General features: G+C 68.4%; 99 protein-coding genes and 1 pseudogene (2 of these 100 running past the window's edge). 61 read left to right on the top strand and 39 right to left on the bottom strand.

The window, feature by feature from the left end; all coding sequences use genetic code 11:
- On the bottom strand, positions 1-1,124 hold the 5' portion of the coding sequence (locus ACTWPB_RS23725; RefSeq protein ID WP_446222752.1) for an XRE family transcriptional regulator. 16 nt of this gene lie to the left of the window's left edge; the window shows 1,124 of its 1,140 coding nt (coding positions 1-1,124); its start codon is at positions 1,122-1,124; its stop codon lies off the left edge, out of view.
- A gap of 350 nt (positions 1,125-1,474) precedes the next feature.
- Between ACTWPB_RS23725 and ACTWPB_RS23720 the strand changes: the two genes are divergently transcribed.
- Entirely contained in the window at positions 1,475-1,780 is a 306-nt protein-coding gene (locus ACTWPB_RS23720) for a hypothetical protein (protein ID WP_056809962.1), read from the top strand.
- Here ACTWPB_RS23720 and ACTWPB_RS23715 read toward each other — a convergent pair.
- Together ACTWPB_RS23715 and ACTWPB_RS23710 are read right to left on the bottom strand one after the other, a co-directional pair.
- Positions 1,682-4,255, bottom strand: coding sequence for an AMP-binding protein (locus ACTWPB_RS23715; RefSeq protein ID WP_446222751.1), 2,574 nt, complete (start codon positions 4,253-4,255; stop codon positions 1,682-1,684). The two genes, ACTWPB_RS23720 and ACTWPB_RS23715, sit on opposite strands and share 99 nt — an antisense overlap.
- Positions 4,256-4,327: 72 nt before the next feature.
- On the bottom strand, positions 4,328-5,158 hold the full coding sequence (locus ACTWPB_RS23710) for a PAC2 family protein (protein ID WP_446226458.1): 831 nt from the start codon (positions 5,156-5,158) through the stop codon (positions 4,328-4,330).
- 192 nt (positions 5,159-5,350) lie between these two features.
- Here ACTWPB_RS23710 and metH point away from each other — a divergent pair, with 192 nt between their 5' ends.
- The 9 genes from metH to ACTWPB_RS23665 all read left to right on the top strand — a co-directional run bounded on the left by metH (position 5,351) and on the right by ACTWPB_RS23665 (position 17,221).
- Entirely contained in the window at positions 5,351-8,947 is a 3,597-nt protein-coding gene (gene metH, locus ACTWPB_RS23705) for a methionine synthase (protein WP_446222750.1), read from the top strand.
- A 231-nt stretch (positions 8,948-9,178) separates the two neighbouring features.
- Entirely contained in the window at positions 9,179-11,197 is a 2,019-nt protein-coding gene (locus ACTWPB_RS23700) for a serine/threonine-protein kinase (protein ID WP_446222749.1), read from the top strand.
- A gap of 80 nt (positions 11,198-11,277) precedes the next feature.
- The gene (locus tag ACTWPB_RS23695) at positions 11,278-11,982 is read left to right on the top strand and encodes an HAD family hydrolase (protein WP_446222748.1); all 705 of its coding nucleotides are present in this window, start codon (positions 11,278-11,280) and stop codon (positions 11,980-11,982) included.
- 148 nt (positions 11,983-12,130) lie between these two features.
- Positions 12,131-12,994 (top strand): HalD/BesD family halogenase, encoded by an 864-nt coding sequence (locus ACTWPB_RS23690; protein WP_446222747.1) that lies wholly within the window; start codon positions 12,131-12,133, stop codon positions 12,992-12,994.
- 12 nt (positions 12,995-13,006) lie between these two features.
- Positions 13,007-13,822, top strand: a complete 816-nt coding sequence (locus ACTWPB_RS23685; RefSeq protein ID WP_446222746.1) for a class I SAM-dependent methyltransferase — start codon at positions 13,007-13,009, stop codon at positions 13,820-13,822.
- Positions 13,823-13,831: 9 nt separating this feature from the next.
- Positions 13,832-15,652 carry a choline/carnitine O-acyltransferase gene (locus ACTWPB_RS23680; RefSeq protein WP_446222745.1) on the top strand — a complete coding sequence of 607 codons (1,821 nt, stop codon included), beginning with the start codon at positions 13,832-13,834 and terminating at the stop codon, positions 15,650-15,652.
- Positions 15,653-15,707: 55 nt separating this feature from the next.
- Positions 15,708-15,989, top strand: a complete 282-nt coding sequence (locus tag ACTWPB_RS23675) for a phosphoribosyl-ATP diphosphatase (protein WP_174562637.1) — start codon at positions 15,708-15,710, stop codon at positions 15,987-15,989.
- Positions 15,990-16,046: 57 nt separating this feature from the next.
- On the top strand, positions 16,047-16,898 hold the full coding sequence (gene hisG / locus ACTWPB_RS23670; RefSeq protein WP_446222744.1) for an ATP phosphoribosyltransferase: 852 nt from the start codon (positions 16,047-16,049) through the stop codon (positions 16,896-16,898).
- Between the two features lie 26 nt (positions 16,899-16,924).
- Positions 16,925-17,221, top strand: coding sequence for a hypothetical protein (locus ACTWPB_RS23665; protein WP_446222743.1), 297 nt, complete (start codon positions 16,925-16,927; stop codon positions 17,219-17,221).
- A gap of 2 nt (positions 17,222-17,223) precedes the next feature.
- On the opposite strand, the gene ACTWPB_RS23660 is transcribed toward ACTWPB_RS23665, so the two are convergent.
- Positions 17,224-17,574, bottom strand: a complete 351-nt coding sequence (locus tag ACTWPB_RS23660; RefSeq protein WP_446222742.1) for an alpha/beta fold hydrolase — start codon at positions 17,572-17,574, stop codon at positions 17,224-17,226.
- A gap of 130 nt (positions 17,575-17,704) precedes the next feature.
- Here ACTWPB_RS23660 and ACTWPB_RS23655 point away from each other — a divergent pair, with 130 nt between their 5' ends.
- A complete protein-coding gene (locus tag ACTWPB_RS23655; RefSeq protein ID WP_446222741.1) occupies positions 17,705-17,830 on the top strand; it encodes a hypothetical protein in 126 nt (41 codons plus the stop codon).
- A gap of 21 nt (positions 17,831-17,851) precedes the next feature.
- On the opposite strand, the gene ACTWPB_RS23650 is transcribed toward ACTWPB_RS23655, so the two are convergent.
- Positions 17,852-18,751 carry a RecB family exonuclease gene (locus ACTWPB_RS23650; RefSeq protein WP_446222740.1) on the bottom strand — a complete coding sequence of 300 codons (900 nt, stop codon included), beginning with the start codon at positions 18,749-18,751 and terminating at the stop codon, positions 17,852-17,854.
- Positions 18,752-19,072: 321 nt separating this feature from the next.
- Here ACTWPB_RS23650 and ACTWPB_RS23645 point away from each other — a divergent pair, with 321 nt between their 5' ends.
- On the top strand, positions 19,073-19,906 hold the full coding sequence (locus ACTWPB_RS23645) for a tRNA (adenine-N1)-methyltransferase (RefSeq protein ID WP_446222739.1): 834 nt from the start codon (positions 19,073-19,075) through the stop codon (positions 19,904-19,906).
- A gap of 1 nt (position 19,907) precedes the next feature.
- On the opposite strand, the gene ACTWPB_RS23640 is transcribed toward ACTWPB_RS23645, so the two are convergent.
- Both ACTWPB_RS23640 and ACTWPB_RS23635 read right to left on the bottom strand, forming a co-directional pair.
- On the bottom strand, positions 19,908-21,188 hold the full coding sequence (locus ACTWPB_RS23640) for an acyltransferase family protein (protein ID WP_446222738.1): 1,281 nt from the start codon (positions 21,186-21,188) through the stop codon (positions 19,908-19,910).
- Between the two features lie 307 nt (positions 21,189-21,495).
- Complete coding sequence (locus tag ACTWPB_RS23635; RefSeq protein ID WP_446222737.1) at positions 21,496-22,026, bottom strand: hypothetical protein; 531 nt, start codon at positions 22,024-22,026, stop codon at positions 21,496-21,498.
- A 187-nt stretch (positions 22,027-22,213) separates the two neighbouring features.
- On the opposite strand from ACTWPB_RS23635, the gene arc reads away from it, so the two are divergent.
- Positions 22,214-23,974 carry a proteasome ATPase gene (gene arc, locus ACTWPB_RS23630; protein ID WP_266290003.1) on the top strand — a complete coding sequence of 587 codons (1,761 nt, stop codon included), beginning with the start codon at positions 22,214-22,216 and terminating at the stop codon, positions 23,972-23,974.
- 299 nt (positions 23,975-24,273) lie between these two features.
- Here the strand turns inward: arc and ACTWPB_RS23625 are convergent, their stop codons facing one another.
- The 3 genes from ACTWPB_RS23625 to ACTWPB_RS23615 all read right to left on the bottom strand — a co-directional run bounded on the left by ACTWPB_RS23625 (position 24,274) and on the right by ACTWPB_RS23615 (position 27,801).
- Complete coding sequence (locus ACTWPB_RS23625; protein WP_446222736.1) at positions 24,274-24,954, bottom strand: peptidylprolyl isomerase; 681 nt, start codon at positions 24,952-24,954, stop codon at positions 24,274-24,276.
- A 267-nt stretch (positions 24,955-25,221) separates the two neighbouring features.
- On the bottom strand, positions 25,222-26,124 hold the full coding sequence (locus tag ACTWPB_RS23620; RefSeq protein WP_446222735.1) for a methyltransferase: 903 nt from the start codon (positions 26,122-26,124) through the stop codon (positions 25,222-25,224).
- A 279-nt stretch (positions 26,125-26,403) separates the two neighbouring features.
- Complete coding sequence (locus tag ACTWPB_RS23615; RefSeq protein ID WP_446222734.1) at positions 26,404-27,801, bottom strand: aminotransferase class I/II-fold pyridoxal phosphate-dependent enzyme; 1,398 nt, start codon at positions 27,799-27,801, stop codon at positions 26,404-26,406.
- A 122-nt stretch (positions 27,802-27,923) separates the two neighbouring features.
- Between ACTWPB_RS23615 and ACTWPB_RS23610 the strand changes: the two genes are divergently transcribed.
- From ACTWPB_RS23610 to ACTWPB_RS23580, 7 genes are all read left to right on the top strand, one after another.
- Positions 27,924-28,763, top strand: a complete 840-nt coding sequence (locus tag ACTWPB_RS23610; protein WP_446222733.1) for a nitrilase-related carbon-nitrogen hydrolase — start codon at positions 27,924-27,926, stop codon at positions 28,761-28,763.
- A complete protein-coding gene (hydA, locus tag ACTWPB_RS23605; RefSeq protein WP_446222732.1) occupies positions 28,763-30,181 on the top strand; it encodes a dihydropyrimidinase in 1,419 nt (472 codons plus the stop codon). The genes ACTWPB_RS23610 and hydA overlap by 1 nt, the downstream gene beginning before the upstream one ends.
- Positions 30,182-30,208: 27 nt before the next feature.
- Positions 30,209-31,252: a TIGR03842 family LLM class F420-dependent oxidoreductase gene (locus tag ACTWPB_RS23600; RefSeq protein WP_446222731.1), complete on the top strand. Its 1,044-nt coding sequence runs from the start codon at positions 30,209-30,211 to the stop codon at positions 31,250-31,252.
- Positions 31,253-31,355: 103 nt separating this feature from the next.
- Positions 31,356-32,300 (top strand): ABC transporter permease, encoded by a 945-nt coding sequence (locus ACTWPB_RS23595; protein ID WP_446222730.1) that lies wholly within the window; start codon positions 31,356-31,358, stop codon positions 32,298-32,300.
- 47 nt (positions 32,301-32,347) lie between these two features.
- Entirely contained in the window at positions 32,348-33,178 is an 831-nt protein-coding gene (locus ACTWPB_RS23590; RefSeq protein ID WP_446222729.1) for an ABC transporter ATP-binding protein, read from the top strand.
- A complete protein-coding gene (locus ACTWPB_RS23585) occupies positions 33,175-33,939 on the top strand; it encodes an ABC transporter permease (protein ID WP_446222728.1) in 765 nt (254 codons plus the stop codon). The genes ACTWPB_RS23590 and ACTWPB_RS23585 overlap by 4 nt, the downstream gene beginning before the upstream one ends.
- A gap of 13 nt (positions 33,940-33,952) precedes the next feature.
- On the top strand, positions 33,953-35,095 hold the full coding sequence (locus ACTWPB_RS23580; protein ID WP_446222727.1) for an ABC transporter substrate-binding protein: 1,143 nt from the start codon (positions 33,953-33,955) through the stop codon (positions 35,093-35,095).
- A gap of 52 nt (positions 35,096-35,147) precedes the next feature.
- Here the strand turns inward: ACTWPB_RS23580 and ACTWPB_RS23575 are convergent, their stop codons facing one another.
- Positions 35,148-35,651, bottom strand: coding sequence for a nitroreductase/quinone reductase family protein (locus ACTWPB_RS23575; protein ID WP_446222726.1), 504 nt, complete (start codon positions 35,649-35,651; stop codon positions 35,148-35,150).
- Between the two features lie 57 nt (positions 35,652-35,708).
- On the opposite strand from ACTWPB_RS23575, the gene ACTWPB_RS23570 reads away from it, so the two are divergent.
- Positions 35,709-36,077, top strand: coding sequence for an arsenate reductase family protein (locus ACTWPB_RS23570; protein ID WP_446222725.1), 369 nt, complete (start codon positions 35,709-35,711; stop codon positions 36,075-36,077).
- Between the two features lie 4 nt (positions 36,078-36,081).
- Here the strand turns inward: ACTWPB_RS23570 and ACTWPB_RS23565 are convergent, their stop codons facing one another.
- The 5 genes and pseudogenes from ACTWPB_RS23565 to ACTWPB_RS23545 all read right to left on the bottom strand — a co-directional run bounded on the left by ACTWPB_RS23565 (position 36,082) and on the right by ACTWPB_RS23545 (position 40,009).
- Positions 36,082-36,633, bottom strand: coding sequence for an NUDIX hydrolase (locus ACTWPB_RS23565; protein ID WP_446222724.1), 552 nt, complete (start codon positions 36,631-36,633; stop codon positions 36,082-36,084).
- 119 nt (positions 36,634-36,752) lie between these two features.
- Positions 36,753-37,637 (bottom strand): membrane protein insertase YidC, encoded by an 885-nt coding sequence (gene yidC / locus ACTWPB_RS23560; RefSeq protein ID WP_446222723.1) that lies wholly within the window; start codon positions 37,635-37,637, stop codon positions 36,753-36,755.
- Positions 37,638-37,731: 94 nt separating this feature from the next.
- Positions 37,732-38,031 carry a DUF6412 domain-containing protein gene (locus tag ACTWPB_RS23555; RefSeq protein WP_446222722.1) on the bottom strand — a complete coding sequence of 100 codons (300 nt, stop codon included), beginning with the start codon at positions 38,029-38,031 and terminating at the stop codon, positions 37,732-37,734.
- Between the two features lie 75 nt (positions 38,032-38,106).
- Positions 38,107-39,120: a DUF4873 domain-containing protein gene (locus tag ACTWPB_RS23550; protein WP_446222721.1), complete on the bottom strand. Its 1,014-nt coding sequence runs from the start codon at positions 39,118-39,120 to the stop codon at positions 38,107-38,109.
- Positions 39,117-40,009, bottom strand: a pseudogene (locus ACTWPB_RS23545) (AurF N-oxygenase family protein). Before ACTWPB_RS23545 ends, ACTWPB_RS23550 begins: the two are co-directional and overlap by 4 nt.
- A gap of 111 nt (positions 40,010-40,120) precedes the next feature.
- Here ACTWPB_RS23545 and ACTWPB_RS23540 point away from each other — a divergent pair.
- Positions 40,121-40,846 (top strand): TetR/AcrR family transcriptional regulator, encoded by a 726-nt coding sequence (locus ACTWPB_RS23540; RefSeq protein ID WP_446222720.1) that lies wholly within the window; start codon positions 40,121-40,123, stop codon positions 40,844-40,846.
- Between the two features lies 1 nt (position 40,847).
- On the opposite strand, the gene ACTWPB_RS23535 is transcribed toward ACTWPB_RS23540, so the two are convergent.
- Positions 40,848-42,029: a DUF418 domain-containing protein gene (locus ACTWPB_RS23535; protein WP_446222719.1), complete on the bottom strand. Its 1,182-nt coding sequence runs from the start codon at positions 42,027-42,029 to the stop codon at positions 40,848-40,850.
- A gap of 148 nt (positions 42,030-42,177) precedes the next feature.
- On the opposite strand from ACTWPB_RS23535, the gene dop reads away from it, so the two are divergent.
- From dop to pafA, 5 genes are all read left to right on the top strand, one after another.
- Positions 42,178-43,677, top strand: coding sequence for a depupylase/deamidase Dop (gene dop / locus ACTWPB_RS23530; protein WP_446222718.1), 1,500 nt, complete (start codon positions 42,178-42,180; stop codon positions 43,675-43,677).
- A 119-nt stretch (positions 43,678-43,796) separates the two neighbouring features.
- Positions 43,797-43,991, top strand: coding sequence for a ubiquitin-like protein Pup (locus tag ACTWPB_RS23525; RefSeq protein WP_019047503.1), 195 nt, complete (start codon positions 43,797-43,799; stop codon positions 43,989-43,991).
- Entirely contained in the window at positions 43,988-44,833 is an 846-nt protein-coding gene (prcB, locus tag ACTWPB_RS23520) for a proteasome subunit beta (protein ID WP_446222717.1), read from the top strand. The genes ACTWPB_RS23525 and prcB overlap by 4 nt, the downstream gene beginning before the upstream one ends.
- A complete protein-coding gene (gene prcA / locus ACTWPB_RS23515) occupies positions 44,830-45,597 on the top strand; it encodes a proteasome subunit alpha (protein ID WP_446222716.1) in 768 nt (255 codons plus the stop codon). The genes prcB and prcA overlap by 4 nt, the downstream gene beginning before the upstream one ends.
- A gap of 165 nt (positions 45,598-45,762) precedes the next feature.
- On the top strand, positions 45,763-47,121 hold the full coding sequence (gene pafA, locus ACTWPB_RS23510) for a Pup--protein ligase (RefSeq protein ID WP_194824832.1): 1,359 nt from the start codon (positions 45,763-45,765) through the stop codon (positions 47,119-47,121).
- Positions 47,122-47,213: 92 nt separating this feature from the next.
- Here the strand turns inward: pafA and ACTWPB_RS23505 are convergent, their stop codons facing one another.
- Positions 47,214-47,462 (bottom strand): hypothetical protein, encoded by a 249-nt coding sequence (locus ACTWPB_RS23505; protein ID WP_446222715.1) that lies wholly within the window; start codon positions 47,460-47,462, stop codon positions 47,214-47,216.
- 67 nt (positions 47,463-47,529) lie between these two features.
- On the opposite strand from ACTWPB_RS23505, the gene ACTWPB_RS23500 reads away from it, so the two are divergent.
- Positions 47,530-47,985 (top strand): MaoC family dehydratase, encoded by a 456-nt coding sequence (locus tag ACTWPB_RS23500; protein WP_446222714.1) that lies wholly within the window; start codon positions 47,530-47,532, stop codon positions 47,983-47,985.
- Between the two features lie 91 nt (positions 47,986-48,076).
- Here the strand turns inward: ACTWPB_RS23500 and ACTWPB_RS23495 are convergent, their stop codons facing one another.
- A complete protein-coding gene (locus ACTWPB_RS23495) occupies positions 48,077-49,597 on the bottom strand; it encodes a recombinase family protein (protein WP_446222713.1) in 1,521 nt (506 codons plus the stop codon).
- Positions 49,598-49,679: 82 nt separating this feature from the next.
- Between ACTWPB_RS23495 and ACTWPB_RS23490 the strand changes: the two genes are divergently transcribed.
- From ACTWPB_RS23490 to ACTWPB_RS23460, 7 genes are all read left to right on the top strand, one after another.
- Entirely contained in the window at positions 49,680-50,675 is a 996-nt protein-coding gene (locus ACTWPB_RS23490) for a helix-turn-helix transcriptional regulator (RefSeq protein WP_446222712.1), read from the top strand.
- Positions 50,672-51,649, top strand: a complete 978-nt coding sequence (locus ACTWPB_RS23485) for a helix-turn-helix transcriptional regulator (protein ID WP_446222711.1) — start codon at positions 50,672-50,674, stop codon at positions 51,647-51,649. Before ACTWPB_RS23490 ends, ACTWPB_RS23485 begins: the two co-directional genes overlap by 4 nt.
- Positions 51,646-52,674, top strand: a complete 1,029-nt coding sequence (locus tag ACTWPB_RS23480) for a 2-dehydropantoate 2-reductase (RefSeq protein ID WP_446222710.1) — start codon at positions 51,646-51,648, stop codon at positions 52,672-52,674. Before ACTWPB_RS23485 ends, ACTWPB_RS23480 begins: the two co-directional genes overlap by 4 nt.
- A 92-nt stretch (positions 52,675-52,766) precedes the next feature.
- On the top strand, positions 52,767-53,039 hold the full coding sequence (gene tatA, locus ACTWPB_RS23475) for a Sec-independent protein translocase subunit TatA (RefSeq protein ID WP_446222709.1): 273 nt from the start codon (positions 52,767-52,769) through the stop codon (positions 53,037-53,039).
- Between the two features lie 97 nt (positions 53,040-53,136).
- Positions 53,137-54,090 carry a twin-arginine translocase subunit TatC gene (gene tatC / locus ACTWPB_RS23470; protein WP_446222708.1) on the top strand — a complete coding sequence of 318 codons (954 nt, stop codon included), beginning with the start codon at positions 53,137-53,139 and terminating at the stop codon, positions 54,088-54,090.
- Between the two features lie 3 nt (positions 54,091-54,093).
- Positions 54,094-56,793 (top strand): DEAD/DEAH box helicase, encoded by a 2,700-nt coding sequence (locus ACTWPB_RS23465; RefSeq protein ID WP_446222707.1) that lies wholly within the window; start codon positions 54,094-54,096, stop codon positions 56,791-56,793.
- Between the two features lie 120 nt (positions 56,794-56,913).
- Positions 56,914-57,669, top strand: coding sequence for a DUF4333 domain-containing protein (locus ACTWPB_RS23460; RefSeq protein WP_446222706.1), 756 nt, complete (start codon positions 56,914-56,916; stop codon positions 57,667-57,669).
- 115 nt (positions 57,670-57,784) lie between these two features.
- On the opposite strand, the gene ACTWPB_RS23455 is transcribed toward ACTWPB_RS23460, so the two are convergent.
- On the bottom strand, positions 57,785-58,759 hold the full coding sequence (locus tag ACTWPB_RS23455; RefSeq protein WP_446222705.1) for a 5'-3' exonuclease: 975 nt from the start codon (positions 58,757-58,759) through the stop codon (positions 57,785-57,787).
- Positions 58,760-58,947: 188 nt separating this feature from the next.
- On the opposite strand from ACTWPB_RS23455, the gene ACTWPB_RS23450 reads away from it, so the two are divergent.
- Positions 58,948-60,075 (top strand): M24 family metallopeptidase, encoded by a 1,128-nt coding sequence (locus ACTWPB_RS23450; protein WP_446222704.1) that lies wholly within the window; start codon positions 58,948-58,950, stop codon positions 60,073-60,075.
- Positions 60,076-60,078: 3 nt separating this feature from the next.
- Here the strand turns inward: ACTWPB_RS23450 and ACTWPB_RS23445 are convergent, their stop codons facing one another.
- Positions 60,079-60,477, bottom strand: coding sequence for a PPOX class F420-dependent oxidoreductase (locus tag ACTWPB_RS23445; RefSeq protein WP_446222703.1), 399 nt, complete (start codon positions 60,475-60,477; stop codon positions 60,079-60,081).
- A 360-nt stretch (positions 60,478-60,837) separates the two neighbouring features.
- Between ACTWPB_RS23445 and ACTWPB_RS23440 the strand changes: the two genes are divergently transcribed.
- From ACTWPB_RS23440 to ACTWPB_RS23430, 3 genes are all read left to right on the top strand, one after another.
- On the top strand, positions 60,838-61,590 hold the full coding sequence (locus ACTWPB_RS23440; protein WP_446222702.1) for an SDR family NAD(P)-dependent oxidoreductase: 753 nt from the start codon (positions 60,838-60,840) through the stop codon (positions 61,588-61,590).
- A gap of 143 nt (positions 61,591-61,733) precedes the next feature.
- Positions 61,734-62,957 carry a precorrin-6y C5,15-methyltransferase (decarboxylating) subunit CbiE gene (gene cbiE, locus ACTWPB_RS23435; protein WP_446226457.1) on the top strand — a complete coding sequence of 408 codons (1,224 nt, stop codon included), beginning with the start codon at positions 61,734-61,736 and terminating at the stop codon, positions 62,955-62,957.
- A 221-nt stretch (positions 62,958-63,178) separates the two neighbouring features.
- Complete coding sequence (locus tag ACTWPB_RS23430; protein WP_446226456.1) at positions 63,179-63,931, top strand: cobalt-precorrin-6A reductase; 753 nt, start codon at positions 63,179-63,181, stop codon at positions 63,929-63,931.
- A 33-nt stretch (positions 63,932-63,964) separates the two neighbouring features.
- Here ACTWPB_RS23430 and ACTWPB_RS23425 read toward each other — a convergent pair whose 3' ends face one another.
- The 5 genes from ACTWPB_RS23425 to ACTWPB_RS23405 all read right to left on the bottom strand — a co-directional run bounded on the left by ACTWPB_RS23425 (position 63,965) and on the right by ACTWPB_RS23405 (position 68,328).
- Positions 63,965-64,507: a PadR family transcriptional regulator gene (locus ACTWPB_RS23425; protein ID WP_378928883.1), complete on the bottom strand. Its 543-nt coding sequence runs from the start codon at positions 64,505-64,507 to the stop codon at positions 63,965-63,967.
- A 157-nt stretch (positions 64,508-64,664) separates the two neighbouring features.
- The gene (locus tag ACTWPB_RS23420) at positions 64,665-65,204 is read right to left on the bottom strand and encodes a ubiquitin-like domain-containing protein (RefSeq protein ID WP_446222701.1); all 540 of its coding nucleotides are present in this window, start codon (positions 65,202-65,204) and stop codon (positions 64,665-64,667) included.
- 277 nt (positions 65,205-65,481) lie between these two features.
- The gene (gene cobJ, locus ACTWPB_RS23415; protein ID WP_446226455.1) at positions 65,482-67,170 is read right to left on the bottom strand and encodes a precorrin-3B C(17)-methyltransferase; all 1,689 of its coding nucleotides are present in this window, start codon (positions 67,168-67,170) and stop codon (positions 65,482-65,484) included.
- 5 nt (positions 67,171-67,175) lie between these two features.
- Entirely contained in the window at positions 67,176-67,811 is a 636-nt protein-coding gene (locus ACTWPB_RS23410; RefSeq protein ID WP_446222700.1) for a precorrin-8X methylmutase, read from the bottom strand.
- A gap of 43 nt (positions 67,812-67,854) precedes the next feature.
- Entirely contained in the window at positions 67,855-68,328 is a 474-nt protein-coding gene (locus ACTWPB_RS23405) for an Lrp/AsnC family transcriptional regulator (RefSeq protein ID WP_446222699.1), read from the bottom strand.
- Between the two features lie 95 nt (positions 68,329-68,423).
- Between ACTWPB_RS23405 and ddaH the strand changes: the two genes are divergently transcribed.
- Positions 68,424-69,287 carry a dimethylargininase gene (ddaH, locus tag ACTWPB_RS23400; protein ID WP_446222698.1) on the top strand — a complete coding sequence of 288 codons (864 nt, stop codon included), beginning with the start codon at positions 68,424-68,426 and terminating at the stop codon, positions 69,285-69,287.
- A 119-nt stretch (positions 69,288-69,406) separates the two neighbouring features.
- On the opposite strand, the gene ACTWPB_RS23395 is transcribed toward ddaH, so the two are convergent.
- Both ACTWPB_RS23395 and cobG read right to left on the bottom strand, forming a co-directional pair.
- The gene (locus ACTWPB_RS23395; RefSeq protein ID WP_446222697.1) at positions 69,407-70,498 is read right to left on the bottom strand and encodes an RNA ligase (ATP); all 1,092 of its coding nucleotides are present in this window, start codon (positions 70,496-70,498) and stop codon (positions 69,407-69,409) included.
- An 83-nt stretch (positions 70,499-70,581) separates the two neighbouring features.
- A complete protein-coding gene (gene cobG / locus ACTWPB_RS23390) occupies positions 70,582-71,793 on the bottom strand; it encodes a precorrin-3B synthase (RefSeq protein WP_446222696.1) in 1,212 nt (403 codons plus the stop codon).
- 209 nt (positions 71,794-72,002) lie between these two features.
- On the opposite strand from cobG, the gene ACTWPB_RS23385 reads away from it, so the two are divergent.
- The 4 genes from ACTWPB_RS23385 (at position 72,003) to ACTWPB_RS23370 (ending at position 77,778) form a co-directional block, all read left to right on the top strand.
- On the top strand, positions 72,003-72,677 hold the full coding sequence (locus ACTWPB_RS23385; RefSeq protein WP_446222695.1) for a hypothetical protein: 675 nt from the start codon (positions 72,003-72,005) through the stop codon (positions 72,675-72,677).
- A gap of 33 nt (positions 72,678-72,710) precedes the next feature.
- Positions 72,711-73,139, top strand: a complete 429-nt coding sequence (locus ACTWPB_RS23380) for a MerR family DNA-binding transcriptional regulator (RefSeq protein ID WP_446222694.1) — start codon at positions 72,711-72,713, stop codon at positions 73,137-73,139.
- 69 nt (positions 73,140-73,208) lie between these two features.
- Entirely contained in the window at positions 73,209-76,847 is a 3,639-nt protein-coding gene (gene cobN / locus ACTWPB_RS23375; protein ID WP_446222693.1) for a cobaltochelatase subunit CobN, read from the top strand.
- Positions 76,848-76,938: 91 nt separating this feature from the next.
- Positions 76,939-77,778, top strand: coding sequence for an acyl-CoA thioesterase domain-containing protein (locus ACTWPB_RS23370; RefSeq protein WP_446222692.1), 840 nt, complete (start codon positions 76,939-76,941; stop codon positions 77,776-77,778).
- A 42-nt stretch (positions 77,779-77,820) separates the two neighbouring features.
- On the opposite strand, the gene ACTWPB_RS23365 is transcribed toward ACTWPB_RS23370, so the two are convergent.
- Positions 77,821-78,276, bottom strand: a complete 456-nt coding sequence (locus tag ACTWPB_RS23365; RefSeq protein ID WP_446222691.1) for a hypothetical protein — start codon at positions 78,274-78,276, stop codon at positions 77,821-77,823.
- A gap of 132 nt (positions 78,277-78,408) precedes the next feature.
- Here ACTWPB_RS23365 and ACTWPB_RS23360 point away from each other — a divergent pair, with 132 nt between their 5' ends.
- The 3 genes from ACTWPB_RS23360 (at position 78,409) to ACTWPB_RS23350 (ending at position 82,120) form a co-directional block, all read left to right on the top strand.
- Positions 78,409-79,251 carry an NAD-dependent protein deacetylase gene (locus ACTWPB_RS23360; RefSeq protein ID WP_446222690.1) on the top strand — a complete coding sequence of 281 codons (843 nt, stop codon included), beginning with the start codon at positions 78,409-78,411 and terminating at the stop codon, positions 79,249-79,251.
- A 237-nt stretch (positions 79,252-79,488) separates the two neighbouring features.
- Positions 79,489-81,897: an MFS transporter gene (locus ACTWPB_RS23355; protein ID WP_446222689.1), complete on the top strand. Its 2,409-nt coding sequence runs from the start codon at positions 79,489-79,491 to the stop codon at positions 81,895-81,897.
- Between the two features lie 73 nt (positions 81,898-81,970).
- On the top strand, positions 81,971-82,120 hold the full coding sequence (locus ACTWPB_RS23350) for a hypothetical protein (RefSeq protein ID WP_446222688.1): 150 nt from the start codon (positions 81,971-81,973) through the stop codon (positions 82,118-82,120).
- On the opposite strand, the gene ACTWPB_RS23345 is transcribed toward ACTWPB_RS23350, so the two are convergent.
- Positions 82,087-82,350, bottom strand: a complete 264-nt coding sequence (locus ACTWPB_RS23345) for a helix-turn-helix domain-containing protein (protein ID WP_378919740.1) — start codon at positions 82,348-82,350, stop codon at positions 82,087-82,089. The two genes, ACTWPB_RS23350 and ACTWPB_RS23345, sit on opposite strands and share 34 nt — an antisense overlap.
- Before the next feature lie 125 nt (positions 82,351-82,475).
- On the opposite strand from ACTWPB_RS23345, the gene ACTWPB_RS23340 reads away from it, so the two are divergent.
- The 3 genes from ACTWPB_RS23340 to ACTWPB_RS23330 all read left to right on the top strand — a co-directional run bounded on the left by ACTWPB_RS23340 (position 82,476) and on the right by ACTWPB_RS23330 (position 84,787).
- On the top strand, positions 82,476-83,285 hold the full coding sequence (locus ACTWPB_RS23340; protein ID WP_446222687.1) for a mycofactocin-coupled SDR family oxidoreductase: 810 nt from the start codon (positions 82,476-82,478) through the stop codon (positions 83,283-83,285).
- A gap of 60 nt (positions 83,286-83,345) precedes the next feature.
- Positions 83,346-84,113, top strand: a complete 768-nt coding sequence (map, locus tag ACTWPB_RS23335; RefSeq protein ID WP_446222686.1) for a type I methionyl aminopeptidase — start codon at positions 83,346-83,348, stop codon at positions 84,111-84,113.
- 149 nt (positions 84,114-84,262) lie between these two features.
- Complete coding sequence (locus tag ACTWPB_RS23330; RefSeq protein WP_446222685.1) at positions 84,263-84,787, top strand: hypothetical protein; 525 nt, start codon at positions 84,263-84,265, stop codon at positions 84,785-84,787.
- Positions 84,788-84,895: 108 nt separating this feature from the next.
- Here the strand turns inward: ACTWPB_RS23330 and ACTWPB_RS23325 are convergent, their stop codons facing one another.
- The 4 genes from ACTWPB_RS23325 to ACTWPB_RS23310 all read right to left on the bottom strand — a co-directional run bounded on the left by ACTWPB_RS23325 (position 84,896) and on the right by ACTWPB_RS23310 (position 87,165).
- On the bottom strand, positions 84,896-85,660 hold the full coding sequence (locus ACTWPB_RS23325; RefSeq protein WP_446222684.1) for a 2-phosphosulfolactate phosphatase: 765 nt from the start codon (positions 85,658-85,660) through the stop codon (positions 84,896-84,898).
- A 58-nt stretch (positions 85,661-85,718) separates the two neighbouring features.
- Positions 85,719-85,874: a hypothetical protein gene (locus tag ACTWPB_RS23320; RefSeq protein WP_446222683.1), complete on the bottom strand. Its 156-nt coding sequence runs from the start codon at positions 85,872-85,874 to the stop codon at positions 85,719-85,721.
- A 22-nt stretch (positions 85,875-85,896) separates the two neighbouring features.
- A complete protein-coding gene (locus ACTWPB_RS23315; protein ID WP_446222682.1) occupies positions 85,897-86,895 on the bottom strand; it encodes an SMP-30/gluconolactonase/LRE family protein in 999 nt (332 codons plus the stop codon).
- 81 nt (positions 86,896-86,976) lie between these two features.
- The gene (locus tag ACTWPB_RS23310; protein WP_446222681.1) at positions 86,977-87,165 is read right to left on the bottom strand and encodes a hypothetical protein; all 189 of its coding nucleotides are present in this window, start codon (positions 87,163-87,165) and stop codon (positions 86,977-86,979) included.
- A 72-nt stretch (positions 87,166-87,237) separates the two neighbouring features.
- Between ACTWPB_RS23310 and ACTWPB_RS23305 the strand changes: the two genes are divergently transcribed.
- Entirely contained in the window at positions 87,238-87,618 is a 381-nt protein-coding gene (locus ACTWPB_RS23305; protein ID WP_446222680.1) for a PPOX class F420-dependent oxidoreductase, read from the top strand.
- 76 nt (positions 87,619-87,694) lie between these two features.
- Positions 87,695-88,984, top strand: a complete 1,290-nt coding sequence (locus ACTWPB_RS23300) for an acetyl-CoA C-acyltransferase (protein WP_446222679.1) — start codon at positions 87,695-87,697, stop codon at positions 88,982-88,984.
- 125 nt (positions 88,985-89,109) lie between these two features.
- On the opposite strand, the gene ACTWPB_RS23295 is transcribed toward ACTWPB_RS23300, so the two are convergent.
- A complete protein-coding gene (locus ACTWPB_RS23295) occupies positions 89,110-89,817 on the bottom strand; it encodes a TioE family transcriptional regulator (protein WP_446222678.1) in 708 nt (235 codons plus the stop codon).
- Positions 89,818-89,898: 81 nt separating this feature from the next.
- Here ACTWPB_RS23295 and ACTWPB_RS23290 point away from each other — a divergent pair, with 81 nt between their 5' ends.
- Positions 89,899-91,050 (top strand): erythromycin esterase family protein, encoded by a 1,152-nt coding sequence (locus ACTWPB_RS23290; RefSeq protein WP_446222677.1) that lies wholly within the window; start codon positions 89,899-89,901, stop codon positions 91,048-91,050.
- On the opposite strand, the gene ACTWPB_RS23285 is transcribed toward ACTWPB_RS23290, so the two are convergent.
- The 3 genes from ACTWPB_RS23285 to ACTWPB_RS23275 all read right to left on the bottom strand — a co-directional run bounded on the left by ACTWPB_RS23285 (position 91,043) and on the right by ACTWPB_RS23275 (position 94,905).
- The gene (locus tag ACTWPB_RS23285) at positions 91,043-91,879 is read right to left on the bottom strand and encodes an HAD family hydrolase (RefSeq protein WP_446222676.1); all 837 of its coding nucleotides are present in this window, start codon (positions 91,877-91,879) and stop codon (positions 91,043-91,045) included. The genes ACTWPB_RS23290 and ACTWPB_RS23285 overlap by 8 nt on opposite strands.
- 132 nt (positions 91,880-92,011) lie before the next feature.
- Positions 92,012-93,391: a metallopeptidase TldD-related protein gene (locus ACTWPB_RS23280; protein ID WP_446226454.1), complete on the bottom strand. Its 1,380-nt coding sequence runs from the start codon at positions 93,389-93,391 to the stop codon at positions 92,012-92,014.
- Positions 93,392-93,399: 8 nt separating this feature from the next.
- Positions 93,400-94,905, bottom strand: coding sequence for a TldD/PmbA family protein (locus ACTWPB_RS23275; protein ID WP_446226453.1), 1,506 nt, complete (start codon positions 94,903-94,905; stop codon positions 93,400-93,402).
- A 242-nt stretch (positions 94,906-95,147) separates the two neighbouring features.
- On the opposite strand from ACTWPB_RS23275, the gene ACTWPB_RS23270 reads away from it, so the two are divergent.
- Entirely contained in the window at positions 95,148-95,798 is a 651-nt protein-coding gene (locus ACTWPB_RS23270; protein WP_446222675.1) for a helix-turn-helix domain-containing protein, read from the top strand.
- Here the strand turns inward: ACTWPB_RS23270 and ACTWPB_RS23265 are convergent.
- Positions 95,795-96,562 (bottom strand): sulfite exporter TauE/SafE family protein, encoded by a 768-nt coding sequence (locus ACTWPB_RS23265; RefSeq protein ID WP_446222674.1) that lies wholly within the window; start codon positions 96,560-96,562, stop codon positions 95,795-95,797. The two genes, ACTWPB_RS23270 and ACTWPB_RS23265, sit on opposite strands and share 4 nt — an antisense overlap.
- A 56-nt stretch (positions 96,563-96,618) precedes the next feature.
- On the opposite strand from ACTWPB_RS23265, the gene ACTWPB_RS23260 reads away from it, so the two are divergent.
- From ACTWPB_RS23260 to ACTWPB_RS23230, 7 genes are all read left to right on the top strand, one after another.
- Positions 96,619-97,794, top strand: a complete 1,176-nt coding sequence (locus tag ACTWPB_RS23260) for a sensor histidine kinase (RefSeq protein ID WP_446222673.1) — start codon at positions 96,619-96,621, stop codon at positions 97,792-97,794.
- A 55-nt stretch (positions 97,795-97,849) separates the two neighbouring features.
- Positions 97,850-98,509, top strand: a complete 660-nt coding sequence (locus ACTWPB_RS23255) for a response regulator (RefSeq protein ID WP_446222672.1) — start codon at positions 97,850-97,852, stop codon at positions 98,507-98,509.
- A 71-nt stretch (positions 98,510-98,580) separates the two neighbouring features.
- Entirely contained in the window at positions 98,581-99,072 is a 492-nt protein-coding gene (locus ACTWPB_RS23250; protein WP_446222671.1) for an FxsA family protein, read from the top strand.
- Positions 99,073-99,131: 59 nt separating this feature from the next.
- Entirely contained in the window at positions 99,132-99,335 is a 204-nt protein-coding gene (locus tag ACTWPB_RS23245; protein ID WP_446222670.1) for a hypothetical protein, read from the top strand.
- A 71-nt stretch (positions 99,336-99,406) separates the two neighbouring features.
- On the top strand, positions 99,407-100,999 hold the full coding sequence (locus ACTWPB_RS23240) for an amidohydrolase (protein WP_446222669.1): 1,593 nt from the start codon (positions 99,407-99,409) through the stop codon (positions 100,997-100,999).
- A gap of 158 nt (positions 101,000-101,157) precedes the next feature.
- On the top strand, positions 101,158-102,726 hold the full coding sequence (gene lnt / locus ACTWPB_RS23235) for an apolipoprotein N-acyltransferase (protein WP_446226452.1): 1,569 nt from the start codon (positions 101,158-101,160) through the stop codon (positions 102,724-102,726).
- A gap of 204 nt (positions 102,727-102,930) precedes the next feature.
- Positions 102,931-115,343, top strand: the 5' portion of a protein-coding gene (locus ACTWPB_RS23230; protein WP_446222668.1) for an amino acid adenylation domain-containing protein. It continues 1,255 nt past the right edge of the window; the window shows 12,413 of its 13,668 coding nt (coding positions 1-12,413); its start codon is at positions 102,931-102,933; the stop codon falls past the right edge of the window.

The following is a 115,343-nucleotide window of genomic DNA, read 5'->3' as shown; positions in this document are numbered from 1 at the left end:
GATCGCAGCTGGTCGAGGAACGATTGGGTGCGCTGATCTCCTGGGTACCGTTCGATGATCTCCCTGGCTGCCTCGCCGGCGATCCAGGCCAGCGACGGCAGCGACTTGCGACCCGCGGAGAAAGCCGCGACGCCCTCCTCGACCGCGCGCTCGAGATCGCGGTCGCGCGCGGCTACGACAGCCAGGGTCAGCCGCGCCTCCGAGACCCGCATGGGATTGCGGACCGAACCGTCGGGTCGGGTCGAATCGCTGATCACCTGCCGGGCGTAGCGTTCGGCCAGCCTGTCCTGGCCCGCCACCCGGCAGCAGTCCATCGCGTAGAAGTCGAACTTGGTGGCGTCGACGACGAAGTGGTTGTCCAGATCGGCCGGGTGACCCATCCGCGACAGAATCGCCTTGCCCTCGTCGAGTGCGGTCTGCATCGCGCGGCGGTCACCGAGCCGGGCCCAGCCCTTGGCACGCTGCGCGGCCAGCTGCACCCCGACACTCGACGACGTGGTGCCTGCCATCGCCTTCTCCGAGACATCGATCGCGCCACGGAAGTTGCCCTGTGTCAACGCGAACCACGCCGACATCTCCGCGGCCCACCCGACGATCTCGGGATTGCCCGCTTCACGACCGAGGGAATCGGCGGCCCGGCGGGTGGCTTCGGCACCGCCTCGGTGACCGAGGTCGTAATCGACGCAACCGACCAGCAACGCGACCCAGCCTGCCAGTACGAGGATCTCCCGATGCTGGCTCAGGGTCAGTCTGCCGTCGAGCAGCGAGGTGATCCGGCGCAGCCACGCGGTCCCCTCGGTGTGCAGTGCGTGTGGGTCGGCATCGGCGTATTCGCAGCACAACCGTTCGGCGGTGATCCGCACCGCGTCCAGTGTGGCGCTGTTGACGTCGGACATCCTGAGTCGTCCGATGAACTCCAAAGTGTCCATACCGGTTGCCGATAACAGCTCGTCATCCCGGTTGGGACGGGACTTCGGGAAGAACGCGGCGGGGACGGTGTCGAACGCGGCCGCGATGATCGGCGCGTAGAACTCGTCAGGTCGCGATTCCCCGGATTCCCAGCGGCGCCAGTTGCGCAGCAGGGTACTGTCCGTCGGCAGGTTGTGGGAGGACTTGGCACGCATCGCGCGAACGGCATCGGCTTGCGACCACCTCCTCGCGTCACGTTCCGAGCGCATCCGAACAGCCCAGACGGGTCGATCATCAGTTGCGGTCACGGCGGTAGTATTCCACCAGTTAACGTTCGGCGTCCCGGATAGGGCATGTAGATGTCATCGGATTGACAGCTGCTGCCGGGGGCCGCGAATGTTCATGATGTAAGCAGGTGCTCGGCTGGACAACCGGATACCCGCTTTGCAGGAGAGCTTGCAGGGCAACGCAGTACCCCCGCGTGGCGCACCCGCGCGGCGCGGGGGGATCGAGTACACGACAGGTCCGACAACAGAACAGCGATCCCAATCCAACGGAGGTTCGGGTGGAAGCGTTGATCTATGGATACTTGCGCGACGATTTGGCCGATGGCCAGAGCGACCAATTGGAGGATGCGCTACGCAGCCTCGCACGGACCGCGGGCATGTGTTTCGCCGCGACGTTCCATGAAGCACCCGCGGGTGACGGTGCGGCGTTCGCCGAGCTCACCCAGGAATTGAAGCGGGCCGACGCCCACCACGTGGTGGTGCCCTCACTCGATCACCTTGCCGGCCAGACGATTCCGCGTGACCTGCTGATCGCGAAGCTGGCGCACGAGGCGGCCGCTCAGGTGCTGACCCTGGAGCGTTAGCCATGGGATCGCACGCCTGCACCGATCCGCCATCTCGGTAGCGGCCGCGCCGGCGGCCAGGCAGGCCGCCAGCGCGAGCAATCGCTGGTCGCCGAACACCGGGTACACCTGCCAGTGCAGCAGATACGCGAACAGGGAGCTGTCGGCCACCGCCACCGCCACCACGGCGACGACGGCGGGCACGCGCAGCGCGGGCAGCCAGATCAAGATCGCAATGCCTGCCATGACAAGGCGTTCCCGCTCGGTGACGCCGAAATATCCGGGCACACCAGCCAGCAGCACGGCGCTGACGATCAGCCGCTGCCAGACTGCCGTCGCCTTCGCTCCGGCCCAGCCGAGAACGAAGTACCAAAAGGCCAGCGGTGACAACGCGATGTCGCGTTCGGGATAGAGCCCGAACGAATGCCAGCGCAGGATCAGGGTGAGGCCGAGCAGGCCGAGCGCGAACCAGAACGGCGCTCGCCGCTCCCACCGGTCGATCCGGGGGATCCGGATCAGCAGTGCGCAGGCCACCGTGCAGTACACGAGTACTTCCAGGAACCACAGATGTCCCGCCGTGTCATTGCGCGGTCCGAGAATCTTGTTGAGCAGCAACACATTCTGCCAGCCGTAATAGCCGGGCTGCCAGGCCATCGTGATCAGTACCCAGAGTGCGGCAGGCACCGCGATCATCGCCACGGCCCGCCCGGTGAGCTGGAGCCGCCGGGCGCGTGGGGCCGAACTCACCGCGAAACGCGCGAAGTTGTAGCCGGCCACGGCCAGCAGCACGTGCGCCGCGCCCCACAGTTCGAACAGCTGGATGTGGGAGCCGAGGATGAGCACGATGCCGATCGCGCGCAACGCCGTCGAGGAATCGAGGGCCCGGCCGAAGCGAGCGCGGGTGCGCGGTGATCGTCGCAGGTCGGCGATCGAGCGCTGGGGCCAGTCGGTGGGCAGCGTGCCGAGCACGCGTTCCAGACGTGCCGCGACGGCGACGTAACTCAGCGAATTGCCACCGAGGTCGGCGAAACTGTGCGCGGGCGAGATCGACTCGATCGGCAGGCCGAGGGCGTCGGCGTAGATCACGCCGACATCGTCGCCCGGGCTCGGCGACGTGGTCGCGAGCGCGCGCACCGCGGGATAGTCGATCTTGCCGGTGGCCAGCCGCGGTAGTGCGTCGAGGACGATCACGCTGATCGCGGTGACGGGCAGTCCCGATATCTCGGCGATCCGCCGCGCTGCCTCCTCGACGTGCATTCGATGCGATGTCGCAGATGAAGAAGATCGGGGGAGTATCGCCGCGATCAGCCGGGTGCCGTCGTCGGTGCAGGCGGCGACGAAACCGGCTGTGGCCAGCTCTGATTCGACGCGGCCCAGGTCGATACGCAGGCCGAACAGTTTGGCGAAGCGGCTGCGCCTGCCGACGACCTGGAACAGCCCGTCGGCGGTGCGCCGGGCCAAGTCCCCGGTGCGCAGCGCGTCGACGGTGCGGCCGAGTGTCAGGTCGGCGGGGCTGTGCGCGTAGCCGAGCATCACGTTCGGGCCGTGGTAGACGAGTTCCTCGGCGGCGCCCTCGTCGACCGGTGTCAGGGTGAAATGCCCGCCCGGAATGGGGATTCCGATGCAATCGGGGTGCTCGGTCGCCGATTCCGGTGGTAGATAGGCCATTCGGGCGGTGGCCTCGGTCTGGCCGTACATCACGAAGAACCGCCAGCCCGCGGCCGCGCCGAGCTCCGCGTACGCCCGCACCCTGGCTGGTTCGAGTCTGCCGCCCGCCTGGGTCACGTAGCGCAGATCCGGTAGCGACATCTGCGCGAAGCCGATCCGGTCCAGGAGGTCGACGGTGTAGGGCACCGCGGCGAACGAGGTGGCCCGGTGTGCGCGGAACTCGTCCCAGAATTCGGGCTCGAGCACGGAACGCTCGGTGAGCAGCAGGCTCGCGCCGCGCAGCAGATGGCTGTGGACGACCGAGAGCCCGTAACAGTAGAACAGCGGCAGGGTGGTCGCCGCGCGGTCGTGCGGGCCGATGCCGAGGTACTCGGCGATGGACTCGGCGTTGGCGGTCAGGTTGTGCGCCGACAGCCGCACCAGCTTCGGCGACCCGGTCGAGCCGGAGGTGCTGAGCAGCAGCGCCAGCTCCGGATGCAGCCGGTGCGCCGACTGTGCGCGGTCGGTGACGACGCGGCCGCGATCGATGATCACGTCCGGGTCGTAGGTCGCGGCCAGTTCGCCGGTGAGCTCGCCGGTCAGCAACACCACGCACCCCGCGTCCAGCGCGCCGAGGTAGGCCACCAGGGAGTCGAGATCGTTGCCCGCGGTGAGCGCGACGAGCCGCCGGACAGGACCCAGCCCGGCCGAGAACTCCGCGACGCGGTCGCCGAGCTGGGCATAGGTCACCGGTGCGATGGCCTCGGCGGACCCGGGCCCGGGATGGTGCAGCACCGCGACGCGGTCGTCGAAACCACGCAGATGGGCGACGATCGACTGGGCCTGCATCCGAAAAAGTCTAGGCGGCGTGCCGACGGCATCCGGGAGCTTTCTGCCCGGCGAACTCCCGGTGCCTGCGGACTAGAGGCCGAAGCTGCCCGGACCGCGCCTGCGCAGGTACTTCTCGAACTCCGCCGCGATGGCGTCGCCGTCGATCTTGGCCATGGTCTCGTTGAGGTCGATCGCGGCGTCGCCGCGCTCCTCGAGCGAGCGCACGTACTCGCTGATCTCCTCGTCGCCGAGGGTCATCTCGTTGACCGCGACTTCCCACTCCTCGGCCTGTTTCGGCAGCTCACCGAGCGGAACCTCGATATCGAGGACGTCTTCGACCCGGTGCAGCAGCGCGATCGTCGCCTTCGGGTTCGGCGGTTGCGACACGTAGTGCGGGACCGCGGCCCAGAACGACACCGCGGGGACGCCGGCCTTCACACACTGGTCCTGCAACACACCGGTGATCCCGGTCGGACCCTCGTACCTGGTCTGTTCCAGACTGAACCGCTCGGCGGCCTCGGGACTGTAGGCCGAACCGGTCACCGGCACCGGGCGGGTATGCGGGGTATCGGCCAGCAGTGCGCCGAGGATGACGACGGTCTCCACCCCGAGCTGCTCGATGAACTCGAGCAGGTCGTCGCAGAAACTGCGCCATTTCATGTTCGGTTCGATGCCACGCAGCAGCACCACGTCACGGTCGCTGCCGGGCGGGGAACACACCGACAGCATCGTCGATGGCCACTGGATCTCCCTGGTCACGCCGTCGACCTGACGGACCGTCGGCCGGTTCACCTGGTAGTCGTAGTAGTCCTCGGAATCGAGTTCGGCCATCGGCTCGGCATCCCAGATCAACTCCAGATGTTCGATGGCTCCGCTGGCGGCATCGCCGGCGTCGTTCCAGCCCTCGAAGGCGGCAACCATGACGGGATTGCGCAACGTCGGCAGTTCCGTCTCGGGGGTCTCACTGGCATCCACCCGGTCAGCCTAGTGTCTTGTGCGAATTGTTTTGCGGTGACCGACGGTGTTGCGTGTTTCCGCCGCCGGCAGTGGCCCAGGCCACTCGATTCACCCACAGTGGTCTTCTGCGTCGGAGGCGCCCTCTAGTCTTGATCCATGTCTGCGTCCTTGCCCACCGGGTTCGATACCACGCTCCTCGACACGCTGCGGCGGCGAGTCGTCATCGGCGACGGCGCGATGGGCACGATGTTGCAGGCCGCGGATCTGTCGCTCGACGACTTCCGTGGCCTCGAGGGATGCAACGAGATCCTCAACGACACCCGCCCCGATGTGCTCGCCGACATCCACCGCGCCTACTTCGCCGCGGGCGCGGACGCGGTGGAGACCAACACCTTCGGCTGCAACCTGCCCAACCTCGCCGACTACGACATCCAGGACCGGATCCGCGATCTGTCCGAGCGTGGCACCCGCATCGCCCGCGATGTCGCCGACGAGATGGGCCCGTCCGCCGACGGCACCCCCCGCTATGTCCTCGGCTCGATGGGCCCCGGAACCAAGCTGCCGACCCTGGGTCACGCGCCGTTCGTGTCGCTGCGTGATGCCTACACCGAAGCGGCGCTCGGCATGCTCGAGGGCGGCGCCGACGCCATCCTCATCGAGACCTGCCAGGACCTGCTCCAGGTCAAGGCCGCGATCACCGGTAGCCGCCGGGCCATGATCGCGGCGGGCCGCCGGATCCCGATCATCACCCACGTCACCGTGGAGACCACCGGCACCATGCTGGTCGGTAGTGAGATCGGCGCGGCGCTGACCGCGCTGGAACCGCTCGGCATCGACATGATCGGCCTGAACTGCGCCACCGGGCCCGCGGAGATGAGCGAGCACCTGCGGCACCTGTCGCGGCACGCGAAGATCCCGGTGTCGGTGATGCCGAACGCGGGTCTGCCGGTGCTCGGCGCCAACGGCGCGGAATACCCGCTCACCCCCGAAGAGCTCGCCGTCGCGATGAGCGGGTTCGTGTCCGAGTTCGGTCTCTCGCTGGTCGGTGGTTGCTGTGGCACCACCCCCGAGCACATCCGTCAGGTCGCCGAGGCGGTCCGCGAGGTCGAGAAGACGCTGCCGCCCATCACCGATCGTCGCGACCCCGAGCACGAGCCTGCCGTGTCGAGCATGTACACCGCTGTCCCGTTCGAGCAGGACGCCTCGATCATGATGATCGGTGAGCGCACCAATGCCAACGGCTCCAAGGCTTTCCGTGACGCGATGCTGGCCGCCGACTGGCAGCGGTGCCTCGAGATCGCCAAGGACCAGACCCGCGACGGCGCGCACATGCTCGACCTGTGTGTGGACTACGTGGGCCGCGACGGTGCCGACGACATGAACGAGCTGGCCTCGCGGCTGGCGACCGCCTCGACGTTGCCGATCATGCTCGACTCCACCGAAGTGCCGGTATTGCAGGCGGGTCTGCAGCACCTGGGTGGTCGGTGCGCGGTGAACTCGGTGAACTACGAGGACGGCGCAGGCCCGGATTCGCGGTTCCAGCAGATCATGCGCCTGGTCTCCGAGCACGGTGCCGCTGTCGTCGCGTTGACCATCGACGAAGAGGGGCAGGCGCGCACCGCCGATCACAAGGTCGCGATCGCCGAGCGTCTCATCGACGACATCACCGGCAACTGGGGCCTGGAAGAGTCCGACATCATCATCGACACGCTGACCTTCACCCTCGGCACAGGGCAGGAGGAGTCGCGCAAGGATGGTGAGGAGACGATCAAGGCCATCCGCGAGCTCAAGCGCCGCCGCCCGCGGGTGCAGACCACCCTGGGTCTGTCGAACATCTCCTTCGGTCTGAATCCGGCCGCCCGGCAGGTGCTGAACTCGGTGTTCATGCACGAATGTGTGCAAGCGGGTCTGGATTCGGCGATCGTGCACGCGTCGAAGATCCTGCCGATGAGCCGGATCCCCGAAGAGCACCAGCAGGTCGCCCTCGATCTGATCTATGACCGTCGCACCGAGGACTACGACCCGCTGCAGAAGCTGATGGCGCTGTTCGAGGGTGTCTCGACGGCATCGTCGCGGGCCTCGCGCGCGGAGGAGATGGCCCTGCTGCCGTTGTTCGAGCGCCTCGAGCGGCGCATCGTCGACGGTGAACGCAACGGCCTCGGCGAGGATCTGGACGAGGCGATGCAGACGGTGCCGCCGCTGCAGATCATCAACGAGACACTGCTGTCGGGCATGAAGACCGTGGGTGAGCTGTTCGGTTCGGGGCAGATGCAGCTGCCGTTCGTGCTGCAGTCGGCCGAGGTGATGAAAACCGCTGTCGCGCATCTGGAACCGCACATGGAAGCCACCGACGACGCGGGCAAGGGCCGCATCGTGCTGGCCACGGTGAAGGGCGATGTCCACGACATCGGCAAGAACCTGGTCGACATCATCTTGTCCAACAACGGCTACGAGGTGGTCAACCTCGGCATCAAGCAGCCCATCGCGACCATTCTCGACGCCGCCCAGGACAAGAAGGCCGACGTGATCGGCATGTCCGGTCTGCTGGTGAAGTCGACGGTGGTGATGAAGGAGAACCTCGCCGAGCTCAATGCCAAGGGTGTCGCCGAACAGTTCCCGGTGCTGCTCGGTGGCGCCGCGCTGACCCGCTCCTACGTGGAGAACGACCTGACCGAGGTCTACGAGGGCGACGTGCACTATGCCCGCGACGCGTTCGAGGGCCTGCGGTTGATGGACGAGATCATGACCGTAAAGCGTGGCGGTGGCCTCGATCCCGACAGCCCCCAGGCCATCGCGGCCAAGGAGAAGGCCGCCGAGCGCAAGGCCCGCCACGAGCGGTCCAAGCGGATCGCGGCCGAGCGCAAGGCCGCTGAAGTCCCGATCGTGGTGCCGGAGCGCTCCGATGTCGCCGCGGATCTGCCCGTGCCGACGCCGCCGTTCTGGGGTACCCGGGTGGTGAAGGGTCTGCCGCTGGCGGAGTATTCGGGTCTGCTCGACGAGCGGGCGCTGTTCCTGGGCCAGTGGGGGCTGCGCGGTCAGCGTGCCGGTGAAGGGCCCACGTACGAGGATCTGGTGGAGACCGAGGGGCGCCCGCGGTTGCGCGTGTGGCTCGACCGGCTCGCCACCGAGGGTGTGCTGCAACACGCGGCCCTGGTCTACGGGTACTTCCCCGCCGTGTCGGAGGGCGACGAGGTCATCGTCTTGACCGAGCCGAATCCTGATGCGCCGCAGCGGTATCGGTTCACCTTCCCGCGTCAGCAGCGTGATCGGTTCCTGTGCATCTCCGACTTCATCCGTTCGCGTGAGCGGGCCCGGGAGACCGGGCAGGTCGATGTGTTGCCGTTCCAGCTGGTCACGATGGGTCAGCCGATCGCCGACTTCGCCAACGCGCTGTTCGCCGCCGACAACTACCGCGACTACCTCGAGGTGCACGGTGTCGGTGTGCAGCTCACCGAGGCGCTGGCCGAGTACTGGCATCGCCGGGTGCGTGAGGAGCTGACCGTCGACGGCAAGTCCGTGGCTGCCGAGGACCCGGCTGATGTGGCCGACTACTTCAAGCTCGGTTACCGGGGTGCGCGGTACTCCTTCGGTTACGGCGCCTGCCCGGACCTGGAAGATCGCGCCAAACTGGTCGACTTGCTCGACGCGGGCCGGGTCGGGGTGACGCTGTCGGAAGAGCTGCAGCTGCACCCTGAGCAGTCGACGGACGCGTTCGTGCTGCTGCATCCGGAGGCGAAATACTTCAACGCCTGAGACACTTCATGAACGGGTGAACAGGCGTCGGCAGATCGGATCGGTCCCGCGGGCCGGTCCGATTGTCGTTGTGGCGCTTGTGAGTCTGGTCACGATGTGGCGCTGGGGCCATGGACCGGGCTGTCCCGCAACAGGATCGAAGCAGTTCAGCACGTAGGATTTTCGAAAGTTTCATCCCGCTGTGGCGCGGAGGGCGAGACGACTCAGCGGTAAGCAGGAGGGGCACAGAATATGACATCGGATCGGTTGATCGCGGGACGCTATCGACTCACCGACCCGATCGGCACGGGCGCGATGGGAGTCGTGTGGCGCGCTACCGACGTCCGGCTGCGGCGCACCGTCGCGGTGAAGCAAGTGCTGCTCGCGCCTGGCCTCACCGGATCGCAAGCGCTGGAAGGGAAACTGCGCGCGATGCGGGAGGGCCGGATCGCGGCCCGCCTGCACCACCCCAACGCCATCACCGTTTTCGATGTCGCCGAAGAGGATGGCCAGCCGTGGCTGGTCATGGAGTACATGAATGCGCCGAGCCTCGCGGTGAAGCTGGCGGGCGGTGTGACCCTGCCGCCGATCGCGGTGGCGGGGATCGGTGCCCAGGCCGCCGCGGCGCTGTCGGCCGCGCACGATGCCGGGATCATGCACCGCGATGTGAAACCGGCCAACCTGCTCGTCGGCGACGACGGCACGGTCAAACTCACCGACTTCGGCATCTCGCACGCGACCGGGGACGTCACCGTCACCGCCACCGGGTTCCTGGCGGGCACCCCCGCGTACCTGGCGCCCGAGATCGCGCGCGGCGACAACCCGAAGCCCGCCGCCGACGTGTTCGCCCTCGGCTCGACGCTGTACGCCGCCTCCGAAGGCGCGCCGCCGTTCGGTGAGGGCGACAACCCCCTGGCTGTGCTGCACGCCGTCGCGCGCGGTGTGGTGCCGGAGCCGAAGAACGCGGGCCCGCTCGCCCCGGTCCTGATGTGGCTGCTGACCGCGTCCGCCGATGACCGGCCGACGATGGCGCAAGCCCGCACAGCGCTGGAAGACGTTGCGGCGGGACGTGTTCCGGCACTGCCTGCCTCGGCGACGAAGACCCTGCCGGTCAGCGAAGCAGCCACGACGCTGATCCCGTCGGCCGGCGTACCCGCGAACGGGACAGCGACGGCGAAGTCGGGCGCGGCGGCATTGTTCGGTAACGGTCTGGCGATGGCCAAGGCCGCCCGCTCGGCCATCGCGGGCCGGAACTCGACCGGAGCGGGCGCGGACGCTCCGCGGGCTTCGGGCGCGAGCGCGGCGTCCGGCGCCGCCGGCCACGTGGCAAGCCGACCGGGCGGGGCAATCGGCCCAGCGGCCGCAGCCCCGGCCGGTGAGGGCAGGCAGGCAGGCGCGGTGCGGCAGGCAGGCGCGGTGCGGCAGGCAGCGGCAGGCGATCCCGGCCTCGTTCGGCCGCGCGACACCGCCTCCCCGAACCCGGACAGTGTCGAACGCGCCGGTGCCCAGGCGCAACTGCGCGCCCGGGCCGCAGCCGGGCCGACGGACGGTTCCGGCCTGCATCCCGCGTTCCCCACCCCGCCGTCGCGCACCGATCGCGCGAACAACAGCCGCGCTGTGCTGCTCCTGGCCGCCGCTGTCGCCGCCTTCACGGTCATGCTGGTGGTGCTGGTGGTGACCCGCGACCGTGGCGGCGACTCCGATCAGCAGGCGCAGATCCCGGCATCGCCGGTCACCGTCACAACCGTGGTCGACGGCAAGGTGAGCACCGTCGTCATCGTGCCCGAGCAGGAAACGATCACCGTGTCGGCCCCGCCCGTGTCGATGCCAAGCGGTGCGACGACCACCGGTGCGACGACCACCGGTGCGACCCCGACCAGCACCTCGGCCAAGCCCACCCCCACCCCCACCCCCACCACCGCGAAACCGACCAGCACGACCATCACCACCACACCGTTCGGCCCGCCCACCCCGGACCGGATCAACCAGTTCATCGCCGGGTACTACGGCATGCTGCCCGGCAATATCGGCGGGGCGTGGGCGCAGCTCGCGCCCGCCTACCAGACGCAAACCGGCGGGTTCGGGCAATATTCGTCGTTCTGGTCGTCGGTGCGGTCGGTGACTGTCGGCTCGATCACCCCCAGCGGGCAGAACCGCGCGGTCGTCACCCTCACCTACCAGCTCGCCAATGGCACCGTGACCTCGGAGAACCGCTGGATCCAGGTCTCCGCCGACGCGGGCACCCTGCAGATCGTCGGATCTGGCGTGTGAGGCTGACCCATTACCCTGAACGGGGTCCGGCGACTGCCGGTCATTTCGGCGATGTGTGACGAGAACGAGGCGAGTAACAGGTGAGCGCGCGACCGGCCGCGGTGCTGTGGGACATGGACGGCACGCTGCTCGATTCGGAGAAGCTGTGGGACATAGCGGTTCGTGAACTGGCCCGTGAACACGGCCGCGAGCTGACCGACGAGGTCCGCCACGCCCTGATCGGCGCCTCCGGCCCGAACGCGCTGCGCATGCTCTTCGACGGCATCGGGGTGGACCCGACGCCGGAGACGGTTGTCGAGGCGGGGGAGTTCCTCGAGCGCCGGGTCACCGAGTTGATGCTCGGCCCGATCCCGTGGCGTCCCGGTGCGAAGGACGCTCTGGCCATGGTGCGCGAGGCCGGCTTGCAGTGCGCGCTGGTGACCAACACCAAGCGTTCGCTCACCGAATACGGCCTCGACACCCTCGGGCGCGACTTCTTCGACACGTCCGTCTGCGGGGACGAGGTGGCACACGGCAAGCCCGATCCGGCCATCTACCGGCGCGCCGCGGAACTGCTCGGGGTCGACCCGGGTGAGTGTGTCGCCATCGAGGACTCGCCGACCGGATCCCTCGCCGCGCAGGGCGCGGGCTGCGGTGTGATTGTGATCCCGTGCGAGATCGCGGTTCCCGAGGCGCCGGGGCGGGTATTCCGGGAGTCGCTGGTCGGATTGTCGGTCGAGGATCTGGCAGCCGCACTCGACGCACGCGTGGTGAATCTTTCGACGGCGGTGCGTGATAGGGCGTAATAGCCTACCGTAATAGTACCGAAACCCAGGTTGTCTTTGCGAAAATTGTTGCCGCACAGTTGATTTCGCACGATTGTGATCTTCCTGGGATATCCCCGATTTGCCGAAACCACGGGCGCTCGCCCGAATATTCCCGCAAACTGGGTACATGACGGGCACGCGGGGGCTTGACGAAATCGTCGACATCGCACGGTATCCACTCACCGATCTCGGTGGTTCAGGCAGGCAGGCGGCCATCGACGCGGCCCGCGCCGAGCTCGCCGAGGACGGCTGTACGGTGCTGCGCGAGTTCATCCGGCCGCAGCTGCTCGACACGCTCCGCGCCGAGGGGGAGGCGATCGCGCCGCACGCGCACTACAAGGTGGAGCGGGTCAACGCCTACAACATTCCCCTCGACGCCGACCTGCCCGCCGACCATCCGGCGCGGATCGTGCTCGACCGCGGCAATGCCTTCGTGGCCCGCGATCGCATCCCCGCCGAAGCGCTGATCCAGCGTCTCTACACCGATCCGGTGTTCCAGCGGTTCGTCGCCGAGTGCTTCGAACTCGACGATCTGCACGAATTCGCCGACCCCCTGGCGGGTTTGTGCCTGAACGTGGTCGAGCCGGGGATGTCGCATCCGTGGCATTTCGACACCAACGAATTCACCGTGAGCATGCTCACCCGCAAGCCCGACGCCGGCGGTGTGTTCGAGTACTGCCCCAATATCCGCGACCCGCACGCCGAGCACCTCGACGACGTGCGCGACGTGCTCACCGGCGACGGCACCCGGCTCATCCGCGCGCTGGAACTGCGCCCCGGCGATCTCCAGCTGTTCAAGGGCCGCTTCTCCCTGCATCGCGTCACCGAAGTAGCCGGTGTGGGCCAACGACATTCGGCGATTTTCGCCTACACGGACCGACCAGGGGTGATCGGCACGGTCGAACGCACCAGGCAGTTGTTCGGCCGTGTCCTGCCCGACCATGTGGCCGCCGCGGCCGACGCCGTCCGAGGTGACCGACTGCTCGACTGAGAGGAACCGCCCATGTCCGTTCCGTTGCACACCACCGGCAAAGCATCCTTCGACGACATCTACGAAAGTCCCGATCCACGTGCGTATTTCGCGCGTATGAACGAGCTGGACTACCGGATCCCGGAACTGGCAAAGCCGCACTTCGCCGAACAGCTGCGCCAGCTGCGGGCCGCTGCGCCGGACCGGATCCCGACGGTCCTCGACCTCGGGTGCTCCTACGGGGTGAACGCGGCACTGCTGCGCAGCGACACCACCGTCGACGAATTGGCCGGGCACTACCGCGATCACGCCGACACCGACAAGATCGGGCTGATCGCGGCGGACCGGGAGCGGTTGCGCGCCGATCTGATGCCCGACGTACGCTTCATCGGGATGGACGCCGCACGCCCGGCGCTGACGTACGCCCACGCCGCCGGACTCCTGCACGACTACGTGCACGCCGACCTCGAGGCCACCGAGCCCACCGAGGCGCAGCGCCGTGTGCTCGCCTCCGCCGATCTGGTGATCTCCACCGGATGCGTCGGCTACATCACCGAGAAAACCCTGTCCAGGGTCGCCCAAGCCGATCCGCGCAAGCGACCGTGGATGGCACATTTCGTGTTGCGGATGTTCGATTTCGGTCCCATCGCCGAGGAACTGGCCGCGCTCGGCTATCGCAGCGAGCAGCGTCCCGGTATGTTCCAGCAGCGGAGGTTCGCCTCGGCGCAGGAACGCGAACAGGTGCTGGATGCGTTGGCGGCCAAGGGAATCGACACCACCGACCATGAGGCCGAAGGCTGGCTCTACGCCAACCTGTTCCTGTCCCGCCCGCATCCCATCGAGACCTGAGGACTTGGATTGAACCAACCCACGTTCGCCGCCGAAGACACGCTGCCCCGGGTACCGCTGCCGACACTGGACGACAGTTGCGCGCGGTTCCTGCAGTGGTGTCAGCCCCTGCTCGGCGCCGAGGAATACGCCACCACCGAGGGCGCGGTAGCCGAGCTGCTGCGCCCCGGTGGGGCGGGGCGCGCCCTGCATGCCGCGCTGGCCGAATACGACGCCACCCCTGGCGTCGGCAGCTGGCTCGACGAATTCTGGCCGTCACGGTATCTGGGCCGTCGGGACCGGATCGCGTTGAACGCCAACTTCGTTTTCCTGTTCCGTGACGACACGCCTCTGGCGGTGTCGACCGTCGCCGGGCAGACCGAGCGGGCAGCCGCGATCATCGGGGCGGCAGTCGACTACAAGCTGGCGCTGGACGCGGAGAAGATCGCGCCGGTCACCCAGCGCGGGCAGGCGCTGTCGATGTGGCAGAACAAGTACCTGTTCTCCGAGACCCGGATTCCGGGCGAGATCCAGGACAGTGTTCGCAAGCCCTACAGCCCGGAATGGCCCGGGCCCTCCGATGCGCGTCATATCGCGGTCTTCTACCGCGGCAACATCTTCCGGATGGACGTCATCGGCGGCGACGGCGCGCCGTACGCGTTCGAGGACGTGGTCGACGGACTGCGCGCGGTGATCAAGGGTGGCACCAAACCCGCCGCGACCGACACCTCGGTCGGGCATCTCACCACGAAAGCCCGTGCGGCATGGGCGCGCAGCCGGGAGGTGCTGCGCACCGAGCCCGCCAACGTCGAGGCGTTCGACGCGGTGGAGACGGCGTTGTTCTCGGTGTGCCTGGAGGACTTCGCGCCCCGCGACGAACTGCACGCCTGCGACCAGCTGCTCCACGGTGACAGCGGCAACCGCTACTTCGACAAGTCGGTGTCGTTCATCGTCTTCGCCGACGGTCAGGCCGGCATCAATATCGAGCACTGCGGCCTCGACGGCACCACCGTGCTGTCGTTCGTCGACGCGCTGCTCGAACGGAGTTCCCAGGAACACACGGCCACCAGCGGGGCGCAATCGCAGGGACTGCCCTCGGTGGAGCCGATCGAGTTCGTGCTCGACTCGGCCGCGCGCGCCGACATCGCCGCGGCGGGTGCCGACTTCGCCCGCTTCGCCGCCGATACGGCCACCTCGCTGGTGTCCTTCGACGACTTCGGGACCGGCGAGGCCAAGAAGCTCGCCATCTCACCCGATGCCTTCGCTCAGCTCAGCTACCAGCTCGCCCACCGGCGCAGCAAGGGGCTCACGGGCGCGACCTACGAATCCATCGCCACCCGGCAGTTCCGCAACGGCCGCACCGAGGCCATGCGTGTGGTGACCCCGGAGATGGTGGCGTTCGTCGACGCGATGGTGTCACCGGACGCAGACGCCGAGACCAAGCTGGCCGCGGCGCGTACCGCCGCGTCCGCCCATGTCGCGCGGGCCAAGGAATGCCAAGCCGGGCAGGCGCCCGAGCAGCACCTGTGGGAACTGGAATGGATCCAGCGCCGTCGCGGCGCACAGCTCGGCGTCGCCGATGAGCGGATCGCGCTGTTCGACAGCCCCGGCTGGACGATCATGCGCGACGACTACCTGTCGACCAGTTCGGCCCCGTCGAAGTACATCCGCTACTTCGGTTTCGGCTCGACCAGCCCGCGCTGCATCGGCATCGCCTACGTGCTGCTGCCGGACCGGTGGAACATCTACCTGGCCACCCCGAAGTCGGTGTCGGACCAGATGTATGCCTTCGCCGATCACCTGCGCACGGCCGTAGCCGACCTGCGCGAACTGCTGTCCGGACCGGCGTGATCGTTTCCCGGCGTGCCGCACCGCGCGGTGCGCCGGGAAAACCGCTGGGTCGGGTATGAAACAATCTCTACTCGTGAAGAACTTCGAATCCCTGTTCGCCGAGCTGACCGAGCGTGCCCAGACCCGTCCCGAGGGCTCTGGCACCGTGGCCGCGCTGGACGCAGGCGTTCATTTTCAGGGTAAGAAGGTTCTGGAGGAGGCCGGCGAGATCTGGCTGGCCGCCGAGCACGAGAGCGACGAAGCGCTCGCCGAGGAGATCTCCCAGCTGCTGTACTGGGTCCAGGTGATGATGCTGGGTCGTGGGCTGAAGCTCGAGGACGTGTACCGGCATCTGTGACGGCTGATCCGTCCCGATCGACACGTTTCTCACTTCCCCCGAAAGGACCCCATTCCCATGTTGCGCGTCGCAGTTCCCAACAAGGGTTCGCTGTCGGAAGCCGCCGTCTCGTTCCTGAGCGAGGCCGGTTACCGCAAACGCACCGACTCCCGCGAGCTGACCGTCCTCGACCTCGCGAATCAGGTCGAGTTCTTCTTCCTGCGTCCCAAGGACATCGCCATCTACGTCGGCTCCGGCGAGCTCGACCTCGGCATCACCGGCCGGGACCTGGCCCTGGATTCCGGATCCCCGGTCAGTGAGCGGCTGTCGCTCGGCTTCGGCCGCTCCAGCTTCCGCTACGCGGCCCCCGCCGGCGAGGACTGGAAGGTCGAGGATCTGGCGGGCAAGCGCATCGCCACCTCCTACCCGAACCTGGTCCGCGCCGACCTCGCCCGCTTCGGCATCGAGGCCGAGGTGATCCGCCTCGACGGTGCGGTCGAGATCTCGATCCAGCTCGGTGTCGCCGATGCCATCGCCGACGTCGTCGGCTCCGGCCGCACCCTGCGTCAGCACAACCTGGTCGCGTTCGGCGAGTCCCTGTGCGACTCCGAAGGCGTCCTCATCGAACGCACCGGTTCCGACCGCGACGACCGCGCCCGCAACCAGCTCATCAACCGCATCCAGGGCGTCGTGTTCGCCCAGCAGTACCTGATGCTCGACTACGACTGCCCCAAGTCGCTCTTCGATCAGGCCGTCGCCATCACCCCCGGCCTGGAATCGCCGACCGTCTCCCCGCTGACCGACCCCGACTGGGTCGCCGTCCGCGCTCTCGTCCCCCGCAAGCAGGGCAACGAACTGATGGACCGCCTCGCCGACCTCGGCGCCAAGGCCATCCTCGCCACCGACATCCGCTCCTGCCGAGCCTTCTGAGCCGTTCCGCCCGAGGCCCTTCACCTGTGTTCGCCCAGGCGGAGGGCTTTCGTGCTCTCGGCGGCCGCGCCTACTTCGCGGAGAGACCTTCGAGCGCCTCCCGCACGAAACACAGGATCGGAGAGGTAGTCGCCTTCGGTTCGATGCCGCCGATGGGCATCCCGCCGCGGGTAGGCTGGATCGCAGATCAGTCCGGACAATCGATGATCGAGGCGATCATGTCGAACAAGAACGAGCAGGAAGAGAAGATCGAGAAGGAGCAGGTCGAGCGCGAAGAAGAACGCCGCCGCCTGCAAGAAGAAGAGGACCGTCGCCTGCAGTAGACCTAGTCTTGGTCGCCCGCGCGCGTGACGAAGTGCGCGACGAGAGCGATGAGTTCGTCAGGCTTCTCCACCAGCGGGCTGTGGCCGGAACCCGCGATCACCCGGGCTGTCAGCCCGGCTTCGGCGAATCGAGCCACATTGTTCGCGGTCGGGGCCAGCACATCGTGCTCACCCCAGATCACCAGGACCGGCTCGCCCAGCGTCGCGAGACGGTCGGCTACAGCGCGCTCGTCGTTGAGCTCGACGGCCGCCGTCGAACGACAGACTCCGCGATGGGTGAGCCGTTCGAGCGACCGATGTGCCAGTGTCGGTACGGAATAGTCCTCGGCGAACGCGGTCCCGGTAACGCGCACTGAACCCACCCCTGAACTCGACCGAACCTCGAACATCACGCAGCCTATCGTGCGGTCGGCACCGAGATCCGCTCAGGCTGAACGCAATCGGTGTGCCCCCGCGATTCCGTTGCTACCTTGCGTTTTCTCGATGAGGAACAGCAAGGAACCAGGTACGCAGGTCGTTGATGACGCGGTCTCCGGATCGGCGGTGGTGGTGAATCTTGCTGTCGGCATTGGTCTTTCGGTGCTGCTGTTCCGCGACTTCGCCGTGTGATGTGCCCGGCGTCGATCGTGGTCACACGTCTTCGGGGAGGCGCTCTGTCACCAAGTCGGCAGGAATCGCGACCTGGACGGGCCAACCCGGGTAGGGCGGCGGTGTGCCGCCGAACTCGGGACACAAGGGTTTGAAGTCGCAGAACTTGCACATCGAGTTGCGCGTCGGCGGGAAGTCCCCGGTCTTGCCCGCGTCGATGATGGCTTGCCAGAGCGCGGTGAGAATGCGCTGGAAGCGATCCAGTTCCTCCCGTTCGGGTGTGTAGGTGAGGATGTTCTTGTCGGCCAGATAGATCAGGCGCAGTTGGGCCGGGACGATGTCGCGGGTGCGCAGGATCATCAGCGCGTAGAACTTGAGCTGGAACAGCGCGCGCGCTTCGTGCATCGGACCGGGCGAGCGACCGGTTTTGTAGTCGACAACGCGCAGCAGGCCATTGGGCGCCACGTCGATCCGGTCGACGAAACCGCGCAGTGGAATATCGCCGTCGAGCTCGACCTCGACGCGTTCCTCCAGCGCGTGTGGCTCGAATCGCCGCGGGTCCTCGAGCTCGTAATAGCTCGCGACCAGCTTTCGCACCTCGTCGAACAGTGCCTCCGGCCCGCCCTCGGCGACGAGCTCGTCCACCCCGTCACGCTCGGTGCGTACCCGCTCCCAAGCCCCCGGTACCAACTCGGCCGCCCGCTCCGGCTGACGCTCGCCCGCGGGCAACCCGAACAGGTCTTCCAGAACCGCGTGCACCACGGTCCCGCGCACCGCGGCCCGCGACGGCGGCTCCGGCACCCGATCGATGGCCCGCAGCCGGTACTTCAACGGACACTGCTTGAAATCGCTTGCCCGCGAAGGCGACAACGCCGGACGCGACCGATGCACCGGCGCGTCGGTGGTGTCATCGGTCAGGGGCACGGACAACGGCACGGACATATTTCGCAGGTTAACCGCAGCCACCGACACGATCGCGGTGGCCGTGGGATCGGCGCCGGCGCGGATACCAGCGACCGGCGCGGAATTCGGGATTGTGGGCTGGCTCTGCCAGTATCGCGGCAGGCAACTGGTGTTCCGGGTGGGACGGTCTTGGCCCGGTGATCAGGGCTGCTCGGGCAAATCTCAGGATGAGACCCATGCGGCGGCGCGCGAGCAGCAACGGGTTCTGGCTGCCGCGATGTAGCTCGGACCGGTCACCCTGTTCGGGCCGGGGCCGTCGGACCTGGCAGGCTGGTCACTCCAACGGAGAACGGAGATACATTGACGGCCAGACGAACGGGCCCATTCGCTATCGGGGACCGCGTGCAGCTGACCGACGGCAAAGGACGCCTCTTCACCGTGGTGCTCGAGGAGGGTAAGGAATTCCATACCCATCGCGGCGGCATCAAGCACGACGACCTCATCGGCAACGACGAGGGCACCGTCGTGAAGTCGGTCAACGGCACCCCGTATCTGGCTCTTCGCCCGCTACTGACCGACTATGTGCTGTCGATGCCGCGCGGCGCGGCGGTGATCTACCCCAAGGACGCCGCCCAGATCGTGCACGAGGGTGATGTGTTCCCGGGTGCGCGGGTGCTGGAAGCCGGCGCCGGTTCCGGCGCGCTGACCTGCTCGCTGTTGCGCGCGGTCGGGCCGGCGGGCGAGGTGATCTCCTACGAGATCCGCGACGACCACGCCGAACACGCCGTCCGCAATGTGGAGACCTTCTTCGGCGAGCGCCCGCCGAACTGGTCGATCACCATCGCCGACGTGGCACAGTACGAGGGCCCGCAGGTCGACCGTGTCGTGCTCGACATGCTCGCGCCCTGGGACGCGTTGCCCGCGGTGTCGAAGGCACTGGTTCCCGGTGGTGTGCTGGTGGTCTACGTCGCCACCGTCACGCAGCTGTCCAAGGTGGTCGAGGCGCTGCGTGAGCAGGAATGCTGGACCGAACCGCGTTCGTGGGAGTCGATGGTGCGTGGCTGGCACGTCGTCGGGCTGGCCGTGCGCCCGGAGCATCGCATGCAGGGTCATACCGCGTTCCTGGTGAGCGCGCGGCGCCTGGCCGAGGGCACCGTCACGCCCAAGCCCCAGCGGCGTCCGTCCAAGGGCTGATCTACCCACGGGTGAGCAGGCGGGCGGCGAGCAGTGCCGCCGCCGCGCCTGCGAACCAGGTCCAACCGTCCACGGTGAGGCCCCAGCGGGTGGCCTGCAGGATCGCGAGCCCGGCCGCGATCACGGCGAGCACGGTGGCCGCCGAGCGGACACCGCGCACCGCGGCAACCGGACCGTCCCACCAGGGCAACGCAGTGTTCTCCAGGCCGCGCAGGGCGAGGAACAAGGCGCCGGTGAGTGCGGCGGTCGCGGTGAGCTGCACCGCCGTGAGCAGCCAGAACCCGGGCTCGGTGGGTGCGGTGCGGTCGACGCCCGCCACGTGGCTGAGCACGAGCACGGTGAGCAGGGCGGGCATGTGCCACAGGTAGAGCGTCATGGCGCCGGTGTTGCCGATGACCGTCAGCCACCAGACCCGCGGGCGCGCGGCGAGACGGCGCAGCCAGGGCGCCACGGCTACGGCGGCGCAGCACAGCACCACCGCGTGCCCGGCAAGGAGCAGCGAGGGTGGCGCCAGGTTCGACAGTCGCTGGCCCGGCACGGTCACCATGCTCGTTTCGTACGGTCCGACCAGAACCAGCAGCACATCGGCCGTCAAGGCGACGCAGGCGAGCTCCGCCGCGGTCCGCCGCGACAGCAGACCGCGCAGATATCCGATCCCGAGCACCGCGGGCACCAGCCAGACGATCACATTCAGATAGCCGAGCTCCATCGGCCCACCGGTGAGCCGCACCGCGTCGATCACCGCCGTGGCGACCACGATCACCGCGACCACGGCGAACATCCGGCGACCACTGGTGACCTGCGCCGCCAGCAACGGCACGCACGCCAGCACCGCAAGATACATCCCGAGAAACCACAGCAGCTGCACGCTCGTCACGGCGAGCGGACGCTGCCATCCCGGTGCGAGCACGCGAGCGGCCACCACCAGCAGCACCGCCGAGGCGCCGACGAAATACCCGAGCGGTCGCACCAGGCGCTGGGTGCGCCGGAATAGCCAAGCGCCCCACGATGTCCCAGGTCCAAGGCCGCGCGCACCCGCCGCCACGCCCGCGAAGAAGAACAACGGGAGTACCTGCAGAACCCAGGTGAGCGGCTGCAGCATCGGTAGGTCGGCGAGCACGTTGCCGAACTGCACCCCGGTGTCCGACACCGTCACGGTCAGCATCAGGCAGTGGCCCGCGACGACCACCACCAGCGACGAGATGCGCAGCAGGTCCAGGAACCGATCACGATCGGCCGGGGTGTTCGCGGCGACCACCGCGACACTGGGCACAACACTCATGACACCGACGATCGCAGAATTCGCGCCGCGAACACAGTGCGGAACTACCCCGGCCACCTGCGTGGAACTACTCGAGAGCGAGGGTGCGGGCTTGGGTATCCAACCGGTGAACCGTCGGCAGGCAAGGGAATTCGCCGGTGACCGCGTATTCCTCGGTTGCCGGAGTGCCCTCGGTCGTTTCCCGTGATGGGCAGCAGCGGCGAGTGAGGTCTCACGTCCGCATGAGTGATCTTGGTGCCTGCGCGCCTCGCAGAGCGACCGCACGGCCCCGGTGGTACTCGCGGACCATCCGGGCGGTGCCGAACGATCAGGCGGGCGTGCAGGGGGCCTGCGCGAAGCCGAGCAGCAGGCAGCCGCTGGCGTCGGAGAGCTTCCACGTACCTGCCTCGCGCTGCCAGGTGATCGGGAACGAGGGCGCGGTGCCGTGCGGCGAGGTGATGATCACATCGGCGGTGGCGGTGTCACCGCTGGTCACGACGTTGTCGACGGCGAAAGTCAGGGTGTAGCCGGCCAGCATGCCGTTCATCTGATCGATGTTGGCCTTGCGCGAATCGCCGTTGACGATCAGTTTCGCCTTGTCGTCGGTGGACAGTCCGGGATCGGCGAACTTGATCAGCGTCGCCTTCAGGGAATCGGCGGTGGGGGCCGCGGCGTTGTCACCCGAAGGTGCCGGGGTTGCCGAAAGGCTGGACGGAGCGGCCGCGATACTGGTACTGCTCGTGGTGGCATTCGTCGAGGAATCGTCGGAGTCGCCGCAACCGGTCAGTCCGACGGTGACGGCGAGCGCCGTCGCAGCGGTGGCGACGATGACGCGGATCGTGCGGGGAGGAAGGAGCATGTTCAGCAACCTTTCGACTCGTTCGGCGAGTGCCCCGTACGGGGTGTTAGGGGAGCCTAACAGGTGCGAATGTGTAGTTGATGTCGTACCGACCGTACAAGATGTGATCACGACGAAACCATGTCGGAAAGCGAGAACGGACCGCGCCCGGTAGCGTTGAAAGACCGGGACTGGGAGGAGCAGCATCATGAGCCCCAACGAGAATTCGGATTCGGCGGCCTGGCGAGAGCTCGAGGCGGTACGCGCCGAGTCGGCTGCTCTTCGCAGGCAACTCGCCGATTCGCCGGATCGCGCACGCGAATTGGAAGCCAGGATCGATTCGCTGACCATCCGCAACGGCAAGTTGATGGACACGCTCAAAGAAGCGCGCCAACAGCTGATCGCGTTGCGTGAGGAAGTCGATCGCCTCGGCCAGCCGCCGAGCGGCTACGGCATCGTCATCCATGCGTACGAGGATCAGACGGTCGACGTCTTCACCTCCGGTCGCAAGATGCGCCTCACCTGCTCGCCCAATATCGACGCTGACGCACTGGAATACGGCCAGACCGTGCGCCTCAACGAGGCACTCACCGTCGTAGAGGCGGGCAATTTCGACGCCATCGGCGAAATCGGCACGCTGCGTGAGATTCTCGACGACGGCAGGCGCGCCCTCGTGGTCGGCCACGCCGACGAAGAGCGGGTGGTGTGGCTGTCGGGTCCGTTGTCCAAGATCGCCGAATACGACGACATGGCAGACCCCGATCAGCCGATTCGCAAACTGCGGCCAGGTGATTCGCTGCTGGTCGACACCAAGGCGGGCTTCGCGTTCGAGCGGGTTCCCAAGGCCGAGGTCGAAGACCTTGTGCTGGAAGAGGTTCCCGACGTCGACTACACCGACATCGGTGGTCTCGGCCGCCAGATCGAGCAGATCCGCGATGCGGTGGAACTGCCGTTCCTGCACAAGGATCTGTTCCGTGAGTACGCGCTTCGCCCGCCCAAGGGTGTGCTGCTCTACGGTCCGCCCGGGTGCGGTAAGACGCTGATCGCCAAGGCGGTGGCCAACTCCCTCGCCAAGAAGATCGCCGAATCGCGTGGTCAGGATGCCAAGGAAGCCAAGTCGTTCTTCCTCAACATCAAGGGCCCCGAGCTGCTCAACAAGTTCGTCGGCGAGACCGAGCGCCACATTCGCATCATCTTCCAGCGGGCGCGGGAGAAGGCCTCCGAGGGCACCCCGGTGATCGTGTTCTTCGACGAGATGGACTCGATCTTCCGCACCCGCGGCTCCGGTGTGTCCTCCGATGTGGAGACCACCGTTGTGCCGCAGCTGCTTTCGGAGATCGACGGAGTGGAGGGGCTCGAGAACGTCATCGTGATCGGTGCGTCCAACCGCGAGGACATGATCGACCCCGCGATCCTGCGGCCCGGTCGTCTCGATGTGAAGATCAAGATCGAGCGCCCCGACGCGGAATCGGCGCAGGACATCTTCTCGAAGTACCTCACCGAGACGCTGCCGCTGCACGAGAGCGATCTGCGCGAGTTCGACGGCGACAAGCAGGCGTGTGTCGAGGCGATGATCGAGAAGGTCGTCGAGCGGATGTACGCCGAGAGCGACGACAACCGGTTCCTGGAGGTCACCTACGCCAACGGTGACAAGGAAGTCCTGTACTTCAAGGACTTCAACTCCGGCGCGATGATCCAGAACATCGTCGACCGGGCGAAGAAGTACGCGATCAAATCGGTACTCGACACGGGTAACCCGGGTCTGCGGATCCAGCACCTGTTCGATTCGATCGTCGACGAGTTCGCCGAGAACGAGGACCTGCCCAACACCACCAATCCCGATGACTGGGCGCGGATCTCGGGCAAGAAGGGCGAGCGGATCGTCTACATCCGCACGCTCGTCACCGGCAAGAACGCCTCGGCCAGCCGCGCGATCGACACCGAGTCGAACACGGGTCAGTACCTCTAGTCACGATCCACGAAGGCCGCGTCCCGGCGGGGGCGCGGCCTCCGTGGTTTCCGTTCATATTTTTTCACCGAAACGCTGCGCGACGGGAAGTGAATAGGGCACGCTTCACTTGTTCGTTTCACCTGATGAGGACTTACGAGGAGCGTTGTCATGGCCGGTTCCGCCGCTGAATTGCTGACCGAAATCATCCTGCAGACCATCCAGAACCTGTTCAGTTCGATCAGCGCCGGCTGATCCAGCAGCTCTGCGACGAGGGCCGCGTCTTTCCGAACTCCGGAGACGCGGCCCTCGGCCGTTGATCAGCCCTGTGCGGTGGTCACCGCGTTGAAGACCACGTCGGCCACGGGCGTGCCGTCGGCGCCGCCGCCCGCCACGCCTGCGCCTGCGACATTGGTGAGCGCGTCCAGGCCCTCGGTGATCGTGCCGAAGGGTGTGTAGTTCGGCGGCAGCTGGGTGTCGCGGTAGACCAGGAAGAACTGGCTACCGTTGGTGCCGGGGCCGGCGTTGGCCATCGCGACGGTACCCGCCGGGTAGACCGCGCCCGCGAGATTCTCGTCGCTGAACTTGTAGCCGGGGCCGCCCATGCCGGTGGCGGTGGGGTCGCCGCACTGGAGCACGAAGATGCCCTGGGTGGTGAGCCGGTGGCAGCGGGTGTGGTCGAAGTAGCCCTCGCCGGCGAGGAAGGCGAACGAGTTCACCGTGCGCGGGGCCGCGGCGGCATCGAGCGCGATCGTGACTGTGCCGCAGGTGGTTTCGAGGGTGGCGGAGTGGCTCGCGGCGGTGTCGATGGTGAGCGCGGGTTCGATGGGCCACTGCTTGCCGTTGGGCTGACCCGCCGCGGCCGGTGTGCAGCCGGGGATCACGGCCTGATGCCGAGGGACGGTCTGCGCGGCGGGGGCCAGCGCCACGAGGGCGGCCGCGGCGATACCGACGCCGACGAGTGCGCGAATGAACGGTCGGTCCTGCGAAATGCTGGTCACCTTGGCGGGATCTCCTCGAAAACGGGTGCTGCCGGACGATGTACCGCGCATCCTGCCAGCCGCACCGGCCCGCGTGGGGACAGACCACCAGATCCGGACCGCTGGTCCTGTGATCGACACGCAACGATCATCTTTCGGGCGGGCCGACGGCCTGACGACCGGCGTCGGCGGAAGATTCTTCGAAGAAATCCGGGAGGTGTTGCCGGATCGGTGCGGTGGTGTTCGTAGCGGACGTGAGGCCCCCTACCCGGGGCGGCGCTGGAAGAGCTAGCGCGCCCGCAGGCGCCACAGCGTGGTCGTCTCGGCGGTGCGGGCCGCGGCGAGGGGGTCGTCGCGATCGGTGGCTCGCGGATGGCGCGCACGGGTGGTGAGCTTGCCGAGCACGTGCAGGCCCGCCTCGTCGAGCAGGCGCGGGATGTAGTCGGCCGGGCGCAGGCCGAGCAGTTCGGCGAGGTCGGACAGCACCAGCCAGCCCTCGCCGTGAGGGGTGAGGTGCGCGCGCAGATCGCGGGCGAACTCGGTGAGCATCGACTGATCCTGGTCGTAGACACCGCGTTCCAGGTCCGAGGTGGGGACACCCGGTAGCCAGGGTGGGTTGCACACCACGAGATCGGCCCGGCCGGGCGGGTAGAGGGCGGGGCCGGTCACGGCGATCACCTTCGCGAGGCCGAGGCGTTCGGCGTTGTCCTTCGCGCAGCGCAGGGCCCGTGGATTGATATCGGTGGCGACGATCTCGGGGACCCCGCGCTTGGCGAGCAGAGCGGCCAGCACACCGGTACCGGTGCCGAGATCGAAAGCGGTGCGGACCTCGGGATCGAGCGGTGCGTCGGCGACAAGATCCACGTATTCGCTTCGGGTGGGCGAGAATACGCCGTACCCGGGGAAGACGCGGGCGCCGAGCGCCGGTACCTCGACACCCTGTTGCTGCCAGCGGTAGGCGCTCAGGACGCCGAGCAGTTCGGTGAAGGTGACGACGCGTGATCCGGCCGCCGGACCATAGGCCGCCTCGCAGGCGGCCGCGACGTCGGGCGCACGGCGCAGGCCGAGGTCGAAGTCGGCGTCGAGCTGGATCAGCAGACTGCCGAGAATGCTTGCGCGCGTGCGTCTTCTGACTCGCTCGTGCTCGTAGAGCGCGCCGAGACCGCCGATGGGCGGCTTCTTGGCGGGCATCCGGTCGGCGCGCCGGCCAAGGGCCTGCAACAGCTGGCGGCCGTTGTTGTAGTCGCCCTGCCACAGCAGCGCCTCACCCGCCCTGATGCGGCGGTACGCGTGATCGGCCGAGAGCCGGTCGTCGGCGGTGGTGACGGTGCGCGGCGCGGGCGCGCCGTTCTCCGAATGCCAGACGGCGGTCTGCTGACTGTGGTCTTCGGTCCATTCGATGGTGGACAGTGGGCTCTCCCGGTGATCGGCAGTGGTCCATTCTGCCGCATCGGCGGATGACGGCGCAGGTCAGGTCCGGCGGATGCGCCGGTAGGTGGGCTCCGCGGTGGTGGCGGCGGCCAGCTCGGCGGCGAGCCAGGGTAGGTCCGTGGTGGCATCGAGGGCGCCGAGGGTCAGGCGCAGGTGGTCGCGGGCCGGGTTCGGACCCACCTCGAACGGGCCGCCGGGCGCGGCCTTGATGCCTGCCGCGGCGAGGCTGATCATGGCGGCGTTCTCGTCGGAGACCGGGAGCCAGACATTGATGCCGTCGCCCGCGGCCACGATCACCTCGTGGCGGGCCAGCGCACGGCGCACAACGGTAGCGCGCCTGCGGTATTCCAGGCGCGCACCCGCGACGGTGGCGCGGGCGTCGGGATCGTGCAGCATCGTCAGCAGCACGCGCTGTAGTAGTCGGCTGGACCACCCAGGCCCGAGCATCCGGCGTTCGACCACCGGATCGAGCAGCGCCGCGGGCCCACCCGCGACGGCCAGGCGCAGATCGGCACCGTGGGACTTGGAGTAGGAGCGGATGTAGACACCGCGATCGGGGAAGTGCGCGGCGAGCGAGCGCAGCGGGGTGGTGGCGATGCCGGCGGAGTGGTCGTCCTCGATGATCAGCGCCGGGTGCGGGCCGAGTAACGCGGCCAGTTCGCGGACTCTGGCGGCGCCGAGGGAGGCGCCGGTCGGGTTGTTGGCGCGCGGCTGCAGGATCACCGCGCGCGGCGCCGGTCCGTCGAAGGCGCGCGCGAATTCCTCAGGCCGGAAACCGGATTCGTCGAGGCGGACGGGGACCGGGCGCGCGCCGAGGCGGGCGAGCAGATCGAGAAACGGTGGGAAGCACGGGTCCTCGACGATCACCGGATCACCGAAGCGCACGTGTGCGGCGAGCAGCCGGTCCACCGCGTCGAGGGCGCCGTCGAGGACGGTCAGCCGTTCGCACGGCCACGGCCAGTCGGCGCGCAGCGTCTCGGCGAGCGCGGGCAGCACCGCCTCGCCGAGATAGTGGGCCGACAGATCGCCTGGCGCGGTATCGCGCGAGAGCGCGTGCAATGCGGCAGCGAGGTCGGGCAGGAGCGCCGGATCGGGGGTGCCGCGGGACAGGTCGACGCGAAAAGCGTTGTCGGAGTGCGAGTGCAGGCGCTGATACCGGCCGATCGGCGCCTCCTGCTTCGCCCCGACGAAGGTGCCAGCCCGTCCGCGCGCGGTGATCGCGCCGGTCGCGGCCAGCGCCCGCCACGCCTGGCTGACGGTGGCGGGGGAGACCCGTAGTTCACGGGCCACCTCGCGCACGGTGGGCAGCCGGGTGCCCGGCGCGAGTGTTCCCGAGCGGATGCGGCGCCCGATGGCGGCGGCGATCCCGGCGGCGGTTCGTTCGTCGAGGTCCCCGGCGAAGTCCGCGAGCAGTGCGGTCGGCGAGGCTTCGGTCATGTGCCCATTCTGCGCCGGTCGTGCGCGGCCGATCGGGGGCGCCGCCAAGGTTTACGGCACCGAAACTGTTTCCGCACTCTTGTAACACAACGGAATCAGTTGTAGGTGCAGTATAACAAAGCATGGGAATCGTCAGAGCGGCGCTCGTCCAGACCACCTGGACCGGTGACAAAGAATCAATGATCAAGGTCCACGAGGACTACGCACGGGAGGCGGCGGCGCAGGGCGCGCAGGTGATCTGCTTCCAGGAGTTGTTCTACGGCCCGTATTTCTGCCAGCTACAGGACGCCAAGTTCTACGAGTACGCCGAATCGGTGCCGGGCCCGACGACCGAGCGATTCGCCGCACTGGCCGCCGAACTGAACCTGGTGATCGTGCTACCGGTATACGAGCGCGAGATGGACGGGCTGCTCTACAACACGGCGGCGGTGATCGACGCCGACGGTTCCTACCTGGGCAAATACCGTAAACACCACATCCCGCAAGTGACCGGTTTCTGGGAGAAGTTCTACTTCCGCCCGGGCAACCTCGGGTGGCCGGTATTCGACACCGCGGTCGGCAAGGTAGGCGTCTATATCTGTTACGACCGCCATTTCCCGGAGGGCTGGCGGGCGCTCGGCCTCGCGGGCGCGGAAATCGTGTTCAATCCGTCGGCGACGTCGAGGGGGCTTTCCAGTTATCTGTGGAAACTCGAGCAGCCCGCCTCGGCGGTGGCCAACGAGTATTACGTCGGCGCGATCAACCGAGTCGGTATCGAGAGCGAATACGGCGACGACGACTTCTACGGTACGAGCTATTTCGTCGACCCCGAGGGGAAGTTCGTCGGCGAGGTCGCCTCCGATACCTCGCCGGAATTGGTTGTTCGTGATCTTGATATGGATCTGATCAAAATAGTGCGCGAGCGATGGGCTTTCTATCGCGACCGTCGCCCGGATGCCTACGGACCGTTGGTGAACCCCTGATGCGTACCTTCATCCACGGCGGGACGGTGGTGAGCGCCACCGGGTCCCAGCTGCTCGACGTACTGATCGAGAACGACACGATTGTCGCTGTCCTGCAACCGGGTTCGACCGCGCTCGGTGCCGATCTCGCCGCCGCCGCCGACACGGTGATCGACGCGACCGGCAAGTACGTGATCCCCGGCGGCGTCGATGGGCACACGCACATGCAGCTGCCGTTCGGCGGCACCGAGGCCAGTGACACCTTCGAAACCGGAACACGGGCCGCGGCCTGGGGCGGCACCACCACGATCGTCGACTTCGCCGTGCAGAAACCGGGCCAGCGGGTGCAGGACACCCTCGCCGAATGGCACGCCAAGGCCGCTGGGCAGTGCGCGATCGACTACGGGTTCCACCAGATCATCGGCGATGTCAACGACGAATCCCTGAAGGGGATGAGCGAACTCGTCAGCGAAGGCGTCACCAGCTTCAAGCTGTTCATGGCCTACCCGGGTGTCTTCTACTCCGACGACGGCCAGATTCTGCGCGCCATGCAGTCCGCGGGCGACCTCGGCGCGCTGATGATGATGCACGCGGAGAACGGCATCGCCATCGACGTCCTCGTCGAACAGTCGCTCGCGCGCGGTGACACCTCGCCCTACTTCCACGGCACCAGCCGCCCGTGGCAGATGGAAGAAGAAGCCACCCATCGCGCGATCATGTTGGCGCAGTTGACCGGTGCCCCGCTGTACGTGGTGCACGTATCGGCCAAGCAGGCAATGGAACAAATCGTGACAGCGCGCGACAACGGGCACAACGTCTTCGCTGAGACCTGCCCGCAGTACCTGTATCTCTCGCTCGAAGAACAGTTGGGCACACCAGGTTTCGAGGGCGCCAAGTGGGTCTGCTCGACGCCGCTGCGCTCGCGCGCCGAGGGTCATCAAGACGAGCTGTGGCGCTTCATCCGCACCGGTGATGTCACCGCGGTGAGCACCGACCACTGCCCGTTCTGCATGAAAGACCAGAAAGAGCTCGGCGTGGGCGATTTCAGCAAGATCCCGAACGGGATCGGCGGTGTCGAGCACCGGATGGACCTGCTGTTCCAGGGCGTCAAGGACGGGCGGATCTCCCTCGAACGGTGGGTGGAGGTCTGCTGCACCAACCCGGCCCGGATGTTCGGGATGTATCCGCGCAAGGGCGTGATCAGTCCGGGCGCCGATGCCGATGTGGTGATCTACGACCCCGACGGGCACACCAGCATCGGCCTCGGCAAGACCCACCACATGAACATGGACCACTCCGCGTGGGAGGGCTTCGAGATCGACGGACACGTCGATACGGTCCTGTCCCGCGGCCGGGTGATCGTCGACGACGGCGCCTACCACGGTCGCGCCGGGCACGGCCGGTTCGTCCGGCGCGGCCTGTCACAGAACCTGCTGTAGAACCAACTGCCGAAACGGAGAGTGCCGATGGACATCGGAGTCGTCCTGCAGTGCACACCACCCTCGTCGCGGGTGATCGAACTGGCCAGACTGGCCGAGACCCACGGGTTCTCGCATGTGTGGACCTTCGACTCGCACCTGCTCTGGCAGGAGCCCTATGTGATCTACAGCCAGATCCTGGCGGCGACCCGGAAGATGATCGTGGGCCCGATGGTCACCAACCCGGCCACCCGGGACCAGACAGTGACCGCGTCCACCTTCGCCACGCTCAACGAGATGTTCGGCAACCGCACGATCTGCGGCATCGGGCGCGGCGACTCGGCGGTCCGCACGCTCGGCGGCAAGCCGACGACGTTGGCCACCCTGCGCGAAGCGGTCGAGGTGATCAGAGAACTCGGCAACGGCCGCAGCGCCCGCGTCGGCGACGCGGAGTTGCGGTTTCCGTGGGCCGCCGATTCGCGGCTCGAGGTGTGGGTCGCCGGATACGGGCCGAAGGCCCTCGAGCTCACCGGGCAGGTCGCCGACGGGTTCATCCTGCAACTCGCCGACCCCGACATCACCGCCTGGACCATTTCCCAGGTGCGTGCCGCGGCCGAGGCGGCAGGCCGTGACCCGCTGTCGGTGAAGATCTGTGTCGCCGCGCCCGCCTATGTCACCGATGGATCGCAGAGCGGACTGGAACACGCCCGTGACCAGTGTCGCTGGTTCGGCGGCATGGTCGGTAACCACGTGGCCGACATCGTCGCGAAATACGGTGCGGGCGGCGATGTTCCGGCGGCGCTGACCGACTACATCGCCGGCAGGCAGGGCTACGACTACAACCAGCACGGGCGCGCGGGCAATACGCATGCCGATTTCGTGCCCGACGAGATCGTGGACCGGTTCTGCCTGATCGGGACCCCCGACGAACAGCTCGCCCGGTTGTGGGAGCTCGAGAAGCTCGGCGTCGGCCAATTCGCGGTGTATCTGCAGCACGACGCCAAAACGGCCACGCTCGAGGCCTATGGCGAGCAGATTCTGCCGCGACTGCATCAGCAGGTCACCGCGATTCAAGCGGCCGGTCTGTCATGAGCGCCGATCTCGCGCTGGGGTGGGCGTGGAACACCGGCGCGCGCGGGACAGCCGCGACGCTCGCCGGGCAACGGCGGGTGGACCGCGGGGTGGGAGTGCGTCGGTGACCACGGTAACCATCGATCCGGCGACAGCTGTTGTCCCGCAAAAGATCCGAGCTTCCACTCCTGGCCGGACCCGGTTGCTGCGCGCGGTCTACGCGGTGAGCGCGTTCGTGCTCGTGGCGGTGATCTGGGAGCTGGTGAAGGTGCTGGTTCCCGCCGACGGCGTGAGCATCGCGGGCACCCGAGTACTTCCGCGCACCAGCGACGGCGCCCTGCCACACGTGTGGGCCGTGGTCACCGTGCTCGGTGAGGTGGACGGCAAAGGCACCGTCGGTGAAACACTGTTGCGCACAGGGATGTTCACGCTGGGGCTGTCGTTGCTGGCGCTGGTGCTCGGGGCGGTGGTCGGCGTGGCACTGGCGGTCGCGATGCAGCGATTCGGCTGGCTCGAACGCGGACTGCTGCCGTATGTTGTTCTCTCGCAGACAGTTCCGCTGATCGCGCTCGCACCGCTGGTGGCGGCATGGGGCGGCAAACTGTCCATCGGCGGTGAGCCGTGGCGGCCGTGGATGAGCATCGTCGTGATCGCGGCCTACCTCGCCTTCTTCCCCATCGCGATCGGGATGCTGCGCGGATTGCAGACACCGTCGGCGGCCTCGGTCGAGCTGATGCGTAGTTGCTCGGCCGGATGGTGGGCGACGCTGACGCGCTTGCGGTTTCCCGCTGCCGTTCCCGCACTCGTTCCCGCACTACGGCTGGCCGCCGCGGCCGCGGTGATCGGTGCGGTCGTCGCCGAGATTTCCACCGGCACCGCGGGTGGGATCGGACGGCAGATCATCGTGTTCTCCCAGCAGGCCACCGGCGATTCGGCCCGGCTCTACGCCGCCGTCTTCGCCGCCGCGCTACTCGGGGTCGTCCTCACCGCGCTGGTCGGTCTGGTGGAGCTGGCGCTGCGCCGCTACAGCCACCCGCCGGGCACCGGCGCGTCGAGCGAGGGCCGATGAGCGTCGCCGAAACACTCTCCACGACAACGTTTCAGGAAGAAGTACCCATGACCACCTCAGTCACCGAACCCGACAGTCCGGTATCGCCGGTCTCGGCCGCGGTCGAGCTGAGCCACCTCGGCAAGACCTTCGCCGCCGGTTCGGTGACGGCGCTGTCCGATGTCTCGCTCACCGTCGCGCCGGGCGAATTCGTCTCGCTCATTGGACCTTCCGGCTGCGGCAAGTCCACCCTGCTGCGGATCGTGGCCGACCTGGAGACCCCGAGCGAGGGCACTGTCACCGTGCACGGCAAGCCCGCGCGGCAGGCCCGGCTCGACCAGGACTACGGCATCGCGTTCCAGCAGGCCGGTCTGCTCGAATGGCGCACAGTCGCAGCCAATGTCGAGCTGCCCCTGGAATTGCACAAGGTGCCGAAGGCACAGCGCAAGGCACGCAGCGCCGAACTGCTCGCGATGGCCGGGCTCAGCGAGTTCGCCGACCGGTATCCGGCTGAACTGTCCGGTGGCATGCAGCAACGCGTCGCGATCGCCCGCGCGCTGGCCCGCAAACCGTCGCTGCTGCTGATGGACGAACCGTTCGGTGCGCTCGACGAGATGACCAGAGAACGCATGCAGGGCGAGTTGCTGCGCATCGCGGGGGAGACCGGCGCCGCGGTGGTGTTCGTCACCCACTCGATTCCCGAGGCGGTGTACCTGTCGGACCGGGTGGTGGTGCTGTCGGCGCGACCAGGCCGGATCAGCGACATCGTGCCGACCGGTGGCTGGGATCGTGAGGCGGGCACCGACGTTCGCGCTTCCACCGAGTTCTTCGCCGCGGTCGCCGCCGTGCGCGCGGCGCTGCGCGGCGACACGGCCGTGGCCGGACGGGATCTGCGATGAAGACCTGGCTGCCACCGCTACTGGTCGGTGTCGTCGTCCTCGCGCTGTGGCAGGTGCTCACCGTGGTGGGGGGCGTGCCCGCGTTCCTGCTGCCCGCGCCCAGCGCGATCGCCACCCAGTTCGGCGAGAACGCGGGCCGGATCCTCGACGCCTCCCTCGCCACCGGCACGAACGCGCTGATCGGGTTCGTCGCCGGGACGGTGCTCGGCGTGGCCGCCGCCGTTCTCGCGGTGCGGTTCGCACTGATCGACGGGTTGCTCACCCCGTTGGCCGCGGCCGCCGCCGCGGTGCCGATCGTGGCGCTGGCACCGCTGCTGAACTCGATGTACTCGACGACCACCGAGACGCCGCGACGGCTCGTCGTCACCATCGTCGTGTTCTTCCCGGTCTTCGTCAGCACCGCGCGCGGGCTGCGCCAGGTACCCACGGTGCAGGCCGACCTGATGAGCTCCTACGCCGCGTCGGGGTGGCAGATCACCCGCACGGTGCGCCTGCCCGCCGCGCTGCCGCACCTGTTCACGGGTTTGCGGATCGCCGCGCCCGGCGCGGTGATCGCCGCCATCATCGCCGAATACTTCGGCGGCCTGCAGAACGGGCTCGGTAGCCGGATCACCTCCGCCGCGGCCAATACCGCCTATCCGCGGGCCTGGGCCTATGTCGTCGGCGCGATGTGTGTCGGCCTGGTGTTCCTGGCCGCGGTGTTGCTGCTCGAACAACTCACCCGCCGACCCCGAACCCCGCTGCTGTCCACGATCCGATGAGGGAGATCCATCCATGAGCAAGACCGCACTCCGGCTGCGCACCGCGGTGGCGCTGGCCGCCGTAGCCGCCGCCGCGCTGACCGGCTGTAGCACCACCGACAGTGGCTCCGAGACCACCGCCGACGGCCTCACCAAGGTGACCTTGCAGCTGCAATGGTTCAAGCAGGGACAGTTCGCGGGCTACCTGGCCGCGGTGGACCAGGGGTTCTACAAGAAACAGGGCCTGTCGGTCGAGATCCTCGACGGCGGCACCGACATCGTGCCGCAGACGGTGCTCGCCCAGGGGCAGGCCGACTACGCGGTCGCGTGGGTGCCCAAGGCTCTCGCCTCGCGCGAGGCAGGCGCCGGTATCACCGAGATCGCGCAGATCTTCCAGAAATCGGGCACCAAGCAGGTGTCGTTCAAGGCCGACAATATCGCCGGGCCCGCCGCGCTGCGCGGCAAAACCGTCGGAAACTGGGGCTACGGCAACGAATTCGAGCTCTTCGCCGGGATGACGAAGGCCGGTATCGACCCGGCCAAGGACGTGAAACTGGTCCAGCAGCAGTTCGACATGAACGCCTTCCTCGCCAAGGACATCGCCGCCGCCCAGGCCATGTCCTACAACGAGTACGCCCAGCTGCTCGAGACCAAGAACCCGGCGACCGGAAAGCTCTACACCGCAGACGATTTCAGCACCATCGACTGGAACGACGAAGGTGTGGCCATGCTGCAGGACGCCCTGTGGGCCAACACCGAGAAGCTGAAGGACAGCAAGTACCAGGATCAGACGGTCAAGTTCCTGACCGCCTCGCTCGAGGGCTGGGCCTTCTGCCGTGACAATCTCGACAAGTGCCGCGACATCACCGTCGCGGCAGGCGCCACCCTCGGCGCGGGACACCAGCAGTGGCAGATCAACGAGGTGAACAAGCTGATCTGGCCCTCACCCGCGGGCATCGGCACCATCGACAAGACCGCGTGGGATCGCACGGTGTCGATCGCCAGGAACACCAAGAACGCCGAGGGCGCAACGGTTCTCACCAAGGATCCCGACTCCGACGCCTACACCACCGAGTACGTCACCAAGGCGCTCGACCAGTTGACAGCCGCGGGCGTGGACGTCACGGGCGTGAGCTACCAGCCCGCGCAGGTCACCCCGACCGAGGGCGGCAAGTAACAGCACCCGCTCACGACGGTCCATCGGGATTCCGATGGGCCCTCGCGTGTGCTCAGCGCGGGGTCAGCCCGATGACGACGCCGCCCTGCTGCCAGGTCTGGTAGATGTCGGCCTTGGACGGTTCGCCGTCGGCGAGGTAACCGATGCCGTTGAATTTCGCGTTCTGCTTGTTGTCGCGCGCGATCACCGCGAACAGTTCGAGGACGTCCTGCTCGTCGGTGTACACCGTGGCGGTGAAGGTTTCGGGCGCGCCGCCACGCGACACACGCACGTGCGCGCCGCCCTGCAGATTCTTCACCCAGGGGTGCAGCGCGGTGCCGATCAGCAAAGCGCCGTCGTGCACGATGTAGGCCACCGGGACGTCGTAGACCACGCCGGATTTGCGGCCGACGACGTGCAGGGTGGCCAGATGTTTGCCGAGGATGCCGGACAGGAACGGCACCTTCAGCAGGCCGCGGATGAGGGTATTGACCTTGGCCTGATAGGAGCGGATCGGTTCCGGCCCGGTGGTGGTCGGTGTGCCGTAGGGATTCTCGGGGGATGCGGAGTCGCTCATGATTCAAGTATCGCCACGTGCGGTGGTGCCCGCACGGCACCTGACTACGCTGCCGATATGACATCTGGGCAGACCGAGATCTGGCACAACCCGCGCTGCACGAAGAGCCGCAATGCCACCGCGCACCTCGACGCGACCGGGGTGGAGTACACCGTGCGCCGCTACCTCGACGATCCGCCGACGGTCGAGGAATTGCGGGCAGTGCTGGCTCGGCTCGGCGCCGAGCCTTGGGATATCACCCGCACCGGCGAGCCGATCGCCAAGGACCTCGGGATGGCGGGCTGGGGTCGCGCCGCGGCGGATCGGGAACAGTGGCTGACCGCGCTGGCCCAGCATCCGAAACTGATCCAGCGGCCGATCGTGCTCACCGCCGACGGTGGCGCGGTGGTGGCCCGCGACGAGGAAACACTGCGCAGCCTGGATTGATGAGTCAGCGTCGGTCGCCGTCGTCTCCGGTGAGCAGGCCGTCAAGGACGACCCGCGTGTCGGGGACGAAGGGCCACGCCGGATCACGCAGGTGCGCGCGCAGTTCGGCATCGGTCCACCACCAGCCGTCCGCGATCTCGGATGGCTGGTGGACGATCGGCCCGTCGCAGCGGTACTCGTAACTGAACAGGTGGCAACGCAAAGCACGCCCCGCCCAGTCGCCGTCCCAGGACGCGGTGGCGCGCAACGGAAGTACCGTGCCGACGGGGACAACGATGCCGAGTTCCTCGCGGAGTTCGCGGATCGCGGTGTCGGACGGGTGCTCACCCGCGTCGACCACGCCGCCCGCGAGGCAGTCGTGCATGCCCGCGAAGACGAGTTTGCTGTCGGTGCGGCGATGGACGTACACCCGATTGCCGTCGGCCGACCGGACGAGCACACCCGCGCTGGCGTGCCACAGTCCCTCGCGATAGACGGTGCCTCGATCGGCCTGGCCGATCACCAGCCCCTCGGCGTCGTAGACGGCGAGCAGTTCGGCCTCCGGATTCGCTGACACCGCCCGAGGGTAGCCGCCGGGGGCGCTGACAGGCGCGCGGTAACCGGCCGCGAGTGCGGGTGCGGCACCGGTCCCTAGCGAGCTGGTCCGTCCCGCACCCCGGCGCCGGAGCCTCCGATTCACCGTTTCCGGCGCTGTGGCTTCACCCCCGGTCGCGGTGCGGAGGCGCGGGCCGCCGTGGTGACCAGCGCCTTCTTCGCGGATTCCTCGGCGGCGAGTGTGCGGCGGATCAGGTACTGCTGGCCGCAGGTCCACAGGGCATTGGTGGCGAAATAGGTGAGTACGACGACCGGCAGGATGGCACCGCCTATGAGCGCACCCGCCGGGAACACCCACAGCGACAGGTTGCGCATGATCGTGGCGGTGCTGTTGTCCCCGACCGGCGGGGTGAGTCGGGCCGTGAAGTGCGTGGCGAGGGCGGCGATCAGCACTAGCGGGATGGCCAGGACGGCGACCGCGACGAAGACCTCGCCCGCGCCGCTGAGGGTCGCCGAGAGCGGCGCGCCGAACAGCCGGGCATCGAGGAACGCGCGGACCTCGGGAGCGCCGAACAGGTAGTTCGCGGTGACGTTGTTGACCTCGACCGGCAGTGGGCTGTCTGTCGACGTGAACGGGCCGACGGCGTAGGTGCCGGTTCGGTCGAACGAGCGCAGTACGTGGAACAGGCCGAGGAAGACAAGTCCCTGGGCGATCAGCGGGACGAATCCGGCGAACATGCTGACGTTGTGCTCGCGATGAAGTAGCCGGATCTTCTCGGCTTGGGCGCGCGGGTCGTCGCGATGGGTGCGGCGGATGGTGTCCAGCTGCGGTTGTAGCGAACGCAGGACTTGCTGGGACCGGGCTTGCCGGAGGGCGGTGCGCACGAGCAGCGCGCGGACGGTGACGACCAGCGCGACGACGGCGAGTAGCCAAGCGATACCGCTGGCGGGGCCGAGTGCGATCGCGAACAGCTGGTGCCAACACCACAGGACCGCGGACACGGGAAAATAGACGAAATCGAGCATGACGGGACGACCTGTCCTTGAAGCGTGCGCGAACGCACGAATGGGGGAGTGGGATCACGAAATCCGACAGGCGGCGCCGATGACGCGGCACCTGTCAGTGGTGATCGATCCCCGGAGCTCGTGGACGTGGACGACCGGCGGAATCCGGATTGCTCTGTCGCAGAAAGGAACCGCGCAAACGGCGCTGCGCCGACCGCGGTGGACCCGCACACGCGACCCGAACGGGCAGGTGGCTGCGGCTGGTGACAGCGACCAGCGCGCACACCATCGCGGCGGCGACAGCGCCGAACGCGAGCATGCGCGTGGCCTCGCCGCCGGGCGTGGAGATGAGCACGAAGGCGGGCAGCACGCACGCGAGAACCGCGTACGCCATCACCATTGCCCGTGCCTGCATGCCATCGAGCATACCGGCGGGCGATTCCACGAAGGGTCGAGGTCGGTTGCTGTCTCGACGGATGAGGGGTCGCTGCTATGCCTCGAGCGCGAAGGGTGGGGTACCGATGCCGGTGACGCGGAGATTGCCCCACGGGTCGCGTTCGGTGAGGTGCGCCGCCGCGGGTTCGCGGCCGGGTAGGACGAGGAAGGCGGATGCGCGAGTCGGTTCGGGGACGGTGCTGGTCTCGGTGGGATCGAGGCGGCCGTACCAGTGGTAGCGGCCGTCGATCGGGTCGAGGTGGCCGGTAAGGGTGGCGATGACGGAGTATTCGGCTCCGGGTAGATCGAGGAGGGCAGGTCCGGCGTAGTCGTGGTTCGGATGCCGGTCGGCGGCGACGGTGATGTCGAAATGATGGGGTTTCGGGCGGCCCGGGCGACGAGTGCGCGGCGTCAGGTCGCTTCGGCGGTGGTATTCGTGCTGCGTGCTGGCCCGCACTTCGATCCGGGTGCCCGAGTGCCGCTGCAGCGCACGGACCCAGGTGGCGATGAGATCGACTCGGTCCGAATGCGCGGACAACGGTTCCCGGACAACGGGTTCGGTACCGCCGGCGAAGAACAGGTTCGGGAAGCCATGGGTCGCGATGCCGTGAAAGGTGACCGGAGCGTGTGACCACGCCACGTCGAGTGTGCGGGCCTCACGTCCCGTGATCGGCAGTCGGACCCTCGGCGGTGTCCCGGTCAGGGCGTCGACGGGGCGGTCTGCGGTTTCCGTTGCGGCGCAGGTGCGGAGCCGACGGGTGGTGTCAGCGGTCAGAATCACGACGCTCGCGGTGGCGGGCTCGTACCCGACCAGGTGGATATGCCACTGGTCCTCGTTCTCGTCGAAGACGAGTTCGAGGACATCGACCAGGCGTCGGGGGACCGGTCGATCCTCGCGAGAGAGCCACCTGCGCGGTGTCGTCCACGGTGTCCTGCCCGGTCTGCCGATCGGAGTTCGCGACGCAACGCCTGCTGAAACCGGTTCGTAGACATTCACTTCGGCGATACCGGCCGCCCGTAGCCGCCGCACGATCGCCCGGGATTCGGCCCCGATCACCGTGATGCTCACAGCAGGCCCACCGCCCGCCACCGCCTGCGTCCGGCCGATCCGATCAGTCCGTACTCGCCGAGGAACGCCACCAGTTCCGCGGCTCCGGCCGCCCTGGATTCCCGCGCGATCGGATTACCCATCGCGGCCCGGTGTGCCTGTCGACTGTCGAGTCCGGCGCGAAGGTACATATGGCGATTGGTGATCAGTGCGACGAACAGCGGTCCCGCCAGCGCCACGCACTGGCGGATATAGGCCCGCTCACCCGCCGACATCGTGGGCATTCGCCGAGCCAGCGCGTCCCTGGCGAAACCGATGTGGCGCGCCTCCTCGGTGACGTGGATGCGCATGGCCCGCGCGACGATCGGCTGTAATTGCGGATCGTCGAGCATCCGGCGCTGCAGCGCGTCGAAGATCTCCTCGCCGACCAGCGCCGCCACCCACACCATCGGGCCGCGCAGCACGGCGGGCAATGCCGTGATCGCGAGCCGCGCCGTCGGACGTGGCCAGTACGGGCGGGCCTCGACGCGCTCGATGAGCTTGCCGAACATCATCATGTGCCTGCACTCGTCGGCCATCTCGGTGAGCGTGTAGTGCGAGGTCGCGGATGTGGGGTCGCCGTGGAGCAGTTCGCGCAGCAGCAGCCGGTTGAGCAGATTCTCGAACCAGATGCCGACGGAGAGCACATTGGCCAGTTCCTGGCGCGAGAGCTCTCGCTGCTGGTCGGGTGTCATCGCGTTCCACAGGTCGGTGCCGTAGAGCGAGATGACGCGCGGGGGCAGGAACAGCTTCACCGGGTCGAGGGGTGCTGCCCAGTCGATGTCGACCACCGGGTCATAGGATTTCGCACCGAGCCGATCAGCAGGCGCTTGGCGAAGGAATCGCGCGGGGAGGCGGTTGCGTTGGGCATCGCGGGCTCACTCTCGGGCGGAACGTGCCACGCTAGGTGTTACGGCGTGTATCACAAAGATTAGTGGAACACTGTGTAACAGTCAATACCGGCACGGGTATCGTTAGCGCTGTGACTGCACCATCCGCGCACGCCGGCCAGACCGCAGCCGACGGTCGCGCTACCCGTTGGCACGGCCATAAAGAGCGCCGTCGTGCGGAGATGATCGATGCCGCCATCGAGGTCATCGAGGAACACGGGCTCGAGATCTCGGTGCAGTTGATTGCCGAACATCTGGCACTGCCGCGGCCGGTGGTCTACCGCCATGTCGGTGGTAGGGCCGAACTCGACGCGCTGTCGCGGCAGCGGATCCTGGAACTGCTGCTCGCGGAGCTGCTACCCGCCCTGCAGTCCGACGGCACACTCAGAGACGCCGTGCGCGACGCCATCGCCACCTACCTCGGCTGGATCGAACGCCACCCGAACCTGCACCGCTTCCTCGGTGACGCGGCACCACAGGGTGCGCCGAGTCTCAGCGGCGCCGGGCGTGCGGTGGGTGGACAGCTCGCCGACATCTTCGCGGCCACCCTGGCCCGGTTCGGTATCGACCCGGCGCGCGGGCGGCCGATGGCGTTCGGCATGGTCGGTCTCGTCGACGGTGTGGTGGCGAATTGGCGCGCGGATCCGGAGCCGGTGCTCACCATCGAGCAGGTGCAGGGCATTCTGACCGAGTCGGTGCTGTCACTGTTCGAGGGCAATGCCCGCAGTCTCGGCGTTCCGCTGCAACGGGATTCGCTGGTCGCCGACCTGCTCATCGCGCCGGCCGCGGCACCGCCGCCCGCCGAGCGGCTGCGCTGACTCAGCCGGCCAGTGCGCGATAGGTGCGATTCCACAGCCACTCCACCGGTCCGCGCTCGAACCTGCGCAACCATAGGTGGGCGAAGGTGATGATCGCGATGGCGACGAGCAGGTAGATCGCCACGGTGAACGGCACCCTGGCCGAATCCGATACCCGCGCGGCCAGACCGAAACCCCAGCCATAGCACAGGATTCCGGCGATCAGGTTCTGCAGGATGTAGCAGCTGAGAGCGGTGCGGCCGACCTCGCTCAGTCGTTCGCCCGCGAACCCGACGTGCGGCCTGCGCAGGTAGAACTCGGCGACCGCCGCCAAGATTCCGAGGGCCACGAACGGTGCCGTTCCGTATCGCGTGAAGAAGATCAGGTCGCCGCCGCCCGCGATGCCGACCGCCAGATCCAGCGGCGCCGCCACCGCGAACCCGATCACCATGAGGCACCGGCGAATTCGTGCGCCCTCGGGCCGGAAGACGCCCGCGCGGAACAGTCGCGCGCCGACCAGGAACAGCGCGATCGACATCGGGAACACGAAGACCGTCTCCAGCCGGAAGATCAGCGCGTGATCGAGCCGCAACAGCACCAGATCCCAGAAGGAACCGTCCGCGTAGGGATTCGGGTCCAGTGGTGCCGAGGCGACGCTCTCCTGTTGTGGTGCGAAGGCCGAGGCGGCTGTGATCAACGTCAACATCGTCACGTGGACCGAGGCGGCGATGATCAGCCAACGGCGGTGTGCTCGTTCGCTTGTGGCGAGTAGGTACGCGACGACGAGGCCGGTCAGCGCGTAACCCATCAGGACGTCGAATTCCGCGACGAGCAGAAAGTTCAGGAGGCCGTCCAGGAGCAGCAGTCCCGCGCGGTAGGGGTATTTGCCGGGCCACGGCCGGCCTCCCCGCTGCGCCGAACCCTGCTGGATGGCCAGCCCGATCCCGAACATCACCGTCAGCAGGCCGAGGAATTTGCCCTGCGCGAGCTGCTGGAGCACCCGTTGGGACCACATCCAGGCGTTCTCAGGGGTCGCGCCGAGCTCGTCGAGGTAGCCGACCATGCCCGCCGAACCGGTGAAGATCCAGATATTGGTACCGAGGGTGCCCAGGATCGCGATGCCACGCAGCACATCCAGCGCGATCATGCGGGCGGGCCGGGGCGTGGCGGGCGCTCGGGTGGCGGGGGCGACAGCGTCGGTCATGCACCGAGTATCGGCGCGACAACCCGCCCAGCGGATCGCTCACGAGGACGATCTTCTGGTCCCCCTCTTGGGGGACGTTCCTGGCCTCCAGCAGCCCGCTGAGCCGAGATGCGGGTGTGGGTCCGGCGCGTCGCCTAGGCTCGTCAGCATGCAGCGCATCATCGGAATCGAGGTCGAATACGGCATCTCGACCCCCACGGAGCCGACGGCCAACCCGATCCTCACCTCCACGCAGGCCGTTCTCGCCTACGCCGCCGCCGCGGGAGTGCCGCGAGCCAAGCGAACCCGGTGGGACTACGAGGTGGAATCCCCGCTGCGTGACGCGCGGGGATTCGACCTGAGCCGGATGAGCGGGCCCGCGCCGGTCATCGACGCCGACGAGGTCGGCGCGGCGAACATGATCCTCACCAACGGCGCCCGGCTCTACGTCGACCACGCGCACCCGGAGTACTCCGCCCCCGAAGTCGTCGACCCGCTCGACGCGGTCATCTGGGACAAAGCAGGCGAGCGGGTGATGGAGGCGGCCGCCCGGCATGCCTCGAGCGTGCCAGGGGCGCCCCGGCTGCAGCTGTACAAGAACAATGTGGACGGCAAGGGCGCGTCCTACGGCACCCACGAGAACTACCTGATGAGCCGCGACACCCCGTTCAGCCACATCATCGCTGGCCTGACGCCGTTCTTCGTCTCCCGCCAGGTGATCTGCGGTGCCGGCCGGGTCGGCATCGGCCAGTCCGGTGACCACGCCGGTTTCCAGCTGTCCCAGCGTGCCGACTACATCGAGGTCGAGGTCGGCCTCGAGACCACGCTCAAGCGCGGCATCATCAACACCCGCGACGAGCCGCACGCCGACGCCGACAAGTACCGGCGCCTGCACGTGATCATCGGCGACGCCAATCTCGCCGAGATGTCGACCTACCTCAAGGTCGGCAGCACCGCACTGGTGCTCGACATGATCGAGGGCGGCGAGGACCTCTCGGAATTCCAGCTGGCCCGCCCGGTCACCGCCGTGCACCAGATCAGCCACGACCCGACGCTGCGCGCCACCGTCGCCCTTGTCGACGGCCGCGAGCTGACCGGCCTTGCGCTGCAACGGCTCTACCACGAGCGGGCGGCCAAGTTCGTTCACCGCGAAGGCAACGACGACCCGCGCGTGCTCGACATCCTCGACAACTGGGCGATGGTCCTCGACCTGCTCGAGCGCGACCCGATGGAAGCCGCGCACCTGCTCGACTGGCCTGCCAAACTGCGCCTGCTCGAGGGCATGCGCACCCGGGAAGGCCTTGGCTGGGCCGCGCCGAAGCTGCACCTGATGGACCTGCAGTACTCCGATGTGCGCCTGGACAAGGGGCTCTACAACCGTCTGGTCGCGCGCGGGTCGATGCAGCGGCTCGTCAGCGAACAGCAGGTGCTCGACGCGATGACCAATCCGCCCACCGACACCCGCGCCTACTTCCGCGGTGAGTGCCTTCGCCGTTTCGGCGCCGATATCGCCGCCGCCAGTTGGGATTCGGTGATCTTCGATCTCGGTGGGGATTCGCTGGTGCGGATTCCGACGCTGGAACCGCGCCGGGGCACGAAAGCGCACGTCGGCAAGCTGCTCGACGCCTCGCGCACGGCCGCGGAACTGGTCGAACAGCTTACCCACTGACGCGATTCGCGGCACGACCGCGCGACAATCCGATCGCTATCGACCACCTTGTCGGATCGGCTCGGTAGGGTTGTAGGACATACACGATCATCGTGATGAGGAAGAGGAGGTCGGCTGCCATGGCACAAGAGCAGACCAAGCGCGCCGGGGGTGGCGACGAGGACGAGGGCCCCGAGGGCGTCGACGCGGCAGGGCAGGAACGCCGCGAGAAGCTGGCGGAGGAAACCGACGACTTGCTCGATGAGATCGATGACGTGCTCGAAGAGAACGCCGAGGACTTCGTGCGGGCATATGTGCAGAAGGGCGGCCAGTGACCTCAGGTGACCCCTTGCGCCTCCACGCGGGGCGGGCTCTCTCCTCGTTCACCGAACATCTGCGCATGCACGCACCGGACCTGTTGCCCGCCAACAAGTTCCCGGCCTCGGATCTGACCGCGACGAAGGACCTGGCGCCACACGGCACCACCATCGTCGCGGTCACCTACCGTGGCGGCGTGCTGATCGCGGGCGACCGCAGGGCCACCATGGGCAACCTGCTCGCCAGCCGCGACACCGAGAAGGTGTACATCACCGACACCTTCTCGGCGGCCGGCATCGCGGGCACCGCGGGCATCGCGATCGAAATGGTTCGGCTGTTCGCGGTGGAGCTGGAGTATTACGAGAAGATCGAAGGCGTACCGCTCACCTTCGACGGTAAGGCCAACAAGCTGTCGAAGATGGTTCGCGACAATCTGCCTGCCGCCATGCAGGGATTGGCCGCGATCCCGCTGCTGGTCGGTTTCGACGACCAGATCCTCGACCTCGACCGGTCCGGCCGCATCGTGTCCTACGACGTGGTCGGCGGGCGCAGTGAGGAGCGGTTCGGCTACACCGCCGTCGGCTCCGGTTCGATGTTCGCGAAGTCGTCGCTGAAAAAGCTCTACCAGCGCGGCATCGATCAGGACCGTGCCCTGCGGATCGCGGTGGAATCGCTGTTCGACGCCGCCGACGACGACACCGCCACCGGTGGTCCCGACATGCTGCGCGGGATCTACCCGACAGCGGTGGTGATCGACGCCGACGGCGCGGCCGAGATCGGCGAAGATCTGCTCGCCGAGATCGCCCGCGGTGTGATCGCCGACCGGGAAGCCGCGGAAGAAGGGGGCGCCGTCCGATGACGCTGCCGTATTACGCCTCGGCCGAGCAGATCATGCGCGACAAGACCGAGCTCGCCCGCAAGGGCATCGGTCGTGGTCGCAGCGTGGTGGTGCTGGTCTACGCCGACGGCGTGCTGTTCGTCGCCGAGAACCCCTCGGCGACGTTGCACAAGGTCAGCGAGCTCTACGACCGCATCGGGTTCGCCGCGGTCGGTAAGTACAACGAGTTCGAGGCCCTGCGCCGCGGCGGCATCCTGCAGGCCGACCTCAAGGGTTACCAGTACGACCGGCGCGATGTCACCGGGCGTGGGCTGGCCAACCTGTACGCGCAGAGCCTGGGTTCGATCTTCACCGATCAGCTCAAGCCCTACGAGGTGGAGTTGTGTGTCGCCGAAGTCGGCTATCCGGAACAGGCGCCGACCTCGGTGCTGTACCGGATCACCTTCGACGGGTCCATCGTCGACGAACGCGAGTACGTCGTCATGGGCGGCACCACCGAGCCGATCCTGACCCAGCTCAAGGCCGCCTACAAGCCGGGTCTGTCGCTGGACGACGCGTTGAAGGTGGCGATCGGCGCACTGCTGGCCGGTCAGCCCGAGGCCGACAAGGACAAGCGTTCGCTCGGTGAGGCCTCACTCGAGGTGGCCACGCTCGAGCAGCAGCGTCCGCGCCGGGCGTTCCGCAGGCTGCAGGGCCCCGCCCTGGAGTCGGCGCTCGCCGCGTCGAAGCCCAAACCGGTGAAAGAGGCGAAGCTGCCAGAACCCGACGACGACGCGGGGAAATAACCCACCGTCACGATCATGATCGGGCCTGCGAACCACTGTGGTTCGCAGGCCCGATCTCGTCGTGTGCGCGGCGGTCGTTCGCTGTCCGAATCGTTGTGAACACGTATGCGAATGGGATGTCAGGAGCGCCGCGCGGGCACAGGTCATGGCTGTAGTGTCGATAGTGTGCAGCGACGAATCATGGGGATCGAGACCGAGTTCGGTGTGACATGCACCTTCCACGGTCACCGTCGGCTGTCCCCCGACGAGGTAGCCCGGTACTTGTTCCGCCGGGTGGTGTCCTGGGGCCGTAGCTCCAATGTCTTCCTTCGCAATGGTGCCAGGTTGTACCTCGACGTCGGATCGCATCCCGAGTACGCCACCGCCGAATGCGACAGCCTGGTGCAGTTGGTCACCCACGACCGGGCGGGCGAGCGGGTACTGGAAGACCTGCTCATAGACGCCGAACAGCGCCTCGCCGAAGAAGGTATCGGCGGCGACATCTACCTGTTCAAGAACAACACCGACTCCGCGGGCAACTCCTACGGCTGCCACGAGAACTTCCTCGTGGTCCGGGCGGGCGAGTTCTCCCGGATCTCCGATGTCCTGCTCCCGTTCCTGGTCACCCGCCAGCTCATCTGCGGTGCCGGCAAGGTGTTGCAGACGCCGAAGGCCGCCACGTTCTGCCTGTCGCAGCGCGCCGAGCACATCTGGGAGGGCGTCTCCTCGGCGACCACCCGCTCGCGCCCGATCATCAATACCCGCGACGAACCGCATGCCGACGCCGAGAAGTACCGGCGCCTGCACGTGATCGTCGGTGACTCCAATATGGCCGAGCCGACCACCATGCTCAAGGTGGGTACCGCGTCGCTGGTGCTGGAGATGATCGAGGCGGGGGTGTCGTTCCGCGATTTCGCCCTCGACAACCCGATACGGGCCATTCGCGAGGTGAGCCACGATCTCACCGGTCGTCGCCCTGTGCGCCTGGCCGGCGGACGTCAGGCCAGTGCGCTCGAGATCCAGCGCGAGTACTACGCCCGCGCGGTGGAGCACCTGCGCAACCGCGACCGCGATCCGCAGGTCGACGCGGTGGTGGATCTGTGGGGTCGCACCCTCGACGCGGTCGAGGCGCAGGACTTCGCCAAGGTCGACACCGAGATCGACTGGGTGATCAAGCGCAAGCTGTTCCAGCGCTACCAGGACCGCTACAGCATGGAGATGTCGGATCCCAAGATCGCCCAGCTGGATCTGGCCTACCACGACATCAAGCGTGGTCGCGGTGTCTTCGACCTGCTCCAGCGCAAGGGTCTGGCCAAGCGGATCACCGAGGACGACGCCGTCGACGCCGCGGTGGACACCCCGCCGCAGACCACCCGGGCCAAGCTGCGCGGTGATTTCATCACCGCCGCGCAGGAAGCGGGCCGCGATTTCACCGTCGACTGGGTGCACCTCAAGCTGAACGATCAGGCGCAGCGCACGGTGCTGTGCAAGGATCCGTTCCGATCGGTCGACGAACGCGTCGACCGGCTGATCGCCTCGATGTAGGCGAACCCCTCAGACGGGGGACCGACGACGAAACCGGTGGCGCATGGGAGCGATTGCGTAGGCGCCATCGGTTTCGTCGTGTGTAGGGCCGATCAGTCCGCGGTGACGACCGTCGCGTAGGTGGCCGTCAGGCCGGCGAGGAAACTGGTGAGCGCCAATTCGAAACTGTCGTCATCGATTTCGTCGGCGAGGCGATCTCGAGTTTCGTCTCGCGTGGTCCCCTCGATATGGTGATGTGCGCGACGGTGACCACCTTCGACGCCAACGAGATCCACCGCGACGACTTTCGCCACACTTCGGGTCGCGAAGTACAAGTACCCGCGCCGGGTCGAATTCGTCACCGAGTTACCGCTCGGACCCCCACAAGGTTATCGAACGCGCACTGCGCCAACGTTTCGGAGGAGCGGCATGATCACGGATTTCGCCGATTTCGACGCCGTACGTGCCGCGGTCGGAACCGAACTCGGCCCCAGCGACTGGGTCACGATCGACCAGCGCCGGATCGACCTGTTCGCCGAAGCCACCGACGACCACCAATGGATCCACGTCGACGCCGAACGCGCCGCCGCGGGCCCCTATGGCACCACCATCGCCCACGGCTTCCTCACCCTGTCGCTGATCGTGCCCATGACCCAGCAGATCATGACCGTCAGCGCCGCGACGGCAGGCATCAACTACGGCCTCGACCGAGTCCGCTTCCTCACCCCCGTTCCGGTCGACGGCCGCATCCGCGCCCACCTCACGCTCACCGAGGTCACCGAAGTCCCCGGCGGCGTCCAAATCCATCGCCACGTCACTGTAGAACTGGAAAACGCCGACCGCCCGGCCTGCGTCGCCGACTCCATAGCCCGCTGCCTGCGCTGACCCACTCGCTGGGATGACCTGCCTGCGGGCTCCAGAGGGTAAGCGAAAAGCTCCGCCCGGTTGGGTGCGAACGGGACCCATGGGTTGGTCCCTAAACGGCCGTCTCAGCATCAGAATCGGCGGCCCACGTGATCTCCAGGCGATCTGCCCGTTGTTTCGGGTGCAACGTCACCGAGAGGTGCATCGCTTCGAGCAACCGGCCCTTACCGGCGTCGTTCAGGGCTATCCACGCTTCGCGCATCGTCCGGCCGGTCGGCGTAGCCACCTCGCGAACTTCGGGATCATGTGCGGCCACAAGTGCGGCATACGCGGCTTCGAGCTTCGCACTCATCTCTTCGTACGTGCCCATCATCAGCGGTCCGGCCGTCGCCATTTGGGCGCCGATGCGCGCCGCTTGCTCCCGCGCTTCGATCATCTCCGCCGAAAGGTCGTTGCCACCTTCAAGTTGAACGTCGACTTCGTCGAAGCGGCCCCACACCTTGAGAAATTCGGCCTCAACCCGCTGGTCAAGGGTCGCCGCGTAGATGGTGACGTGACCAGCCTTGCACTTGTAGAGCCGCACCCCCTTGTCGCTGGTTCCTCCGCTCAAACGGCCGTCGCATCGGTGACAGAACGCCATTCCAGCGCAGAGGGGCGCTGCCTGGCGGGGAGCACGGTCAGCGCCGGTCGCGAGGTCGAGCATCCGTTGGCGGACAGCCAAGAGTTCAGCAGCGGACAGGATCGGTTCGGCGAACGCAACTGGAGTCACCCCGTCGGCGGCCACGACCAACTTCCCTTTATGGGCGCGCTGTCCCCGGAACGTCGGCGACGTGAGCATCCGTCGCCATTGGGGTTCGCTCAAGCCAGTCGTCCGCGCTGTCCCGGCAACGGTGCCCCCTTGGATCAATTCCCTTACAGCTGTACGAACTTCAGTGGCCTGGGCGTTGTCGACCTCGAGGTATGCGGCACCGTTGCGGCGGACCGTCTTGTACCCGAACGGTGCCCGTCCGGCGCCCCAACGTCCCAAGCTCCGCCGGGTCTCGTGCCCTTCGCTGATTCGGGCGGAGATCATCCCCCGTTCCCACTCCGCGAGCGAGGCAAGAACGGCGGCGACCATGCGACCGGTCGGCGTTAGCGTGTCAACCGTGTTGTCGGTCGTGGCTAGCCGTATGCCCGCCGCCTCAGCCCACGCCACGAGTCGAAGGAACTCCGCGACCGATCGGGCGAAGCGATCCAGCTTCCACGTGATCGCCAGGTCAGGGTGGGCTGCCATGAGTGCCCGAAGCCCGGGGCGTTCCTCAATGGGCTTCGCGCCGCTGACGTTGTTGTCGACGTACTCGGCGACGTCTGCGAAGTCATGATGGTTCGCAGTAAGCCAGCGACGGCAGGCAGCGCGCTGGGTATCGAGTGAGGCGCTGTCGTCGGCCTCACGGGACAACCGAAGGTAGATTGCTACTGACGTCATGTACTCAAAGCTACGCGCGCTCACCTTAGACAGTGGTGAACATTGCGGCGGTGAGATTCGGGAGTCCGCATCGCGGACGCCGCGGATGGCTGCGGCCACCGCCTCGCCGACCGAGACGATAGCTTGCCGGGCGGAACCGCTCGGAGCTACGGAGAAGACGACGAGCATCGTGATTTCTGTGGTCCCCGGGCCGCGGCCCAACTGTGCGCCGACGCGCGAGGGAGGGGACGCGACCATTACCCTCTATCGGGTGGCGATATCCAAGGTCGAGCGGCTGATGAATCTGGTCATCGCGCTGCTGTCGACCAGGCAGTTCCTGAGTGCGGAACGTATTCGCGCCAGCGTGGCAGGTTACGAGGACTCCGCGACCGACGAGGCGTTCAGCCGGATGTTCGAGCGCGACAAGAACGAATTGCGCGATCTGGGCATCCCCCTGGAAGTCGGTCCGGTGGGACGGTTCTCGACACTCGAGGGGTACCGGATCAACCGGGACGCCTACGAGCTGCCCGATATCGACCTGTCGAGCGAGGAAGCCGCGGCGGTCGCCGTCGCGGTACAGATGTGGGCCTCACCGGAATTGGCGGGTGCGGCCGAGGGCGCGCTGTTGAAGCTGCGCGCGGCCGGGGTCACCGTCGAGACCGACAACGTCGGGGTGTCGGTGCCCGCGGTGCCCGCACGCACCCGCGGGTCGGAACCGGTGCTGCGGGAACTCCTTGCTGCGATCGACGCGGGTCAGGCGGTGCGGTTCGGCCACCACAGTGCCGTCACCGATCCGTTCGTGACCCGCGATGTCGAACCGTGGGGTGTGGTGACCCGGCACGGGCGCTGGTATCTCGTCGGGCACGATCGCGAACGCGACGCCGTTCGCACCTTCCGGCTGTCGCGGATCGGTGGTCAGGTGCGGCCGTACGGCCCGGTCGACGCGGTGCACAAGCCCGCGCACACCGATCTGCGCGCGATCGTCGACCGGGTCACCGGCGATGCGCCCGTCACCGGGTCGGCCACCGTGTGGGTTGCCAAGGGCCGTGGACGCGAATTACGCCGTATCGGCACCGAAGTCGACACCCGGGATCTGGGCAGTCGCCCCGGCTCGGTGCTCGAGGTGCCGGTCCGGTCCAGGGATTGGGTGGCCCGGCTGATCACCGGCCTCGGTCCCGATGTCCTCGTTCTCGAACCACCGCAACTGCGCGCCGACGTGATGAACCGGCTACGGTCGGTACTCGACCACACGGAGGTCACGTCGTGAGTTCGCGTCTGTCCCTACGCCTTTCGCGCCTGCTGAACATGGTGCCGTACCTGCTCGCGCACCCGGGCATCAGCGCTGCCGAGGCCGCCGCCGAACTGGGTGTCACCACCAAACAGCTGATGAGCGACCTCAACCAGCTGTGGATGTGCGGGTTGCCGGGCTACGGTCCCGGCGATCTGATCGACCTGTCGTTCTCCGAGGAGAGCATCGAGGTCACCTTTTCGGCCGGCATCGAACGGCCGCTGCGGCTGACCTCCACCGAGGCCACCGCACTGCTGGTGGCACTGCGCTCGATCGTGGAAATGCCGGGCATGGTCGACCCGACCGCCGCGCATGCCGCCATCGCCAAGATCGAATCGGCGATCGCGAGCACCGACGCCGTCGTCAAACCGGTCGAGGTCCCCGTGGAGAAGCCGGTGGTCGCGACCGTGCGCGCCGCGCTCGCCGACGTGCGGGCACTGCGCCTGGTGTACTACTCCGCCAGCCGCGACGAGGTGTCCGAACGCATCGTCGACCCGATTCGGGTGGTGCTGGTCGACAACAACAGCTACCTGCAGGCCTGGTGCAGGCAGGCCGAAGGCGTTCGCCTGTTCCGGTTCGATCGGATCGAGGACGCCACCGAACTCGACGAACCGGCGCACCCACCCAGTCACGCCGCTAACGACGCGGCCGCACTCGACCTGTTCCAGGACGACCCGGCCGTGCCGCTGGCCCGGTTGCGGATCCGCGCCGACTACGCGTGGGTGCTCGACCAGTACCCGATGCACCGCATCGAATCGCGCGCCGACGGCAGCATCGAGGCAGGCATGCGCTTCGCCTCGCCGGACTGGATGGCCCGGCTGTTGCTCGGCTTCGGCACCGGCGTCACCGTGCTCGGACCACCGGAACTGGTGGCGGCCGTGCGCATGCGCGCCGACGCCGCCCTGGCCGCCTACGCGGCCGCCGGCCTGGTGGGGGGGACCGAACCCGCGTGAGTCAGCGAGTACTTGTCCTCGGCGCGGGCAGCGTCGGAGTCTTCATCGGTGGTCACCTGGCCGCCGCGGGCATGGAAGTGATCTTCGTCGGCCGCCAGCGCATCCTCGACGACATCGCCGAACACGGCCTGCACCTGACCGATCTGGACGGCGGCTCGACCGAGGTGCCGCCCGACCGGTTCGGCCTCGCGCTCGAACCCGACGAACCCGAACTGGCCGACCTGGTCCTGGTGACGGTGAAGTCGGCCCACACCGCTGCCGCGGTCCGCGCTGTCGCGGGTCGGTTACGCCCCGGCACCCCGGTCGTGAGCCTGCAGAACGGCATCGGCAACGACAGCGTGATCAGAGAGATCCTGCCGACCAGCATCGCCCTGGCCGGGATGGTGATGTTCAACGTGGTCCATCGCGGTCACGGGTGCTTCCACCGCGCCAGCGGCGGCGACCTCGCGATCCAGGACGATCCGGTCGTCGACCGCTTCGCCGATCGGTTCCGCGCGGCGGGCCTGCCGCTGCACCGCCACCGCGACCTGCGTCCGGTGCAATGGGCCAAACTCCTCCTCAATCTGAACAACCCGATCAACGCGCTGTCGGGCAAGCCGCTGCGTGAGGAACTCGCCGAGCGCGACTACCGCCGCTGCCTCGCGCTGACCCAGTCCGAAGCCCTCGCCGTGATGAACACTGCGCGAATTCGGCCCGCCAAGCTCACCCCCGCTCCGCCCGAGTTGATGGTGCATTTGCTGCGTGTTCCCGACGCTGTCTTCCGGCGGGCGTTCGGGCGGGTGCTCGCCATCGATCCGCTCGCACGCTCGTCGATGGCCGATGATCTCGCGCTCGGCCGACGCACCGAAATCGCGTGGTTGTGCGGGGAAATCGTGCGCCTCGGCGAGATGGTGGGTCACCCGACGCCGGTCAACCGGCGGCTGACGGAGCTGATCAGGATCGCCGAGTCCGGCGACACCACGCGATTCAGCGGAAGCCGGTTGTTCGCCGAGCTGACCGGGGCGGCGGCCGCTGTCACGGATTGAACGCGTGGCGAACACCGTTGCGGCTGGCGGTTCATCGCGGTCCGAACCCAGGTAGCATCGGTAATCACCACAGTCTTTGGAGGTATCTGATAATGGGCACGTTCAGCTGGACGCACCTGCTGATCATCGCGTTGCTGTTCGTTCTGCTCTTCGGCGCGAAGCGGCTTCCCGACGCGGCACGTGGCCTGGGCCGCTCGCTGCGCATCTTCAAGAGCGAGGTCGGCCAGATGCAGGCGGAGTCGACGACGTCCGACGCACCGCAGGCCACGACGGCCACCCCCGCGCCACAGCAGCAGTTGTCCGCGTCCGCGACACCGGCGCAGACCCCGATCGTCGAACCGCAGCAGGGCCACAAAACCCTCTGACCTCGGCCATCACCCCGGGGCGGTAGTGACCGCTCCGGGGCGACGTGCTGTGTTGTCGAGCATCCGCCGAACCGAGGGTTAGAGGCCACCACCCACCATGCGCATCCCGTTCGATCCCCGGCGCACCAAGCGCAGGACGAATCCCGACGGCACCATGTCGTTGGTCGAGCACCTGCAGGAATTGCGCACCCGGCTGTTGCTGGCACTGGCCGCGATCGCGGTGACCACGCTGATCGGCTTCTACTGGTATGCCCACACCCTCTTCGGACTGGAGAGCCTCGGTGAGATCTTGCGCGGCCCCTACTGCGCGCTGCCCGAATCGGCGCGGGCCAGCCTGACTCCTGATGGCGCCTGCCGATTGCTCGCTACCGGACCCTTCGACCAGTTCATGCTCCGGTTGAAGGTCGGGTTCACTGCCGGAGTCGTGATCGCGACGCCGTTCTGGCTGTATCAGCTGTGGGCGTTCATCACCCCGGGGCTGTACGCGAAGGAACGCAAGCTCGCGGTCGGTTTCGTGGTGACGGGCTCGGTGCTGTTCGTCACGGGCGCTGTCCTGGCCTACGTGGTGGTGTCGCACGCGTTGTCGTTCCTGATGACCATCGGCGACAACGTCCAGATCACCGCGCTCAGCGGTAACCAGTACTTCGGTTTCATCATCCAGTTGCTGATCATCTTCGGCGTCAGTTTCGAGACTCCGTTGATCATCATCGGGCTGAATCTGGTGGGGGTTCTGCCCTACGCCAAGCTCAAGGCGTGGCGGCGCGGGATGATCTTCGGCCTGTTCGTCTTCGCCGCGATCGTCACACCGCAGGACCCGTTCTCCATGCTCGCGCTGGCGATCGCGCTGACGGTGTTGTTCGAGCTCGCGGTGCAGTTCTCGCGGTTCAGCGACGCGCGCAAGGCCCGCCGGGAGGCGAAGGAGGGCTGGGGCACGCTCGACGACGAACAGGCCTCGCCGCTGGAGAATCCTGAACCGGTGGCCGCCGCCGATCCGGTGCGTGAGCCGGAGAAAACCGCGCGCCCGGTGTCGGACTACTCCGATACGCTCTGAGGGGTGACCGACACTCCGGGGCTGCCCAGCGAACTGGCGAAATTCGCCGGTGAAATCTCCTTCGATCTGGACCCCTTCCAGAGCACCGCGTGCGCGGCGTTGGAAGACGGGCACAGCGTGCTCGTGTGCGCCCCCACCGGTGCGGGCAAGACGATCGTCGGTGAGTTCGCCGTGCACATGGCGCTGGCCTCGGGCGGAAAGTGCTTCTACACCACGCCGATCAAGGCGCTGTCGAATCAGAAGTTCGCCGACCTGACCGCCCGCTACGGGCGTGACAGTGTCGGCCTGCTCACCGGTGACCAGTCGATCAACCCCGGCGCGCCGGTGGTCGTGATGACCACTGAGGTGCTGCGCAACATGCTCTACGCGTCCTCGGACTCGCTGCACGGCCTGTCCTACGTCGTGATGGACGAGGTGCACTACCTGGCCGACCGATTCCGCGGTGCGGTGTGGGAGGAAGTGATCCTGCACCTGCCGCCGGACGTGCGCCTGGTGAGCCTGTCGGCGACGGTGTCCAACGCCGAGGAGTTCGGCGCGTGGATGGAGACCGTGCGCGGCGACACCGCGGTGGTGGTCGACGAGACCAGGCCGGTGCCGCTGTGGCAGCACGTGATGGTCGGTCGGCGGATGTTCGACCTGTTCGACACCAAGTCCAGCGAGCGCAAGGTCGTGGTCGACGAAGACCTCGTACGGTTCATCCGCCAGCGCGAGAGCGCCGACCGGATGCACGGCTACGGCGGTCCGCGCGGGCGAGGCGGGCGCGGTGGCAACTTCCGTCCGCTGCCGCGACCGGACGTGCTCGCTCGCCTCGACGAGGAAAACCTGCTGCCCGCGATCACGTTCATCTTCAGCCGCGCGGGTTGTGACGGCGCGCTGGCCCAGTGTCTGCGTGCCCGCCTCGATCTGAGTCGTCCCGGCGAGGTCGAGCAGATCGACGAGATCATCGACAAGCACACCGGTGATCTGCCCAAGGGCGATCTGGAGGTGCTCGGCTACTGGGAGTGGCGTGAGGCGCTGCACCGGGGCCTGGCCGCCCATCACGCGGGCATGCTGCCCGCGTTCCGCCACACTGTCGAGGAACTGTTCGTCCAGGGTCTGGTGCGCGCGGTGTTCGCCACCGAGACCCTGGCCCTCGGCATCAATATGCCCGCCCGCACGGTGGTCCTCGAGCGGCTGGTGAAGTTCAACGGTGAAACCCACGCCGAGCTGACTCCCGGCGAATATACCCAGCTCACCGGTCGGGCGGGCAGGCGCGGTATCGACGTCGAGGGCCACGCGGTGGTGCTGTGGCAGCCCGAGGTGGACACCAGTGCGGTGGCCGGCCTCGCCTCCACCCGCACCTACCCGCTGCGTAGCTCGTTCCGGCCCGGCTACAACATGTCGATCAACCTGATCGACCGGATGGGTGCCCAGGAGGCCCGAACCCTCCTCGAAAGGTCGTTCGCCCAGTTCCAGGCCGACCGGTCGGTGGTGGGGCTCGTCCGTGGCATCGAACGCAACGAGGGCGCGCTGCGCAAGCTGGAGAGTCAGCTCGGTGGCGTCGACGGCGACTTCATGGAGTACCTGTCACTGCGTGACCGGATCAAGCAGCGTGAGCGCGATATCCAGCAGCAGGGCCGGGCCGACCGGCGCGGCGCCGCGGTGAAAGCGCTGATCGGCTTGCGTCGTGGCGACGTGGTGTCCATCCCGGTGGGCAAACGGTCCGGGCTCGCGGTGATCCTCGAACCCGACCAGACACCGGGCGACCCGCGTCCGCTGGTGCTGACCGAGGACCACTGGGCCGGACGGGTGTCCGCGGCCGATTTCCCGGAGCCCGCCGAAGCGCTCGGTCGCATGGATCTGCCGCGCCGGGTCGATCACCGGACCGCGCGCATCCGCCGCGACTTGGCCTCGGCGTTGCGCGGCACCGGCATCTCGGCTCCGCGCCGGGGCAAGCGCAACGATCGTGTTCGAGGCGGTGAGGATCGTCAACTCTCGACGCTGCGGCGCAGTCTGCGTTCCCATCCCGCACACGATCGTCCCGATCGGGAGCAGCTGAGCCGCACCGGCGAGCGGTATTCGCGGCTCGCCCGCGAAACCGAGACGATGCGCCAGAAGGTTGCCGCGACCACGAATTCGCTGGCACGCACCTTCGATCGGATCGTCGGGCTGCTCGAGGAACGCGGGTTCGTCGCCCACGGTGAGGTGACCGCCGACGGCAGGCGGCTGGCCCGGATCTATGCCGAGAGCGATCTCGTGGTCGCCGAGGCCCTGCGTCAGGGTCTGTGGCGCGGACTCGGCCCGGCCGAGCTCGCCGCGGTGGTATCGACGCTGGTCTACGAATCACGCCAGGAAACCGGCCTGCTCACACCGGCGGGGCCCACCGACCCGATCCGCCGGGCGATCGCGGCCACCATCGACGTGTGGTCGGACCTGCGCTCCGACGAGGCGCGGCACAAACTCCCGCCCACCCGCGAACCCGATCTGGGGTTCGTCACCGGGGTGTACAAATGGGCGCGCGGTGACGCGTTGGCCGAGGCGTTGCTGGCCAGTGGCGACCAGGGCACCACGATGTCGGCGGGGGATTTCGTGCGGTGGTGCAGGCAGGTGATCGATCTGCTCGATCAGATCCACAACACCGCCGACGACCCCGAGATCGCGTCCACCGCGGCCAAGGCGGTGCGAGCCGTACGGCGGGGTGTCGTCGCGGTGGACGCCGCGTAGTCGGGGGGTCTGTGATTTGATTTCTTCGCGTACCGACCGTGAGGCGGATGTCGTGCGAGTGCGGCAGGCCCGGCGCGGGGGGCTACCGTATGGACTAATGATGCGAGTGGAGGCGAGTGGATGAGCGGCCCTTACGGACCGAACAACCCCGGGGAGGGGAACAACGATCCCACCCAGCACTGGGGGGGTCAGCAGGGGGCCGGTGGCGCCGGTCCCACCCAGCACTGGGGTGGCGCGCAACAGCCGCCGCAACAGGGCGCCCAGCCCACTCAGCAGTGGGGTGACCCGAACCAGCAGCAGCCGCAGCAGCAGTGGGGACAACAGCCCCAGCAGCCGCAGCAGCCGTGGGGTCAGCAGCCGCAGCAGGGTGGCGTGCCGCCGCAGCAACCGACCGGACCGCAGCAGCAGTGGGGTCAGACCCAGCCGCCTCCGCAGGACTGGAACAACCAGGCCGCCAACGCGCAGCAGCAGTGGGGCCAGCAGGCCGCGCCGCCGCAGCAGCAGTGGGGGCAGCAGCCCGCGCCGCAGCAGCAGTGGGGCCAGCAGCCGCAGCAGTCCTCCGGCGGCAAGAGCAAGGGTCTGATCATCGGGCTCATCGCCGCGGGCGTGCTCGTGGTCGCTGCGGTGATCGGCCTGCTCCTGGTCGTGCTCTCCTCGGACGAACTCGACAACGCGGCCGTGCAGGACGGTGTCTCGCGCGTGCTGAAGGACTCCTACGGCATCGCCGACGTCTCCGACGTCAGCTGCCCCTCCGGCCAAGCGGTCGAGGTCGACGCGACCTTCACCTGCGACCTGAAGGTCAGCGGCGAGGCGAAGAAGGTCACCGTCAAGATCACCAAGGAAGACGGCACCTACGAGGTCGGCCGCCCCAACTAGGCGCTCGCACTACGTTTTCCGGGCCGTCCGCGACTACGCGGGCGGCCCGGTGTCGTTTCCGGTGTCGCGGATCCGCCTCGGACGGTGGCCCTGTCGCGAACTCGTCGCGGGCGGGTCAGTCGGCGTGTGCCGCGGTCAGCGCGGTGACCAGGCGGGTGATCGGGCTCTCGGCGTTGTACGCGGCGGCCAACGCGAGCAGCCGGTCGGGGTCGGTCGGGGTGGCGGGCAGGACATCCGGACGCGACAAGACGACATCGGCATCGCGGACGACCCGCACGACCGGTGCGGCGACCTTCAGATAGTCCTGCGCGGCAACGAGTTTCGCGCGCACACCCTTGGCGATATCGGAACCCGGATCGGCGACGGCGTCCATGAGGGCGTCGAGGGAACCGAACTTCGTGATCAGCTGGGCGGCGGACTTGTCGCCGATGCCCGCCACACCGGGCAGGCCGTCGGAGGCGTCGCCGCGCAGCGTCGCCATGTCGGCGTAGGCCGGTCCCGCATTCTGTTCGGGCACACCGTATTTCGCCGAGAGCTCCGCCGGGCCGAACAGTTCGGCCTTGGCCAGGCCACGACCGACGTAGAGCACCCGGACCGCCGGGGCGGGCTCGTCGCGCACCAACTGCAGCAGGTCGCGGTCGCCGCTGACGACGACCACCGGATCGGTGCGTTCCCGGCTCGCGAGGGTGCCGAGCACATCGTCGGCCTCGAGGCCTTCCGCGCCGCCGGTGGCGATGCCTGCCGCCGCGAGCACCTCGAGGATCATCTCGACCTGCGGGGTGAGAGTATCGGGCACTTCTTCGGCGCCGGGCGCCGCACTGGTGCTGGTGTCGAGTCGGTGCGCTTTGTACGAGGGCACCAGGGCCACCCGGAACGGGGGCCGCCAATCGAGGTCGAGCCCGACGACGAGCCTGCTCGGGCGATGCTTGGTGACCAGCGAGGCCACCATGTCGGTGAATCCGCGCAGCGCGTTCACCGAGCGGCCGTCCGCGCCCCTGAGCTTGTCGGGGATGGCGTAGTAGGCGCGGAACCAGAGGCTTGCGCCGTCGAGGATCAACAAGGGTCCACGGGTGCTCTCGTCAGCGGTCACACCGGTGATTGTGCCCCGAACCACCGACACCGTGCTGATAGGTGGTGTCCTCGGCCCTGCCGGACGAGTCGTCTGCGTTCTGCCGATCGCGCTGACGACCGGTCGTCGTCGGGTTCGCGGGCCGGATCGGTCCCGCTCCGACAACCGATCCTGCGGGCGTCGCGCCGGGGCGGGTAACGTCGAACGCTATGAGCGCGCACACGGATGCCAGGTTCGCGGCGAAGGTCTACGGTCAGCGTCTGGAGCGGGCGGTCGAGTTGATGCGGGCGGCGCATCTGGACGCCCTGCTGATCACTCCAGGGCCCGATCTGCGCTACCTGATCGGTTCGGCCGCGGAATCCTTCGAGCGGCTCACCTGCCTGGTGATCCCGGCCGACGGGGCGACGCCGTCGGTGGTCATCCCGAAACTCGAGCTGGCCTCCCTCGGTGATTGCGCGGCGGGCGAACTCGGCCTGCAGGTGCTCGACTGGGTCGACGGCGTCGATCCGTATCAGCTGGTCCGCTCGATATTGCACGCCGGTTCCCGCATCGCGGTCGCCGACGCCATGCCCGCTCTGCACCTGATCCCGCTCGCCGAGTCGACGACCGGGCTGCCCGCCTCGGCCACCCCGGTGCTTCGCGAGTCGCGAATGATCAAGGACGAGGCCGAGATCGACGCGCTGCGCCGAGCGGGCGCGGCCATCGACCGCGTGCACGCGCGGATGGGCGAATTTCTGCGGGCGGGTCGCACCGAGGCCGAGGTGAGCGCCGATATCACCGCCGCGATCATCGAGGAAGGCCATACCGAGGCGGCGTTCGTGATCGTCGGCAGTGGCCCGCACGGCGCCGACCCGCACCACGAGGTGTCCGATCGCGTCATCGAAGCGGGCGATGTGGTCGTCATCGATATCGGTGGCCCCGTCGCACCCGGCTACTACTCCGACTCGACCCGCACCTACGTGCTCGGCACCCCGAGCCCGGAGATCGTCGAACGGATGGCAGTCCTCGAGGCTGCTCAGGCCGCCGCGGTCGCGGCGGTGCGGCCAGGGGTGACCGCGGAGTCCATCGACGCCGCCGCCCGCGCCGTGCTCGCCGACGCGGGCCTCGGCGAAGCCTTCATCCACCGCACCGGGCACGGCATCGGTCTGTCGGTGCACGAGGAGCCCTACATCGTGGCGGGCAACGACCTGGTGCTCGCGCCGGGCATGGCGTTCAGCATCGAGCCGGGAATCTACTTCCGTGGCGAGTGGGGTGCGCGGATCGAGGACATCGTGGTCGTCACCGCGGGTGGCGTGGAGTCGATGAACAACCGGCCACACGGCCTGACGGTGTTGTAAGCGCTATTTCAGCGTGCTCGACGAGAGCACCCGGCGCACCTGGATCGCGACGACGACCCGCGTCGGGTTCTCGCGGGGCACCCGGTATCGCTCGGTGTAGCGGCGGACGGCCTCCGCGACGTCGGCGCTGTCGCCGAGCACCGTCGCCGGCCCTTCGAGGGTGAGCCAGCGTGCCCCGTCGACCTGGCTCACCGCCGCGTAGCCACCGCGTGCGGCATTGCGCGCCTTCACCGACGCGCCATCGGTGATCACGCGGGCGATCCCACTGTCGGGGTCCCAGGTGAATCCCACCGCGACCACGTGGGGGGTGCCGTCGGCGCGCAGCGTGGTGAGCGTGGCCAGGTGCCGCTCGGTGACGAACTCGAGGGCAGCGGGGGACAGCTGTGCGGTGGCGGTCGGCATGCGGAAACGGTAGCCGGGTCGATGAACGGCCGACTCCAGGGGCTGCTGCCCTCGTCTCCGGGCCGACCACACTCGACCTGCCGCACTGCTGCCGGACATCGCCGCAGGACATCGCGGCCGGACATCGTGGCCGGACATCGTGGCCGGACATCGCCGCCGGAGGTTGCTGCCGGACATCGCCGCCGGACGTTGCCGACGGACATCGCCGCCGACCACACTCGACCTGGCGCACTGCAGCCGGACATCGCCGCCGGACATCAAGGAAGGCACCTCGATGGCGGGTCGGCGATTCGGTGCGCCACGGTCCAGAACCGGGGCGGGCCGGAACCGGGCACCTCGGCCGGATGACAGACTGGCGCTATGGGAAAGCAGCAGAACGATGGGCCGGTGCTGGTCCTGGGCGGGCGCAGTGAGATCGGCCTCGAGGTGGCGCGCAGGCTGGCACCCGGGCGGGTGGTGATCCTGGCCGCTCGCCGTGCCGGCGCGTTGGACACCGAGATCGAGCAGGTGCGCGCGGCGGGCGCGACCGCCGTGCACACCGTGGAATTCGACGCCGACGAGATCGCCACCCACGCGCCCCTGCTGGACAAGCTCGCCGCCGAGCACGGTGGCATCGCGACCGCGGTGCTCGCCTTCGGTGTGCTCGGCGATCAGGACCGTGCCGAACACGACCCGGCGCACGCGGTCGCCGTGGTGCACACCGACTATGTCGCCCAGGTCAGTGTCCTCACGACGCTGGCGAACCTGATGCGGGCGCAGGAGTCCGGCCAGCTCGTCGTCTTCAGCTCTATCGCGGGCGTGCGCGTGCGTCGGGCGAACTATGTCTACGGTTCGGCCAAAGCGGGCCTGGACGGCTTCGCCAGCGGCCTCGGCGACGCCCTGCACGGCACCGGAGTGCAGCTTCTGCTGGTGCGCTCGGGTTTCGTGATCGGCCGCATGACCACCGGCATGGACCCCGCCCCCATGTCCAGCACCCCCGACCAGGTCGCCGACGCCGTCGTCCGCAGCCTCGGCAAGGGCGCCACCCGAGTCGCCATCCCCGGCCGGCTGGCCTTGGCGTTCATCGTGATGCGCCTGCTCCCGCAATCCGTCTGGCGCCGGATGCCACGGTGACCGAGGATGGGCGTTCCGCGGGATGCGGCCGGGCGCCGGATCCGGCCGTGACCGGTGTTGCCGCTGGGCCGCACCGTGGGGCGGGGGCCGGTGCTCGTGCGGTCAGCGCGTCAGCGAGCGGTACGGACTGGACCGGGCATCCGATCGTGGTGGCCGGAATCGGGGCCGACGGCTGGTCCGGTCTGGGGGACAATGTCCGCCGGGCACTCGGTGACTGTGACGTCGTGTTCGGCTCCGCACGTCAGCTGGCACTGCTTCCGGCGAGCGATATCGAACGCGTGCCGTGGCCGACGCCGCTGCTGCCCGCACTGCCGGAGCTGTTCGCGCGCAACGCCGGTCGACGCGTCGGTGTCCTCGCCAGCGGTGATCCCATGTTCTACGGAATCGGCGTCACCCTGGCCCGCCGGTTCGGCCCGGCGGCACTGCGCGTGTTCCCGCAGCCCTCCTCGGCATCGCTGGCGTGCGCCCGGCTCGGTTGGCCACTGGCCGAAACCCCGGTGGTGAGCGTGGTTGCCCGGCCATTGCCCACCGTCCTGCCCGAATTGTCCGAAAGTCGTCGAATTCTCGTCCTCAGCGAAGACGAGACAACGCCGAGCCGGATCGCGGAACTGCTGCGCGACAACGGGTTCGGCGCCTCGACACTGACCGTCCTCGAGCAACTCGGCGGCCCCACCGAACACCGGCGCACCGGCCCGGCCGCCACCTGGCCGCACCCGCCCGGCGACCCACTCAACATCGTCGCCATCGACTGTCGTGCCGACCCGGGCACCCGCCGCGACACCCGCCTGCCCGGCCTGGCCGACACCGCCTTCGCCGGCGACGGCCAGCTCACCAAAGCCGAGGTCCGCGCCCTCACCGTCACCGCTCTCGCCCCCACACCGGGGGAAATGCTGTGGGATATCGGCGGTGGCTCGGGCAGTATCGCCATCGAATGGTGCCGCACCCATCCACTGTGCCGCGCCGTCACGTTCGAACGACTGCCCGCCCGCCGCGAACAAATCGCGACCAATATCGACGCGCTCGGGGTGCCGGGAATAACGATCCGAGGTGAGGTGCGCTCAGAGTTAGCCGAAGAAACGATCCCGGCACCCGACGCCATATTTCTCGGTGGTGGCCTCACCCAGGACGGCATGTTCGAGCGGTGCTGGCAGCGCCTGCGTCCCGGCGGCCGCCTGGTCGCCAACGCGGTCACCGCGGAATCGGAAGCGCTGCTGCTCGACTGGTCTGCCGGGTTCGGCGGCACCCTGCGCAAATTTCAGATCTATCGAGGTGAACCGCTCGGCGGGTTCACCGCCTGGCGACCGCACTTGCCGGTCGCCCAGTGGATTGTCCGAAAACCCGCTGGTCGACGGATCGCGACCCCGTAGTCCCGATCACGATCAGATCACGCGCAGATCACGATGAATCCGTTGTCGCAGGGTCCGCGCGCCGCAAAAGTTTCGGACCGAACGTGTAGAACCCTCGGCTCGGGGGTAGGGTCGTTGCCGTTCCGGGTAATCCCCCCGGGTGCGTTTTCCACGATGGAGAGTTACATGAAGTACTCGAAGTTCGATGGCGATGCCGGTACCGATGATTTCGGAGGGCTGTCCTGAGAGTTTTGATCCTCGGTGGCACCGGTGAGGCCAGGGAGCTGGCGCGCAGAGCGTCCGGCGAGCGTGGACTCGACATCGTGTCCTCCCTCGCCGGTCGGGTCGCCAATCCGCGGCTGCCGGTCGGTGCGGTGCGCGTGGGCGGGTTCGGTGGCGTCGAGGGACTCCGAACCTGGCTACGCGAGAACGCGATCGACGCTGTCGTGGATGCGACCCATCCCTTCGCCGCGAAGGTGAGCGCGCACGCGGCCACCGCCGCGGCCGACCTGGACATCCCCGCGCTGCATCTGCGCCGCCCGGAGTGGGTGCAGCGGCCCGGTGACCTGTGGACCCGGGTGCCCGATCTCGCGTCGGCGGCCGCCGCCCTGACCGCCCGCGACGAACAAGTCCTGCTGACCATCGGCCGCCAGGGCGTCGGCGCGTTCGTCGGCTGTACGGGGCACGGTTTCGTGATCCGCTCCATCGACGCCCCCGAGGTCCCGCTGCCACCGCGCGCGAAACTGTTGCTGGCGCGTGGGCCGTTCACCTTCGATGAAGAACTCGTGCTGATGTCGCGCCATCGCATCGACGTGCTGATTACCAAGAACAGCGGCGGTGAGCAGACCGAGGCGAAGATCTTCGCCGCCCGCACCGCGGGTCTGCCGGTGATCATGATCGACCGGCCACTGCTGCCCGCGGGCGCGGTCACCGTGGCCGAGGTCGGCGACGCTGTCGAGTGGCTGCGCGAGTCCACCTCGCACCGGGTGCGCTGAAGCCGGTCGGGCCGCCGGTGGGCCGAACGGGAATCAGCGCGGGTTCGGCGGCGTGAAGATCGTCGGCAGTTGGTCGAACCAGTGCAGGACCGCGCGCTCGTAGGCGATGCCGAATTCGAGGGTGGCCCGCTGGTGCGGTGCCAGGGCGGTTTCGTCTTCATCGAGGTAGCGGTCGAGGCGGTCCTGATGAATGTTCTTGTTGGCGGCGATGATCCGATCGCGATGAGCCGGATCCAGGTGCTCGCCGAACGACAGCGTGAGCAGCAGCGGAACCCGGATGGTCTCGGCGCCCGGATCGCGCCCGATCCACTCGGCGAAGGCCTCGCGCCCGACATCGGTGATCCGGTACGGCGTGCGCTCCCTGGCGCCGCGTTCGCCCTTGGTCACCAGGCCCGCGGCGTCCATCGTGGACAGTTCGCGATAGACCTGGCTCTGCGTGATGGTCCAGAAGTCGCCGATGCGTTGCTGGGCCTGGGTGGCGAGATCCCAGCCCGACTTCGGACCCTCGTGCAGGAACCCGAGTAGCGAGGCCGCGGTGGAGTTCAGCGGGCGGCGTCGTGTCGCGATGTCGGTCAACGGTCAACTCCCTTCGAACTACATTCCTAAGTGGAACGTTACGCTTGGGTGGGCGGTTCGCCAAGAGCGCCGGTGTTGCGGTGCGTTCGCCGAGCCCGGGTGCGGCGGTGATGCTCGCGCGCTGAGCATCACCGCCGCGGTGGTCGACCCGTCAGGCTCAGGCCAACGCGAGGTTCAGGATGTCACCGTCGGCCAGCTCGTAGGACGCCAGTGTCGCGGAGTCCTCGAGCTTGATCTCGTTCTCGGTGATGAGCTGCTGATCAGCCACCGGAACGCCGGTCTGTTCCTGGATGAGGACCTTCAGATCCTGCACGGTGGCCGTGGTCTCGACAGTGACCGGGATGGGCTCGCCGTCCAAGCCGTTGACCGTCACGGTGATGCCGGTCGCGGTCTCGGCGAGGGGTACCCCGGGCACCTTTGGCAGGCTGGGCAACTTGGGTGCGACGGGTGCGGCCGGCAGCTCGGGCGCGGCCGGCAGCTCGGGCGCGGCCGGCAGCTCGGGCGCGGCTGGCAGCTCGGGCGCGACCGGCACCCCGGGAACGGTGGGTGCCACTGGGGGTAGAGGTGGCTGGGCCGACGCGGTGACCGGCAGGATCCCGGCGACGGGAACCGTCATGGCGGCGGCTATCAGGCCGACCGTCACACCGCGCCGTAATCGGGTGCTGAGGGTGTGCTGTGCGTGGTGCTGAACACTCATCGTGGTGAATCCTTTCATCGTCCTCGTGGGACGCGTTGGGGAATCGAACCAGGAAACGAGCTGTCACGCTGTTGTGCTCGCGGGCAGGCCCGCGGAACCAGTGTGCCACCGCGGGTGCGTATCGCCGGGCCTCGCCGACCGCGCGGGTCGCCGAGGATCGCGGTGGTGTCGGTCGCCCGCGGGTCGCCCGGGGGCGCCTGCCCCGCCGATTCGGTGGCCGCTCGGCGCGGGTCGTGCGGGGTACCGACAGTGGGGCTTGCCGATGGCCGGGCGCGGACTACCGGCTCGGCACCGACCCATACCTGCGCGAGGTGAAAACGCGGGTGCCTTCCGGCGTGTCGAAGGTGGTGGTGGTCGAGGATCCGATGATCAGCAGTGTGCGCATGTCGACCTCGTCCGGATCGAGCTCGCCCAGGGTGGTCACCCGGACCGATTCGGTCGGCCCGCCGACATCGCGGCCTAGCACCACCGGCGTGTGCGGTGGGCGGTGTTCGAGCAGTACCTCGCGCATGGCGCCGACCTGCCAGCGTCGTTGCGAGGAGGCCGGGTTGTAGATCGCGATGGCCATGTCGGCTGCGGCGACCGCCGAAAGGCGTTGTGCGACAACATCCCACGGCTTGAGCCGGTCCGACAGCGAGATCATCGCGTAGTCGTGCCCGAGCGGCGCGCCGACCCGGCTGGCCACCGCGTTGGCGGCGGTCAGGCCCGGCAGCACCCGCACCGGGACATCCTTGAACTGTGGTTCGGCCGACACCTCGAGGACGGCGGCCGCCATGGCGAAGACGCCCGGATCGCCGGAGGACACGACGGCGACGCGAGCACCACGCTTGGCCAGGTCCAGGGCCATCGCGGCCCGTTCGGATTCGACCTTGTTGTCGCTGGCGTGCCTGCGCTGGCCGGCCCGTTCGGGGACTCGATTGATGTATGTGGTGTAGCCGACGAGATCTGTCGCCTCGGCCAACGCGGCGGTGACCTGCGGCGTCGTCCAGTCCGCGTCGCCGGGACCGAGACCGAGGACAACGACTTCGCCCGGCACCTCTGCCGACTCCGCCGGGGAGACGCGCGGTGCGGACACGTGGCCACCCGGTGCGCAGGCCACGGCCGTGTGGTTCGGCTCGGCCGCCGCGGTGATCGAGTCGTCGGGCCGGGATTCAGCAGTTGCCTGACGGCCTGGCGTAGTCACGGTGGCTGCGAGGTCGGTCGCGGGCTGATGGCCGGAAGCGCCGCGAACGGGGATCGCGGTGGTCGGCGTCGGACCAGGGACGAGGGTGATCGAGAAGTACGGAACGTCTGCCTCGTCCACGTCGGCCGCGGCGAGTACCCGCTGCCGGGTGCTGCTCGCGCGTTCGACGTAGTAGGCGTCTTTGAGCCGACCGGAATCCGAAAGTGCCTGGCGCACACCGGGAAACGTGCGCCCCAGCTTCATGATCGCGGCGGCGTCGGTCTCGCGCAGGCGCTGGGTCAGTTCTTCCACGGGCATGGTGCCGGGCAGCACCGTCAGCACCTGCTCACCCTCCACGAGGGGAGTGCCCAGCGCCGCCGACGCCGCGCTGACCGAGGTGATGCCGGGAACGATCTCGGCGTCGAACCGACCGGCCAATCGCCGGTGCATGTGCATATAGGAGGAGTAGAACAGCGGATCACCGGCGGCGAGCAGCGCGACGGTGCGCCCCGCGGCCAGGTGGGTGGCCAGCCGCGCGGCCGCCTGCTCGTAGAACTCGTCGATCGCACCCTGATACCCACCGGGATGATCGGTTGTCTCCACGGTCACCGGGTAGACGAGGTGCTCCTCGATCTGCCCCGCGCGCAGATACGGCGCCGCGATGGCACGGGAGATGCTGCGCCCGTGCTTGGCGCTGTGGAACGCGACCACGTCGGCTTCGGCGATGAGCCGGGCGGCCTTCACGGTCACCAGTTCCGGATCGCCGGGGCCAAGACCGATACCCCACAGTTTGCCGGTGCTGATCTCACTCACTCCTGTTCGCTCGCCATCGCGTTCAGTGCCGACGCGGTGATCGCGCTGCCGCCCCGCCTGCCGCGGACGGTCAGATATTCGATCCCGCCGAAGTCGATCAGCGCCTGCTTGGATTCGGCGGCCCCGATGAACCCGACCGGGATGCCGATGATCGCCGCGGGTCGCGGCGCACCGGCGTCGAGCATGTCGAGCAGATGGAACAGCGCGGTCGGTGCGTTGCCGATGGCGACCACCGCACCGTCGAGCTGGTCGCGCAGCAGTTCCAGTGCCGCCACCGAGCGCGTGTTACCCAGCCGCGCGGCGAGTTCGGGCACCCGCGGGTCGGTGAGGTTGCACAGCACCGCGTTGTCGGCGGGCAGGCGCTTGCGGGTTACCCCCGAGGCGACCATATTGGCATCGCAGATGATCGGCTTGCCCGCGTGCAGCGCGGCGCGCGCGGCGGCGACCACACCGGGGGAGTAGGCGATATCGGGGGCGAGGTCGACTTGACCGCAGCCGTGGATCATCCGCACCGCCACCCGCTCGACATCGGCGGGGAAACCGGCGAGATCGGCCTCGGCGCGGATCGTCGCGAACGAGCGCCGATAGATCTCGGCCCCGTCGGTGAGGTAGCTGGTACGCACGTCGGACATGCCGACAACCCTAGAACCTGGGTGTGACGTGGTGTCCGGCGGCTCAGGTGCGGGGGCGTTCGAGAATGCGTGACATCACCAGGGAGCTGCGGGTGCGCCCGACGCGCGCGTTCTCCCTGATCCGTTCGACCGTCACCTCGATCTCGGCCATATCGGTGGCCATCACGTGCACGAGCGCGTCGGCCTCGCCCGCGATCGTCCACACCCCGACGACCTGCGGAATCGGTTCGAGGGTCCGGCGCAGCTCGGCCGGGGAGATGTTGTCGCGGTAGTAGACCTCGACGTACGCCTCGGTTTTCCAGCCCAGCGCGGCCGGGTTGACCTGTGCGGTGAACCCGGTGATCTGCCCGCTCGCGACCATCTTGTCCACCCGCCGCTTCACCGCGGGCGCGGACAGCCCGACCACCGCACCGATCTCCTGGAACGAGGCGCGGGCGTGGACGAGCAGCTCCGCGAGAATGCGCCGGTCGATATCGTCCACGTCGCTCCTTTGCTGCTGGACGCAATGATTCCCCATTCTTGCACCGATATGCACAACGAATCGGTGTTCCCGGTGCAATGGAACGGCAATTACGGTCGTGGAAACCGTCCGCGCAGCCACCGGGAGTCCTGATGACCGCCGCTAGCCCCCTTCGCGTATCCGCACCGGCGCGGACCGCGTCACCGCGCCGCTACGTGCTGTGCCGCCCCGACCATTTCGAGGTCGCCTACGCGATCAACCCGTGGATGGATCCGGCCGCCCCGGTCGACCGGGCGCGCGCGCTCGCCCAGTGGGAGATCCTGCGCGCGAGCCTGGAAGCTCACGGGCACACGGTGGAAACGGTGCCCGGCGAACCCGGTTTGCCGGATATGGTCTTCGCGGCCAACAGCGGCATCGTGATCGGTGGACACGCGCTCTCGGCACGATTCGCCCACCCCGAACGCGCCGCCGAGGGCCCCGCCTTCCATCAGTGGTTCGCCGCCAGGGAACTTCGCGAGCTGGCCGCCGCGACCGAAACCAATGAGGGTGAGGGTGATTTCGCGTTCGCCGGGCAGCGGATTCTGGCCGGTGTCGGGTTCCGCTGTTCGCTGTCCGCGCACGGGGAGGTCGAGCGGTATTTCGAGGTGCCGGTGGTGTCGCTCGAGCTGGTCGACCCGCGCTTCTATCACCTCGACACCGCGCTGATGGTCCTCGACGACACCACCATCGCCTACTACCCGGCGGCGTTCAGCCCCGCCGCAAACGACGTGCTGACCGCGCTCTATCCGGACGCGATCCTCGCCGATGACCACGACGCGGTCTGCTTCGGTTTGAACGGTCTCAGCGACGGCGAACACGTCTTCCTCGACCCCGGCGCCACCGGGCTCATCGCGCAGCTGCGCGAGCGCGGTTTCGTTCCCGTCCCGGTCGACATGTCCGAACTGCGCAAGGGCGGCGGCGGCGTGAAATGCTGTGTGCTCGAGCTGCACACCCGCCGCGACACGACCGTGAGCTAGCCGAGCCGGGTCCCCCACCGCCACATACTGGGCGGATGGCACACCTCGAGCACAGCACCGAGGAGCGGCGCGCTCGGCGCCGCATGTCGGTGGTGCGTGGCTGGTGCTCGGGGTGGGGCTCACTCGTATTCGGTGCCGCCGTCGCGCAGCAGGTACGCGGCGGAGACGATCTTGCCGATCGCCCGGCCACCGAGAATCGGCGACGTCCGTTCGGTGGCGGGGCGCACCACGAGTCCCTCGCGGATATTGGTGCCCGCGCCGCTGACGGTTTCGGCGCCTTCGGCCAATTCCAGCAGCAACTGCGCGTCGTAGGCGCCCTCGTAGAGGATCGGCACGCGCGGTAGGGCAAGGCCGAGGTCGTCGAGCAGGTCGCTGATCTCGTGATGGCCGAGCCAGCGAACCGGCGCTGTGCCCGTGTCCACCGCGATATCGAACAGTCCGAAGCCGAGCGAGGAGTCGTGGGCGGCGGACGCGCCGTAGTGCAGGTCCTGTACGCCCGCGCCGTATACCTCACCGAACAGACCGATGCGGTCCGCGTCGAGCGCGGCGGCGAGCTTACGAGCGGCCTCATCGAGCCTGTGGGCGCGAACGGCGCGCCAGTACAGGTTGCCGTCGGCCTCGGTCAGCGACAGCGACCGGCCACCGACGCCCTTGGACGAAACCAGGATTCGGTCACCGGCACGCACGTGGGTGAGCAGGCAGGCGGTGCCGTGGATCTTCTCCGTCGCCACCACGGGCTCGCCGGCGGTGAAGATATCGGGAAACCGTTTGATGTTCTCGACATCGACCCACCGCAGCAGATCCGGCGCAGCCTCGACCTGTCCCGACATCGAGACCGGCACCGGTGGAACCCATTTCACGATCCCGAGCGATTCGGCGAAATCGGCCCCGGCTGCGGCGGCCTCGGCGAGATCCATCCTGCCCAGCGCTGTCGGCCTGCACACGATGCCCTGCGACACCTCGCCACGCAGCCGCACCGCCTTCACCCGATTGCGCAGCGAGCCCGCGAGTTTCCCGGTCAAGCCGAGCTCGGCGATCAGCTCCTCGGGCAGCACCGACTGTTCCGGAATGTAGACCGCGTGATCCCCCGTGGCGAACTGACCCTTCGCGACCACGGCCCGGTACAAGCCGACCTGGGCCAACTCGAGCCGATCGGCATTCGGATGCGGAACAACGACGAGCCGCTCGGCCGTCACCTGCAGTGTGGACATGGGAACCCCCTCGTAGTGAGAAGGCAAGGGTACGAGACGTTTCCGGCATCGTCGAGCGAGTTTCGTTCGGCCGCCGACGCGGATCAGGGAGCGGTCGTCGCCTCGTCGATGTCGATGCGATAGCCGTGGTCGGTGGCGACCACATCGGTGACGGGTCCGCGTGGACGGCCGCAGCGGCGGTCGCACCCCGACCAGTGCTGGCGACCTGTCACGGTGACAGCGTCGGCGGGAACTACACCATCGGCCGAGTCGCCGGTCGTTGCGGGCAGGACACGGTCGGATTCGATGGCGGCGGCCAGGTCGGCGCGGACGTCGGTGCGTGATTTCGCGCAACCGGGGCGTCCGGCGCAGGCGCTGACCAGCAGCCACGGGGAATTCGCGTCGAAGATAAGGCCCATCGGCGCGAGCACTCGCACCACAGTTTCGGCGGGTCCCTCGTCGAGGTCGGTGATCACCAGGCTGCGCCACGGGGTGACGAAGACGGGCCGTTCGACAGCGGCCAGGAATTCGGTCGTCCTGGCCGACAAGGTACCGAGCGGTACTGCCGCGCCGAGTGTGACGAGCCCGTTCTCCTGATCGAGCCATCCGATCGGAATAGCTTGTGGCGCACCGAGTTCGAGAGGTTCGCCGACGGGAGAGCGGTCCAGCGTCTCGACCACCGATTCGACCCCGCCCGGAATTTCGTGCAGTCGCCACTGCCCGGAATCGCTGGTGCCCCGCAGATCGAGAAAGCCGCGCGCCGCGTCGAGCATCACCTCGACCGCCTCGCCCGCGGTGACCCGAAGTCCGGTGTCGGCGCCTGCCAGCAACAGGGCGAACTCGTTGTCGCCCACGGCGTGAATGCCGATGTCGCCGTGCAGCGTGCTCACATCACCGCGCCCGTCATCGAGGGTGAACAGCACTCGCCCGGGCAGCTCCGCCAGCAGCGGATCGCCGCGCAATCCGGCGTCGAGGTCGACCGCGAGCCCGTGGACGTCGGCGAGCCCGCCGACTCGCCCGGACAGTGGTGAGGCCACGATATTGCGCACCCGTTCATGGGTCCGGCTCGGCAACAGTCCCACGGCGCCCAGGCGTTGCGCGAGTTCGGAGGCGTCACGGACCTGGCGCAGCTGAATGTTGCCCCGCGAGGTCAGTTCGAGATTCCCGTTGCCGAGATCGCGTGCCGCGTCGGCCAGCGCCTGCAACTGCGCCGATTCCAACCGCCCGCCCGGCACACGAATCCGCGCCAGCGGCCCGTCGGCAGCCTGATGCAACCGCAGAACCCCTGGACAAGAATCGGGCGCACTCCTGGTCATGATGCTCCAGCCTACGACGCGCCGGCTGTGCCCCGAACCTCGCCGTGATCGGCTGCGGGCGGGCCCCTGCTCACTGCGGCGAGTGGTCGACCAGCTGCGGCCTTGCCGGCGTGACGGGGCCTACTCGCGTGACGGGGTGGTTCGGGGGTATTCGCCTAGCGTGAGTGGCGGATCCTTCGCCAGCCGAGCACTGACAGGAGAGCCGCCACATGCTGCGTGAATTCGTGGACAAGCGTGTCGTTCCCGCACTCGACAGGGTCGCGCAGGCGCAGGCGCCGGTGGTGAACCGTTACGTCGGCTGGCTGGGCCGCCGGCACCCGGACGATGCGCCGGTGGAGATCGTGCAGCGGCTGTCACGCCAATACCTGGTGGTCGTCACCGTCAGCGGCGTCACCGTCGGGCTCACCGCCGCGGTCCCCGGGGTCGGCACCCTGATCGGTCTGGCCGCGACCGGCGTGGACACCCTCGTGTTCCTCGAGGCGTCGTCGGCGCTGTCGGTCGGTGCGGCCGCGGCTTACGGTCTCGATCCCGACGACCCGAGGCAGGCGCAGCTGGTGTCGAAGGTGGTGCTCGGCGAAGGCGGCACGAAGGTGCTCGAGGGGACGGCGGGCCACAAGACCGGCCAGTGGCTCTCGGTGATCACCGACCACATCCCAGGCCTGGCGAGCATGCCCGACTCCCCGGCCAAACGTTTCATCGTCAACTACCTGGTCAAACGCGCCCTGCTGCTGTTCGGCACCCTCATCCCAGCGGGGATCGGTGCGGTCATCGGTGGCGTCGGCAACAACGCACTGGGCCACCTGGTGATCGCGAACGTGTACCGCAATCTCGGCACCGGCTCCCCGGAGATGGCCGCCGCGGGCACCGAGCGATCCACGACTTGACCTTCGAGTCAGTCGAACCCCGATCATGAAACGGTGCCCGACACCGAGCTGATCACCATCGGAGCCTTCGCCCGCGCCTGCGGCCTGAGCGCCAGCGCCCTGCGCTTCTACGCCGACGCGAGCATCCTCGTCCCCGCCGTCGTCGACGCGGCCACCGGCTACCGCTACTACGCCCCCGAACAGACCGAGACCGCCCGCCTGATCCGTCATCTCGTCGTAACCGCGTCAGGTATCGAATTCACACCGCCGTCCATCTCTGCGCGGCGCAACCCGCAGATCAAGATCAGCAGGCAAGGGCGCGCAGGGGCTCCCGGACGATGCTCGCGCCATTGCTTGCTGATCGATTGTCCAGCCGCTGGGTGCGGGCTGGAAAGTTGCGGGCGGGACTGGCCCAGTAGCATCGTCTTGCTCGGCGGGCGACGAGGAAACCGGTGGAAATCCGGTGCGGTCGCGCCACTGTGAACAGCCAGACCCTCTCCGGCGAGCACCGCAAACCCCGATGGGCGCGTAACCCGAGGAAGGTCTCACCCTGTGATCCTGCTGCTGTCCACCTCCGACACCGACCTGCTGAGCGCCCGCGCGAGCGGCGCCGAGTACCGCTGGGGCAATCCCGCCCGGCTGCTGGTGGAGGATCTGCCGGGACTGCTCGACGGCGCCGACCTGGTGATCGTGCGGATCCTCGGCGGCAAGCGTGCGTGGGAAGAGTGCCTCGACGCGATTCGGGCGAGCGGGGTGCCGATGGTGGCGCTGGGTGGCGAGATCGCACCCGACGCCGAGCTGATGGAATGCTCGACGGTGCCGGTCGGTGTCGCGGCCGATGCGCACAACTATCTCGCCGCGGGCGGGGCCGAGAACCTGCTCCAGCTACACAACTTCCTGTCCGACACGGTGTTGCTGACCGGCCACGGTTTCGAACCGCCCGCGCAACTGCCCACCTGGGGTGAACTCGACCGGTCTCCGCGAATCCTCGAACCGCACGCACCGACCGTCGCCGTCGTCTACTACCGCGCCCAGCACCTCGCGGGCAACACCGCCTACATCGAGGCGCTGTGCAAGGCGATCGAGGCCAAGGGCGCACGGCCGCTGCCGGTCTACGCCGCCTCGCTGCGCACCGCCGAACCCGAACTCCTCACCCTGCTCGGCCGCGCCGACGCCCTCGTGGTGACCGTCCTCGCGGCGGGCGGCAGCAAGCCCGCGACCGCTTCGGCCGGTGGTGACGACGAAGCCTGGGATGTGGCCGCGCTCGCCGCCCTTGACGTGCCGATCCTGCAGGGCCTGTGCCTGACCAGTGGCCGCGCGCAGTGGGAGGCCAACGACGACGGCCTGTCACCGCTCGATGTGGCGACGCAGGTCGCGGTGCCCGAATTCGACGGGCGCATCATCACGGTGCCGTTCTCCTTCAAGGAATTCGACGCCGATGGGCTGTCGGCGTATGTTCCCGATCCCGAACGCTGTGCCCGGGTGGCGGGGATCGCCGTGCGCCACGCCCGCCTGCGCCACATCCCAGCCGCCGACAAGCGGATCGCGATCATGCTCTCGGCCTATCCCACCAAGCACGCCCGGATCGGCAATGCCGTCGGCCTCGACACCCCCGCGAGCGCGATCCGCCTGCTCACCGAATTGCGCACCGCTGGTTACGATCTCGGCGATATCGACGAGATCCCCGGCCTGGTGGAACGCGACGGCGACGCGCTGATCCACGCGCTGATCGCCGCGGGCGGTCAGGATCCGGAGTGGCTGAGCGCCGAACAGCTGGAGGGCAACCCGATTCGCATCGGTGCCACCACCTACACCCGCTGGTTCGAGTCCCTGCCCGCGGACCTGCGCGAGGCCGTCGTCGAGGCATGGGGGCCGCCGCCGGGCGAACTCTACGTCGACCGGTCGGCCGATCCCCAGGGTGAGATCGTCATCGCCGCACTGCGTTTCGGCAATGTGGTGCTGATGGTGCAGCCGCCTCGCGGGTTCGGCGAGAACCCCGTCGCGATCTACCACGATCCCGATCTGCCGCCCAGCCACCACTATCTCGCCGCCTACCGCTGGTTGTCCGCACCCGACGGTTTCGGCGCCGACGCGATGGTGCACCTGGGCAAGCACGGCAACCTGGAGTGGCTGCCCGGCAAGACTCTCGGCATGTCCGCCTCCTGCGGCACCGACGCGGCGCTGGGTGACCTGCCGCTGATCTACCCGTTCCTGGTCAACGATCCGGGAGAGGGCACCCAGGCCAAGCGCCGCGCGCACGCCACCCTGGTCGACCACCTGATCCCGCCGATGGCGCGCGCCGAAACCTACGGCGACATCTCGCGTTTGGAGCAGCTGCTCGACGAGCACGCCAATATCTCCGCCCTCGACCCGGCCAAACTGCCCGCGATCCGCCAGCAGATCTGGACCCTGATGCGCGCGGCCAAGATGGACCACGACCTCGGCCTCGCCGAACGCCCCGAGGAAGATGTCTTCGACGACATGCTCCTGCACGTCGACGGCTGGCTGTGCGAGATCAAGGACGTCCAGATCCGCGACGGCCTGCACATTCTCGGGCAGGCGCCCGAGGGCGACATGGAACTCGACTTGGTGCTGGCCATGCTGCGCGCCCGCCAGCTGTGGGGCGGCGAACAGAACGTGCCCGGCTTGCGAGAAGCGTTGGGCCTCAGCGAAGCCGGTGACGAATCCCGCGAACGCGTCGATGTGGTGGAAGCCCGCGCCCGTGAACTCCTCGGCGCACTCCAGGCGACGGACTGGTCGGCGGACGCGGTCGAGACCCTGGTGAAGGACTTCGCCACCGCGATTCTCGCCGGGGGAGTGAGCGATGCGGCCGACGAGACCGCCCGCCTCGCCGCGGTGACGACCGTCCTGCGGTTCGCCGCGACCGAGGTCGTGCCCCGCCTGCGCGAAACCCGCATCGAGATCGCCCGCGTCCTGCACGCCCTCAACGGCGGTTTCATCCCCGCGGGCCCCAGTGGCTCCCCGCTGCGCGGTCTGATCAACGTGCTGCCCACCGGCCGTAACTTCTACTCCGTCGACCCCAAGGCCGTCCCCTCGCGGCTGGCCTGGGAGACCGGTCAGGCGATGGCGGAATCGCTGCTGGCCCGGTACCTGGCCGATCACGGCGAGTACCCGAAGTCGGTCGGGCTGTCGGTGTGGGGCACGTCGGCGATGCGTACCTCCGGCGACGACATCGCCGAAGTCTTCGCCCTGCTGGGTGTTCGGCCGGTGTGGGACGAGGCGAGCCGCCGCGTCACCGCGCTCGAGGTGATCGCCCTCGACGAACTCGCCCGCCCGCGCATCGACGTCACCGTCCGCATCTCCGGCTTCTTCCGTGACGCGTTCCCGCACGTGCTCGCCCTGCTCGACGACGCGGTCCGCCTCGTCGCCGACCTCGACGAGCCCGCCGAGTCGAATTACATTCGCGCACACGCCCAGTCGGATCTCGCCGAACACGGCGACACCCGTCGCGCCACCACCCGCATCTTCGGCTCCAAGCCGGGTACCTACGGCGCGGGCCTGCTGCAGCTCATCGACTCCAAGAGCTGGCGCACCGACGACGATCTCGCGCAGGTCTACACCACCTGGGGTGGCTACGCCTACGGTCGCGACCTCGACGGCGCCCCCGCCGCCGACGATATGCGCACCGCCTACAAGCGCATCGCGGTCGCCGCCAAGAACACCGACACCCGCGAACACGACATCGCCGACTCCGACGACTACTTCCAGTACCACGGCGGCATGGTCGCGACCGTCCGTGCGCTGACCGGCAAGAACCCCGAGGCCTACATCGGCGATTCCACCCGCCCCGACGCCGTGCGCACCCGCACGCTGTCGGAGGAGACCGCCCGCGTCTTCCGCGCCCGCGTGGTGAACCCACGCTGGCTCGAGGCGATGCGCCGGCACGGGTACAAGGGCGCGTTCGAGATGGCCGCCACCGTCGACTACCTGTTCGGCTACGACGCCACCACCAATGTCGTCTCCGACTGGATGTACGAAAAGCTTTCCGAGAGCTACGTTTTCGATGACGTGAACCGCAAGTTCATGGAGCAGTCCAACCCGTGGGCCCTGCACGGCATCGCCGAACGGCTCCTGGAGGCAGCCGAGCGCAAGCTGTGGGAACACCCCGAGCAGCAGACCCTGGACGCACTGCGGCAGGTATACCTGGAAACCGAGGGTGAGCTGGAGTGACCCCACGTGCCACAAAATTGCCACACGTTCTACTGTGAGGAATGGTGTGCCGCCGCGATCCTGCCCGGCACCCGCGGAGGAAAGGGGCACGATGGTGACCTCCCCTGGTTATTTCACACACGCGAACGGCGTCTTCACGCCGACGCAGTACTCGCTGAGCCTGTGGTCGCCCAGCACGCTGTCCGGGCCGCCGGTGTGCGGGCTGATGGCGCGCGAAGTGGAAGCGGGCTACTGCTCCGACGGCTTCGCCCCGGCGCGACTGACTGTCGACCTGCACCGCCCGGTGCCCGCCGTACCGTTGACAGTCGCCAGCGAACTGGTGCGCGACGGGAACCGGGTTCGTGCGGTGGCGATCGTCGCGCGCGCCGACGGCGAGATCGTCGCCCGCGGTAGCGCGCTGCTGCTGAAGCGTTCGACCCAGCCCCCGGGTGAGGTGTGGCGACCCGACCGGGATCGCCCGGTGCCGCCGCCGAACGTGCTCGCCACCATCGACGAGGTGATGCACCTGTTCGGCAGTGATGGGCGGGGCTGGTCGGCGAATATGACCGAACACCAGAACGACACGCGCAAACGCAAGTGGGTGCGCAATATCCCGGTCGTCGCGGGGGAGCGGTCATCCCCGTTCTGCTACGCGGCGATGACCGGCGAGCAGACCAGCCTGGTCACCAACTGGGGCACCGAGGGTATCGGTTTCATCAACACCGATGTGTCGATCACGTTCTCGCGCATGCCTGTCGGTCACGACATGGGTCTCGAGGCGGAGAGTCACCTCAGCGACGACGGGATCGCGGCGGGTGCCGCGGTGCTCTACGACGAGCAGGGTGCGTTCGGCATCTGCACGACCACCGCATTGGCCAACGAACGCAGGCAGATCCGTGGCGACATCATCGACGAGCTGTCGGAGTCGTTCGCGGCGGACGCGCTCAGGTAGCCGCAAGTCCGGTGAATGCCGGCCCGGCCCGGCACCGGTGAACTACGCGGACACCAATGTCACGATGAGTTCGTCGGCGATCGACTCCGCCTTCACCATGCCCGTGCCCAGGTAGAGGGTGGCCGCGCGGGGGCGGCCGTCGGCCAGTGGCACCACCGAGACCGCGTCGACGCGGCGGCCCGCGAGCTCGTCGTAGGGTGCCTCGTCGGTGACGTCGAAGGCGGTGTACTTGCCGGAGTTGGCGACATACTCGATGTTCACCGGGTCGACCAGTGGCTCGAACGGGTCCCGCCACGGCGCCCCGCCGATGCGCAGTTCCGCACCGTCGACACCGGCGTCGAAGAGCAGGGTCGCACCGTTGTGGAAGGTGAATTCGATCGGGCCCTCGGTGCGGTCGATCTCGTCGCCGAGGACATAGAACATCCGGCGGACGGCGATGATGGTCCCGTCGACCGCGGCATTGAGCGCGGTGCGGCCGTGCTCGTCGGTGTCGGACATAGGTTTTCCTCTGCAGCGGTCGATGCCGGGCGGAGGAAACATCATGTCTTCGCGCGGCCACCGCACGCAACTCGGCCCCGGCGTGTTCGTCCCGCGCACAACGCGGCGCCGCCCCCCTCGTAGAGTGGATCCATGGTGGATATCGACACCACCGACGCGGTGGAACGCGCGGCCGAGCTGCTGCGCGGGCGCCGCACCGTGGTGATCTCCGGTGCGGGGCTGAGTACCGACAGCGGCATTCCCGACTACCGCGGGCACCGATCACCACCGCGCACCCCGATGACCTACCAGCAGTTCGTCGGCGACCCGGTGTTTCGGCAACGATATTGGGCACGCAACCACGTCGGCTGGCGGCGGATGGACGCCGCCCGGCCCAACCCCGGTCATCGTGGGGTCGCGCGGCTGGAGCGGGCAGGCGTGGTGTCGGGCGTGATCACCCAGAACGTGGACCTGCTACACATGAAGGCGGGTGCGCGCCGGGTGATCGATCTGCACGGAACTTACGCGCGAGTGCGATGCCTGAACTGCGCGAATCTGATCTCCCGAATGACGCTGGCGCAACACCTCGAAGCCGCCAATCCCGGTTTCGCGGAAAATGTTTCGGCGGGGGCAACGGGTATCGAAGTGGCACCCGACGCGGACGCCGTGGTGACCGATACCGACCGATTCCGGATGGTCGACTGCATGGCGTGCGGCGGAATGCTCAAACCCGACATCGTGTATTTCGGTGAGAACGTGCCGCCCGACCGGGTGGAAGCCGCTTTCGACATGGTCGAACAAGCGCAGGCGATCCTGGTGGCCGGTTCCTCGCTGACGGTGATGTCGGGCCTGCGATTCGTGCGCAGAGCAGCGAAAAACGGTGTGCCAGTGGTGATCGTGAATCGCGGGCGCACCCGCGCCGACGAACTCGCCACGCTCCGAATCGACGCGGGTTGCTCGGAAACTCTGTGCGCGCTGGCCGACCTCGGCAGCTGAATTCACCTCCGCCGAACCGACAGTCCCGAGTGGCGCGACCTATCGTTTCCCAGTGAAATTATCGATAACTTGATCCCTCGATGACGGCGACGAATCCGGCGTGGGTAAGCTCTGCGCACCAGTGCATGAAGAGTTCCACCCGCGGCGCAAAGTTTTCCTCGCAGCGGGGTTGTCGGCCCTCGTGTGGGCCGAATGATCGACCCCCACTTGCCAGCCGATCAGAACCAGGGCTTCTCCATGACCGATACCGTCGTTGCCGAATCACGCCTCACGCACCGCCAGACACTCACGATTCTGTCGGGCCTGCTACTAGGGGTGTTCCTCGCCGCGCTCGACCAGAACATCGTCAGCGTCGCGATCGTCCGGATCGCGAACAGTCTCGACGGGTTCGACGAACAGGCATGGGCGACAACGGCATACCTGATCACCGCCACCGTCACCACGCCGCTCTACGGCAAGCTCGCCGACATCTACGGGCGTAAACCGTTCTATCTGCTGGCGATAGCCCTGTTCGTCATCGGCTCGGCGGCCTGCTGCTTCGCGACCACCATGTACCAGCTGGCCGGCTGCCGCGCCTTCCAGGGTTTGGGCGCGGGCGGGTTGATGTCGTTGGCGTTCACCATCGTCGGTGACATCGTGCCCCCACGCGAGCGGGTCCGCTACCAGGGCTATTTCCTCATGGTGTTCGGCATCGCGACGGTGCTCGGCCCGGTGGTCGGCGGTTTCCTGTCCGATTACGAGAGCCTCGGCGGTATCGAGGGCTGGCGCTGGGTGTTCCTGGTGAACGTACCGGTCGGAATTCTGGCGTTCCTCGTGGTCGCGAAGGTGCTGAACGTGGCGCACACGCGCCAACGCAGCCGGATCGACTGGTTGGGCGCGATCACGCTCATCGTGGGTGTGGTGCCGCTGCTGATCGTGGCCGAGCAGGGACGCGTCTGGGGTTGGACCGAGCCGAAATCGCTACTCTGCTACGGCATCTGCGCGGCCGGTCTCGTGTTGTTCGCGCTCGTCGAATTCGTGATGAAGGACTCGGCGCTGATCCCGCTGCGGTTGTTCCGCAGTTCCACCTTCAGCATCGCGATCCTGGGTGGGTTCCTCGTGGGTGTCGCGATGTTCGGCGCGATCACGATGGTGCCGCAGTATCTGCAGGTCGTGCGTGGCTTCTCGCCGACCGAGGCGGGGCTGCTGATGTTGCCGCTGGTACTCGGGATCATGGTGGGCGCGCAGGTATCCGGGCTGATCACGAAAGCCACCGGACGATACAAGGTGCTGCCGGTGCTCGGTGCGCTGATCCTGGCGATCGGGTGTGCCCTGTTCGCCCGGATCACCTACGACGGTCCGCTGTGGCAGCCGCTCGCCTACAGCGCGATCATGGGTCTCGGTCTCGGCGGCTGCATGCAGACGCTGGTCATCGCCGCGCAGAACGCCGTCGGGCGTACCGAGATGGGCGTGTCGACCGCGGCGGCGACATTCTTCCGTCAGCTCGGCGGGACGCTCGGGGTCGCGGTGTTCCTGACGGTGCTGTTCGACCAGCTGCCCGGTTCGATCCTGGAAGCCTTCGGCGGGAGCCTGCCGCCCGGTTTCGACGGCGCGCGGCTCGCGGGCTTGCTGAGCGATACCAGTGGCATCGCCACCCTGCCCGACGAGTTGCGGATCCCCATCCTCGAGGGATTCACCGACTCGATGCACAGTGTGTTCCTGCTCGCCGCCGACCTCGCCGTGGTGGCCTGCCTGGTGCTGGTGTTCATGAAAGAGATTCCGCTACAGGAGGATCCGGCACCCGAGGAGCAAGCCGATGCCACCTTGCTGCGCGATGTGAGCCTGCACGACGCGCACGAGATGGCGGGGAAACTGCGGCCCGCCGCGACCGGTCGGGTGATCGCGGGACTGTTGCGACGCGACGACGCGCGCCCGGTGCCCGCCGCCACCCTCACCCTGATCGACCAGCACGGGCATCAGGTGGCCCGCGGCAACGGCGATGCCGACGGCGCGTACGTGATCGAGGCGCCACGGCCCGGCAACTATGTGCTCATCGCCGCCGCGGCCGGTCATCAGCCCGAGGCGGTGAGCGTGTCGATCGGGGAGCGTGCCCAGCATGTCGACCTGATGCTGACGGGCGCGGGCGAACTCGCCGGGATCGTGCGGTCCGCGCGCCGCGGCGAACCGCTCTGGGGTGCCACGGTCACGCTGACCGACCCCCAGGGTGAGGTGGTCGGCGCGGCGATCACCGGCGAGGACGGCACCTACGTGTGCCGCGATGTCGTCAGCGGCACGTACACCCTGGTCGCGGTGGCCGACCACATGCGTCCGTCGGCGGTCGCGCTGACCGTGCCGGAGACGGGCTCGCTGCATCGCGATATCGACCTCGAACCGATGGCCATTCTCCTCGGCTCCGCGTGGGTGGACGGTGACCGTCCCGTCCCCGATGTGCAGATCACCGTCCTGGATTCGGGTGGCGATCCGGCGGCGACGGCCCGGACCGACGAGAAGGGGCAGTACCTGGTCCCGGACCTGCCGGAAGGGGAGTACACGGTGGTCGCGCGCGGATACCCACCGGTCGCGAGTCAGGTATCGGTGACCCGTGGCGAGATCACTCACGATGTGACGCTCGGCTACGAGAACGAGGAATCGATGAACCGCCGGTAGCCGGGTCGAGGTCGACGCGCACGGTCAGCAGGTCGGGCGGGGTCGATCGCGCGGACACGGGGCGACGCTGCTCATGGCCGTGGTGGACGGACTCGCCCTCGAGGCGATGAGCGCGCCCGGTCTGTATTCGCCCGCGGAACTCGTGGGCGCGCTGGACGAACAGATCGCGCTGGTGGTCGGTGCGGCCGATCAGGCGGACTCGGCGACCTGCTCGTCTCGGTAGGACTCGGCCAGTTCGGCCAGGGGGATCGAGAGGGCCTCGGCGAGGCCGACGACGGTGCCGAACGCCGGTGAGGGCAGCCGTCCCGACTCGATCTTGCGCAGCGTCTCCGGGGAAATGCCTGCCCGCAGGGCCACCTCGGTGAGGTCGCGATCGCCGCGCGCTGTGCGCAGGCGGCGGCCCAGGCGGCGGCCTGCTTCGACCTGCGCGGGGCTGAGCGGGAGACGGACCATGCGACCGATGGTAGGTCCTCGCGAACGCGTTGGCCAAGTTGAGTAGGTATCTCCGTTTCCGCCTCGCGCGGTCGTTGTCGGTGGTAGGTGTCAGGGAAGGACATCGAGGTTCGAAAGGTTGGGGCATGACACGACGGTTCGACGGCAAGGTCGTTTTCATCACGGGGGCGGCGCGCGGGCAGGGCAGGGCGGAGGCGGTGCGTTTCGCCGAGGAAGGCGCCGACGTGATCGCGATCGACGCGTGCGCCGAGTTCGCCAGCACGACCTACGCGGGTGCCACGGAGGCGGATCTGGCCGAGACCGTGAAGCTGGTCGAAGCCGCAGGCGGCAAGATCGTCGCGAGCAAGGTCGACGTGCGCGATTTCGACGCGCTCTCGGCGGCGCTGGCCGACGGCATCGAGCAGCTGGGCAGGCTCGATGTGGTCGTGGCCAACGCGGGGATCTGCTCTGCGGCGATGTCATGGGAGATCACGGCCGAGCAGTGGCAGGAGACGATCGACGTCAACCTCACCGGCGTCTTTCACACGGCGAAAGCCGCTGTGCCACACCTGATCGCGCAGAACGAAGGCGGCGCGATGGTGTTCACCAGTTCGGTGGGCGGACTCAAGGGCATCCCGTTCACCGGTCACTACGTCGCGACCAAACACGCGATCACGGGGCTGGCCAAGACGATGGCGAACGAGCTCGGCGGGTATGCGATCCGGGTGAACACGGTGCACCCGGCGGGCGTGGAAAGCGGTATGCAGATCAGCGAGATGGGACCGCTGTTCGAGAAGTACGGGAGCACCCTCGCGCCCATCTTCATGAACGCGCTGCCCAGTCACATCTGCCAGCCGGAGGAGATCGCGGCGACGGTGGCGTGGCTGTGCTCGGACGAGGCGGGCAAGATCACCGGCGCGCAGATCCCGGTGGATATGGGCAACCTGAACCGCTGAAATTGGTATTTTTATACCGGCGCGGCTAGTGTCGGTATGAAAATACCAAGTGGAGGCGTGATGGTGGAGTTGAAATCACCCGCGGAGATCGAGCGCATGCGGGTGACCGGCCGGTTCGTCGCCGACGTGCTGGCCGGGGTGCGCGACCGTGCGGCGGTCGGGGTGAACCTGCTCGAGCTGGAAGCGTATGTGCGGGAACGGATTCGCGAGCGGGGGGCGGTGTCGTGCTATTGGGACTACGCGCCGTCGTTCGGGCGCGGGCCGTTCCGTAATACGGTGTGTCTGGCGGTGAACGATGCTGTGCTGCACGGACTTCCGCACGACTACGCGCTGTGTGACGGGGATCTGCTGACGGCTGATCTGGCCGTGTCGATCGACGGCTGGGTCGCCGACTCGGCGATCTCGTTCATCGTCGGCACCCCGGCGCCCGCGGATGAGCGCCTGGTGCGGGCCACCGAGGAGGCCCTGGCCGCCGGGATCGCGGCGGCGCAACCGGACAACCGCATCGGTGACATCTCCGCCGCGATCGCGAATGTCGCCCGCGGGTACGGATATCCGGTCAACACCGAGTTCGGTGGACACGGACTCGGGCGGACGATGCACGAGGATCCGCATATCGCCAACGACGGCAGGGCGGGCCGCGGGTTCCGGCTGCGGCCCGGTCTCACCGTGGCGATCGAGCCGTGGTTCGCGGCGAGCACCGCGAAGGTCTACACCGACGCCGACGGCTGGACCATCCGCTCCGCCGACGGCTCCCGCTGCGCGCACAGCGAGCACACGATCGCCGTCACCGCCGACGGCCCGAGGATCCTCACCTCGCAAGACTGACCGGTCGGCTCCGCGCGTGCGAATTCTGTATTGCCGCAAGCCGATTCGGATTCCGCCGAACCGGTGTGATGCGACATGGCTATAGCGCATCATGGGAGGTACGGGCTGATCTCGGGGTAGGTCGGGTCAGCAAGTCGGAGGGAAAACCTATGATGTTCAAGCAGTTGCTGGCTGCCTGCGTGCTCACTGTCGCGGCGACCGGCATCGCCGCCGCCACCGCCCATGGCGCCCCACTCGCCGGACCGTCGGTAGCGGGTGTCGACGGGGCCGTCGCCTATACCGCCGCGGTCGCGCACGACGGTTCGCAGGCATCCGTCGAACTCACGGCGGGCACCTTCGAGCTCACGCCCGAAGCGGGCGTGGCCGTCCTGGCACCCAACGGCCAGCGCGTCGGCTTCATCCCGACGACCGTGCAGACGGTAGCCGGTCCTGCCATCACTGTGGTCCCGCAGCTCGACGCCGCGGCCACCACCCTCACCCTCACCCCCGTCGGCGCGCCGATCGCGAACCCCGCGGCGTTGCAGAACATCGATCAGACCGGCAACATCGTCGCCGGCATCGCGATCGGCTGTGTCATCGGTGCGCTCATCGGCCTGATCTTCCTGTTCGTCAGCGCCATCCCCGGGTGCATCATCGGGGCGGTGATCGGCGGCATCATCGGCTCGAACCAGTAGACCTTACCGCTGTGGTGGTCGCTGAAAAGGCTTCCACCACAACGGTATTACTGATCATCCCGAACATGGATCCGGAAGCGTTGTGGGGAGATGGCGGCCGGTTCTCTGCTATCGGGATCGGTGGTCGACGAAGGCGTTGCCGGTGAGAACCGGAACGGCGGTATCGGCATCCCGTTCGATCGCGATGGCCACATCATCGGCGAAGCCCGTCGCGGCGAGTTCGCGGCCCGAGGCACAGTCGGTGATCAGGGCGCCCACGTCGGGAATTCCCTCGAATATGGTTGCCGCCGTGCGTGCTTCGGGGGACGGGGTAGTGAGGCCGCGATCGATCAGCGCGGCGGCGAGCGCACCGGCACCGAGCCAGTCCTCCAGCGCCGGTCGCACGGTATCGGTGCCGGGCCAGTGCTCGCCCGCCGGGATGATCGCGATCGGCTGATCGGGAGTGCCCCAGTGCTGGGCAACGAGCCAGTCGGCGACCGCGCTGACGTTGCGCAGACACGCGGCGACGACCCGCGTCCCCTCGACAGCGGCGGCGATGGTGGAACCGTTGGGTGAGGGCAGCACCAGGCGCGGAGTGAACGGTGCCCGCCGGATCGCCGCCGGCGACAACGACCACGGACCGGCCTCCCGCCGTCCGACGGCGAGTTCGGCGGCGTTCTCCTCGGCAAACGCCCGCGCCGAATCATCGCGCCACCGGTACGGGAACACCGCGGTGCCCGCGGCGGTAGCCACCGACACCGACGTCGTGAACGACAGCACATCGATCACCACAAGACACCCGGCCCCCGGCCCGAGCACCGCCGCCCCGGCCCGCCCCCACTCCACCCGAATCCCGAACCCGTCCTGCCGTGCCCACTGTGGTGCCGATCCCACGTTGACCTCCCGAGAGCCGAATCTGGAAGTGCACCACGGATATCGACGGTACGCCACCTCAGAAGCCGTGCAATTCCGCTTCCTCGATCATCGGGTCCTGCCATTGCTGCTCGATCGCCAGGCGTTGGTCCGCAGGCAGATCTGGGGTCCAGCCCCGCGTGCGCCAGAAGGCTATGCGCCTGGACTGGGTCATCGGCGGGGTGGGTTCGGCCATCGGTGCCTCCTGGTCGAGGTGCTCAGCGGAGGAAGGAGGGTGTGAGGTCAAGCGCGGATGGTGGGCGGAGGCGGCGGAGGGTGCCGTCGATGCTGGTGACGTAGAGGGACCAGGCGCCGGTGGTGGGGTCGGGGGCCAGGCGGGCCGAGGTGGGGCCGATGGGAGGTCGTGTGGGAAGGGGGCCTCGGGGGGTGGTCCAGCCGGTGGCGAGGGTGCACCAGGTGCCCGTGGACGGGTCGACCTGGTAGACGCTGCCGGAGTAGTCGCCGGTGACGAAAACGAGACCGGCGGCGGTGACGTCGAGGTCGTCGAGTGCGGGGAGCAGGCCGTCGTTCACGGTGGCGATGGGGGTGGCGCGGTCGGGGGCGTCGAGTGGGACTCGCAGGAGTTGGGAGGTGAGGACGTCCTCGGTGATGACCGACTGGTGGTCGGGGGCAAGTGCGAGTCCGTTGGGGCGGGGGACGGGGGACCAGGCGAGGGTGAATTCGCCGGTGGCGGGGCGGTAGCGGCTGATGCCGACCGGGGGCCAGGGGACGGAGAGCTGGGAGATGAGCAGGTCCCCGTCGGGGAGCAGGAGTAATCCGTTGGGCTGCACCAGGTTCGGGAGCAGGGTGGTGACGTCGCCGGTGCCGATGTCGAGTCGGCTCAGGGTGCCGCCGCCGTTCGGTGTGGTGCCGTCGCCGGTGACGAAGTAGAGGTCCGCGCCGATCAGCCGCAACCCGGCCGGGTTGTCGAGGCCGGTGCGGACGGTGGTGACCCGGCCGTCGCCGGCGACGTGCAGGATCTCGCCGCGAATGATGCCGCTGACGTAGAAGCCGCCGCGGCCGTCGTATTCCAGATTTTCCAAGCCGCCGAGATCGGCCGCCAGCACCTCGGCGTGCCAGCCGTCCGCGCACGACGGTGCGCCGGCCTGTGCCGTACCCGCCGGGCCGATCCCGAGGGCGGCGGCAACCGTGACTGCTGTTGCGAGACAACGGGTCCGCCGCCGACGGGTGGTGAGTTCATTCGATCGGCCGCGCATGGTCGAAGCCTACTGGCAGACCGGGCGCGTGGCTGGGGTCAGTCGGTCGCGGTGCGCGAGGCCGTGAGTAGGTCGCAGCCATCACAGCGCCGCGCGCTCCTCGGCGGTCAATTCGACGGTGTCGAGTTCGGATTTCCAGTGCGCGAGCCGGTCGGTGTACTCGGCATGGCGTGCGGCGACGTCGTCGACCATCACCAACGCGCCCGCGTGCTCCGCCGGCAGCTCGATTCCCGGCGGCGCGGGTGCGAAATGCAGGGCGTACCTCCGCATTCGCTCCGGCCGTGCGCGGCTGAGGATCGCCGCGCGGCGACCCAATGCGGCGGACCCGATTAGGCTGTGGGCATGACTAACCGCCTCGGTGAACTGGCGACCGCGAATTACGTACTACTCACCACTTTCCGCAAGGACGGCACTCCGGTGGGAACGCCTGTCTGGGCGGTTGCCCGCGAGGACAAACTGTTTGTCTGGACGGTGACCGACAGCTGGAAGGTCAAGCGTGTCCGGCGTAACCCCGAGGTGACAGTGCAACCCTGCAACGTGCGCGGGGATGCGCACGGTGCCGTGGTGACCGGCACCGCACGGCTGCTCGACGCGGCCGAGACCGGCGAACTCCGGTCGGCGCTGCGCAAGAAGTACTGGTTGACCGGCCCGCTCGTGATCCTCGGCAGCAACCTGCGCCGCGGCAAGGCGGGCACGATCGGCATCGAGATCACGCCGGCCTGACTCGACCCGATCTCATAGGTAGAACCGCCGGTATCGGTTACTGTGAGTAACCGGCAGAACTTCCGAAGGGATCCACATGGCCGACAAACGCAACCGAGCCGTCGTCGTCGCGGGAGTACGGACCCCGTTCGTGCGCGCGTTCACCGACTTCACCCGCCTCGACAGCATCGCCCTGGCCGGTGCGGCCGTGCGCGGGCTGATCGAGCGGACTCAGATCGCACCTAGCGAGATCCAGTCCATTGTCTGGGGCGGGGTGGTCCTGCCCAGTCATGCGCCGAATATCGCGCGGGAGGTCGCCCTCGACCTGAACCTGGACTTCGGTTGCGAGGGGTACACGGTCACCCGCGCGTGCGCGTCGGGTTTGCAGGCGGTGACCTCGGCAGCCGCGGCGATCGAACGTGGCGAGTACGACATCATGATCGCCGGTGGTAGTGATTCCACCAGTAATGCCGAGATCAAGCTGCCGCAGAAGGTCGTGCACGCGGTCGCACCGGTGGCACTGGGCAAGCCCAAGCCGATGGACTACCTCGATGTGGTCCGGCAGCTCGCGCCGTTCACCGACATCCTGCCGCGCCAGCCCAAGATCTCCGAGCGCACCACCGGCGAGGTGATGGGCGAGTCCGCGGAGAAGATGGCCCGCATCAACGGGATCTCCCGCGCTGATCAGGATGCTTTCGCCGCCCGCTCGCACCAGCGGGCCGCGGCCGCGATCGCCTCGGGACGATTCGACGACGAGGTCGTGCCGGTCACCACGCCGTCGGGCACGCTGATCGAGACCGACGGACTGGTCCGCGCGAACACGAGCATCGAGAAACTCGCCACCCTGAAGCCGGTGTTCGAGAAGAACGGCACGGTCACCGCGGGCAATGCCAGCCCGCTCACCGACGGTGCGTCGGCGGTGCTGCTGATGAGCGAGGAGAAGGCGCGCGCCCTCGGGTTCACCCCGCTGGCAGCCTTCCGGTCGTGGAGTTTCGTCAGTGTCGATCCCGCCGATCAGGTACTCATCGGCCCCGCGATCTCGATGCCGCGCGCCCTCGACAAGGCGGGCATGACCCTGGCCGACATCGACCTGGTCGACATCCACGAAGCCTTTGCCGCACAGACCCTTTCGGTGCTGCGGATGCTGGAGAGCGCCGAATGGGCCAAAGCCCGCCTCGACCGTGACGAGCCGGTCGGCACCGTGGACATCGACAAGCTCAACGTGCACGGGGGCTCGATCTCGCTGGGCCACCCCTTCGGCGCCACTGGTGCCCGGATGGTCACCACCATGGCCGAAGAGCTGGCTCGCACCGGGAAAGAGACTGCGCTGCTGGGGATTTGCGCGGCAGGCGGGATCGGCGCGTCGGCAGTGCTCGAACGGGTCTGACGAGGTCAGGCGGGCGCATCGCGGCGGGGACGATGCGCCCGGATGTCCACCGGGCGTCCATCAGGGTCGGTGGTCGCGAGCGTCAGGTGATTGATTCCGCGGAGATCAGGCATGGTCACTCCAGACTAGCGGCGCAGGGCGGCGGAATATCGGCTCAGCGCGGCGGCGGCGTCGAGCATGGCGACGCCCTGGGTGGTGAGTGTGGCTTGCCAGCTGTCGAGGGCGGTCGCCAATCCTTCGGTGCTGCCCGCGGCGCGAATCTGGTTGATGACGCCGGCGATGTGGTCGAGGCGGTAGTGGCCGCGGCGTAGCAGGTGAGCCAGTTCGGCGTCGCGGAGGTCGGTGCGGCCGTACCGGCGGTAGCCGGTGGCCGGGTCGCGAGCGGGGGTGAGGATCCCGGCCGTTTCCCATGCTCGGAGGGTGGCGGGGGTCACTCGGAGCTGGTGCGCGAGTTCGCCGATTGTTCGCGTGTCGTCGGAAATAGTCGCGCGAGAATCAGATTCGGCGGCGAGATGGTCGACTGCGCGGCGGACCGAGGTGAGCGTTTCGCGATCTCGAAGTAGTTGACCGTGACTTGTGTCGATGATCGTGAGGGCCTTGTCGAGGTCGTCAGCGTGCAGCGCGCGCATGATGTGGCCCGCGTTCGCGTGACCGTAGGCGGGGATCGAGGTGAGGTAGGTGCGCAGCGCGCTCGCGTGAAGGTCGGTGTAGATCCGGTAGCCGGTGGGTGTGCGCTCGGCCGGTGGCAGGCAACCGTCCTGCTCGTAATTGCGGACAGCCTGGGTCGAGAGGCCGTGCTCGCGGGCCAGGTCGGATGGTCGTAGGGTTCTCACTGATTTGAGACTTTACCGGATTGCCAGCGCCCAGATACTGCTTAAGTCTCAACGGTTCTTTCAACGATACGATTGATACACATGAGCCAGAAAATTAGGGAGTTCGTACCGCAGTCCTGTGAACTGCTCGCGCTCGGCGAGCCGACTCACAAAGAACCCGGCTTCGCCGCGGTCCGCAATGATCTTGTCGTTGCGTTGGTGGAGAGTGGGTTCGGGTCGATCGCTCTCGAAACGGACCGGGTCGCGGCGCTCGCGGTGGACGAGTTCGTTCGCCATGGGCAGGGCACTCTCGACGAGGTGATGAGGACCGGGTTCTCGCACGAATTCGGTGAGCTCGCGGGCAACAGGGACCTTGTCGCCTGGCTGCGCGACCACAACGCCGGCAAGCCGGCCGCGGAGCAGGTCGGGTTCTACGGCTTCGACGCCGCGATGGAGACCATGAGCGCGCCCAGCCCCCGGCCCTACCTCGAATTCGCCCGCGACTACCTGGAACTCGACCTCGATATCACCGACCTGGTCGGCGACGACGAGCAGTGGAGCCGCACCGAAGCGGTCATGAACGCGGCCGCCTCGGTCGGTGCCGCCGTCGAAGCCGACCGGCTGCGCGTCATCGCCGACGATCTGCTCACCCTGCTCTACACGCGCGCCCCGCAACGGATCGCGTCCACATCACGGGCCGAATGGCACAGGGCCGCAATACATCTCACCGCCGGACTGGGTCTGCTCCGCTATCACCGGCAGGCCGCGCAGCCCGGCGAGGACGCGGTGCGATGGAACAGCCTGGCCGCCACCCGCGACGCGCTCATGGCCCAGAATCTTCTCGATATCCGCGCCCTCGAAGCACGCCGTGGGCCGACCCTGGTGTACTCGCACAACCTGCACCTGCAACGGAACTCGAGCATCATGCGGATGGGACCGATGGAACTCACCTGGTCCGGTGCGGGGGCGATCGTCGGGTCGCTCCTGGGAGTGCGGTATCGCGTGATCCTGGGCAGTCTGGGGCGCAGTGACGGCCTCGAACTCGGCGAACCCGAGCCGGGTACCTACGAGAACACCCTCCAGAACCGGATCAGTACCTGGGGTTTGATCCCGGCCGCGGAACTCGGCCACGGCCACACTCGCACCGACATCACCCCGGAACAGGGATACTTCCCCTTGGACGCGGGGACCGTCAGCGCGGCGGACACGATCCTGCACCTCAGCGTGGGGCGGGCACCGGCCTCGGTCAGGTAGTCCGATCGCCCGGTGACGAGCTCGCCAATTCCTCCAGATAGCAGGCGACGCCGTCCTCGTCGTTGGTCGGGAGCACCCGGTCGGCGAGTGCGATGACCTCGGGAACCGCGTTGGCCGGAACCAGCGCGGTTCCCGCCCACGTCAGCATGGCCACATCATTGAGCGCGTCACCCGCGGCCGCCACCTCCGACAGGTCGATGCCGTCGAGCGCGCACAACCGGGCCAGGGCACTGGCCTTCGACACACCTTCGGCGGCCATCTCCATATACGCGGCACCGGAGTGGGTCAGCTCCACGCCGGTGATCCCGACGGCCACCGCCGTCCGGTACAACTGCGCGCCGGGTAGCTCGGGATGTCGGGCCACGATCTTCACCATCGCCTCGAGGCCCGTCGGCAAGGTCTGCGACAACTCCATGTCGTGCGGGTGCCGGTGATGATCGGCGAACGTGCACAGGGCGGCATAGGCGGGCTCGGCGATGAACCTGGTGGCGCCGACATTGGCGAAGACGACACCGGGAATCCGGTCGCGGATCTGGGCCATCACCGCGCCCGCCGCGCCGGTGTCGATCGAGACGGTGTCGATGATCTGCGGTGTCCCGTCGGCGAGGTCGAGCAGCACAGCGCCGTTGGCGCACACCGCTTTACCGCGGAAACCGCACGACTGCGCCAGCTCGTGCACCGAATGGCGCGCCCGCGCCGTCGCCCACACCACCTCGATGCCCGCCGCTTGCGCCGCGGCCATGGCCGCGGCGGTGCGCGGTGAGACGGTTCGATCGGAACGCAGCAGTGTGCCGTCGAGGTCGGTGGCGAACATCCGGATACGAGTCACCCGGTCATGCTTTCACGCGCCGCGCCGACGACCAGGTCTGGTCGCCCGTCGACACAGGCCAACGGGATGGACGTTCTCCGCCTTCGTGCCGACAAGGCGCAACGGCTGCCGATCGGTGCGCGCCTGTACCCGCTAGGTCGCTTGGCTCACCGAGGACATGTGGAAGTCGGGGATGCGCAGCGGGGGCATCGCGGTTCGGGTGAACCAGTCCTTCCATTCCCGGGGGAGGGTGATCTCGGTGGCACCCGCTTCCGATACCCGGCGCAGCAGGTCGAGTGGACTTTCGTTGAAACGGAAGTTGTTGACCGCGCCGGTCACCTGGCCGTCCTCGACGAGGTAGACCCCGTCGCGGGTGAGACCGGTCAGGAGCAGGGTGGCGGGGTCGACCTCGCGGATGTACCACAGGCAGGTGAGGAGAAGGCCGCGTTCGGTGCGGGCGATCATGTCGTCCAATGACGCGCTGCCGCCGCCGGTGAGCAGTAGGTTCTCACCGGGAATCGTTGCGGGGGCGGAGAATTCGGCGGCGGTGGCGCGCGGGTAGACGAGCGATTCGATGACCCCGTCACCGATCCAGTCGACACGTTGGGCGGACAGGCCGTTGTCGAACACCGACAGTGATTCCGACGACGACGGAGTCGCCACGAACGGCCGGTATTCGAGACCGCTCGCATTCGGGTCGGAGTACAGGGTCAGCGGAATATCGCTGAGCCGCTCACCGATCCTCGTGCCGCCGGCGCGGGAGAACGCGGTATGGCCTTCGTGCGCGCCACGGCCCTCCATGCTCCAGGCCAGATAGATCATCAGATCGGCGACCGACGACGGCGGCAACAGGGTCTCGTAGCGGCCCGCGGGCAGTTCGATACGGCGCTTGGACCAGTCCAGGCGCCGTGACAGCTCGGCGAGCAGGCCCGGAGTGTCGACGTCGGTGAAATCGGCGGTGCCGACCCCCACCCACGCGCTCGCCAGATCCTTGCCCTCGCCACGCTTGCCGTTGATCTCCACCGAACCGGTCGGCTGACTGAACCGGCGGCGGACACCGGTCGAGGTACCCAGCCAGGTGGTGTGCACCTGGTGGTGGGCGAAACCGTAGAGGCGGTCGGTGCCGTCGAATCCGGTGGACAGCTCACGCGCCAACCCGGCGAACACCTCGATCTCGGTGGCGCCAGGGACCTGATCCCATTCGGCGGTGTCGTCGTCGGTGGGTTCGAGCAGCGGCATCGCGTCGCGGGCCGGGGCGGCCGTGCGCGCGGCCTCCTCGCTGGCACGCACCACGGACTCGATCTCGGCGGGATCGACGCTGGTGGAGCCGATGGAGCCGACCCGCGCGGAATTCGGGCCGTCACGCAACACCGAGATCACCGCCCAATCCCGCGAAATCGACGAACCGTTGGTGGTCATCGAGTTGCCGGCCCACCGCAGCGACGCCTCGTGCGCGTCGGTGACGATCACGATCGCCTCGTCGGCTTTCGACGCCGCCAGCGCACGCTCGACCACCGCGCCCGCCGGGAACAGACCCTCGCTCACTGACCACCCTCCGTCCGGGTATTGAGAATATTGACCCCGCGTACCAGGACCGACGGGCAGCCGTGGCTCACCGCCGCCACCTGACCGGGCTGTGCCTTACCGCAGTTGAACGCGCCACCGAGCTGCCAGGTGCTCGGCCCGCCGACCGCTTCCATCGACCCCCAGAAATCGGTGGTCGTCGCCTGGTAGGCGACATCGCGCAGCTGTCCGTCGAGCTCGCCGTTGCGGATGCGAAAGAATCGCTGACCGGTGAACTGGAAGTTGTAGCGCTGCATATCGATCGACCAGCTTTTGTCGCCGAGGATGTAGATGCCGTCCTGCACCCGCGAGATCAGCTCGGCGGTGCTGGTGTCACGCTCGGGATCGGGCTGCAAAGACACGTTCGCCATCCGCTGGATCGGAACATGGTGCGGCGAATCGGCGTACGAGCAACCGTTGGAGCGGTCGAGCCCGAGACGCGGGGCGAACACGCGGTCGAGCTGGTAGCCGACCAGGACGCCGTCACGCACCAGATCCCACTGCTGGCCCGCCACGCCCTCGTCGTCGTAACCGACGGTGCTCAAGCCGTTGACCTGGGTGCGGTCACCGGTGACGTGCATGATCGGCGTGCCGTACCGCAGCGTGCCGAGCTGATCGGGAGTCGCGAACGAGGTACCCGCGTACGCGGATTCGTAACCGATCGCACGGTCGTATTCGGTGGCATGGCCGATGGATTCGTGGATCGTCAGCCACAGGTTCGTCGGGTCGATCACCAGATCGGTGGGGCCCGCGACGACGCTGGGCGCCTTCACCTTCTCGGCGAGCCAGCCGGGGATCTGCGCCAGCTCGCCCGTCCAGTCCCAGGTTCCGTCGGCACCGGTGACGTACTCCCAGCCGCGGCCCGCGGGCGCGGCGAGGGTGCGCATCGTCTCGAACACCCCCGACGCGGAATCGACGGTGACAGCCTCCAGTTGGGGGTGCAGGCGCACCCGTTGCTGGGTGATCGACGAGCCCGCGGTGTCGGCGTAGAACGTCTGCTCCTTGACCTGCAGGACCGAGGCAGTGACGTGGTCGACACCGTCGGCGGCGGACAGGCGTTCCGAATAGTCCTGCAGCAGCGCCACTTTGTCGGCCGTCGGCACCGTGAACGGGTCGAGCTCGTAGGCCGAGACCCACGAGACATTGTCATAGCGTGGCTCGTCGGCCAGTTCGACGTGCTCGCGGTTCAGCGACCGCAGCGCTCTTGCCACGGTCACCGCGCGGCGCGCGACCTCGGCGGCGATCTCGGGCGTGAGTGCGGCGTGCGAGGCGAAACCCCAGGTGCCGTCGACGATCACGCGCACCGCCAGCCCCAGCACGGTCGCGTCGGTGGCCGCTTCGACGCGACCGTCGCGCAACCGGATCGACTGCATCACCAACCGTTGCACGCGCAGATCGGCATGCTCCGCGCCGGCCGCGCGGGCCGCCGACAGGGCGGCCTCGGCCAGTGCGGCGAGCCCGAGCGCGCGGAACTCCTCGTCCACATCTCTGGAAGTCGTGGTATCCCTCACCGGACCCACGCTAACCGGTGCCACCGACACATGTGCGCCGGAACCGGATCCGGCGCACATCATGTCGGGTCGATGCATCGGCTGCCTGCTTGCCTGTCGTGCACCTGCGCTGCGTGCCGTTGTGCGCGAAAAGCCGGTTCCGGCAGTCGTTGCGGTGACGCGCGGACTCCGGTTCCTCCCGCGAGCGGTGCCCGAAATGCCGTAGGGTGCCCGCCGTGCCGCCATCTGCCCTGCGCGATCGAAAACGGGAACGAACCCGCCGTGCGATCCTCGTGGCCGCCGTCGAATTGTTCGAGGCCAGAGGGTACGAGGAAACGACCGTCGCCGACATCGCGGCCGAGGCCGAGGTCGGCACCCGAACCTTCTTCAACTACTTCGCGAGCAAAGAAGAACTGCTCTTCCCCGAGAGCGACGAACGGGTGCGCGCGGCGGTCGCCGCCATCGCCACGCGCCGGCCCGGTGAGCGACCCGTGGAGGTGTTGCTGCGGGCCTTGCGCGCCGCGGGCGACAACCCCGGCGAACGCCTCGTCGACGACGTCAGTTCGCGGGTGGCCGCGCTGCGGGCGCTGGTCTCGCGGACCGTCCCCTCGGTGAGTGGTCGCGCCGCGCACGCGCAATTGGTCGCGCAGCGCGAGATCGCCCACCAGTTGCATATTGCGTTCCCGCACGAACTCGACGAGGTCGGTGCCGCGGCTCTGGTCGGTGCCGTGGTCGGCGCGGTATCGGGAGCGCTGACAGTGCTGTTCCAGCAGCCACAGCACGGCATCGACGACGGCGAACGCCTGCACCGCAAGATCCACGAGACCACCTCGCGAGTTCTGCAGCCCTGGCTCGCCGCCTGCGCACCACCGGAACCGGTGCGCTAACCGAACTGCTGCCACCCCAAACGGATCACCATCACCACCACCACGACCAGCAACACGATCCGAACGAACCCGGCGCCCTTGGCCAGTGCCATCCGCGAACCGATCAGCGCACCGGCGACATTGGCCACCGCCATGCCCGCACCGAGACCCCACAGGATGTGGCCGGTGGAGCCGAGGAACAGCAGGGCACCCACGTTCGACCCGCAGTTGATCACCTTCGCCATCGCCGCCGCCCGCACGAACTCGGTGCCGAGCAGCGTCGCGAAGGTGATGATCAGGAAGGTGCCGGTCCCTGGTCCGAGCAGCCCGTCATAGAGGCCGATCAGACCGGCGGCGAGGCCGACCACCAGGATCACCTTGCGCCGCGTGGGTGGATGGGTGGCCATCGTCAGGCCGACCGAGGGTCGCACGGTCACGAACACCGCCACCCCGACGAGCACCACCATCACCAGGGGGATGAACAGGTCACGGTCGATCAGCGACACCGCCGCCGCGCCGCACGGTGCCGTGATCGCGGCGATCACGGCACCGGGCAGCAGCACCGTCCACTGGATCGGCACCTTGCGCGCGAAGGTCGCCACCGCGGTCGCGGTACCTGCCAGGGCCGCGAGTTTGTTGGTGCCGAGCGCGGTCTGCGGTGCGATGCCGGGGACGACGAGCAACAGCGTCGGCAGAATGATCAGCCCACCGCCGCCGACCACGGCATCGACCCAGCCCGCCGCCGCCGCGGCCACCAGCAGGACCGTCCAGTCGCCGAGTTGCACGCGTCCAGGCAATCAAGATCACGGCCGGAAAGCCAGCCGGGGCTACGCTTGGCCCCGTGCGCCGGTTCAGCCTGTGGCTACGCGGACGACCCATCGTCGCCGACTCGATTCTCGCGGGATTGCTCCTGGTCCTCGACGCCCTCGGGGTGGGCGACGAACGCAACAAGGTCGTCTATCTGATCTTCTCGGTGATCGTGCCGTTGCCGCTGGTCCTGCGCCGGGTGTACCCGCGGGCCGTGGCGGCGGCGATGCTGGTGCTGTCGTCGCTGAACACGCTGATCGGCTACCTGCTCGACGATCAGGCCGCCGACCACGTCGCGCTGATCGGGCTCGGGGTGATGCTCTACACGCTCGTCGCCTATGTCGGGCGGCGTGACGGGATCGTCTATCTCGCCTTCCTCGCCCTTGACCTGGCGGCGTCGGTCGTGCTGCTCGACGAGCCGCGGGGTGGCGATCTGGCGATGGTCGGGCTCATCTACGCGCTGTGCTGGACATTGGCCGAGTTCAACGGCGCCCGGCACGCTTACGACGCCGAGGTCGCGGCCCGCCTCGCGGTCGCCGACTACGACAGGGAACGTCGCGCGCACGACGCGGTCGCCGCCGAACGCACCCGCATCGCCCGCGAACTCCACGATGTGATCGCGCACGCGGTGAGCGTCATCATCGTGCAGGCCGACGGTGCCAAATACGCCCTGCGCCAGGACCCCGACACCGCCGAACGCGCCCTCGCCACCATCGCGGGTACCGGTCGCGACGCCCTGCGCGAACTGCGCCGTACCGTCGCCCTGCTGCGAACCGAGCACGCACCGGAACTGCTGCCACAACACGGGAGCGCGGGGATCGCGAAGCTGGCCCAGATGATGCGCGAGGCGGGCCTTGCCGTTGACCTCGAGCTGACCGGTGAACTCGACGACATCTCCCCCGAGGTGAGCCTCGGGGTGCACCGCATCGTGCAGGAATCGCTCACCAACACCCTGCGCCACGCGGGGGCGGAGCCGAAGGCCGTGGTCCGGGTGCACCGGCGCGACCAGGACATCCTCGTCGAGATCACCGACAGTGGCGGCGTCCCCGCGCAGGCGAGCCCGGGTACCGAGATTCCCGGCGCGGGGATGGGACTGGTCGGGATGCGCGAACGGGTCGCGGTGCTCGGCGGCACCCTGAACGCGGGCAGGCTCGACGACGGCCGCTGGCGGGTACGGGCGAACCTGCCGCTGCGCGCGGAGACCGACTGATCTACCGGGCGATCTCCGTCCGGAACTGACCCTCCGATCCCACTATGGTGGGGCAATGCCGATCAGCGTGCTCGTGGTGGACGATCAGGAACTCATGCGGATGGGCTTGAAAATGGTGCTCGGCGCGCACCCCGACATCGAGGTGATCGGCGAAGCGGGCAACGGTGACGAGGCCGTGCGGCGGGCGAGCGAACTGCGCCCCGATGTGGTGCTGATGGATGTGCGGATGCCGGTCGTCGACGGGGTGACCGCCACCGCGCGGATCGTGGCCGCGGGGGAGGGCGTGCGTGTGCTGGTCATGACCACCTTCGATCTCGACGAACACGCTCTCGGCGCCCTGCGCGCCGGTGCGAGCGGATTCCTGCTCAAGGACACCCCGCCCGAGGACCTCGTCTCGGCCCTCCGCAGCGTCGCCGCCGGCGACGCGGTGGTGTCACCCAAGGTCACCAAGCGACTGCTGGACCGGCTCGTCGCCGAGAACCCGACGACGCTGCGCGACCCGAAGATCCTCGACGTCCTCACCACACGCGAACGCGAAGTGCTCGAACAGATCGCGGCCGGCCGCTCCAACGCCGAGATCGCCGCGGTGCTGTTCCTGTCGGAGGCGACGGTGAAAACACACGTCGGCCGGGTGCTCACCAAACTCGGCTTGCGCGACCGCGTGCAGGCGGTGGTGCTGGCCTACGAAACCGGGCTCGTGCGGCCCGGTGGCTGAGCTCGCTTGCCGCTCGGGAGAAAAATCGGGCGCTCGTGCGTTGAGGGGATAGATCGTCCGAAAGGATCGCCATGACCGCCCTGCTGTTCGTCGTCTACCTCGTCGTCGAGATCGCCGCCCTCGTCGGTCTCGCCCAGCTGATCGGCATCGGCTGGGCGCTGGTCGTGCTCGTCGCGGTGTCGGGCGTGGGACTGGTGCTGCTCGGACGGCAGGGCAGGCGGGTGTTCGACCGATTCCGGCGGGCCTCCCGCGGTGAGGTGACCGCCGAGAGCGCGGTCGCCGACGGGGTGATCGTCGCCACCGGATCGGTGCTGCTGTTCGTGCCGGGTCTGGTCACCGGACTCGTCGGCCTGCTTGCGCTGTTCCCGCCGACCAGGGCGTTGCTGCGACCGGCACTGGAGAAGCTCGGTACCCGGCGCTTCGGTCCGTTGCCCTCGTTCGCGCCCTCGCCGTATCGCGGGATGGTCGTCGATGCCGACGGCGATGTGGTCGACGGCACCGTGGTCGGGCAGTGGTACGACGACGGTCACACCGCCGGCCCGCGCGCGCTCGGCTCCGCCTGATTCGACGCTGTCTCCACGGACATGCCCGCGCCCGGCGGCGAAGGGTCTACAGTACCGGCATGGCCCCCGAGCAGATCACCGTCACGGTGAGCGAGGAACTGGCCGACGCGGTGCGCAGAGCGAGCGCCGCTGCCGGACAGTCGATGTCGGACTTCACCACCGCCGCATGGCGGTTGGAAATGATCGCCGTGGAGGCGGGTGGGCATTGTCCCGCCGGGTTCGGCGACGCCGACGTGCGCGCCGCACTGTCGCTGCCGACCTGACCTGTCTCGCCGCCGAGCTGAGACTGTCCCTGCCGAGGTGACGATCGGTCGATACGGCAGACTGGGGCACCGTGAGTACCCAGTTGCTGATCGGCGGTCGTTTCTACAGTTCCAGTTCCCCGGACGCGACCGCGATGGCGGTCACCGACGGCACCGTGGTGTGGCTGGGCGCCGAGGCGCCCGGGCGTGCGATGCATCCCGATGCGGAGATCATCGACCTCGACGGTGCGTTCGTGGCGCCCGCGTTCGTCGATCCGCACGTGCACGTCACCGCGCTGGGACTGCAGCTGACCGGGCTCGACGTCAGTGGCGCCGGATCCCTGTCCGCCCTGCTCGAGACGGTCCGGGCGCACGCCGCGAACCAGCCGGACGGAGTGATCATCGGCGAAGGCTGGGACGACACCGGCTGGCCCGAGCAGCGTCCGCCGACGGTCGCCGAACTCGACGAGGCCGCCGGTTCGGGCAGGCTCGTCTACCTGGCACGCGTCGACGCGCATTCGGCCGTGGCGTCCTCGGCGCTGCTCGACGCGGCGGGTGACCTCGGCGACGGATATCGGCGCGGGGAACTGCTGCGCGCCGATGCCCACCACCGGGTTCGGACGGTCGCACTCGCGGAACTCACTCGCGCCCAGCGTGATTCGGCCCGCAAGGCTGCCCTCGACGCGGCGGCCGCGCACGGCATCGTCGCTGTCCACGAATGCGCGGGGCCCGATATCTCCGGGCGCGACGACATCGGCGAACTGCTCGCCTTCGAACACGGCGTGGCCGTGCGCGCCTACTGGGGTCAGGCCGTGCGCACCGCGGAAGAAGCGCGTGCGCTGATCGATGAGCTCGGTGTGCACGCACTCGGTGGCGACCTGTTCGTCGACGGCTCGCTCGGCTCACACACGGCCCTGCTGCGCGAGCCCTACGCCGACGCCGCGGGCTGCGGCACGAGCTTCCTCGACGAAGACGCGATCACCGCGCACCTTCGCGCGTGCACCGAGGCCGGGATCCAGGCGGGCTTCCACGCGATCGGCGACGCCGCCATGGACACCGTCGTCGCCGGATTCGCCCGTGTCGCAGCCGAACTCGGTGGGCCGGCGATCGCGTCACGCGGGCACCGGGTGGAGCACGCGGAGATGACCGACTCGTCCGCGATCGCGCAACTGGCCACGCTCGGTGTGATCGCGTCCGTGCAGCCCGGCTTCGACGCCGCCTGGGGCGGACCCGACGGGATGTACGCCACCCGCCTCGGCGCCGAGCGCGCCGCCGGCCTCAACCCGTTCTCGGCGATGGCGGCGGCGGGCATCTCCCTCGCCATCGGCTCCGACGCACCTGTGACCGCCATGAACCCGTGGGAACAGGTGCGCGCGGCCGTCCACCACCGCACCGCGGGCCACGGACTGTCCCCGCGCGCCGCGTTCGCCGCCGCCACCCGCGGCGCCTGGCGCGCCGGCGGCGTGCGCGACGGCATGGCGGGCACGCTGGTCCCCGGCGCCCCCGCTTCCTATGCCGTGTGGGACGCGGGCGACCTCGTCGTCGCCGCGGCCGCCGACACCGTGCAACGGTGGTCCACCGACCCCCGATCCCGTGTCCCCGGCCTCCCACGCCTCGACCCCGGTGCCGACCTGCCGACCTGCCTGCGCACGGTGCGCGACGGCACCACGATCTACCCCGCCTGACCCGACGCTTGCAACGAATCACGGAGCAGCACACCATGATCGAACCCGCGATGGGTAACCGCCCCGACTCCGCAGCCGACGGCGCCGACGAACCGGTATCAGCGGCAGGCGAGAGAGATCCGGGTGCGACCCACACCACGCGTTCCCGGTTCTCCCCGATGGCTTCGAGGGTGCTCGCGGCCGTCGCGGGTGGGCTGTTGCTGTTCGGTAGCTTCCCGCCCCGCCCGTTCTGGTTCCTCGCGCCGGTGGCGATCGCGCTGCTCGCGCTCGTGGTGCGTGGCCCGGGCAAGCTGCGCGGCGGGTTCGGGTACGGGATGCTCGGCGGGCTGGGGTTCTTCGTGCCGTTGCTGCCGTGGACCGGGATCTATGTGGGGCCCTTACCGTGGCTGGCGCTCTCGACGGTGTGCGCGGTGTACTTCGGGCTGTGGGGTGTGCTCGCCCGGTGGTTGAGCCCGCTGCCGGGCTGGCCGGTGTGGCTCGCGCTGGCGTGGACCGCGAGCGAATGGGTCAGGTCGAGTTTCCCGTTCGGTGGATTCCCTTGGGGGCGTGTCGCGTTCGGGCAAGCCGACGGCTGGTATCTGCCGCTGGCCGCCTATGGTGGTGCGCCGCTGGTCGGCTTCGGCGTCGCTCTCACCGGCACCGGTCTCGCCGCGTTGGCACTGCGCCTGCGTGCGTGGGCGCGCACCCCCGCGCCGCGCCCGGACACCCGCGCCGTGCGCACCGGATTTGCCACCGCCGTGGTAGCCGTGGCTATCATGCCCCTGGCCGGAGTGATCCTGCGGCCGACGCTGCCCGCCCCGGACGCGGGCATCCGGACGATCACGGTCGCCGCCATCCAGGGCAGCGTGCCGCGGCTGGGGCTCGACTTCAACGCTCAGCGCCGTGCGGTGCTGGACAACCACGTCCGGCGCACCGAGGAGCTGGCCGACGCCGTTACCCGCGGCCAGGCCGCGCGGCCCGACATCGTGATCTGGCCCGAGAACTCCTCCGATATCGATCCACTGCGCAATGCCGACGCCGCCGCCGAGATCACCGAAGCCTCGGTGCGCATCGGCGCCCCGATCCTGGTCGGCGCAGTCCTGGTGAACGGTGACCGCACGACCACCAACTCGGTGATCGTGTGGAACGGTACGGCGGGGCCGGGGGAGCGGCACGACAAGAAGATCATCCAGCCGTTCGGCGAATACCTGCCGATGCGTGGTTTCTTCCGTTTGTTCTCTTCTTATGCCGACCGCGCGGGCTATTTCGTGCCCGGTGATGGTGACGGAACGGTCACGGCCGCCGGCGTGCCGATCGGCGTGGCGACCTGTTACGAGGTCGCCTTCGATCGGGCATTTCGGGAATCTCTCGCCGCGGGCGCTCAACTGCTGACGGTACCGACCAACAACGCCACCTTCGGTGAGAGCGAGATGACCTATCAGCAACTCGCCATGTCGCGGGTGCGCGCGGTCGAGCACGGGCGCGCGCTCGTGGTCGCAGCAACCACGGGGGTCAGCGGGATCATCACCGCGGATGGCGTGCTCAGTCAGCGTACCGAGCAGGTCGTCCCCGCCGCGCTGGTGGCCCAGCTACCGTTGCGCGACACGACGACAATCGCTACCCGAATCGGTGTATGGCCCGAACTGGCGTCCGTTATCCTGACCGCGATCGGCGTCGGACTGGTGTTTCTTCGACGCTACAGGGTGAATCCGACTCAGGCTGTGCGCAGTTCGGACAATTCTGAATAAGCGGTTTGTTTCAACCCGGGGGAAGCGGCACGAAGTTGCTGCTACAGGGGTGTAATTCGTTGAGCTCGAAATAAATCCAGATCGGCAGCCATCCGGCTGCCGGAGTACTCCGAATCATGGGCGTGGAAAAGCCACGCCCATGGGCTCTCTTGTGCCCGGGCGCTGCTCGGGGAGTTGTGACACAAGGCAGAAACGGAGTGCTTGATGAGTTCTTTGGCCACCGACCACGTCAGCTCGAGCGTCACCGACGAGGACCCGGGCCAGCCGTTCGCCCTCTCGCCCGGTCAGACAGCACTGTGGTACGCGCAACGGATCCGGCCCGACATTCCGCTCACCATCGCTCACTACGTCGAGCTGCACGGCGATCTCGACGTCGGCAGGTTGCTGTACGCGGTGGAACGATTCGGCGCGGAATCCCAGGTGGGACACGTCCGCCTACTCGAGATCGACGGCGTGCCCCACCAGCGAGTCGACCCGACGTGGCGGCCCGGCTGGGGCCGGATCGACCTGCGCGGCGAATCCGACCCGCGGGCCGCCGCGCTGGCCTGGATGAACACCCACGCCAGCACCCCGAGCGACATGGAGCACGAACCTCTCACCATCAATGTGGTGTTGCGGATCGGTGACCGGGAATGGTTCTGGTACGAGCGCGGACACCATATCGTTATCGACGGTTACGGTGCGATGAACGCGCTCTCGCGCACCGCGGAGATCTACACGGCGATCGGCGAGCAGCGCGAACCGTCGGTCTCGCGGGCCGCCGCGCTCGTCGATCTCTACGCCGACGAATCCCGTTACCGCGAGTCCAGCCGGTTCCGGGCCGACCGCGAGTACTGGACCGAACAGCTCGCCGGTGTGGGCGAACCGATGACACTGTCGTCGGTCACCGCCGCGGGCGATACCAACGACGCGGGCCGCCACCGTGCCACGGCAGTATTCGACGCCGACCTCGACACCCTGCTCACCGACGCGATCGCCACGCACGGTTCGGCCAACTCGGCGCTCATCGTCGCCGCACTGGCCGCCTACGTCCGTTCGGTCACCGGTGACCCCGATGTCGTACTGAGCCTGCCGGTTTCGGCGCGAACCACGGTCGTGCTGCGCCGGTCGGCGGGCGTGGTGTCGAATGTGGTGCCGCTGCGGGTCCGGTTCGACGAGCACACCACCGTCGCCGACGTCGTGCGCCAGACCGAACTGCAGATCACCGGCGCCCTGCGTCACCAGCGCTACCGCTCCGACGACATCCGTCGCGACTGCGGCTACTCCCGCGACGCGCGTGGCTTCTTCGGGCCGATGGTCAACATCATGTTGTTCCACGACGAGCTGAAGTTCGACGATATCGCCGGTCAGCTGAACGTTCTCGCCACCGGACCCGTCGAAGACCTCTCGATCAACATCTACAACGGCGACGGCGGTCGCATCAAGCTCGATTTCGAGGCCAACCCGAAGCTCTACGGCGAGTCCGAGAACGCCGCCCACCACGCTCGCTACCTCGACTTCCTCGCGCGCTTCCTTGCCGCCGAGCCGACCACGCCCACCTACACGCTCACCGCGATCACCGCCGCCGAGAACGACGCCGTGCTGCGTGAGTGGAACGCCACCGAGATGCCGATGCAGGCCGCGACGCTGGTCTCGCTGTTCGAGGACCAGGTGCGCCGCAGCCCGCATGCCATCGGTCTCGAATTCGGTGACCGCACCCTCGGATACACCGAACTCGGCGACCGGGTGAACCAGCTGGCGCGCGAACTCATCGCCCGCGGGGCGGGCCCGGAGACCACCGTCGGCGTGTGCCTGCATCGCAGTATCGATCTGGTCGTCGGCATCTACGCGGTACTCGCGACCGGCGCAGCCTACCTGCCACTGGATCCCGACCACCCGGTCGATCGCATCGAAGCGGTAGTGGCACAGGCGCATCCGGTGTGTGTGCTCACCGCGGACCGCGACGGGGTCCGGCTGCCCGCGGGCACGGTCCGGGTCGATCTGGACACTCTCGACGTCAGCGGGAACGACGTCGCGCCGATCACCGATGCCGACCGCACCGCGCCGTTGCGGCCCGATCACCTCGCCTACGTCATCTTCACCTCCGGCTCCACGGGTAAACCCAAGGGCGTCGGCGTGACGCATACCGCGATCGTGAACCGGTTGCGCTGGATGCAGGCCGAATACCCCATCGACCACACCGACGCGGTCCTGCAGAAGACTCCGGCCACCTTCGATGTGTCGGTGTGGGAGTTCTTCTGGCCGCTGCAGGTCGGTGCGCGCCTGGTTGTCGCCGCGCCCGAAGGGCATCGTGACCCGGCCTACCTCGCCCGGATCATCACCGAAAGGGCCATCACCACGGCGCATTTCGTGCCGTCGATGCTGTCGCTGTTCGTCACCGACCCGCGGGTGCGTGGCGGGGCGGGGCTGCGCCGGGTGTTCTGCAGTGGTGAGGCGCTGCCCGGTGCCACCGTCGGCGATTTCCACGCCGCGCTGCACGGCTCCGACGGTGGACCGGAACTGCACAATCTCTATGGCCCCACCGAAGCCGCGGTCGACGTCACCTACTGGCCGTGCCCGGCCGACGCCACCACGGTGCCGATCGGTTCGCCGGTGTGGAACACCCAGACCTACGTGCTCGACCCGCATCTGCGCCCGGTACCGCCCGGTGTGGTCGGCGAGTTGTACCTGGCAGGCACGCAGCTGGCGCGCGGCTACCTGGGTCGCCCCGACCTGAGCGCCGACCGGTTCGTCGCCAACCCCTTCACGCCGGGGCAGCGGATGTACCGCACCGGTGACCTGGCCCGCTGGCAGATCGACGGCGGTGTCCTGGAATACCTGGGCCGCACCGACTTCCAGGTCAAGATCCGCGGACTGCGCATCGAGCTCGGTGAGATCGAGTCCGCGCTGCTCGCCCAGCAGGGCATCGCCCGCGCGGTCTGCGTGGCCCGCACCGCGCGCACCGGTGACGACGAACTGGTCGCGTATGTGGTCGCCGCGCTGGGCGCCCCCGCACCCGAACCGGCCCTGCTCCTCGCGGCACTGCGCCGCGGCCTGCCGTCCTACATGGTGCCCTCGGCGCTGGTCGTGCTCGACGAACTACCGTTGAGCGCCAACGGCAAGGTCGATCGCAAAGCACTGCCCGCGCCGGAAGTGGGTGTGCGGGTCACCACCGGCGCCGCCGCGCCGCAGACCGAACTCGAATGCGCACTCGCGGAGATCATCACCGAGGTTCTCGCCTTGGACGGCACCGCGATCGGTGTCGAGGACAGCTTCTTCGACCTCGGCGGCAACTCCCTGGTCGCCGCCCGCGCGGTCGCCCGGATCAACACCACCCTGGATGCGAACCTCACCATCCGGGAAATGTTCGAGTCGCCCACCATCGCCGCGCTGGCCGGCTACATCAGCACCCACCGGCCCGAAACCTCCACGCCGAAACTGGTTCCCGCGCGCAGGCCCGAACGGGTGCCGCTGTCGCTGGCTCAGCAGCGGCTGTGGATCCTCAACCGGTTCGCCGAGCACGCCGCCGCCTACAACATGCCCCTGGCCCTGCGGCTCACCGGGCATCTCGATCTCGTCGCGTTGCGCGCGGGTCTGCGCGACATCCTCGACCGCCACGAGAGCCTGCGAACCAGTTTCCCCGAAGGCCCCGAAGGCCCGTACCAGCTGATCCATCCGGCGGCCGGGGTGGAACCCGAACTCTCGCCGATCGAGGTGTCCGCCGCCGAGATCCCCGTGCTGGCCGCGCAGGTGGCCGGGCGCGGTTTCGATCTGCGCAGCGAGACACCGCTGCGGGTCGCGCTGTACCGGGTCGGCCCCGAGGATCACCTGCTGCTCGTGGTGCTGCACCACATCAGCGGTGACGGCTGGTCGGTCGCCCCGCTGGCCAGGGACCTGATGGTCGCGGTGTCGGCGCGCGCGGGCGGTGCCGCACCCGAGTGGGCGGCACTGCCGGTGCAGTACGCCGATTTCGCGATGTGGCAGCGGGAACTGCTCGGCGAGGAAACCGATCCCGACGCGCCCATCGCCCGGCAGCTCGGGCACTGGCGCGGGGCATTGGCCGGGTTGCCCGATCAGCTCGACCTGCCCCTCGATCGGCCGCGGCCTGCGCAGCGTGGTACCGGTGGGGACACCGTCGAATTCGTCATCGACGCCGAAATCCGACGTGCGGCAGCCCAACTCGCGACCGGTCGCGGGGTGAGCATGTTCATGGTGCTGCACGCGGCGCTGGCCACTCTGCTGGCCCGGCTGTGCTCGAGCACCGACGTCACCATCGGTACGCCCATCGCGGGCCGGTCCGATCCGGCGCTGGACGAGCTGGTCGGCATGTTCGTCAACACCCTGGTGTTGCGTACCGATGTCGACCTCGCTGCCGGGTTCGACCGCATGCTCGACCTGGTCCGCGAGACCGACCTCGATGCCTTCGCCAACCCCGACGTGCCGTTCGAACGGCTCGTGGAACTGGTCAACCCCGATCGCTCGACCACCCGGCACCCGCTGTTCCAGGTGATGCTGTCCTACGACCGCACGCCGGAGCTGCACGTCGAATTGCCCGGAGTCACAGCGGAACTGGTGCCGATCGAGATCGGCGTCGCCAAGTTCGACCTGCAGCTCGAGGTCCGCGACAACCACGACAACGGTCCGCTGTACGCCGAATTCGGTTTCGCCACCGACGTTTTCGATCGCGCCACGGTGGAGGCCATCGCCCGGCGGTTCACCAGGCTGCTGGCCGCCGCCGTCGCGACCCCCACCGCGGCCATCGGCGACCTCGACATGCTGGACCGCCGCGAGATCGCCCGACTGGTTCCGGTGGCCGGTGCACCGGCCGAACCGGCGGGCACGCTGGCCCGCCTGCTCAGCGACACCGCGCAACACCTGCCCGACTCGGTGGCGGTGCGCTACCTCGGCTTCGACACCACCTACCGGGAACTCGACGAACGCTCGAACCGGCTGGCGCGCAGCCTGATCGCGCACGGTGCCGCGCCCGAAACGGTGGTCGCCGTCGCGTTGCCGCGCAGCCTCGAGTCGATCATCGCCATCTGGGCGGTCGCCAAGACCGGTGCCGCGTACGTGCCCGTCGACCCCGCCTACCCGGCCGAGCGCATCGCGCACATGATCGGCGACTCCGGCGCCACGCTCGGGCTCACCCTGCCCGAACACCTCGCCGGGCTGCCCACCGCCACCGGAAAGCATCGGCGGGCACCGGAATGGATGGTGTTCGGGACGGCCGATTTCGAGGCCGACTGCGCGGTCCGCTCGGCCACCCCGCTCTCCGACGCCGACCGCAGGCACCCGATGCGGGCGGGTCAGCCCGCGTATCTCATCTACACCTCGGGCTCGACCGGCACACCCAAGGCCGTCGTGGTCACCCACGCGGGTATCGCCTCGCTGGCCAGCGAGCAGACCCAGCTGTTCAAGGTGACCGACCACGCGCGCACCATGCACTTCTCCTCGCCGAGCTTCGACGCCTCGGTACTCGAACTGCTGCTCGGGTTCGCCGCGGGTGCGACGATCGTGGTTGCCCCGGCCGACCTCTACGGCGGCGCGGAACTGGCCGCGTTCCTGCGCTCGGAACGCATCACCCACGCGTTCGTCACCCCCGCCGCGCTGGCCACCGTCCCCGCGGGCAACTTCCCGGCCCTCGGCACGGTCATCGTCGGCGGTGATGCCTGCTCGGACGAGCTCGTCGACGCCTGGGCCACGAAATACCGGATGCACAACATGTACGGCCCGTCCGAGGCCACCGTCGCGGTCACCGCGAGTGCGGCGATGGTGCCGGGGGAGCCGGTGCCGCTCGGCGCGCCCGTGCGTGGCATGCGATTGTTCGTGCTCGACGGCCGGATGAACCCGGTACCGCCGGGGACACCGGGCGAGCTGTACGTCTCGGGGCCAGGCCTGGCCCGCGGGTACCTCGGCAAGCTCGCACTCACCGCGCAGCGATTCGTCGCCAACCCGCTCGGGCGAGTCGGCGAAAGGATGTATCGCACAGGCGATCTCGTGGTGGCTGACATGACCGGCCGCCTGCGTTTCCTCGGCCGCGCCGACGACCAGATCAAGATCCGTGGCTTCCGCATCGAGCTGCGCGAAATCGACCATGTGCTGCGCGAACATCCCGGCGTGCGGTCCGCGCTGACCGTCGTCCACGTCGACGAGCAGGGGCAGCAGCGGCTCGCGTCCTACGTCACCGCCGACGGCCCGATCGACCCGGCCGCCCTGCTCGACACCGCTCGTGGCAGGCTGCCCGGCTACATGGTGCCCGCCGCGCTGGCGGTGCTCGACGCGATGCCGGTCACCCCGGCGGGCAAACTGGACCGAAAGGCGCTGCCCGCACCGGAATTCGTGGTCAGCGGTGGGTCGCGCGCGCCGCGCACCCACCTCGAGATGCGGGTAGCCGCGGTGTTCACCGAGGTTCTCGGCCGCCCGATCCCTGGTGCCGAGGACAGCTTCTTCGACATCGGCGGTAACTCGCTGCTGGCCACCCGGCTCGCGGCCGCGCTGCACGCCGACTTCGAGGTGGACCTGCCCGTCCGGCAGATCTTCGAGGCGCCGACCGTGGCTGGCATCGCCAGGCTGATCACGGAAGCGCCCCGGACGCAGCGGGTGGCGCTGGCGGTACACACCCCGCGCCCGGGACGCATACCACTGTCGTTGCCGCAGCAACGGCTGTGGTTCCTGAACCGATTGTCCCCCGAATCGAGCGCCTACAACATCGCATTCGTCTTGCGAATCGGCGGAGATCTGGACGTCGAGGCGCTGCGGGGCGCCCTCACCGACCTGGTGGAGCGCCACGAAGTACTGCGCACGGTGTTTCCCGAAGATCTCTCCGGCGCTCAGCAGGTGATTCTGCCGCTCGCGCAGGCCATGCCGGAGATCGCGGTCGTCGACACCGCACCGGATCGGGCGCAGGCGGCGCTGACCGCGCTGGCCCGCCGAGGTTTCGACCTCACCCGGCAGACCCCGTTGCGAGTGTCGTTGCAGCGCACCGCCTCCGACGAGCACCTGCTCGGCGTCGTCGTGCACCACATCGCCGCCGACGGCTGGTCGCTCGGCCCGCTGACGCGTGACCTCGCCCTGGCCTACGTGGCCAGGACCGGCGGCATCGCGTCCGAGCCAGCGCCGCTGCCCGTGCAGTACGCCGACTTCAGCCTGTGGCAGCGGTCGGTACTCGGTACCGAGGACGATCCGGACAGCATCACCGCCACCCAGCTCGCGTTCTGGCGCGAGACCCTGTCCGAACTGCCCGACGAGTTGCCGCTGCCGTTCGACCGCCCCCGCCCCGTCGAACCGACGGGGACGGCGGGCACCGTGACCTGCCAGGTCTCGGCACCGCTGCAACATGCACTGGACGAGCTGGCGAGCGAGACCGGTGTGAGCCTGTTCATGGTGGTGCGCTCGGCACTGTCGGTCCTGCTGCGCAGCGTCACCGGCGGACGCGACATCCCCATCGGTACCCCGGTCGCCGGGCGCACCGACATCCAGCTCGACGACCTTGTCGGCATGTTCGTCAACACCCTGGTCCTGCGCTCCGATGTCGACCCGGGCCGCAGCTTCACCGAGCTGCTGCACGCCGACCGCGACGCCGAGCTGGCGGCCCTGGCCCACGCCGATGTGCCGTTCGAACGCGTCGTCGACGCGCTCGGCCGGGAGAGCAGGGCGAGCAACCGGCACCCGCTGTTCCAGGTCGCGCTGAGCATGCAGGACAACCGCACACCGTCGCTGGAACTGCCCGGACTGCGGCTGGCCGCGCAAGAGCTCGACATCGCCCTGGCCAAGTTCGACCTGGAACTGCGGGTCGTCCCCGCCGACGACGACGGCCTGCGGTTCGAGTTCGTCTACGCCACGGAACTTTTCGACGCCGCCACCATCGACTCCCTCGCCTACCGGTTCGTGCAGATCCTGACCCAGGTGACCGCCGACCCACGGCAACTGGTGTGCGATCTGGACCCGCTCACCGTGCTCGAGCACCGTGACCACGTGCCCGCGCAGGGACCCGCCGCGGTCACGCCGGTCGTGCTGGCCGACATCCTCGAGGGTGCCGCGACGAAGTATCCGGACCGGCCCGCGCTGCGCTGGTTCGCCGACGGCAGCGTCGCCGGGGAAGTGGGCGAGCTCGACTACGCCGAAGTCGCGAGGCGGGCACACCGGCTGGGCCGCGCACTGATCGCGCGTGGCATCGGCACCGGCGACCGTGTGGCGGTCGGTCTGACACGTTCACTGGACTGCGCCCTCGCCATCTTCGGCGTCGCGGCCAGCGGTGCGGCGTTCGTCCCCGTCGACCCGCGCTACCCGGCCGACCGGGTGCGGCACATGCTCACCGACTCCGGTGCCCGCGCGGTCATCACCGCTCGCGCCGACGCGGACGCACTGCGCGAGGCCGCGGGGCCGATCGACACCCAGTGGGTGCTGATGGACGACGATGAGCTGAACACCGAGCTGGCCGGCTACGACGACGTGCGGATCAGCGACGCCGAGCGGATCCGTCCGGTGCGCACCGCCGACCTGGCCTACCAGATCTACACCTCCGGCTCTACCGGCCTGCCCAAGGGTGTGACCGTCACCCACAGCGGTCTCACCAGCCTCGCGCTCGACCTGCGCGAACGCATGGGTCTGGATCGGTTCTCCAGGACGTTCTTCTTCTCCACGCCCAGTTTCGACGTCTCGGTCCTCGACATGCTTCTCGCCGTCTACGCGGGCGCCGAAATGGTGATCGGCCCGATCGACATCTACGGCGGTGACGAACTCGGGGCACTGCTGGAACACGAGCAGATCACCCACACCTTCCTGACGCCCGCGGTACTGGCCTCGATCGATGCCACCCGCTGGCCGCTGCCGATGCTGCGCGGTCTGATGGCCGGTGGCGAGGCGGTGCCCCCGGACCTGGTGGCGAACTGGGCACCGGGTCGGCGGTTCGTCAACGCCTACGGGCCCACCGAGTTCACCGTCATCGCCGCGATGTCGGAGCTACGGGTCGGTGTCCCGGTAGCCATCGGCACGCCCGTGCGCGGTTCGCGCGCCCTCGTCCTCGACGAACGGCTGCGGCCGGTCGTCACCGGGGTTCCGGGTGAGCTCTACATCGGTGGCGCGGGCATCGCCCAGGGTTATCACGAGCGGTACGGCCTGACCGCGGGACGATTCATCGCCGACCCGTTCGGCCCGGCGGGCAGCCGGATGTATCGCACCGGCGACGTGGTGCGCTGGACCGCGGGCGGTGAGATCGACTACCTCGGTCGCAGCGACCATCAGGTCAAGGTGCGCGGTTTCCGGATCGAACTCGGCGAGATCAGCGCCGTCCTCGGTAGCCATCCCGAGGTCCGCTTCGCGCACACCGAGGTTCGGCGGATCGCGGGCGACGATCGGATCGTCGCGTGGATCCAGCTCAACGACGGCATCGACCCGGCCGAACTGGCCGGGGTGAAGCGGCACGCGATGGTCCGGCTGGCCGGGCACATGGTGCCCGCGTCGCTGAACCTGATCGACCGGGTGCCGCTCACGCCGGTCGGCAAGCTGGACCGCACCGCGCTGCCGGAACCGGAATTCACCGCGGCCGCGGGCCGGGCACCGCGGACCGACGCCGAGCGGACGGTCGCGCGGGTGTTCGAGGACCTGGTCGGGGCGAGCCAGGTTCGCGCCACCGACAGCTTCTTCGACATCGGCGGCAACTCGCTGCTCGCCACCCAGCTGGTGGCCCGCCTCGCCGCGGTCAGCAATGTTCGCCTGGAAGTGCGCGCCGTGTTCGCGGCGCCGACTGTCGCCGAACTCGCCGCGCTCATCGAATCGGGACCGTCCGGCGACGAACACCGGCCGGACCTGGTGCCCCAGCGGCGGCCGGAGCGGATCCCACTGTCCGCGGCGCAGCGCAGGCTGTGGTTCCTCAACCGCTTCAACGCGGGCGCCGATGGCGAGGGTCAATCGTCGGGCGCCTACAACATCCCGGTCGTGCTGCGCCTGCACGGCACGATCGACCTCGATGCACTCATCGCCGCATTGCACACGGTGCAACGTCGGCACGAGACGCTGCGCACGGTGTTCCCGGAGAGCTCAGGGGAGCCCGAGCAGTTGGTGCTCGACCCCGCGATCGCCGCCGTCACGCTGTTCCACGCGACGGCCACCGCGAGCGAGGTCGATGCCGCGGTGACCCGTTTCGTCAGCCCGGGATTCGACCTCTCGGCCTCGGTGCCGATGCGGGCGGCCCTGATCAGCGTCGACCACACCGGGCAGTCGGCGCCGGCCAAGGCCAAGTTCGCCGTCGCGCGGTCGACCGAGCATGTGCTGGTGCTGGTCGTGCACCACATCGCGATGGACGGCTGGTCGCTGGAACCGCTCGCCGCCGAAGTGGCCGCCGCCTACCGTGGTATCCAGACCGGTGAACCGTTCGGCGACCAGATCCCGGAGATCCAGTACTCCGACTACACCCTGTGGCAGCAGGAACTCCTCGGCACCGAGGACGATCCGGACTCGCTGATCAGCAAGCAGCTCGACCACTGGCGCGGCGTGCTCGACGGCCTGCCCGAACTGATCACCGTGCCCGCCGATCGGTCGCGGCCACCGGTGCCCTCCTATCGGGGCGGTACCGTCGACTGCGCGGTCGACGCGGCGACCCACCGGGCGCTGCGCGGCATCGCCACCGCGAACAACGTCAGCATGTTCATGGTGCTGCACGCGGCGCTGGCGGTCCTGCTGCACCGGGTCACCGGGACCTCCGACATCGCCGTCGGCACCGCCAGCGCGGGCCGTGGGCATCCGGCGCTCGACGCGATGATCGGCATGTTCGTCAACACCCTGGTGCTGCGCACCGAGGTGGCCGACGAGCGCCCGTTCGTCGACCTGCTTCGCACCGTCCGCGACGGGGACCTCGACGCCTTCGCCAACGCCGAACTGCCCTTCGAACGGCTCGTCGAAGTGGTCAATCCGGCTCGCTCACAGGCACATCACCCGTTGTTCCAGGTGATGCTGTCGGTGCGCAACACCCCCGTGCGCATGCTGGAACTGCCCGGCCTGCGGATCGAAGCGGTCGACGCCGACGCCGGGATCGCCAAGTTCGACCTGCAGTTCACCTTCACCGAAACCCAGACCGCCCACCGGGTGGGCGACGGCATCAGTCTGTCGGTGAACTTCGCGGCCGACCTGTTCGACGAGATCACCGCGCGCAGGCTCGGCGACCGTCTGGTCCGGTTGCTCACCGCGGTGGCCGCCGACCCGAACACCGCGGTGGGCGACCTGGCATTGCTCGACGCGGTCGAGTGGACCGCGCTGGCGCCGGTGCACGGCACTCGCGCCGAGCAGCCGGTGACGCTGCCCGAGGTTTTCGGTGCCGCCGTGGCGCGGTCCCGTGACGGTGTCGCGCTGTGTGCCGGCGACACGGTGGTCACCTACGACGCGCTCGACCGGTGGACCAACCGGCTCGCCCGCGTCCTCATCGGTCACGGTGTGGGTCCGGAAACCCTGGTGGCACTGGGTATTCCGCGCTCGGTGGAATCGGTGGCGACCATGCTGGCGGTCGCCAAGGCGGGCGCCGCGTTCGTGCCCGTCGACCCGAACTACCCGCCGCAGCGGATCAGTCACATGCTCAGCGATTCCGCCGCGACCGTGGGTCTGACCCTGCTCGAGCACCGCGATCGGCTGCCTACCGGCACCCGCTGGCTGGTCCTCGACGACCCGCAGACCCGGGCCACCGTGCTGGGCACCGACGACTCGCCGATCACCGATGCCGATCGGATTCGCCCACTGCGCCTGCACAATCCGGCGTACGTGATCTACACCTCGGGCTCGACCGGTACGCCGAAGGGCGTCGTCGTCACCCACGGTGGTCTGTCGAACTTCGCCGCCGAGACCGCCGACCGCTTCGATGTGCGTCCCGGCAGCCGGGTGCTGCACTTCGCCACCCCGAGCTTCGACGCCGCCATGCTCGACATCCTGTTCGCGCTCGGTGGTGCGGCGACGCTGGTGATCTCCCCGGCCGGGGTGGTCGGCGGCGAGGACCTGCGGCAGGTGTTCATCCGGGAACGGATCACCCACGCGTTCATCACCACCGCCGCGCTCGGCACCGTCGATCCGACGGGCGTGCACTCGCTCGCCCACGTGCTCACAGGTGGTGAGGCGCTACCGCCGGACCTGCTCGCCCGCTGGGCGCCGGGGCGCAACTTCTACAACGTGTACGGCCCCACCGAGACGACCATCGTCACGTTGATGCCGCAGCCGATGGGCCCGCAGAGCCCGATCACCATCGGTGGGCCGATCCGCGGTGTCGCGGCGACCGTGCTGGACCGGCGGCTGCATCCGACGCCCATCGGTGTCACCGGTGAACTGCAGTTGGCCGGCTCGGCGCTGGCCCGCGGCTACCTCAACCGGCCGGGGCTGACCGCCCAGCGGTTCGTCGCCGATCCCTACGGCGCACCGGGGACGCGGATGTACCGCACGGGCGATCTGGTGCGCTGGCGCAACAGCGCGAAGTCGGCGTTGGACGTGGAGTACGTCGGCCGCACCGACCATCAGGTGAAGGTCCGCGGTTTCCGGATCGAACTCGGCGAGATCGACGTCGCGTTCTCCCGGCACGCACATGTCGAGCTCGCGCTCACCATCGGGCACACCACGCAGGCCGGCGTGACCGCACTGGTCTCGTACGTGAAGGCGCGCAACGG

It is taken from the genome of Nocardia sp. IBHARD005 (genome assembly GCF_052814245.1).
The sequence above is the reverse complement of the archived record's forward strand: the minus strand, read 5'-3'. Positions and strand labels throughout refer to the sequence as shown.

Excerpts from the sequence above, each read along its gene's own strand:
- ACTWPB_RS23715 (WP_446222751.1), bottom strand. The coding sequence starts at position 4,255 with ATGCAGGCCCAGTCGATCGTCGCCCATCTGCGTGGTTTCGACGACCGC.
- ACTWPB_RS23710 (WP_446226458.1), bottom strand. The coding sequence starts at position 5,158 with ATGGTTGCCGCCTTCGAGGGCTGGAACGACGCCGGCGATGCCGCCAGC.
- metH (WP_446222750.1), top strand. The coding sequence starts at position 5,351 with ATGTCTGCGTCCTTGCCCACCGGGTTCGATACCACGCTCCTCGACACG.
- ACTWPB_RS23700 (WP_446222749.1), top strand. The coding sequence starts at position 9,179 with ATGACATCGGATCGGTTGATCGCGGGACGCTATCGACTCACCGACCCG.
- ACTWPB_RS23690 (WP_446222747.1), top strand. The coding sequence starts at position 12,131 with ATGACGGGCACGCGGGGGCTTGACGAAATCGTCGACATCGCACGGTAT.
- ACTWPB_RS23685 (WP_446222746.1), top strand. The coding sequence starts at position 13,007 with ATGTCCGTTCCGTTGCACACCACCGGCAAAGCATCCTTCGACGACATC.
- ACTWPB_RS23675 (WP_174562637.1), top strand. The coding sequence starts at position 15,708 with ATGAAACAATCTCTACTCGTGAAGAACTTCGAATCCCTGTTCGCCGAG.
- hisG (WP_446222744.1), top strand. The coding sequence starts at position 16,047 with ATGTTGCGCGTCGCAGTTCCCAACAAGGGTTCGCTGTCGGAAGCCGCC.
- ACTWPB_RS23655 (WP_446222741.1), top strand. The coding sequence starts at position 17,705 with ATGAGGAACAGCAAGGAACCAGGTACGCAGGTCGTTGATGACGCGGTC.
- ACTWPB_RS23650 (WP_446222740.1), bottom strand. The coding sequence starts at position 18,751 with ATGTCCGTGCCGTTGTCCGTGCCCCTGACCGATGACACCACCGACGCG.
- ACTWPB_RS23640 (WP_446222738.1), bottom strand. The coding sequence starts at position 21,188 with ATGAGTGTTGTGCCCAGTGTCGCGGTGGTCGCCGCGAACACCCCGGCC.
- ACTWPB_RS23635 (WP_446222737.1), bottom strand. The coding sequence starts at position 22,026 with ATGCTCCTTCCTCCCCGCACGATCCGCGTCATCGTCGCCACCGCTGCG.
- arc (WP_266290003.1), top strand. The coding sequence starts at position 22,214 with ATGAGCCCCAACGAGAATTCGGATTCGGCGGCCTGGCGAGAGCTCGAG.
- ACTWPB_RS23620 (WP_446222735.1), bottom strand. The coding sequence starts at position 26,124 with ATGCCCGCCAAGAAGCCGCCCATCGGCGGTCTCGGCGCGCTCTACGAG.
- ACTWPB_RS23615 (WP_446222734.1), bottom strand. The coding sequence starts at position 27,801 with ATGACCGAAGCCTCGCCGACCGCACTGCTCGCGGACTTCGCCGGGGAC.
- ACTWPB_RS23610 (WP_446222733.1), top strand. The coding sequence starts at position 27,924 with ATGGGAATCGTCAGAGCGGCGCTCGTCCAGACCACCTGGACCGGTGAC.
- hydA (WP_446222732.1), top strand. The coding sequence starts at position 28,763 with ATGCGTACCTTCATCCACGGCGGGACGGTGGTGAGCGCCACCGGGTCC.
- ACTWPB_RS23600 (WP_446222731.1), top strand. The coding sequence starts at position 30,209 with ATGGACATCGGAGTCGTCCTGCAGTGCACACCACCCTCGTCGCGGGTG.
- ACTWPB_RS23590 (WP_446222729.1), top strand. The coding sequence starts at position 32,348 with ATGACCACCTCAGTCACCGAACCCGACAGTCCGGTATCGCCGGTCTCG.
- ACTWPB_RS23585 (WP_446222728.1), top strand. The coding sequence starts at position 33,175 with ATGAAGACCTGGCTGCCACCGCTACTGGTCGGTGTCGTCGTCCTCGCG.
- ACTWPB_RS23580 (WP_446222727.1), top strand. The coding sequence starts at position 33,953 with ATGAGCAAGACCGCACTCCGGCTGCGCACCGCGGTGGCGCTGGCCGCC.
- ACTWPB_RS23575 (WP_446222726.1), bottom strand. The coding sequence starts at position 35,651 with ATGAGCGACTCCGCATCCCCCGAGAATCCCTACGGCACACCGACCACC.
- ACTWPB_RS23570 (WP_446222725.1), top strand. The coding sequence starts at position 35,709 with ATGACATCTGGGCAGACCGAGATCTGGCACAACCCGCGCTGCACGAAG.
- yidC (WP_446222723.1), bottom strand. The coding sequence starts at position 37,637 with ATGCTCGATTTCGTCTATTTTCCCGTGTCCGCGGTCCTGTGGTGTTGG.
- ACTWPB_RS23555 (WP_446222722.1), bottom strand. The coding sequence starts at position 38,031 with ATGCAGGCACGGGCAATGGTGATGGCGTACGCGGTTCTCGCGTGCGTG.
- ACTWPB_RS23535 (WP_446222719.1), bottom strand. The coding sequence starts at position 42,029 with ATGACCGACGCTGTCGCCCCCGCCACCCGAGCGCCCGCCACGCCCCGG.
- dop (WP_446222718.1), top strand. The coding sequence starts at position 42,178 with ATGCAGCGCATCATCGGAATCGAGGTCGAATACGGCATCTCGACCCCC.
- ACTWPB_RS23525 (WP_019047503.1), top strand. The coding sequence starts at position 43,797 with ATGGCACAAGAGCAGACCAAGCGCGCCGGGGGTGGCGACGAGGACGAG.
- prcA (WP_446222716.1), top strand. The coding sequence starts at position 44,830 with ATGACGCTGCCGTATTACGCCTCGGCCGAGCAGATCATGCGCGACAAG.
- ACTWPB_RS23500 (WP_446222714.1), top strand. The coding sequence starts at position 47,530 with ATGATCACGGATTTCGCCGATTTCGACGCCGTACGTGCCGCGGTCGGA.
- ACTWPB_RS23495 (WP_446222713.1), bottom strand. The coding sequence starts at position 49,597 with ATGCTCGTCGTCTTCTCCGTAGCTCCGAGCGGTTCCGCCCGGCAAGCT.
- tatA (WP_446222709.1), top strand. The coding sequence starts at position 52,767 with ATGGGCACGTTCAGCTGGACGCACCTGCTGATCATCGCGTTGCTGTTC.
- tatC (WP_446222708.1), top strand. The coding sequence starts at position 53,137 with ATGCGCATCCCGTTCGATCCCCGGCGCACCAAGCGCAGGACGAATCCC.
- ACTWPB_RS23460 (WP_446222706.1), top strand. The coding sequence starts at position 56,914 with ATGAGCGGCCCTTACGGACCGAACAACCCCGGGGAGGGGAACAACGAT.
- ACTWPB_RS23450 (WP_446222704.1), top strand. The coding sequence starts at position 58,948 with ATGAGCGCGCACACGGATGCCAGGTTCGCGGCGAAGGTCTACGGTCAG.
- ACTWPB_RS23445 (WP_446222703.1), bottom strand. The coding sequence starts at position 60,477 with ATGCCGACCGCCACCGCACAGCTGTCCCCCGCTGCCCTCGAGTTCGTC.
- ACTWPB_RS23440 (WP_446222702.1), top strand. The coding sequence starts at position 60,838 with ATGGGAAAGCAGCAGAACGATGGGCCGGTGCTGGTCCTGGGCGGGCGC.
- ACTWPB_RS23420 (WP_446222701.1), bottom strand. The coding sequence starts at position 65,204 with ATGAGTGTTCAGCACCACGCACAGCACACCCTCAGCACCCGATTACGG.
- ACTWPB_RS23410 (WP_446222700.1), bottom strand. The coding sequence starts at position 67,811 with ATGTCCGACGTGCGTACCAGCTACCTCACCGACGGGGCCGAGATCTAT.
- ACTWPB_RS23405 (WP_446222699.1), bottom strand. The coding sequence starts at position 68,328 with ATGGGGAATCATTGCGTCCAGCAGCAAAGGAGCGACGTGGACGATATC.
- ddaH (WP_446222698.1), top strand. The coding sequence starts at position 68,424 with ATGACCGCCGCTAGCCCCCTTCGCGTATCCGCACCGGCGCGGACCGCG.
- ACTWPB_RS23395 (WP_446222697.1), bottom strand. The coding sequence starts at position 70,498 with ATGTCCACACTGCAGGTGACGGCCGAGCGGCTCGTCGTTGTTCCGCAT.
- cobG (WP_446222696.1), bottom strand. The coding sequence starts at position 71,793 with ATGACCAGGAGTGCGCCCGATTCTTGTCCAGGGGTTCTGCGGTTGCAT.
- ACTWPB_RS23385 (WP_446222695.1), top strand. The coding sequence starts at position 72,003 with ATGCTGCGTGAATTCGTGGACAAGCGTGTCGTTCCCGCACTCGACAGG.
- ACTWPB_RS23370 (WP_446222692.1), top strand. The coding sequence starts at position 76,939 with ATGGTGACCTCCCCTGGTTATTTCACACACGCGAACGGCGTCTTCACG.
- ACTWPB_RS23365 (WP_446222691.1), bottom strand. The coding sequence starts at position 78,276 with ATGTCCGACACCGACGAGCACGGCCGCACCGCGCTCAATGCCGCGGTC.
- ACTWPB_RS23360 (WP_446222690.1), top strand. The coding sequence starts at position 78,409 with ATGGTGGATATCGACACCACCGACGCGGTGGAACGCGCGGCCGAGCTG.
- ACTWPB_RS23355 (WP_446222689.1), top strand. The coding sequence starts at position 79,489 with ATGACCGATACCGTCGTTGCCGAATCACGCCTCACGCACCGCCAGACA.
- ACTWPB_RS23350 (WP_446222688.1), top strand. The coding sequence starts at position 81,971 with ATGGCCGTGGTGGACGGACTCGCCCTCGAGGCGATGAGCGCGCCCGGT.
- ACTWPB_RS23345 (WP_378919740.1), bottom strand. The coding sequence starts at position 82,350 with ATGGTCCGTCTCCCGCTCAGCCCCGCGCAGGTCGAAGCAGGCCGCCGC.
- ACTWPB_RS23340 (WP_446222687.1), top strand. The coding sequence starts at position 82,476 with ATGACACGACGGTTCGACGGCAAGGTCGTTTTCATCACGGGGGCGGCG.
- map (WP_446222686.1), top strand. The coding sequence starts at position 83,346 with ATGGTGGAGTTGAAATCACCCGCGGAGATCGAGCGCATGCGGGTGACC.
- ACTWPB_RS23330 (WP_446222685.1), top strand. The coding sequence starts at position 84,263 with ATGATGTTCAAGCAGTTGCTGGCTGCCTGCGTGCTCACTGTCGCGGCG.
- ACTWPB_RS23320 (WP_446222683.1), bottom strand. The coding sequence starts at position 85,874 with ATGGCCGAACCCACCCCGCCGATGACCCAGTCCAGGCGCATAGCCTTC.
- ACTWPB_RS23315 (WP_446222682.1), bottom strand. The coding sequence starts at position 86,895 with ATGCGCGGCCGATCGAATGAACTCACCACCCGTCGGCGGCGGACCCGT.
- ACTWPB_RS23310 (WP_446222681.1), bottom strand. The coding sequence starts at position 87,165 with ATGCGGAGGTACGCCCTGCATTTCGCACCCGCGCCGCCGGGAATCGAG.
- ACTWPB_RS23305 (WP_446222680.1), top strand. The coding sequence starts at position 87,238 with ATGACTAACCGCCTCGGTGAACTGGCGACCGCGAATTACGTACTACTC.
- ACTWPB_RS23300 (WP_446222679.1), top strand. The coding sequence starts at position 87,695 with ATGGCCGACAAACGCAACCGAGCCGTCGTCGTCGCGGGAGTACGGACC.
- ACTWPB_RS23290 (WP_446222677.1), top strand. The coding sequence starts at position 89,899 with ATGAGCCAGAAAATTAGGGAGTTCGTACCGCAGTCCTGTGAACTGCTC.
- ACTWPB_RS23255 (WP_446222672.1), top strand. The coding sequence starts at position 97,850 with ATGCCGATCAGCGTGCTCGTGGTGGACGATCAGGAACTCATGCGGATG.
- ACTWPB_RS23250 (WP_446222671.1), top strand. The coding sequence starts at position 98,581 with ATGACCGCCCTGCTGTTCGTCGTCTACCTCGTCGTCGAGATCGCCGCC.
- ACTWPB_RS23245 (WP_446222670.1), top strand. The coding sequence starts at position 99,132 with ATGGCCCCCGAGCAGATCACCGTCACGGTGAGCGAGGAACTGGCCGAC.
- lnt (WP_446226452.1), top strand. The coding sequence starts at position 101,158 with ATGGCTTCGAGGGTGCTCGCGGCCGTCGCGGGTGGGCTGTTGCTGTTC.